Below are 115,343 nucleotides of genomic sequence, written 5' to 3'. Positions count from 1 at the left end.
GCGCGAAGTACTCATTGTGCCCCGATGCGCCAAATGCCTGGCAGTTTTCAAAAATGCGCGGCGGCGAACCGCACACAGTCAGACGAAATTCAGCGCGATGCCGCCGAGCGGGCCGTAATCGACATGAAACGTGTCGCCCGCACGCGCCGGAATCGGACTCGTAAATGAGCCGCTGAGAATCACATCGTTTGCATTCAGCGATTCATCATAAGGCGCGATCTTGTTTGCGAGCCACGCGACGCCCGTCGCGGGATGATTGAGCACGGCTGCGGCAAGGCCGCTCTCTTCCACCGCGCCGTTCTTGTACAGCAACGCGCCGACCCAACGCAGGTCGACATCCATCGGCCGCACAGGGCGGCCACCCATGACGATGCCCGCATTCGCCGCAAAATCGGAGATGGTGTCGAACACCTTGCGCGGCGCTTTCGTTTCGCGGTCGAACTGCTCGATACGCGCATCGATGATCTCGACGGCGGGCGTCACGTAAGCCGTTGCATCGAGCACGTCGGCGAGCGTCACGTTCGGACCTTTGAGCGGTCTCGCCAGAATGAACGCCAGTTCCACTTCGACGCGCGGCGCGATAAAGCGATCGGCACGAATGTCACTGCCTGCCTCGATGAACATATAGTCGAGCAGCGGCGCATAGTCCGGTTCGTCGATCTGCGACGAACGCTGCATCGCACGCGAGGTCAGGCCAATCTTGCGCCCTTTGATCACGTGGCCTTCCGCGAGCTTCATTTTGACCCACTCGCGCTGGATCGCGTAACCGTCCTCGATTGTCATGTCGGGATAGGCCGCAGAAAAATGCCGCAACTGAGTACGCGTTTTTTCGGCCTGGTCGAGCTTCCCGGCGAGTTCGCGGATCGTCGTCTGGTCTAGCATGTCGAGTCCCGATAATTGCGCTCAGCCTTTCAGCCGCGCGTGCAGATTGTTGTGCTTCCAGGTGCCCGCTTCACTGAACTCATTGATTTCCAGCGATAGCGCCAGCCCATGCTTCTCGAATGCATCGGCGAAATGCTGCTTGATGACGTCGAATAGCGCGTCTCCCGTCGCCTTCTTCGCGGCCTCCGAACGCCCCGCGCCGATCTTCAGGTTCGCGTGCAGAAACGCGGCATCAGGCCTGCCGTCCGCAACGCAGAACTGATCGCAGCGCAATGCACGCACACGTATTCCGCCAAGCGGATACACACGTTGATCGTTCTCGCGTTGTGCATCGAGACATTGCGCGAGCTTTCTGCAAAGTGTTCCCATGCTGGCGTCGTCAGCCAGATTGGCGCTGTATTCGAGTGTGAGATGCGGCACGTCAATTCTCCATTGAGCGTTCAGGCGGGCAGCGGCGTAACGGGAAAAATCGCATTGATCTGCCCCGTGCCCGAACTGCCGAAATAAGGCGTCACAACTTCGGCTTTGCCTTCGTAACGATCCCAGCCAAGCGCGCCGAGCAGCATCGCCGTATCGTGCATGCCGCCCTCGCCCCAGCATTTCTCGTTGTAGAGCGGCAGCATGCCGCAGAACGTTTTCCAGTCGCCCTTCTCCCACAGCGACACGACATGACGGTCGGTCTGTTCGAGAAACGGATCCCACACCTTGTGCATGAACTGCTCGGCTGTGCCGTTATTCGCGAAGTGATGACTGAGCGAACCACTGGCAAGGATCGCCACTGTGCCGTCGTAGCGTTCTTCGATCGCCTTGCGCACAGCGAGGCCGAAGCGCGCGCTGGTTGGCAGGTCGTGCCACATGCACCAGCCCGCAATCGATACTGTTTTAAAGCGCTGATCCGCGTTCATATAGCGCATCGGCACCAGCGTGCCGTATTCGAGTTCGAGCGAAGTCTCGCTATGCGCGCGGCTTTTCACGCCCATTTCATTCGCAACCTCGGCGATCAGCTTGCCGAGTTGCACATTGCCGGGATACGCATAGGCCATGTTGTTGATGAAATGCGGCAGTTCATTGCTCGTGTAAGTACCGGCGAATTGTGGCGCGCAGTTGATGTGATATTCACTATTCACGAGCCAGTGCACGTCGAACACGACGATCGTATCGACGCCCAGTTCGCGGCAGCGTCTGGCGATTTCATGGTGTCCGTCGATTGCGGCCTGACGGCAACCTTTGTGCGGACCATCCAGTTCCGACAGATACATCGAAGGCACATGAGTCACTTTAGCGGCCAATGCAAGCTTGCCCATCGCGAACTCCTTTCCTTTGCAGATTGCCGATTCGCTCGTGATGCACAAAGATCACACGCCCCAGCGCGGAATGTGATGCGAACCGAGCGACACGCACACATTCTTCGGCTCGAGAAAGACTTCATAACTCCACGTGCCGCCTTCGCGTCCAACGCCCGACGCTTTCGTGCCGCCAAACGGTTGGCGCAGATCGCGCACGTTCTGGCTGTTTACAAAACACATGCCGGCCTCGATCGCGGCCGCCACACGATGCGCGCGGCCCGTGTTCTCCGTCCACACGTAGCTGGAAAGACCATACGAAATATCGTTGGCGAGGCGAATCGCTTCGGCTTCGTCATCGAATGGAATCAGGCACGCGACGGGACCGAAGATCTCTTCCTGCGCAATCCGCATGCGATTATCGACATCGACGAATACGGTCGGCGTGACGAAATTGCCGCGCTTCAATGCGTCTGGCAAAGATGGCGCATCGAGTCCGCCGCATGCGAGCGTCGCGCCTTCTTTCGGACCCAGTTCGATATAACTCCGCACTTTCGCCAGATGCGCCTGACTGATCATCGGGCCAATCATGGTCTGTTCGCTGAGCGGATCGCCCACGCTCAATCTCTTGGCGCGTTCGATAAACCGCTCTGCGAATTTCGCGTAAATCGATTTCTGTACGAGAATGCGCGAGCCCGCTGTGCAGCGTTCGCCATTGTTCGAGAAGATCATGAATACAGCGGCATCGAGCGCGCGTTCGAAATCGGCGTCGTCGAAGATCACGAAGGGCGACTTGCCGCCCAGTTCCATCGAAAACTTCTTCAAACCCGCTGTCTTGACGATCCGGTTGCCCGTCGCCGTCGAACCCGTGAACGAAATAGCATGCACATCGGGATGCGCAACGAGAGGTTCGCCCGCATCCTTGCCGTAGCCGTGCACGACATTCAGCACGCCAGCAGGAATGCCCGCTTCCAGCGCGAGATTGCCGAGCATCGACGCCGTGAGCGGAGACAGTTCGCTCATCTTCAGCACGGCCGTATTGCCGAACGCGAGACACGGTGCGACTTTCCATGTCGCCGTCATGAACGGGACATTCCACGGCGAGATCAGCGCGCACACGCCGACAGGATGAAACAGCGTGTAGTTCAGATGCGAGTCGGTAGGATACGTGTGGCCATCTACCCGCGTGCACATCTCGGCAAAGTACGTGAAGTTGTCGGCGGCACGCGGCACGAGTTGCTTGCGTGTTTGCGAAATGGTTTGACCCGTGTCGCGCGTTTCCGTATCCGAGAGTTCGGGCACGTTCTTCACAATCAGTTCGCCGAGCTTGCGCACGAGCTTTGAACGTTCAGCCGCGGGCTTGGCGGCCCATGCAGGAAACGCGTCTTTCGCGGCGCGCACGGCGGCATCGACATCTTCCGCCGTGCCACTTGCGACTTCGGCGAGTACTTCCTGCGTGGCGGGATTCACCGTTTCGAAGTAATCGCGCGCGGTCTTCGTTTTTCCGTCGATCAGATGTTCGATTCGCATGGCTTGTCCTGATGATTCACTCGCGGTTGAAGTCCGCATCGGAGACGATCGTGTTGACGAGACGGCCAAGGCCATCTATCTCGCAGACGACTTCATCGCCCGCATTCACATTGACGACGCCCTCTGGCGTGCCCGTCAGAATGATGTCGCCGGGTGCGAGCGTCATGAAGCTGCTGAGGTATTCGATCAGCGCAGGAATGTCCGTCACCAGATCGCACGTGTTGCCTTTCTGATGCAGCGTGCCGTTCACATAAGTGCGCAATTCGAGTTGCGTGACATCGGCGATATCGGCGGCATCGACGAACCAGGGGCCGAGCACCGTGCCGCCATCGCGGTTCTTCACACGCATATTCGGCCGGTAATAGTTCTCCAGATAGTCACGGATCGCGTAGTCGTTTGCGATCATGTAGCCGGCCACGTATTGCATTGCATCGTCGCGCGCCACTTCTTTCGCGGGGCGACCGATCACGACGGCAAGCTCGCACTCGTAGTGCATGAACGTCACGTCCGACGGGCGCCGCGTCACGCCTCGATGACCGATCACGCCACCCGCGCCCTTGAGAAAGACGAGCGGCTCTTCCTGCTTCGTGAATTGCAGTTCTTTTGCATGCTCGGCGTAGTTCAAGCCGAGCGCGAAGATCGTGCCGGGCTGGATGGGCGTGAGCCACACCACCTCGTCCTCGCGGCAGATGCGGCCATCGGCAAGGCGCACGCCGCGTTCGTGCGGATGCGCTTCATGGATCGCACCTGCGTAGGCAACACGGCCGCGCATCATCGTTTGCCTCCTTCGTTTGCCGTCATCGAGAAACACAACGGCGGCCAGTCGCCGATTGCCACGCTGATTTCGTCGCCTGCATGCGCGATGGGGGCGTTATGCGGGACGCCCTGGGTCAGCACGTCGCCGGGTGCGAGTGTCATGAAGTCGGTAACGTCGGCGATCAGACGCGCGACGTTGCGAATCGAAGTGGATGTGTTCGTGGTGAAAGACGCTTTTCCTTCAATACGGATCGCAATGGGCAGCGCATCGGGATCGCCCACATGCCTGCGCGCGACGACAGCAGGACCGGTCACGCAAAAGCCATCGCGCGCGCGAAACCGGACCGACGGTCGATACACACTTGCGTGCGGCACGCAAAGGTCCGCGACGATCACATAACCCGCGACATACGACAACGCGTCTTCGACACGCACGCGACACGCGGTACGCCCAATTACGATGCCCAGCGATCCACCAACCTGCACGCCTGCTTCATCGTCGGGCACGACGATGTCTGCGCGATGACCCGCAAACGTATTGCGCGGCTTCAGGTAGAGCACAGGCGCCCTGGGCGGTGCTTTATAAGGCGCCGCATGAACCGAGTCGCCAAGCGCATCGAGCGCGGCGCGATCGTTCAGCAGCGTGCCGTAGATCGCGCCGTCCACGGGCGGCCTGCATGCCGCTCCGCCCGCGATCAAGGCACGCACGGTTCGTGCATCGACATCGCGTGCCAGTGGTTCTGCTTCGAGATGAATCCGGTGATCGTCGAGTGCGAACATAAGTTGCGGCATCCGTCATTCACTAACATCTTAGTAGTATTCGCGCACCACAGTGGACGGTCAAGCAGATCGACATGTAGCGCGGGTTTTCCCTGGCGCAGCGCCTGAAGGCCTCTCCAGCGGCAAAAAAGACACCAAAAACTGGTATGACCAGTGTTCCACCGGGTCGACAAGCCGCTCAGAACACGGAACAATGGCTGCCAAGTCATATATAAGACTGGACCCCGCATGCACGTCGATAGTGCGTGCGCATGCCGGCTGTCATGTGCATGCGCGCTTGCGGTTTGTCCGCTCGTGGAATTCACTTCAATCGTTATTCAGGAATCGCATCATGCAGACAAAATCCGTGCTGACGGTCGCCGAGTCGACGAAAATCATCGAAGCGGCGCGCGCCGAAGCCGAGCGCAACCAGTGGGCCGTCACGATCGCCGTGGTGGACGACGGCGGTCATCTGCTGTCGCTGCTGCGCCTCGACAACTGCGCGCCCGTGGGCGCGTACATTGCCGCCGATAAAGCCCGCACGGCCGCGCTCGGCCGCCGCGAATCGAAGCAGTACGAGGACATGATCAACGGCGGGCGCACCGCATTCCTGAGCGCGCCGCTGTCGGGCACGCTGGAAGGCGGCGTGCCTGTTGTGGTAGATGGTCAGGTGATCGGTGCCGTCGGCGTGTCCGGCGTCAAGGCCGATCAGGATGCGCAGGTGGCAAAGGCCGGCGCCGCAGCCGTTGCCAGTCGCACCAACGCTTGAGTGCCGCCACGGCCCTACGAACCAGCCCCGAATTTGCCCTTCCTGGATACAGCCATGACTCAATTGACCCAACGCGGCGGATTGCAGGTCGCCACTAATCTCGAACAGTTCATCGAAAAGGAAGCCCTGCCCGGCACTGGCGTCGATAGCGCCGCCTTCTGGGCCGGTTTCGATGCCCTCGTGCACGATCTCGCGCCGAAGAACCGCGCGCTGCTCGCCGAACGCGACCGCCTGCAGGTCGAACTGGACAAGTGGCATCGCGCCAATCCGGGCCCGGTGCGCGACCTGCGCGCATATCGCGGCTTCCTCGAAAGCATTGGCTATATCGTGCCGGTGCCCGCAAGCGTGAAAGCAACAACGGATAACGTCGATCGCGAAATCGCCGAACAGGCCGGTCCGCAGCTCGTCGTGCCGCTGTCGAACCAGCGCTATGCGCTGAACGCAGCGAACGCGCGCTGGGGCAGCCTGTACGACGCGCTGTATGGCACCGACGCCATCGACGAAACCGACGGCGCGGAACGTACCGCGAAGTTCAACCCGGTGCGCGGCGCACGCGTGATCGCCTTTGCGCGCACGTTTCTCGACGGCGCCGCGCCGCTCGAAAACGGCTCGCACAAGGACGCGACCGGCTATCGCATCGAGAACGGCAAGCTGATCGTTGCGTTGAAGAATGGCGCGACGACGCTGCGGGACGCAGCGCAATTCATCGGCTATCAGGGCGATGCCAGCGCGCCGTCGGCCGTGCTGATCAAGCACAACGGCCTGCATTTCGAAATCCAGTTCGACGCGAACGATGCGATCGGCAAGACCGACCCGGCCAATATCAAGGACGTGCTGATGGAAGCGGCCGTCAGCACGATCATCGATTGCGAAGACTCGGTCGCCGCCGTCGATGCCGACGACAAGGTGCTGCTCTATCGCAACTGGCTCGGTCTGATGGTCGGCAACCTGACGGAAGAAGTCACGAAGGGCGGCAAAACGTTCACGCGCCGCCTGAACGCCGACCGCGAGTATCAGGGCGCCAACGGCCAGCCCGTGAAGCTGCATGGCCGCTCGCTGCTGTTCATCCGCAACGTCGGCCATCTGATGACGAACCCGGCCGTGCTCGATCGCGACGGCAACGAGATTCCCGAAGGCATTCTCGACGGCGTCGTGACGACGCTGTGCGCGCTGCACGACCGCACGCACAAGCTCAATTCGCGCACGGGCTCGATCTATATCGTCAAGCCGAAGATGCACGGTCCCGCTGAAGTCGCGTTCGCGAGCGAGCTGTTCGCGCGCGTCGAAGACCTGTTTGGCCTTGCGCGCAATACGATCAAGATGGGCATCATGGACGAGGAACGCCGCACCAGCGTGAACCTCGCCGCATGTATCGGCCAGGCTGCGGAGCGTGTCGCGTTCATCAATACGGGCTTCCTCGACCGTACGGGCGACGAGATGCACAGCTCGATGGAAGCAGGCCCGATGATGCGCAAGGGCGATATGAAGTCGAGCAAGTGGATCGCCGCGTATGAGCGCAGCAACGTGCTCGTCGGTCTCGCTGCGGGCCTGCGTGGCCGCGCGCAGATCGGCAAGGGCATGTGGGCCATGCCGGATCTGATGAAGGCAATGCTCGAGCAGAAGATCGGTCATCCGAAGGCAGGCGCGAACACCGCATGGGTGCCCTCGCCCACGGCCGCAACGCTGCATGCGCTGCACTATCATCAGGTCGACGTGCAGGCCGTGCAGAAAGAACTGGAGCGCACCGATCTCGCGAATGTGCGCGATGAACTGCTCGACGGCCTGCTGACCATTCCCGTCGTCGAAAGCGCGCAATGGAGCGATGAAGAAATCCGCAGCGAAGTCGAGAACAACGCGCAAGGTATTCTCGGCTATGTGGTGCGCTGGATCGATCAGGGCGTCGGTTGCTCGAAGGTGCCGGACATTCACAACGTCGGCCTGATGGAAGACCGCGCGACGCTGCGTATTTCGAGCCAGCACATTGCGAACTGGCTGCGTCATGGCGTCATCAAGCCCGAGTTCGTGCGCGAGACGATGGAACGCATGGCAAAGGTCGTCGATCAGCAGAACGCAAGCGATCCGCAGTACAAGCCGATGGCGCCGAACTTCGACAGTTCGATTGCGTTCAAGGCGGCGTGCGCGCTGGTGTTCGAAGGTTGCGCGCAGCCTAGCGGCTATACGGAACCGTTGCTGCACAAGTTCCGTCTGCAACTGAAGGCAGCAGGCAACGCGTAAGTTCTAACGCTGAATCGCAACAAAAAAGCCGGCCGGGTCGATCATGACCCGGCCGGCTTTTTTAGTGGCAAAGATCTTCGAGCCGCACGCCATTCGTCTTCGGACCGAATGCGCCAATCGATATCATCACGACCACCATGCACGCCGTGATGCCGACGAACACGCCCGCCACACCGAACTCGCGCAACAGATGCGCAATCATGAAACCCGACATCATCGCGCCCACGCGGCTCGCCGAATAGACGATGCCGTTCGCGCGACAACGGACCCGCGTCGGAAACAGCTCAGCCTGGTACGCGTGGTAGCAAACGGAGATGGTCTGCCCCGCGAGGCTGATGAGCACGCCTAGCACGATCAGTGGCCCGACCGTTTTCACCTGCCCGAACATCAGGCCGAACACGATGACCGCAAACGCGGAACCAACGATCAGCCATTTGCGCTGTACCTTGTCGGCGAACAGCATCGCCAGCAAAGGCCCGCAAGGCAGCGCAATCGCGATGATGAACGAATACAGCAGGCTCTTCGTGACGGTGATGCCCTGCCCGATCAGCAGCGTCGGCACCCAGTTCGCGAATCCGTAATAGCCGATCGCCTGACAGAAGTTGAACACGATCAGCATGATGAGACGCGACCGGTAAGGCGGCTGCCACAATTCGGCCAGCGACGCGCGCCGGTGCACCGGCAGTTCGACGACCGGCAGCGGCGCGGGCAGCGCGCGGCCGCTTTGCATCTCGGCCATCTGCTCCATCTTCCTGACCACGCGCTCGCCGCGCTCCACATGTCCGTGACTTGCGAGCCATCGCGGGCTTTCCGGCACGACCAGCCGGATCAGCCACACGATCAGCGCGCCAGCCGAGCCGAGCAGCACGACCCAGCGCCAGCCGTCGATGCCCGCGAGTGTCGTCGGCACGAGCCAGTAAGAGAGAATCGCGGCGGCAGGCGCGGCGGCGAACATCACGGCCTGGTTGAAGGCCATCGCGCGACCGCGCATATGCTGCGGCACAAGCTCAGTGATGTAACTGTCGATCGTGACGATCTCGATGCCCACACCAATGCCTGTGATAAAGCGCCACAAGATCAGCCCTTCAGGCGAGGTCTGAAACGCCATGATCGCCGAGCCGATTGAATACCACAGCAGCGAAATCGTAAAGACCTTCCGACGCCCGAAGCGATCCGGCAGCCACCCGAAACAGAATGTACCGACGAACAGGCCCGCGAACGTCGATGCGATGAAGCCTGCAATGCCCTGAAGCCCGAAGAACGATTCAGTCGTCGTTTTCAGCAAGCCGCTCTTCGCCATGCCCGGCGCGATATAGCCGGTGAAAATCAGATCGTAGACTTCGAAAAATCCGCCGAGCGAGATCAGCAGAACGAGCATCCATAGATACCGCGTAACGGGCAAGCGGTCCATCCGTGCCGACAACGCCGCAGCGGCGCGCGAACCAGACTGTGCTTCTGATGGTGCAAACGCGGGATCGTCTGCTGTGATAGTGCGCTGCATACATGTCTCCTGAAGTTCACGATCAGGTTTTTATTTAATCTGGATACCTGATTGATTGTGTTTCATTCATACGCTGCCTTCTCTAAACGATGTCGGTCAGGCAGCCGCCCTGCCCGTCAGCCTCGCCAGAATCTCCTGCGTGTGCTCGCCGACTTTTGCCAGCGCCTGACGCACGCCGGGCCGGCGGCCGCCCATCGTCAACGGCAGCAGCACGACCTCTGTCGTGTCGCCGTCGTCGGTTTGCATCGGCACGAGGCCGCCGCTTTGCTTCAGATGCGGATCGTCGAACAGTTGATCGGGGCGCACGATCGGCGCGTATGGAATGCCCGCCGCTTCGAGCTTCGGAGCGAGTTCGTCGACGCGATGATGCTTGAGGATGTCGCCGAGCTTTGCGAGCAGTTCCGGACGCACGGCGACGCGCATGGCGTTGTCCGCGAATTGCGGATCGTTCGCCAGATCGGGCCGCTCGATTACGTCGCACAGCGTGACGAACTGCTTGTCGCTCACTGCGCCGATGAAAAGCTGTTCGCCGTTCGCGAGAGTGAACACGTCGTACACGCTCCATGCCGACACGCGCGACGGCATCGGCGGCGGCGCTTCATTCGTCATCGCGTACTGCTGCATGTGCTGGCCGGCGAGAAACACGCAGTTCTCGAACAACGCGCTTTGCACTTCCTGGCCGTGCCCCGTGAAATCGCGCTCGCGCAGTGCGGCCAGCACGCCAATCGCGCCGAACATGCCGCCCATGATGTCGTTGACCGACGTGCCCGCGCGCAGCGGCCGGCCCTCAGGCCCGGTCATGTACGACAAGCCACCCATCATCTGGACGACTTCATCGAGTGCAAGGCGCTTTTCATACGGCCCCGGCAAAAAGCCCTTGTGGGACACGTAAATCAGGCGCGGAAATTTCTTCGACAACGTGTCGTAGTCGAGCCCGAGCTTCGCCATCAAACCGGGCCGGAAGTTTTCGAGCATCACGTCGCACTGGCCGATCAGCTCTTCTGCGGCCGCATGGCCCTCTGGCGTATTGATATCGAGCACAACGCTCTTCTTGTTGCGATTGAACGTGCGAAAGAAGCCAATCCCAAGACCCGGCAGCTTACGTGTCTTGTCGCCGCCCGGCGGCTCGATCTTGATGACTTCTGCGCCGAGATCCGCGAGGATCATTCCGCACGTCGGTCCCATGACCATGTGGGTGAATTCGATAACGCGCACACCTTCGAGCGGCAGTCGAGTGGAAGTGTTCATGTTGAGCCTCAGGCAATAGCGGCGTGTTGAGCGAAAGTTTTCGGCAGGCCCGCGAGCCATAGCGTGCCGTGCAGCGTTTCATCCGGCAGCCATCGCGCGACTTTTGCGCGCAACGCCAGCAGCCTTTCGATGTCGATACCCGTTTCAATGGCCATGTCCGCGAGCATGAACGCGAGGTCTTCGCTCGATGCGTTGCCGCTCGCGCCCGGCGCATGCGGACAGCCGCCGATACCCGCCAGCGTCGCGTCGAAACGCGCGACGCCCGTTTCCAGCGCCGCATACACGTTGGCCAGCGCAAGGCCGCGCGTGTCGTGGAAGTGTCCGCAGCAGAAACGCTCGCCTGCAATGCGCCGTGCTTTCTCGAACAGATCGCGCACGGCAGCAGGGCTCGCATAGCCGACGGTATCCGCGATGCTCACGCGGTCCGCGCCTGCATCGAGCAATGACTGCATGCAGCGCAGCACGTCGGCCTGATCGACGGCGCCCTGAATCGTGCAGCCGAATGCGGTGCCGATGCCGCCCTCGATCAGCGTTTTCGATCCTGCCGCGTCGCGCGCAGCGCGCATGCGGGCGACTTCGGCGACGACTTCTTCGGGCGTCTTGCGCAGGTTCGCGAGGCTGTGCGCGTGGCTCGCGGAGAGCGGCACGAGCATCACGTCGGCGCGTGAATCGATCGCGCGCTCGGCGCCTTTCAGATTCGGCACGAGCACCGATACGCACAGATCGGGCAGCGTCTGCGCGTAAGCAATGAGTTCCGCGGTATCCGCAAGCTGTGGCAACAGGCGCGCGGGCACGAACGAGCCGACTTCGATTTCGCGCTGACCGGCAGCGTACGCATCCGTAATCCATTCGATTTTCTGTTGCGTCGGCAGAATGGTCTGGATGCTTTGCAGGCCGTCGCGCAAGCCGACTTCGCGGATCATGACGTTTGATGGCAATGGGGGCATGAATGCTGTCTCCGGTATGGTTTCCGGTCGTTGTGAATGCCGGTGTTGTGCTAACTTTAGACATTCCATCCGATACATAAAGCGCTATTTTGGAAGCGCTAGGTTTCCCGTACGGAAACCCACAATCCGGAGACACCATGCGCGATATCGATCTGAAAACACTGCGGCTCGTGGTAGCCGTGTGCGAGCACAAGAACATGGCGCGCGCCGCGCACGACGAGCACATCGAGCCGTCCGCCGTCAGCAAGCGGATCGCGCAACTGGAAAGCGATCTGGGCGTGCCGCTCTTCACGCGCTCGCGGCGCGGCGTGCTGCCCACGCCCGCGGGCGTCGCGCTGCTCGAACATGCGCGCAACGTGCTGTTCACGATGGACCGCATTGCGAGCGACGTCGCCGCGTTCGGCAGCGGCTTGCGCGGTAGTGTCAGCGTGTGCGCGTCGGCATCGGCGATTGCGGAAAGCCTGCTCGACGATGTCGCGTCGTTCATGAGCATGCCCGCGCACGAGAACATCCGCGTGCATGTCGAGGAATGGCTATCGCATGATCTCGTGCGGCGCTTGCGCGAAGGCGTCGCGTCTGTCGGCGTGTGCTGGGATAACGTGGATCTGGAGGGACTGGAACATCGGCCGTATCGCGAGGACCGGCTCGCGCTCGCCGTTCATCCAGGGCATCCGCTCGCGAAGCGCTCGACGTTGCGCTTCACGGAAACCCTCGGCTACGAGCATGTCGGCCTGCCGCCGACCACGTCCGTGCACATGATGCTGCAGCGCGCCGCCGCGCGAGCGGGCGGCACGGTGTCGTACAGAGCGGTGGTGTCGAATTTCGATGCGGCGTTTCGCGTCGTGGCCGCGAAACTCGGCATCAGCGTGATTCCGCAAGTGGTCGGCGATACCTACGCGCGCATTCTCGATGTGCGGGTCATTCCATTGACGGACGAATGGGCGAAGCGGAAGTTCGTCGTGTGCTTTCGCGACTTCGAGTCGCTACAGCCTGCCGCGCAGCGCATGGTCGATCATCTCGTCGAGCGCGCGCAGCCGGCGCAAACGGAGCATTGAGGCAAGCTTTAGCGCGCCGTCCGTGCACCGACGGCCGCAGGCCGCGCTGGCGACACATCGAGTCGACGAAACACCAGCGCCGACAGCAACGTAATCACGCCGACGCAGACGAAGCTGAACATGAAGCCTGTGGACGCTGAGCCCATCCCCGCGGAAAACAGATTGACGAGCCCGCCGCCAATCGACACGCCCAGCGCGATCGCCAGCATCTGCACCATCGAAAACAGGCTGTTGCCGCTGCCCGCATCCGCGTGCGACAGGCCTTTGAGCGTCACGCTATTCATTGCCGCGAACTGCATCGAGTTGGCCGCGCCGAACACGACGAGCAACGCAATTTCCAGCAGCGGCGTCGATTGCTTCGATACGAGCGCGAAACCGACGATCGTCGAGCCGACGATCATCGTGTTCACCAGCAGAAACGCCGAATAACCGAAGCGCTTGATGAGCGGCGCGATCCATTGCTTCGACACGGTGCCGGCAATTGCAGCGGGCAACATCATGAGACCCGAGCGCAACGGCGAATAACCAAGCTGCACCTGCATCAGCAACGGCAGCATGAACGGCACCGCGCTCGATCCGATCCGGCACAGCAGATTGCCGATCAGCCCGACGCTGAAATTCGGCTCGCTGAACAATGCGAGTCGGAACAGCGGCCGCTTGTATGAACGCGCATGCGGAATGTAAGCCAGCGCCGCGATGATGCCCGCGACAGCAAGGCCCGCTGACCACTCGATACGATGCGTGCTCATCGGCGGATCGATGGCGAGCGACAGCAGGATCATCGAAAGCGAAAGCAGACCGCAGCCGATGAAGTCGAATGGCGGCGGATGGCTCGCATTGTCGTGCGGCAGAAAACGCTGCACGGCAACCAGACCGACCGCGCCGACAGGCACGTTGACGAGGAAAATCCAGTGCCACGAAATGGCTTGTGTGAGCCAGCCGCCTAACGTCGGCCCGACAATCGGCCCGACCTGCCCTGCAATCGAAACGAAAGCCAGCGCCGATACATATTGCTCGCCCGGCACGCTGCGCAGCACGGCGAGCCGCCCGATCGGCAGCAACATCGACCCGCCGACGCCTTGCAGCACGCGCGCGATCACCAGTTGCTCCAGCGTATGCGCGCCCGCGCAGCACACCGAGCCGAGCACGAACACGAGGATCGCCGCGAAGTACACCCGGCGCGTGCCGAAGCGGTCGGCGAACCAGCCGGAAGCGGGCGTGAGGAGCGCCATCGTCAGCGTGTACGAGACGACCACCGGCTGCATGGCGAGCGGCGACGCGTGCAGGCTTTGCGCCATCGAAGGCAGCGCGGTATTGACGATCGTGGTGTCGAGCGCCTGCATGAAGAATGCGGCGGCAACGATCCACAGTAGCGCGGTGTGTGAGGAATCCCGGGTCATGATGAAGTTCGGAGAGGCGCGACGAAAGCCATTGGAAAGCGGCGTCACGTCGTATCGCCTCGGAAACGGGCGTTTCGCCGAACCGGCCATCGAAGCCAGTTCGTCCAGATGCAAGCGGCCATGGTATCGATTTCAACGGCAATCGGGAAGCCGCCTGAAGGCATTGACTGTCATCGTAAATGCCGATGACAATGCCGCATGCTCAATCCCCTCTGGCTCCGGACATTCGCGACCGTCACCACCTGCCGCAGCTTCACCGAAGCGGGCAAACGGCTCGGCCTGAATCAGTCGAGCGTCAGCGAACATATCCGCCGCCTCGAAGAAAGCGTCGGCCGACGGCTGTTCGTGCGCGACACGCACTCGCTCGCGATGACCGCCGACGGCGAAGCGCTGCTCGTCCACGCCAATGTGATCCTGCAGTCCATCAGTCGCGCCGAATCTCAATTCCGCAAGCCACGGCTGAAAGGACGCGTACGTCTGGGCACATCCGACGATATCGCCCTCGGCGCACTGCCTAATGTGCTCGCCGCGTTTCGACAGGCGCATCCGGATGTGGAGCTTGAACTCACCATCGGCATGACGAGCCGCCTGTATGAACTGCTCGATGCCGGTTCGATCGATCTGCTGGTCGGCAAGCGGCGTCTGGGCGAACGGCGCGGCACGCCGCTGTTGCGCTCGCGGCTCGAATGGATCGCGCGGCCCGGCACCGTCGTCGATCTGGAACAGCCGTTGCCACTGGTGCTCGTCGCGGAGCCGAGCGTCACGCGCGCCGTCGTGCTCAACGCGCTCGCGGAAAAAGGCTTCGGCTGGGAAGTGGTGTGCACGAGCAGCAGCCACGCGGGCTGTATCGCCGCCGCGCGCGGCGGCCTCGGGCTGACGGCCAAATCGCAATACGTGTCGGCACGCGGGCTCGCGCCGCCGTTGAACAGCGCGAGCTTGCCCGCGTTGCCCGATGTCGAATTCATCGCGCTCGCCGCCAAGCGGCTCAGTCATCCCGCCGGCACGCTGCTCGAGTTGCTGCAAGGCAGCGATCTGAGCGGCGAATGGATGAGCGAGTAGCGCGCTTGCTTTGTTGGTCTATCGACGCCCTTTCGTCGTCAACGCTTCGAAATCGATCGACGTGAGTTCACCGATTCTTTCGATCGTAATGTCAGGGTCCGGATACTTCGCGATTTCCTTCGCATCGAGCGCGTAGTGGCCCTGGCGCGGGAAGATCGTCGTCAGCCTGTCGCCCCACTGCTCTTTCATCGCCGTGAGAATGCGCAGCTTGTCGTCGACCATGACGTAGTGTCGCGCGGGGTGATGCGCGATCACGTCGTCGAGCATCAACTCCTTGTGGATGTAGATCATCACGCGGCCTTCGACTTCGTCCCACAAGCCCGAACGCGACACCTTGCGCGGCTGGAACACCACGTCGCCGTCCGAAAGAATCGCTGTCTTGCCGAATTCGCCCGCATAGCGCAGCGCATCGAGCGCGCCCGGAAACACGCGGTTCGCGAACGGATAATCGATCAGGTAACACGACATCAACAAAAGCTGCGTGTCGTCCTGATGCTCGTTGCGATAGCGCTGCAATGCGCCGAGGTAATCCGCGTAGCCGAGCTCGCCGCGCAGTTCCTCGAAAAGCTCCCAGTAGCGCGCACTATTTTCTTCGCCGAACTGGCGCGTCATGTGTGTGCGCAGATCCGTCAGCACATGGTCGTTGTCGAGCAGCGTGTTATCGACGTCGAACAGAAAGACAACGTCGTTGTTCGTTGATGTGTCCATTCACGTTACCTCGCGTCGGTCGTCTGTGTCGGTTGTGGGGCACGGTGGGCGGCACCCGTGCGGTCCGCGGCGCATTGCCGTTCTGCGCTAAGAGCCGCGAATCGCGATGAAGTTCGCGACGCCCGGGTTGCGCGGTCAGCGCAAAGACTAGCACTGTCGATCGACGCGCGTCGTCGATGGTGCTTGGCCGTGGGCTAAACGGGTTGGCGCTTGCGCGCTTGCAAGGCGCGGAAACGGGGTGTATCGCCCTTCTTCTAAAGGCATACATATGGCCAGCGGCTATCGCGAGCGCTGGCGACAACAGACAGTTAGTTGCGAATGCCGGGTCGATATACAACGCCATTTCCGCGTTGCCCACCATCGTCCACTATGACGCACTGCAAAAGCCCTTAACCCGCGACGAAGCCCTCTTCAGACGACGCGACACGAATTCGAGAACCGGCGTCTGCATCCATCGGATTGCGGCCGTCCGCCATGCCTTTGCTGCGTCGCCAACTGGCGGGCGGCATGCCGAATTCCCGCTTGAACGCGCGGTTGAACGCGGCCTCCGATTCGTACCCGACCCGCTCCGCCACGGCCGCAAGTGTGTCGTTTCCTTCCCGCAGCGCTTGCGCCGCAATTTGCAGGCGCCAGCGGGCGAGGTATTGCATAGGCGGCTGACCGAGCAGCTCCGTGAACCGTTGCGCAAGCGCCGAACGCGACAGTCCGACCTTGCGCGCGAGTTCTTCGACCGTCCAGCCGTGTGCGGGCTTTGCATGCAGCATCGCGAGCGCGCGTCCGACAAAACGATCGCCTACGCCCGCGAGCCATCCTTTGCGGTCTGCCGGCAGCGTTTCGATGCAACGCTGCACCGCCTTCACGAACAGCAGTTCGGAAAGCCGCGCAAGCACGATCGCGCTGCCCACACGCCAGTCGGCCGCTTCGATTGCTGCAAGTTTCAGCGACGACTCCAGCCACGCCGATTGCGGATCGTTGCGCATGTCGACCTTGAAGATGCGCGGCAGCGACGCAAGGACAGGATTGGTCAATGAATCGTCGCAAGCGAGAAAGCCGCAAATGAGCCGTGTGTGCGCGCCACCGCCACCGTAGTTCAACGTCATCACTTCGCCCGGCGAAGTACTCAGATATTTCGAAACCAGTTCTTGCGAAGGCGCGGGTTTCAGATCGAGCGAACTGCCCATCAGATGCGCTTCGCCTTGCGGCACGACGAGAAGCTCTCCTGCATCGACACGAATCGCCGAAGCAGGATCGTCGACGAGTGCAGCCTGGCAGCTTCCCTCCGTGATGAGGTGATAGGACACGATGCGTTCAGCACGCGGCATGAATGCAGCCGACAGATCCGGCGTGACTTCACCGACCACACACCACGGCGCAGTTAAGTCGGCGTTTAGATATACCGCTCCGCCCAGACGCACTACACGAAGGACATCGGAGAAAGCATCCATGACAGCGCTCATCAGTTTCGGCGTCCTGCGCAAAACATCTGGACGCCTGGTCATTTCTCGATACCGCTTGCGTGCCGATACTAGCATCCACGCAGTTCAACAACAAAACACGCAGCGCCATCGGATAGCCGTTGCGTCCTTCACGTCAGACATGATTTGCCCGATCGCCGCGCGGGCATCTTCGCAACAACGACTTGCGGCGCCATCCGGCACGCAGCACAACCCTGCATTCGTGCATCGCTGCTGCCGCTTTCAGGAGTTGTCCATGTCCGCTGTTGATTCCGCTATCGCACCCGTTGCAGACTTCGCCGCCCTCAAGGTTCGCCAGCAGGCGGCCTGGTCGACAGGCAACTATGCCGTCGTCGGCACGACGCTGCAGATCGTCGGGGAGAACCTCTGCGAAGCGCTCGATGTGCGCGCCGGCAGCCGCGTGCTCGACGTTGCCGCAGGCAACGGCAATGCGACGCTTGCCGCCGCGCGCCGCTGGTGCGAAGTCACGTCGACGGACTACGTTGCATCGCTGCTCGATGCCGGCCGTGTGCGTGCGCAGGCTGAAGGGCTTGCGGTTCAGTTCCAGGAAGCGGACGCTGAAGCGCTCCCGTTCGCTGACGCCTCGTTCGATATCGTGATGTCGACCTTCGGCGTGATGTTCACGCCTGACCACAACAAGGCAGCCGCAGAACTGCTGCGTGTTTGCAAACCCGGCGGAAGGATTGGTCTCGCGAACTGGACGCCGGAGAGTTTCATCGGGCAGCTCTTCAAGACGATCGGCAAGTACATTCCGCCACCGGCAGGCGTGAAGTCGCCGGCGATGTGGGGCACGCAGGCGCACATAGAAGCGCTGTTCGGCAGCAGCGCGCGGAAGATCGTCGCGAGTAGCCGCGATTTCACTTTCCGATATCGCTCGCCCGCGCACTTCGTCGAGGTGTTCCGCACATTTTATGGACCGGTGAACAAGGCGTTTGCCGCACTGGAAGGCGAGACACGAGCGGCGTTTCTGCACGACCTGATGAACCTGATCGAGAGCCGCAACCGATCGGGCGACGCGACGCTCGTGCTGCCAAGCGAGTATCTCGAAGTGGTCGTCGAACGACAGTAAGACGATCGAGCGCAGATTGCTGTGCTAATGAACGGCGTCTGGCGCTTAAGTCCAGACGCCGCCTCTCCTTCAGCGATGGAGTTCGACGCACCGCCTACGTGTCGGGTTTTCTCCGACTCCCATCCGACGATTCGTCGGCTGCGCGACAACGCTTCGCCTCGCGCGACATCCGCAGAGCCGCCCGGATACACGCCACACAAGGCGTGCCGCGATATGGCATGGACTCTGCAAGTACACGGCGTTCATACCGTTACGCAATCGACCCTGTGATCGATCAGAGGACATCATGCTCATCTATCTAATCGTGTTGTTGAGAAAGGCGCTCGACCGCGCTGAACACTGCCGTCGTGACGCGTACCTCGCATCCGCAGTCGATATGGTCGAACTCGAACGTCGCATGCATGCAGTTGAAATCGACCGGTGACGAGCAACCTGACGCATCCTCTGGCCCAGCATCTGAGCACTTGAATCATGAACTCAATGACCGATATGAATAGCGTAGCCACATTGCAAGCCCTGTCATCCGCCACCCAGGTCATCGCGTTGCACTGCTCCGGTTCGGGCGCGGCGCAATGGCGAAAACTCGGCGAGGCATTGGGCACACGCCACGCCTTCGTAGCACCCGAGCACTACGGCTGCGACAGCACAGGACCGTGGAGCGGCGAGCGCGCCTTCACGCTCGCCGACGAAGCCGCGAGAACCATCGGCATCATCGACGCGTCGCATGGCAAAGTGCATCTCGTGGGTCACTCGTATGGCGGTGGAGTCGCGTTACGCGCGGCCGTCGAGCGGCCCGAGCGTATCGCCAGCCTGACGTTGTACGAACCCTCTGCGTTTCATCTGCTCAAGATGATGGGCTCGTATGGCACGCATGCACTCGCCGAGATCATCGAGATTTCCAGGCGCACCGCCGACGGCGTCAGCTGTGGCGACTATCGCGGCGCGGCCGCTTCATTCGTTGATTACTGGGGTGGCCAGGGCGCATGGGAAGCATTGCGGCCATCTGTCCAGGCAGCACTCATACGCTGGGCGCCGAAAGCACCACTCGATTTCCGCGCGCTGCTCGAAGAACGCACGCCCACCAGCGCATATATGGGTTTGCGTGCGCCCACGCTGATCATGCGCGGCCAGCACGCGCCCGTTCCATCGCGCGCCATTGCCGAGCGCTTGCCGATGCTGCTGCCCGCAGCGCGTCTTGCGATCGTCGAAGGCGCGGGACACATGGGACCGATCACGCATGCAGAAGCAGTCAACGAGGCGATCGTGCGGCATATCGCCGAAGCGGATTCGAGTGCACACATAACCCTGAAATAAAAAGCGGCGCACGCGGCGCCGCTTCAATCGACCTTCACAACGCGCTCAGGGCTGCCGCGCCTGCGCCGACGCAGCGGGGCAATGCGGATCTTTGCCCCAATGACCATCGCACACGCGCCAGCGGCACAGTTGCTCCTCGAAGAAACCATGCTGTCCGCACTCGTTGATGCGATCGGCGAGCGTGCCTGTCGAATTGCCCGTCGCGCTCACCTTCTTCGACGCGACCTGGCTATCGGTTGCTTTCGCGCCGTTGGCCGAGGCGGGCTTGGTGCGCGCGACGAGTGCAGCGAGCAGATCGGCATCGGAATCGTCCTTCACTTCCTGCTTGCCGGCTTGCTTCTTCTTCGTGGTCGATGCCACGGCCGCCTTGCTTTCTTTCACGCGCCGCTCTTCCGCGAGTTGTCGCTTGTCGTGTTTGCTGTGTGCCGCTTTCGATGTTTCGGTATCTGCGTGCTTCGTGTTTGACGCGCTCGCGGGCTTCGCCGCGTCGTCGGCCTTCGCGCTCGACACAATGGCCGCCGATGCAGGTCCATCCGATGCACCAGCGCCGTCCGCCAGAGCACGCGACAAACGGTTGCCGTCGTCGCTCGATGCTTGCGTGGGTTGCTTGTCCTTGCTCGCATCATCATCGGCGACGATGGTAGCGGGCGCGGCCGTGGGCGCGCTCGCCGCGGATGCCGATGCTGTCATGCTCGCCGTCACACCGCTTGCCACCTTGATGCTCGATGTCACCACGGTCGACGCGCCATTCGCCGCAACCTTGTCCGCACCCGCAACGGAGGAACGCTGCTGCAACTGCCACGCGCCGACGCCACCCGCAACGATCACCAGCGCCGCTACCACCACGGGCAGCGTGCGTGAACGCTTCGGCTTCTGGTTCGCGGAAGGATCGACGCGCCCTTCCAGATTGGCAAGAATGCGCGAACCGCCCGCCTGCCCGTCTTTAACCGGCTCGGATAGCAGGCTTGGCGGGACTTTTGAGTTCGATTCAGGCGCACTCATTCACTGTCTCTTCAATTCTGGTTAATATCTGCGAAGTAATGTGTAAAAGCCCCTCCTCGGGGCACGCCTGATTCTAAGAGCAAGCATTACAAAAAACAATTGCTGAGAAATTTCCGGGGTCTTTCCTTTGATTGCCGTTGCACTCGCCGCTTATTTCGCCATTGCTGTTCTCATTGCAGCAATCGCTCTATTGCCGCCAATCCGTTTGGCTATCTTCGGCGGTATAGCCGGTTTGCATGCGCGCATCATGCAGCATGCATCGAATAACGCATTGAAAGCTAAAGCGCAATTAACAAATTCGGCAAAAATGTCTCAAGCGACAATTGCCGATATGCAAACTTTACTGATTCGCAGACGCTTGCTGATTTTAACCACGACAGGTATTCTTGCGACGCCGCCATTAGTCGCCATTGCATTACGCGGCAAACAGTTATTCCAGTTCGATGACATTTCCAGGTCACCGGACGAAAAAATCGCCCAATTGCTCAATGGCGAACAGCTCGTGCCGCCTCCACCGCTGCCGCCCGAAGCCTTCGCCACGCAAGAGGTCGAGCAGATCAGGCCGGCGCTGAAAGACGCGAGCCGCGACTGGAACCTGCTCGATGCAGATTTCCGGACGCGCCTATTGCTCGTTTATAAGATCATGCGCGAGCAACACGGTTATGAAATGGCTTTACTGGAAGGTTACCGGAGTCCGGAAAGACAAAACCGTCTTGCGCAAATGGGTAGCAATGTCACCAATGCCGCTGCATTCCAAAGCTATCATCAATACGGCCTCGCGGCCGACAATGCCTTTTTGCGCGACGGCAAGATCGTCATTTCCGAAAAAGATCCATGGGCGATGCGCGGCTATCAGTTATACGGACAAGTCGCCGAACAGGTGGGTCTGACATGGGGCGGTCGATGGAAAATGATGGATCTCGGACACGTCGAATATCACAAGCCCGGTTTCGTGCTCGGCCGCAATCGATAAATGTTAAGTCGCACTTTTGAGCACCGCATTGAACATCCACACGACGCGCGAATAGCGTCATTTGCAAGTTTATTCAAGACGCATTGAAACACCCGGCCAAATGACCGTTAAAAGTCTGATTGCGCCGCATTAGACGTCTTTTCACACGCTATTCCTATCATCAAGACCTGACAGGCTTATGCAACGCTTCCTCAACGGGTTGACTTCCAGGCGCACGCTGACCGTAATCGGCGTGCTCGCGCTCGCGGCCGTACTGTTCGTCGCCGCAGACTTCTTCCAGATCGATCCCCTCTGGCCGGCCATCGCGGTCGGCGTCGTGGTCGCGCTATTGATCGTTGCGTGGATCATCAAACGTATTCGCATTCGCCGCGCAAACAGCAAGCTCGGAGAGATGCTCGAACAGCAGGCGCAAGCCGGCAGCGAAACATCCGCGCCGGCGGCGGCAGCGCCAATGCGCGGCGCCGATCTCGACGTGCTGCGCACGCGTCTCGTCGATGCCGTGAAGACGATCAAAACATCGAAGATCGGGCAGACATCAGGCGGTTCGGCGCTCTATGAATTGCCGTGGTACATCGTGATCGGCAATCCCGCGGCGGGCAAGAGCAGCGCGGTGTTGAACTCGGGCCTGCAATTCCCGTTTGCCGACAAGAACGACGCCGTTGTGCACGGCATTGGCGGCACGCGTAACTGCGACTGGTTCTTCACGACGGAAGGCATTCTGCTCGACACGGCGGGCCGCTATTCGGTCCACGAGGAAGACCGCACGGAATGGCTCGGTTTTCTTGGATTGCTCAAACGTTATCGTCCGAAAGCGCCTATCAACGGCATCATCGTCACGGCGAGCATTGCGGAACTGACGGGCAACAAGCCCGAGTTCGCGATCAATCTCGCGAAGAACCTGCGCCAGCGCGTGCAGGAACTGACCGAAAAGCTCGAAGTATTCGCGCCCGTCTACGTGATGTTCACGAAGGCGGACCTGATTACCGGCTTCACCGAATTTTTCAGCGGCAGCGAACGTCATGAATATGACCGCGTGTGGGGCGCCACCCTGCCCTACGAGCCGGACGAAAAGCGCGATGTCGTCGCACAGTTCGACGAGCATTTCGAACAGCTCTATGAAGGCCTGAAGGAAATCAGCGTCGCGCAACTGTCGATCAGCCGCGGCAACAAGCTCTCGCCGGGCCAACTGAGCTTTCCGCTCGAATTCTCGACGATCAAACCCGCGCTGCGCGCGTTCATCGCGACACTGTTCGAGAACAACCCGTTCCAGTACAAGCCGATTTTTCGCGGCTTCTATTTCACCAGCGCCTTGCAGGAAGGCGAGACGAACAGTGCCGCCGCACAGCGCATCGCCAATCGTTTTGGCCTGAGCGCCGACGCATTGCCGAAGCCGCAGAGCACGTTTTCGAAGAATGGATTCTTCCTGCGCGACCTGTTTTCCAAGGTCATTTTTGCCGACCGTCAAACGGTGCGGCAATTCGCCAGCCCGACGAAGGCCCGCCTTCGTTACGCGACGTTCTTCGGCTTCGTCGTGATTCTCGCGCTCGCGCTGGGCGGCTGGACATGGTCGACGATCGGCAACCAGCAACTCGCCGCCAACGTGCAAGCCGACCTCGACAATGTCGTGCGCATGCAGCAGGGCCGCAACGATCTGCAATCGCGCCTGCAGGCAATGGACGTGCTCGAAGACCGCATCGAGCAACTCGAGCAGTTCCGCCGCGAGCGGCCGCTTTCGGTTTCGCTCGGTCTTTATCAAGGCGATCGTCTCGAACAGCGTCTGTTGACCGAGTACTACAACGGCATCAAGCAGATCATGCTGACGCCCGTTTCGCAGAGCCTCGCGTCGTTCCTGAAGGACGTGGACGCACATCCCGACCAGCTCGCGCCGATGACGCACACGCCCGACTCCGGCGCGATCCCCGTCTCCGCTCATACGGCGATGACTGCGGCCTCGCAAGGCGGTCTGTATGCCGATGCATCGCCCACCAACGTCGAAGACGCGTACAACGCGTTGAAGACCTACCTGATGCTGTCCGACAAGCGCCACGTCGAAACCGCACATCTGACCGATCAGGTGGCGCGTTTCTGGCGCGGCTGGCTCGAACAGAATCGCGGCAACATGCCGCGCGACGAGATGATCAAGAGCGCTGAGCGGATGATCACGTTCTATCTGTCGCGCGTCAGCGACGACGACTGGCCGATGATCGACGCGAATCTCTCGCTCATCGATCAGACCCGCGACAACCTGCGCCGCGTGGTGCGCGGCATGCCGGCACGCCAGCGCGTGTATGAAGAAATCAAGGCGCGCGCATCGACGCGTTTCGCGCCGATGACCATTGCACGCATCGTCGGCGAGAACAATACGGGGCTGGTTGCGGGCAGCTATGCAATCCCCGGCACCTTCACGCGCGATGCGTGGTTCCAGTACGTGCAGCCCGCAATCCGCGACGCAGCGACGAAGGAACTGCAGGCGAAAGACTGGGTGCTCAATACGTCTGCGCGTGACGACCTGACGCTCGAAGGCAGCCCCGAGCAGATCCAGAAGGCGCTCGTCGGCATGTACAAGACCGAGTATGCGCAGCACTGGCAGAAGTTCATGCAGGGCATTGCGGTGCAGAGCTTCGGCAGCTTCAATCAGGCTGTCGATGCGATGAACCGCCTCGGCGACCCGCAAGACTCGCCGATCCGCAAAGTGCTCGAAACCGCCTACGAACAGACTTCGTGGGACAACCCGTCGCTCGCGAACGTCGCGCTGAAGAGCGCGCAAGGCGGCGTCGTGAACTGGGTCAGGCAGTGGTTCTCGCGCTCCCCTACTTCGCAACTCAACGCGAACGTCGACATCAACGGCAAGCCTGTCGATGTGCCGATGGGTCCTGTCGGCGCGGACTTCGCGGGTCTTGCGCGCATCGTCGTGAAGAATGGCGATGTGTCGCCGCTGCGCGGCTATATGGATTCGCTGTCGAAGGTGCGCACGCGCTTCAACGTGCTGAAGAATCAGGGCGATCCGGGTCCGGGCGCGCGTCAGCTGATGCAGCAGACGCTGGACGGCAACGGCTCAGAACTCGCCGACTCGCTGAAGTATGTCGACGAACAGATGCTCACTGGCCTCACCGACGCGCAACGTAAGGCGCTGCGCCCGCTGCTCGTGCGTCCGCTGATGCAGGCGTATGCCGTCGTGATCCAGCCTGCCAGCGCCGAAGTCAACAAGGTGTGGAACGCGCAGGTGTATCAGCCGTTCCAGGCGTCGCTGGCGAACAAGTATCCGTTTGCCGGCGATGCGAAGGTCGAGGCCGGTGCTGGTGAAATCGCGCAGGTGTTCGGACCGGATGGCGCCGTCGCGAAATTCGTCGGCACGACGCTCGGGCCGCTCGCCGTGCGGCGCGGCGACACGCTCTCAGCGCGCACGTGGGGCGATATGGGCCTCGCGTTGACGCCGGACTTCACGAACGGCTTTGCGCGTTGGGTCGCGCCGCTTGCCGGTGGTGCAGCGGGCGGCGGACAGGCTTCGTCGGAACCGCAGACGGTGTTCCAGATCCTGCCGCAGCCTAGCAGCGGCACGACGGAATACACGGTTGCAATCGACGGCCAGCAGCTTCGCTATCGCAACACGCCGCCGCAGTGGACGAACTTCGTGTGGCCGAATCCGACCGGATCGCCGGGCGCGACGCTGTCCGCGACGACCTTCGACGGCCGCACAATCCAGCTCGTCAACGAGCCGGGCCGCTATGGTCTCGAGAAGCTCATCAACACGGCGCAACGCACGCGCCGCCCGGACGGCACGTTCGATCTCACGTGGACGCAAGGCAATGTCAGCGTGTCCGTGAGCATGCGGATCATCAGCACATCGCAGGCAACGACCAGCGGCGATGCGCCTCAACAACAATCGCTGCGCGGCCTGAAACTGCCTTCGTCGGTTGCGGATGTCGGCGCCGCAACCGGCGCTGTTGCCGCAACGGCTTCGACACCCGCCGCAACGACAGCCGTTGCCGCCACCAACAACGGGAGCGCGCAATGAGCCAGACCGTGCAGGCGCAAATCGCCTACTTCGGCAAGATTCCGTCGCGCGGCGACTTCGTGAAGAGCGCGCACAATCCGCAACTGCTGCAGACGCTCGACAGATGGATCGCGCAGGCCATGGAACTGCTCGCGGAAGATCCTCGCTGGAAGATCGTGTATGAAAGCGCGAAGCCGATGCACTTCGCGTTTCTCGGCTCGCGCAGCAAGCTCGCCATCGCCGGGCATATGGTGGCGAGTCAGGATCAGTCGGCGCGGCGCTTTCCGTTTCTCGCAGCAACGGCACTCGAAGTGGACCGCCCGCTTGCGTTCTTCGCGCGCAGTCCGCTTGCGTTTGCGCGACTGTGGTCGCGTGTGGCCACGCAGATGAAGCCGTTGCTCGATACGACAGAACCAGCGGGCGCGTTGCAGGCGCTCGGCGAAACGCAGGTTCCGATTGAAATCGCAGGTCCCGGCAATCCGCACGACGGCACCTTCAACGACTTCGTCGAACATCAGACCCTGTCCGGTCTCGAACAGATGCTGCTCGCAAGCGGCCACCCGGTGCGGCTTCGCGGCGCGATGCTCGCGCTGGGCTCGCTGCTGCGGCCCGTGATGACGAGCGGAACATCGCACCTCGAACGCGGTCTCACGTTGCCGTTGCCGAACGACCCGTTCTATCGCACGCTCGTCGCGGCGTTCTGGCTCGAACTGATCGCGCCGTTCGTCGCGCACGCGGATTTCGAACTGGCCATTTTCATCGGCACGATCGCGCAGCGCGAGCGCCTCGTGATCGGCTTCAACGGCGCGTCGGCGAAAACGCTGCATAGCGTCGTCGATCCGCAGGCGTACGCGCAGCACAATATCGACATCGACGATCCCGAATGGATCGACGAACACGCACAAAACGACCATGGCATCAGCAAGCTCGTCAGTTACCTCGACCAACCGCAACTCTCGCTGCGTGTCAGCATCGACACGTTCCGCGAAGCGTTTGCAGGAGCGTAAAGCAATGACGAAGCGAATCAGGCTCAACGTGATCGCGGCGGCGCTGTTGGCCGCCACGGCGAGCGGCGCGACGTTGGCAGACAATGCCGGGCCCGCGAACGTCACGCCCGTCGATAACAGCGGCATCAAGATTCATACGACTGTGCTGCCCGCGCCCGCTTCCGCGCCGAATACATCTGCGCCGGTGGCTACCGGCACCCTTACGTCCGCGCCGCCCGCCGCGAATGCTGCGCCGGGCCAGGTCGTAGTCGGCGGCAAGCTGCCCGATGAAGCAACCAAAGCCGCCGTGCTCGCGCGCTTGCGGGATACGTATGGCGCAGCGAACGTGGTCGACCAGATCGAGATCGGCGATGTGGCGACGCCGCCCAACTGGAGCGCGAACGTACAGAAACTGATCGGGCCGGAGTTGAAGCAGATCAGCAAGGGGCAGTTGAAAATCGACGGCACGTCGATTGAAGTGAAGGGCGAAGTGCGCAACGAAGCGCAACGCCAGCAGCTTGCGAGCGACATGGCGAACGCACTGAACCCAACCTATACGATCAGGAACGCATTGCGCGTCAGCGCGTCCGAACAGGGCATGCTCGATCAGACGCTCGCGAATCGAACGATCGAATTCGAAACAGGCAGCGCAACGCTGACGCCGCAAGGCCGCGCAATTCTCGATCAGATGGCGGCCGTGCTCGCGAAGATGACGACGCGGCAGGTTGCGATCATCGGCCACACGGACGCGTCCGGCAATCGCTCGACCAATGTCGCACTGAGCCAGGCACGCGCGGACGCCGTGAAAGGTTATCTCGTTGCGAAGGGCATTTCGCCACAGCAACTGTCGACGCTCGGCGTCGGGCCGGATCAACCGATTGCATCGAACGATACGGCCGATGGCCGAGCACGCAATCGACGCATCGAATTCCGCGCCGGGTCGTGATGCGATGCGCGCTGTCAGTCCTTTCGAACAGCGCGCATGTGTGCATTAGCGGCTAGTTGTTCTCTTCGGGCTTCACGCCCAGCATCTCACGGATATGAGAAAGCGTGCCGTCGTCCTTGACGACGGTCGCGAGCCATTGATGCAACGGCATCTCCGCCCACTCCGCGGCCTTGTCGGCGAGATACGCTGCCGGGCTGTGCGGCTCCGTGCGACGAAAGAAGCTGGCGACCGCGCGCAATTGCGCAACCGCCTGCGCCCGGTTTTGAATGACACCTGGCGTCGGATTCGGCGCGATCGTGGTTGACGTAGGCAACGGCGGCTCCTCCAGCGGCGCCGTCCTGAACGACGGCTCGCTTCGTTCTTCGACGGCTTGTTGTTGTGGCTGTACTTGCGCCTGCGTCTGCGTGTTCGCGCCTACGTCCTTCGCAAAGCGCTCCGTCAGCCGATATACGGCCTCATATGCTTCCTTCGCCTGGCGGAAACTCGGCGCGTCGTCGCCTGCGTGACGCTCCAGTTCGCTTTCGAGCGACAGCATCGCCGCTTCGAACGCGCGCAGATCCGCTAGCAAAACTGTGTAGAACGCAGGCTGCGTCGCGCGCTTCGACATCTCGATCTGTTCGTTCGATGGCTTGCCGCGTGCAATATCGTCCGCATGTTCGGGGTCGCGCCTGATCGCCTGCGCAACATGCGTCGCCACGTCCCAATCGAGTGTGCTGAACGAGTTGCCCGGCGCCTGCGTGACCGGCAATGCGCGCAGCAATTCCGCCGTGCGCACTACCAGCCAGCCGATATTGCCGAGCCGGTACTCCGCATCGTCGCCATCGACGAGCGGATGCACGCTGTTCCAGTAGCGCTCGCACAGGCCCGCGAGCAGCGAATAACCTTGCGTGAGCCCTACCGCGCCTTCTTCGATCGCCAGCGCTTCCGTCAACCAGGCGGCAAGGCGCAGATCTTTGGTCTGCATTTTCAGCATGGCCGTGCACTGCTCGATCACGAACGACCAGTCGGCTTCCTTGATTTCGGTCACCCACTCGCCCTGATCCAGCGACGCATCATCGAAACGGCGTGCATGCTGGATTGCATCGAATTCGGCGGAAAACAGCAGATCGTCGCCGCATGGCGAAGCGTCGCTGATCGGTTCAAGCAATGTGATGAAATTGGTCGGCATGTTTCGGGAGAATCTCAGACAACGGTGTATTCGAAATCGCCGGCTTCGGTAGCACGTGCGCCGATACGCTTGATGGATACGCCATCGGCGATTCGTTCGAGCACATGCTGCGCGATTTCGGGCAGCAAGGTGCCGTTAAGAATGTGATCGACATTGCGCGCGCCCGAATCGACTTCCGTGCAACGCGCCAGTACTGCATCGACGAGCGATTCATCCCACTCGAACACCGCCTTGTGGTTGGCTTCTACACGACGGCGAATACGTTCGAGTTTGAGATCGATAATTTCGGCGAGTACATCATCGGAAATCGGGTAGTAAGGCACGACTTTCATGCGGCCGAGAAATGCCGGCTTGAACGCCTTGTACAACTGCGGACGCAGCATTTCCGCGAGTCCATCGGCATCGGGCATTTCGTCTGCGCTCCTGTTCAGGCATGCCTGCATCACCGCAGACGAACCGACATTCGACGTCAATATGATCAGCGTATTGCGAAAATCGATCTCGCGCCCTTCGGCATCATCCATCGTGCCTTTGTCGAATACCTGGAAGAACATTTCCAGCACATCCGGGTGCGCCTTTTCGACTTCATCGAGCAATACGACCGAATAAGGATTGCGTCGCACGGCCTCCGTCAACACACCGCCTTCGCCATAGCCGACATAACCCGGCGGCGAACCCTTCAGGCCGGACACGCTGTGCGCCTCCTGATACTCGCTCATATTGATGGTGATCATCTTGCGCTCGCCGCCATACAGGATGTCGGCCAGCGCAAGCGCCGTCTCCGTCTTGCCGACCCCGGATGGCCCGACGAACATGAACACGCCGCGCGGCTTGTTCGGATCTTCGAGATTTGCGCTGGCCGTGCGCACTCGCTGCGCAATCGCTTCCAGTGCATGATCCTGTCCGATCACGCGTTCCGTCAGCAACGGCTGCAGATTGAGCACCGTGCGCAACTCGTCCTTCACCATGCGGCCAAGCGGAATGCCTGTCCATGACGCGACAATTTCAGCGACGACATGTGCATCGACCTGCAACGGCACCATCGGCGTGGTCTTCTGTAATTCTGCAAGCTCTGCGACCCGACGTTCGAGTTCTTCGCGAAGACCCGAAAGTTCTGCGTCATGCTGCTTGCCTTCGCGGGCAGCATCGATCTTTTCGCGCAATGCGACAACTTCACCGACAATTGCGCGCTCTTTCTCATATCGCGCCTTGTCGTGCTCGAGCCGCTCGACTTCCGTCGCACGCTGTTCGCTCAATGCCGTGAGGCGTTCATCGTGCGACACACCGCTCGCCGCTTCGCGCTCCAATGCGGCGACTTCGGCGTCGATGCGTTCGAGCCGCTTGTTCGTATCATCGATTGCAGCGGGCGTCGCGCTCTGCGCGAGTGCGACTTTCGCACAGGCCGTATCGAGTACGCTGATCGCCTTGTCCGGCAACTGACGTCCGCTGATATAGCGGTGCGACAGGCGCACCGCTTCCGTAATGGCATTGTCGAGAATGCGGACGTTGAAGTGCTTCTCCATCAGCGCGGACATGCCGCGCAACATCGCGGCCGCGAGGGTTTCATCCGGCTCTTCGATCTTCACGACCTGGAAACGCCGTGCAAGTGCGGCGTCTTTCTCGAAGTACTTCTTGTACTCACTCCAGGTTGTCGCAGCGATCGTGCGCAACTCGCCGCGCGCCAACGCTGGTTTCAGCAGATTGGCCGCATCGTTCTGTCCCGCCGTGCCGCCCGCGCCGATGATCGTATGCGCTTCGTCGATGAAGAGAATGATGGGATGCGCACTCTTCTTCACTTCGTCGATCACGCTCTTCAGGCGATTCTCGAACTCGCCCTTCACGCTCGCACCCGCTTGCAGCAGTCCCATATCGAGCACATGCAGTGCGACGCCGCGCAACGGCGGCGGCACGTCATCCGCGGCGATGCGCAACGCGAGCCCTTCGACTACAGCCGTTTTACCGACGCCCGCCTCGCCCGTCATGATCGGATTATTCTGGCGGCGGCGCATCAGAATATCGATGGTCTGGCGGATCTCCGCTTCGCGGCCGATGACAGGGTCGATATGACCGTCGCGGGCGCGCTGTGTGAGGTTCGTCGTGTAGGTATCGAGCGCGGGTGTTCTCGATGCGGTGTTAGTGCGGGTTGTGTGGTCCGAAGCGGATGCGTTTTCCGGAGATGTCGACGACGCTCCTTCACTTTCACGCGAACCTTGCGTCAGTTCGTCGAACTTGTGCTTCAGATCCGTCACGCGCACTTTTGTAAACAGCGGCGACATGCGCTGTGCGAACTGGGCAAGATCGGGCGCGCTCAGCAACGCGAGCAACAGATGCCCGGAGCGAATCCGCGCGATTTGCGAATCAAGCGAAGCGATCAGCCACGCCTGCTCGAACAGTGCAATCAGATGCACTGAAAACACGGGCGTACGCGTGTTGCCCGTTTTTAACCGTTCCAGCTCGCGTTCGAGATCGTCGCGCAACGCATTCGCGTCGATACCGCTCGCGCGCATGACGAGCGGCACGTCCGTTGACGGTTCATCGAGTAACGCGCCAAACAGGTGCTCCAGATCGACCTCGTAATGACCGCGCGACAGGCAGCGACTCGCGGCCAGTTCCGCAGCCTGGCGGCAAGTCGGGTTGAGTTTGGCGATCAGGGTCTTCAGTGGCGTGCTCATGGCGGACTCTTGTGTCGTTGTTCTTTGTGTGCGGTCAATGGATCACGTGCAGTTCGTAGCGTGCGTCCGCGCGATCCTCGGTCACGTCATGCGTGCACAGGAACGCGTCCCAGCCGAGGCGAGAACCTTTGCCGAGAATGCTGGGGCCAACGTCTTCGTGACGCAGTTTCAGCTTCACTTCATATTCGAGCGTGACGCCTGCGAGAAGCGTCAACATCCGTTCGAGTGCAACCGCCCGCTCTGCGCCGGGCAGGAACGCTTCGTAATCGGCCTTCTTCAACGGGCCGATCACGAGACGCACGCGCATGTCGCGTTGCCACACACGCGTGCCCGCCAGCGCTGTCGCGCCGAGCGTTGCATTGACGCCACCCAGCACCGTCAACTGATCGCGCGGCACGTCGTACCATTTGCCGATGAACTGATCGACATGCACGGGCACGTTGAAGTACTCGGACAGATTGCGCTGCAAATACGCCGCAGAAACCGGGCGATGACGCGCAGCGAGCGCATAGCCCGCAATCGCTTCGTCGAACAGTGCGCCTTTTCCGGCTTGCAGACTCGCGCGCGTATCGGCGTCACCTACACCCGCCAACGACAGCAGCAGCGGCAAGTACCGCTCGTCGCGATCGAGTTCATAATGAAACGGCAAGCGGTACTTTTTCCATGCCGCGTAGAAAAGCGCCGTCGCGCGATTCGAGAACACATCGAAAAACTCACGTGCAGCACGATCGCGCGACAACTGCTCGCGGCTGATCAGTTGCTCGGTGTAGTTCAGCGGCAATGCGCCCTGCCCGCCGAGCATGCCAAAGAATGCCGGCGTCAGATCGACCTTGTCGATCGAGTCATCGATCAACGCAGCCGTACGCTGCGCCTTGTCCTTCAGCGGATTGCCGTCTTCGTCGTACGACATCGCCGAATGAATTTCGCTGGGTGGAAATGCGAGCGATAGCGTCGTGCGAAACATCATGCGCTGCGCGACCACATCGCCCGTACGCTGGGACGCTTCCTGTCCGAACCACTTTTCCAGCAGACGCACCGCCTGAAAGAACTGGAAGCGGTGCGGTTCGTCGAGCAGTTGCTCGACTACGCCAGGATCGATTCGCCGCTGCGCGGTTTGCATCGCAAGATCTCCTCGCCTGTGCGCTTCGACACGACGACCAGTTGCACAAAGCTGTTCAGATGCACATACAGCCCAAAGAATCGATCGATCACGCCGACGAACGACGCGAGACTCGCGCCGACGAAATGTTCTTCGTCGACGGTCATACGCACTTCGAGGCCGCGCACGAACGTGGCGAACGGATTGCCCGGCAACCACTGCACAGCCGCGCGCTGATCGATGCCCGTAATGCCGTCCACATGACGCGCCGATACCGCCGTGCGCCGCAGATCGTATAGCGCAAGCATTTCCTTTAGCGCCGACAGCCCACTGCCCGCAAGCGAGACGTGATTGAGCGCTAGATGCGAAATCAGACGCCAATGTGCGGAACGGCCCCGCTCGAAGCGAACGCTCGGCGTGGGCCGGCGTAATAGTGTCAAGGTACTCGCCAGCGAGCCGCCTTCGAGAAACAGATCACCGCCTTCGAGACCCGCCGCGAGCTGCGCAGGCAGATCGCGATTGGTACAGGTCAGATCGACGCTGAGCGTATCCGTTTGCGGCGCGGACGGTTCGAAGTCGATATCGACGATCGAGATTTCCGTCTCGTAGCCGGGGCTTTTCTGCGCAACCCAGTCATTTCGGCGCGCAAACCAGTAGTGTCCCGCGCGCGCCGTCTCTCCGTGATGCAGCGAATAGAACGGACGAAACTCCGTCACCGACTCACCATGCGCCTGCTGACGCACGAGCCGCACGGAATCGATCGAATAGACTTCGTACGCGAACGCACGACGCGCTTCCGCCACTACCGGATACGACACCGCCTGATGATTGATACGGATCGGCTCACCGTGCTGCTTGAACAGATTGACGACAGGTGTGCAGAAAAGCCGGAGGTTTTGCGCAAGGAACGCATCGAGCAGGCGCGCGATATTCGAATCGCCACGCACGTCTTTCAGCACGACATGCAGCGTGATGCGATGGCAGCGTCCGCTCGCACGCAGCATTGCACCGAGGTCGAAATCGGCAAAACTGAATTTGTCCGGAAACGCAAAGTACTCGGTCAATAGCCGATAAGCGGGATGAGATTTCGCGGGATAGTCGATCAACGCATCCCGTTCGTCGAACCCTGCCTGTTCGATCGGCATGGTACGCAATGCTTTCCATACGCCATTGCGTTCGGGCTCGACGTATGCGCCTAGCGCGTGCATGAAAAGACAGTCCGACAGCGCCGCAACAAACGATTGCTCACCGTGCAAATGCGTGCGCAACGTACCCAGTTTCAGCGTACCGAGATCGAGTTGCGGCGCTGTCGATTCGAATGTAATCGACAGCATGCCCGTGGCATTCTGCGGCAACACAGTGGCGCTTGGCGCCATTGCCACTGACGTGTACTTCGCTTCCGAAATTCGAACCGGCGCGAGGGTGACGTCATATGCTGTACGAAAACGACACTGCACGCCGCGTATCGGGCGCGATTTGACCTCGGTGCCGCGCTCGATCGTTGTCGGCTGCGTCAGATTGCCGATGCTGCCGGACAAACCGAATTGCGCAATCGAACAGGAAGGAAATGGCCGCAAATAATGCGGATACAGCACTTCGAAAAGTGCTTCTGTGAATTCTGGGTAGTCGTCGTCGAGCTTCTTGTTGATGCGCGCGCCCAGCAGCGCAAACGACTCGATCATCCGCTCGACGTGCGGGTCTTCGCAATGCTCGCCCGTCATCGCGAGACGTGCGGCGATCTTCGGATAGCGTTCGGCGAAGTCACGCGAATAACGACGCAAAAACGATAACTCGCGCTCGTAATACGGCAGCAGTTCTTCCATTACTCCATCCCCGAGCGAGATCTTTCCGCTTTGGCCTGCATGCAGGCTCGCGGTATCACAGTTTCGCGCGTGCGCGCGTCACCGAGTATTGCAAGGTCGACGGATGCAGCATCGCGTCGAAACTCACCGGCTCTTCTGCCGGATGCACGACCAGCAAAGCCTGAATCGCAAAGTACAGCGCGCTGGTCGACTGTTCGTTCAATTCGAGCGTCACGGCAACCTGCTGCAAACGCGGCTCATGCCGGCCGATCGCCTGCTGGATCGACTTGCAGATGAACATGCGGTCGTAATGGCTCGCGAGACTCAGACCGGAAAAGTCATTCAATCCATACGTGAGCACCGAGCGCTGGCATTCCGGCAATGCCGCGAGGTCGGCTTCCGTCAACGCGATACGCGTATTGAGGATCGCTTCGACGTCGCGCGCGACATTCGACTTCAACTCATCCAGCGACAATTGCCGCATTGCCGCCGGTGCCGGCACATGCGGTTCGTCGTCGAACAGTTTGTCGAAGAAACTGGGTTCGAATCGCTTCATTGGATTGCGTCGAGCGACTTCAGCAGTACTGCGTCAACGGGTCCGCGCGCACGAGGGCGCACGGACCCACCATCATCAGACCGCGTAGGTCTTGTCGTTCTTCGTCAAGCTCCATGCACCTTGCGCATTGCCGCCCTGATTGCCGCCAATCTTCTGCTGCGTGTACTTCCATTGCACAGCAGCGTACTTCAGCGAGAACGCTTCCGTTGGCAGACCTTCGCCAACCACGCTCGGCGTAATGCTCGAAATAATCACGTACTTCAGTTTCACTTCGAGATACTTGATGCGATTGCCTTCGCCGTCCGAACGCATGAAGTCGATGGTGACTTCGTCGAACGTCGTGCCGCCCGAAGCGTGTTGATAGAGCAGCGGGCTCACCACGTCGATGTCTTTCGTGAACGCCATGTCGGCGTGCTCGCAGCGCTCCGACGTGTGACCGCCTGCCGTCGATGCCGTCGCCGAACGCGGCTGCGTGATCGCATGCGTCCACGAATCGATTTCGATCCAGCCCTGATGGTCCTTGTCGGCGGATTCACCCTTGATTGCAGGATTGCCGAACTTTAAGTAGATGTCCTTCATAATATCGCGACTCCCCAAAGAGGTGGTTTTAACAGTCGCCCGGGCGGCCTACCCGGGCGAGCTGATTGCGTTTATCAATTTGCCGGCTTCGGCAGATCCGCCACGAGGCGCAGGGAAATGGAAAGCTCATCCAGCTGGAAGTGCGGACGCAGGAATGCGACCGAACGATACGAGCCGGGTTTGCCCGGAATTTCCGAGACCTGAATCGATGCCTCGCGCAGCGGGAACTGCGCTTTCTGTTCCTGGCTCGCGTTATCGTCGAGTAGCACGTATTGCGAGATCCAGCGGTTCAGAAACACTTCGACGTTTTGCGCCGATGCAAAACTGCCGATCTTGTCGCGCATCATCGCCTTCAGGTAGTGCGCGACGCGCGATACCGAGAAGATGTACTGCAATTGCGCGGACAGCACGGAGTTCGCATTTGCGCTGTCGGTGTTGTATTTTTTAGGCTTCTGCACGGACTGCGCGGCGAAGAACGCGGCGTAGTCAGAGTTCTTGCAATGCACGAGCGGAATAAAGCCGAGATCGCTCAGTTCTTTTTCACGGCGGTCGGTAATGGCGATTTCCGTCGGGCACTTCAGTGCGATTTCACCGTCGTCGGTCTTGAAGGTATGCGTAGGCAGATCTTCGACGAGACCGCCGCCTTCCACGCCGCGAATCGCCGCGCACCAGCCGAAGTCGTCGAATGCAGCCGTCAGGCGCGCAGCGAATGCCCACGCGGCGTTGCACCACAGGTACTTGCTGTGATCGGTGCCGTCCACGTCTTCGACGAAATTGAAGCCTTCCGCCGTTGCGCCGTCTTTCGGATTGAACGGCAGACGGCCGAGGAAACGCGGCAATGTCAGACCGACATAGCGCGAATCTTCTGCGTCGCGGAACGACTTCCACTTGGCGTATTCGACGGTATCGAACACCTTGCCGAGATCGCGCGGCTTGCCGAGATCGGCGAACGATTCGAGTCCGAGCAGTTCCGGCGACGACGACGTAATGAACGGCGCGTGCGCGGCCGCCGCAACGTGCGACATCTGCTCGATGAAGTACATGTCTTCCGGCTGACGCGTGATCTCGAAGTCGCCGATCAGCGTGCCGAATGGCGAACCGCCAAATGTACCGAACTCTTCTTCATAGACCTTCTTGAAGAGCGCGCTCTGGTCGAATTCGATCGCCGTCTTGAAGTCGCGCACGAGATCGCGCTTCGGCGCATGCAGTGCCTTGATCTTGATCGTCGAACCGGTATTGCTTTCCTTGCACAGATAATCGAGCCCGCGCCACGTGCTTTCCATGCGCTGGAATTCGGGCGCGTGCATCACGCTGCTCAGCTGGTCGGAAATCAGACGGTCGAGTTCGGCGACGCGTGCGTCGATGGTCGCGGACAGGTTGTCCGAGACGATCACCGTGCCATCCAGCACCTGACTGACGAGTTCGCCGATCAGATCTTTCGCGCGTGCGTGTTCGGATTCGGACTTCGCTACCTTGCTCTTCTCGACGATTTCATCGAGAAGCGACGCGCCTTCACTGACCTGCGCGTCGGAATACTGGGCTGCAGCCGCTTGCTGATTCATGTTACCCCCGGTGCCTGATCAGGCTACTTGTTCTCGTCGGAGCCGTCTGCGCTATCGCCTTCGGCACGTTGCGTCGCGCCCGCCAGCGATTGCAACTGCTGCGTGTTCTTCAGCACTTCGCCGAGCAGATCTTCGAGCTTGTCGTTACCGGCCAGCTTGTTGCGCAGATCCGCGAGTTTCGAACGCGCTTCGAGAAGACGGCGCAGCGGTTCGATTTGCGCGACTACTTCGTCGGGATTGAAGTCCGCCATCGAACGGAAACGCAGATCGACGCCGAACTTGCCACCCGCATCGCTCAGGCGGTTTTCGACCTGAAACGCCGCGCGCGGCTCGATGGCCTTCATCACGTCGTCGAAATTGTCGCGGTCGATATTGACGAACTTGCGGTCGCGCAGCTTCGGCTGCTCGACTTCCGACTGCCCCGCGAGATCGGCGACCACGCCGACGACGAACGGCAGTTCTTTCACTTCGATCGCATCGCCGCGCTCGACCTCATAGGTCAGTTGAACGCGCGGCGGCCGCACTTTTTGCAAGCGCTTTTGAATACTTTCTTTCTTGGCCATCGACGGCTCCCGGGTGCGTGTGGTTCAGACCAGCGTGGTATCAGCGCAGCGCGCTAAAGGGATCGGACGCGCCGCCGCTCTGCGCTGCTTTTGCAGGCGCAGCGGCCGGCGCCGCAGGAGCCTGCGCGGGCGCAGTAGCAGCCGGCGCGGCCGCGCTGCTGTCCGTGGAATCGCTTGCCTTGGGCGCCTGCTTCGCGACATGACGCACGACGCGCCGCTTCTTTGCGGCCTGCTTGTCGTTGGCATCCGGCGGGAATAGCGTGGCTTCGCCGAGCGTGTCGCGCAGCTGTTTGGCGAGCGCCTGTGCATCCGACTTCGCATCGCCCGCGAGTGCTGCATCCTGACGCAGTTCGCCGAGCGATTGCGTCGCGACGCGCAAGCCTGCGACGGCCAATACGCTCTTTGCCTGACGGTCGGTCTGGTCGCGCTGCAGTGCTTCCTGCGCAGCGACGATGGCCTGGCCGTAATGACCCTGCGTGAACTGGATCTGCGCAATGCGCGACCACGGCTCTTCACGCGTCGGATCGGTTTTGGCCAATTGCTGATAAAGCGCGATTGCGCGGTCCTGATCGCCATTCTTCGCGACGGTATCTGCGTCGCTCAGCGCCTTATTAAAGGCTTCAGGCGTAGGCGGAGTGGAGTTTCCCTGCGTAGCGCATCCGGCAATCATGCCGCATACCAGCACTGCCCCAGAAAGACTGGTAAAGAGCCGATTTTTCATCGTTGTTTCACCGCCGTTGCGAATTTTATAATCAGGAAGAAAACGGGTTTTGCTTTGCACTAAGTGCGCGCGTATAGTACAGGCCAATTTTTATTAATTCAACTTTCATCTGCAGAAGGAAAACTCGGAGAACGCGTCAATACAATATCGCTAACATGACCGGTAATTTATTGCCATTCGTGATTCATCGCGCATCAAACAACGGCAATAATTTCCTGAATTCACATGTTGCCGAACCTTGATTCCGGCGCTTGCAAACCCGCATGCGCAGGGTGAAAACGAACCACTTATCAACCGTTTTTAATTGACAATTCAACGGGGTGACCAGCTGAATGCCGGTCTATACAGAATGAATACGCGCGCTATCCGGGTTGCATCGCTAATCGCATTGTGTATGGTCACGAGCACACTGCTCGCGGGTTGCGCCGCGGGTGTCAGCGTGCTCGGCGCGGCAGCCTCCTCGGCCTTGCAGGCCGCGGGAATCGGCAAGCCAGACGTGCCCGACTCGCAGAAGCCGCCACGCAATATCGGCTTGACCTTATATGCCGCGCCCAATCTGAATGCCGCCAATGACAAGCGCCCGCTAGCACTTGTCGTGCGCCTCTATACGCTGAAAGATCCGACTTCTTTTCAACAGGCGCCTTTCGATACGTTTACTGATCCAGCGAAAGAAAAGAGCACATTGGGTGGCGACCTGCTAGGCGTGCGCGAAGTGACGCTCATTCCCGGCCAACGCTATAACGTCACCGAAAAGGTATCGTACGAAGCGCAGGCATTCGGTATTGTGGCGCTATTCCGCGATCCCGCCATGCAGCGCTGGAAGTTCGCTTTCGATCCGGGAAAGTCGGAGAAATCCGGCATAATGATCGGGCTGCATAACTGTGCAATGACGGTGACAAACGGCACGGTGATTCCGCCCGAGCAGGGATTGCCGACACAGCCATTGAATTTGCTGTCGTCGGTCAGTTGTGGTTAAACGTGACGTTTAAATGTCATTTAACAATTAACAAAAGCGCGTGGTAAAACCCCGAAATACCACTTATTCGGGCATTACCATCCATGCTTAAAGATGTGATCCGCATAAAGACAGGTTCGCGATGAGTTATTCCGCAAAGGTGCTTTGGGGGGAAGGCCTTTTTCTGAGGCCGCAGCATTTCCAGCGACAGGACGCGTATCACGAGGCACGCCTGTTCGAATCGATCCACGCGATCCAGCCGTACAACTGGGGCGTGCGCTCCGTGCGATTCGATCGTGATGCGCTAGGCAGCAACGTGCTGCGCGCGAGCGACCTTTCGCTCGTATTCCCGGACGGCGCGCTTTACGCTGCGCCGCAGGCCGACGAACTGCCGCCGCCCGTCGCGCTCGACACGCTGCCCGACGGCATCAATGAATTCACGTTCTATCTCGCGCTGCATCCCGTGCGCGAGACGGGGCAAAACTATTCCCCCGATGCGGACGGTTTCGTGTCGCGCTATGTCAGCAGACAAAGTGTGGTGCCGGACCACTTCACCGACGCCGCCGAAGCCGACATCACGTTCCTGAAAACCAGCGTGAAGCTGATCGCGCATAGCGAGCCGCGCGACCAGTTGCTGTCCGTGCCGATCGTGCGGGTGCGCCGCACGGCCACATCCGGCTTCGAACTCGATGAGTCATTCGTGCCACCTTGCCTTGCCATCGATGCGTCGCCGCTGTTGCATCAACGGTTGCGCCAGTTGATCGACGCATTGCAGGCCAAGGTGAATGCGCTCTATGGTTTTCATCGCGAGCCGACCAAGAACATCATCGAATTCCGGTCGGGCGATATTGCCTCATTCTGGCTGCTGCATACGGCAAGTGCCGCGTTCGCCGCGCTCGCGCATCTCTATCAGCATTCCGCGCTGCATCCCGAGCGGCTGTTTCAGGAATTACTGCGACTTGCTGGCCAGTTGATGACGTTCTCGAAAGGCTATGCACTCGCCGACCTGCCTGCCTATCGGCATGACGATCCGGGTCCGGGATTCGCGCGCCTCGACGGCATCCTGCGAGAACTGCTGGAGACGGTGATCTCGACGCGCTACTTTGCAATCGCGCTCGAAGAAGTGCGTCCATCGTTCCATGCGGGGCGCCTCGACTCCGGCAAGATCGACGACAAGACGCAGTTCTTCCTCGCGGTATCGGCGGATCTGCCTGCGGTCGAACTCGTCGATGCCGTGCCTGCGCGCTTCAAGGTCGGCGCGCCCGACGACGTCGACAAGCTCGTGCTGTCCGCGATGCCCGGCGTGCGGCTGGTGTACACACCGCAAGTGCCGCCCGCGATTCCCGTGCGGCCGGGTGCATGCTATTTCTCGCTGGAAGCACGCGGTGCGCTCTATGAGCGCATGTTGCAGGCCCGTTCGACGACGATTTACGCGCCGTCCGGTCTCAACGATCTCAAACTCGAACTTATCGCGGTCACACCATGAGCTACGCCCCTTCCCTGTTCGACACCAATACGCAGCCGTCCGCGATACCGCCGTCGGCATTGCAGCCGAGCTACCAGGTTCGCTCGCTGCTCGATCTGCTGTATGACGGTTTCTTCATGCTGTTTCTGTTGAAGAATGGACGCGAGCCGGGCAATGCTGGCGAGTTCATGAATCGCATCCAGCAGTTTCTGGGTGATTTCGAACGCGGCGCGAAGAAGCTCGATGTCGCGGCTGAAGATGCGTACACGGCGAAGTTCGCGTTCTGCGCGGCTGTCGATGAAATGGTGCTGTCGTCGCCGTTTGCGATCCGCACGGAGTGGGAGCGCCGTCCGCTGCAGCTTGCTTTATTCGGTGAGCAACTGGCGGGTGAGAAGTTCTTTCAGCATCTCGAGGAATGTCGCGCGCAAGGTGCTGCGCGTCTTCAATCGCTCGAGGTGTTTCATATGTGTTTGCTGCTGGGTTTTCAGGGTAAATATCTGCTTGAAGGGCCTGAGAAGCTCGCGTATCTGACTGCGCGTCTCGGCGATGAAATTGCGCATATGAAGGGCAAGCGTGCGCCGTTCGCGCCGCACTGGACGTTGCCCGATCAGATTGCGCATCGGCTCAAGCGTGAAGTGCCGTTGTGGACGATTGGCGCAGTGTTTGCACTTGTTGGACTCGTTGCGTTTCTTGGGCTCAATACGTATCTGAAGGATGCGACGTTGCGGTCGCTCTCACCGTATTCGCAGATTATCCGGCTTGGGCCGCAGTCGGCGAATCTGACTATCTCTCTGCCTTGATCTCTTGCCCGCCTTGTGCGGGCTTTTTTTCGTTCCCGCTATTCCGCTATCAGGAACGGATCGGTATTCACGTCTACACTGCATGTATTACGTATCACGCATCGGCAGGAAGACTTCGATGATCGATATTCGGCCCGCACGTTTTCCCGAGGATCTGCACGATGTACGCGCGATTTTTCGTGAGTACGCGGATGGTCTCGGGATCGATTTGAGTTTTTAGGATTTTGATCGGGAACTGGATAAGTTGCCCGGGAAGTATGCGTCGCCGGATGGGGTAGTTTTGCTTGCGTGGCGTGGCCATCGATTGGTTGGGTGTGTCGCTCTGCGGGCTTTTGAGTTTGATATCTGCGAAATGAAGCGGCTTTATGTGCGGCCTGAAGGGCGTGGTGAGCAGTTAGGCAGGCGTCTTGCGCAGGTCGTTATGCAGGCTGCACGTGAAGCTGGATACAGGAAGATGCGGCTCGATACTTTGCCTACCATGCAGGCTGCGCAGCGGCTTTATGCTTCATTGGGGTTCAGGCCGATTTCGGCTTATGTGTTTAATCCTGTGCAGGGGACGCGGTTTTTGGAGCTGGAGTTGTGAGCGATGAGCCGCGCAGCGCCATAGTCCGACGCCTGCGGGCTTTTATTAGCATTCTCTCCGTCGCGCTCATGACGCTGGTGAAACGTGGCGCACCAAACCCGTCGCGGCAGATTTGCTAGCGCTTTCCATCTGAATACGCTTCTGACTACGCTGTCTCCCGGTCGAAGATGATCCGATAACCGCGTTGCTCAAGCATTCGCACAATGTCCATCTCGCGGAACGCTTTCTCGGCCCTGCTTCGTTTGCAACCATACCGGATTGTCGGAGGATCGATACTCACCAGCTTTCTCCATCTGCAATGATGACCGAAGAGTTGCATCATGTCCAAGTTTCGGTGCACAGCGCCCGCATGCTCGATACCGAACTTCAAACATACATCGACCGGCGCGAACTTGAACCCGACCGCTTGCAATGAGGGCCGCAAGATTGCGGTGAGCTGAACGTCTTCGTTCAGGGCGTTGTTCGCCCAGTTCATCTTCAAAGGGTCACCCACTGCGTCGTCAGGCGGTGGTACATGTACCTTGATTTCCGGGTGATCGATGAGCGCACGCATCATGCGGCGGCTTCGCAAGCAAAACCCACCATTCAACACCGGATGGACTATCGTGCCGGGTTTCTGCAGTTCATAACTCCACGCGTACCGATGCAGCCATCGCGTTTCATCTGCTGTCTCGACCCGTGCGACATGAACCATCGGTCCGACGTAGTCGTAGTCGAAAAAGGCATCGTCCCAGTTGCTGGCATCGAGTACCCAGCCATCGTCCTGAACAATGAGCGCGTATTCGGTTTCAATCACCCGCCACAGCGCAAACATCATGAACCAGCTGTACTCGTGATAGTTCAATGGCGCAATTGCCCGATGCTCGATTCCCTTTGCAAGGTTATCAGGGGCCTTGGGACTGCATAGCAGGACACGGGCTCCCGGCATATTTTTTTGACTAAGCGCAAGCGCGTTCGCTGCGCTTGTGGCATCGGGCAATCCTGTTACTGAGACTATTGTGATTCGACTGAAATCGGTGTTTTTCATTGTTCAAATGTTGATGAAGAGCTGTCCCTCGCCGGCTTCGCACAGAACTCCAGTGGTCTGTGACACCAGCGCGGCATACTGCAGAGGCAAGTGCGCGACACTCAAGTTGCATGGGTTCAGGGAGGTATGCATACCAACCCGAGTTGGATCAGCGCGTGGAACCAGGTTGGTTGGCGGAAAAACTAGCAGAACATCCGGGGAAATCAATCATCAAATTCTGAAAATTGAGCAAATTATGTTCTATAACAATACGAAATGATTTCGAAGTCATGTTTTGCATTTTTTTTCACACCACCGGGTTTCGTTCGGTTACATTCCATCACTGCAAATATATCGCAATCCTAATGGCACATTAGGATAGATACCGCCACTAATCTTCCATACCAAGAAATAAAATACTTCAACATCAAAATACGATGAATCACCGAGACATTAGACTCATGCTCAGTGCGATTATCATGTTCTCGAAAGTCTTGACATTCGTACGCAACTCTTGCATTTGGAAAAAATGGTTTCTGGTCTCGATGCTATGTCTAATTGAAGCAAGCCTGGCATCTACAGCTAGGGCGAGGGATGCTTCCGAGGAATTTGTCTTGGTGCGAGGAAGAAACGCACTTATTGAGACCTTGCATATGGGCCCCGATCAGACTGAGTTCTGGCTAAGATTGCGCTCGCTGATGGATCATCCTGATTTAATCACTGATTTCCAACAGATTGTTAGCCTCTTTGATCTCACAGTAACTGATCCAGTCGACTCCATTACGTTACAAACCCAAGGTTTTGCGTCACGCCGAGATGCGATCGATCAGCATTTTTTCATTATTACCTCATTAAGATATGGAATAACCGACGACGATCTCCATAACAATGAGCGGTTGATCAGCCTTTATATCGAAATCAACAACGAACAAATCTGCATAACGGATCAGACTATCGAGCGCATTTATGGAAGTGACAATCTGAGAGTTTCAAGCCACTGGAATGTGCCTCCAACGCTACAAACAGATCCCACTGGCGTTCGGTATTCGCAAGGGTTAGGAGGGGAGATATCGCGTGCTCCTATCGTCTTAACTTACGTCCCTAGTGGATGTCTAAAAAACATCACATTCCAAAAATTTATTAAAGAATAATTATCCAAGCAACTCCGACGATGACACAAGAAAATATTTCCGCGAATAATCCAGGACTGGCAGCAGTGGCTACTGCGTTTGGCGGCACAAATAGTTCGACGTTTCAGGATTTTTTGAATCTCGTCAACTCCTCAGAGCAATTCAAAACACAACTGAATACGTACTTACAGCAGCATGACGTGCAGATTGTCATCGGGCCGATGAACGGCTTGGGCTCCTCCGGCCAGAATGTTCCAGTACTTGGCATTACTGATGCCAATGGACTTATCACGATCACTTCGTTGCTTCCCGACGATCCATTCAAGAGCCCGGGATACGTACTAGCGGAAGTCGTAGCGCATGAGCTTGGTCATTATTTTGATCCGGAAGGTCCGCGCTTTGGCGGTGACGGACTTACGGGAGAAGGGCGTGCCGAGATAAACGCATACAACGTGCTATCTGAGGCCGATCTCAACCTGTTCAAAGCGGGTAAGTTGCAATCCGCGGGTGGTGGCGATTTATTCAAGGTCGATTCGACGACTGGCCTCCCTCTGTCCAATGACGTCACCCTATATGACGCAGCTGATCATGCAATCGTTGCGGCCTTGAATGGGAACTCCAAAATTGTCAACGAGCTTGCCTCGACTTGCGGGATTAATTCCGCCTGCGAGGCTACAGTTGCTGCGGCCCTAGGACAGACCCTCTACAACGGTTACTACCGCAACGGTTCTGGCGGCGCACCCGCAATTTCTGTACAAAGCGGCAGTTATCTGCTGCAGAGCGATACGTACGACTCGTCGCGAATCAACATCATCAATACAGGGACCGGTGCGACTATCCAGACCCTCACCACGATTGTCCTACCGGACGGCTCACTGATGATGAGCGTATGAAATGTTACGACTGGCTCTTCTTTCAGTACCGTTATTGATCGAAGCGGTCTGTCATTGCAAACTGACAACAATAAGCCGGTCGACAATAGTCAATCGCCAACAATCACAATCAACCCCAACCCCCAGCCACATACCCAAACACCAGGCGAAAACACCGCAGCCAATAGCGCGAGCCAGGGTTACGTCTTCAACAGCCCCACCTCATCAATCAGCTTCAGCAACGGCACATTAAACAAATACGGCTTCGTCGACGTAACCGAGGCGAGTCTGGCAAGCGGTGGCGTGCGCCCCGGCGAAGTACAGTCCGATCCGAACACAATGGGTAATCAGGTCATGGCGGGCATTGGTTCGGCCACCACGTTCAGCGGCCTCGCTTCGATCGGCGCGGCAGCAGCATCGGCAGGTGCAAACGTGTACATCGACCCGCTCCTGCTAGACATCGGCCAAGGCATCGTCACTACTTCCTACCAAAGCTCTGGCGTACTATTTAACGTCGACAACTCCGGCACCCAGCATCAGACCGGCTGGGCCGGCGCTGGCACAGGCATGCTCGTCGTGCCCGACGCGAGTGGCAAGGTCACCAGCATGAGCCAGATCTTTAGCCCGTACTTCGGCGGCACTGCTGGCACAAACGGCGGTCCCGGCACTGCGCCGTTCGCAAGCGGCATCGCTGCGCTCGCCTCTTTCGACACCAATCACGATGGCGTTATCGACGCGAAGGATCCGATCTTCAACCAGCTACGCGTGTGGGTTAACAGCACGGGTACGGGCACTGGTCAGATGCTTACGCTCGCGCAGCTTGGCATCACCAGCATCAACCTGACCGCAACAGGTACTCGTCAGATCGACAACGGCAACATCGTCACGGCTCTCGGCAGCTTCGTGATGAACGGCAAGACCCAGGCGATGGAAGACGTGAACTTCGTCGCCAATCCTGCGGGCAGCACCTTCACGACTTCGACAGGCAGCACGACGGCGACGACCAAATCAGGCACCACCACGGTAAAAACCTATGCCGACACCACCAGCAAGAGCCAGACGCTCGACGCAGGCAAGCTCGGCGTGAACAATATTTACGCCGGCTCGGGCAATGACACGTTGGTAGCCGCTGCGAGCGGCAGCTGGCTCGTGGGCGGCTCGGGCAGCAATACTTACGTCGGTGGCGCGGGCAACGATGTGTTCGTCGTGTCGGCCAGCGACAATCCCGCCAATATTCATGGCAACGGCGGCGTAGACACCGTGATCATTACCGGCAACAAGGGCATGACGATAAACATGGCCCAGGCTGGCGTGACGATTGCCGAAGGCGGTGGCGGCGACGACGTGATCATGAGCGGCGGTCGCACAGGTATCTACATCAAGGGCGGCACGGGCAACGACACGTTGATCGGCGGCGGTGGCACCGACGTGATCGTCGGTGGCTCTGGCCACAACATGATCATCGGCGGCAGCGGCATGGCGGAAATCACCGCAGGTCCGAACGGCGACACGATCTACGCATCAGCGGCAGGCTCAATCATCAATGCGGGTGGCGGCGCCGATCATATTTATGGTGGCGCGGGTAATGACCTCATCAAGGTCGGCGGTGGTAACGCGGTCATTGATGGCGGCGGCGGCACGAACATGGTGCAGTTTCACGGCAGCTACGCAGAATACCGGATCGTTGCGGCCAATGGCGGCTTCTATGTCGCAGACAAAATGCCCAACCGCGATGGCACCGTGTTTCTGACGAACATCCAGAAACTGAATTTCGCCGACATTCAGGGCGTCGATCTGTCGCAAGCCAACCCGATGCCAGTGGCAGACACGCTCTACGCAGACAGCAACGGCAAGGCGTTCGACCACACGCAATCGCATCTGATCTCGGCCAAACAGATTCTCGCCAACGATCAGCGGTTGAACAGCACAGGCGCGCTTCATATTGCGTCGGTCGGCAATGCGCAAGGCGGCACTGTAAGTCTCACTTCGTCCGGCGATGTGCTCTTTACTCCGACGCCGGGTTATACGGGCATGATGACGTTCCAGTACAGCGTCGCCGACGCCGCAGGCCACACGAGCGCCGTCGTGCAGGACCTGAACACTGGACTGACAGCGACGATGCAGGCAGTCGTCACGCTGATGACGCCAGACCTGCCAAAGGACCCGCTGCTGGCGCAGGAATGGTATCTCTCGGACGCCGACATCCTGCCTGTGTGGAAAGACTACACCGGCAAGGGTGTTCGGATTGGGCAGTTCGAGCCCGGTGGGCAGTTCGCAGTGGGCCCCGAGACCTTCGACTTCACGCATCCAGATCTCGCGCCTAACGTCGATCAGGCATGGCTGGCGTCGCAACTCGTGAACGGAACGTTGCCGACCCAGACGTCGAATCACGCCACCATGGTGGCAGGCGTGATGGTTGCCGCTAACAACGGCGCAGGCGGAGTCGGCGTGGCCTACGACGCGACGCTCGCCGGTTACTACCTGGCGAACAACGGTAGTGACGTAAGCGGCCTTGGGCACATGGCGAGCTACGATGTCGCCAACAACAGCTGGGGCTTCACCACCGATTTTGCGCTAAGCAATATCACAAACGGTGGCATCAACACTGCCAGTGCCCTGCTGTCCAACGCGCAGTACGCAGCAGACAATGGCCGTGGCGGTCTCGGCACGATCATCGTGGCTGCGGGGGGCAACCAGCGCGCGACAGGCGGCAGCGCCCAAGGTTCGCTGACCAGCAACAACCGCTTTTCGATCGAGGTCGGCGCGATCAACGCGCAGGCTAATCTGTCGACCTTGCAGATCGGTTCGGCGCCATTCTCCAATCCGGGTGCGAGTCTGCTGGTATCGGCACCGGGCAGCAACATCGCCAGCACGAGCCAGATGGTCATGACCGACCAGGGCTCGACCTTTGGCAGCGCATACAGCAACATGCAGGGCACGAGCTTCGCGACCCCGATCGTCTCGGGCATCGTCGCGCTGATGCTGCAGGCCAACCCGAATCTCGGCTATCGCGACGTGCAGGAAATCCTCGCACTGACCGCGCGCAGGGTGAACGACGCAGCCACTCAATGGAGCAACAACGGCGCGAACAACTGGAACGGTGGCGGCATGCACGTCAGCGACGACTACGGCTTCGGCGAAGTCGACGCACGCGCAGCCGTGCGGCTCGCCGAAACCTGGATGACGCAAAGCACGGGAGCCAACGAGAAGGTATTCTCGGCATCGAGCGGCACCGTCAACAAGTCCATCCAGAGCGGCGGAACCGTGACGAGCACAATCGCCATGCAGTCGGGTCTGAACATCGAACACGTCGAAGTCGATCTGGACGCGCTGGTCGGCCGGCTCGGCGACGTCATCGTGACGTTGATCGCCCCCGACGGCACGAAGAGTGTTCTGCTCAATCGCGAAGGCAAGATTCCGGACGGCTCGCCGGGCGCTTCCGCATCCGACGTCGGCAGCACCGCGACGGGCGAATTCCAGTACACGTTCATGTCGACCCACGACTGGGGGGAAACTTCGGCAGGCAACTGGACGCTGCAGGTGACAGATGCGACAACCGGCCAGGCCGTCACGTTGAAGAACTGGTCGCTGCGTCTTTACGGCAGCGTGACGACGACGGACCATACCTACTTCTACACTGACGAGTACAAAGCGGCCGTCGTTGCGAATGCAAATGCGGCGATTCTCGACCCGACAGTCAACGGCACGGGCGGACGCAACACCATCGATGCAGCGGCCGTGTCCGGCAATACATCGATCAATCTGCTCACTGGCGTGGCAAGCATCGGCGGCACTGCGCTTACGATTCGCAACGCGAGCCAGATCCAGAACCTCATTGGCGGCGATGGTAACGATACGCTGACGGCCAACAATGCAGATGCGATGCTCGATGGCGGACGTGGTAACAACACACTGGTCGGCGGCACGGGCAAGGACCTGTTTGTCGTGCACCGGCGCGACAATGGGCTCGACACCATCGTCAACTTCAACGCCACGCGTGGAGAGCAAATCGATCTGGTGGGCTTTACGGGTAAGCAGTTCAAGGACCTCACATTCACCCAACAGGGCAGCGATGTGGTGGTGGGTCTCGGTAACGGTCAGAGCATCTTGCTGCAAAACCAGACGGCCACCAGCCTGAAGGCGGCGCAGTTCGTCTTCCAGGACACCTTTGTTGCGCCTTCCGCGTATGTGACGAGCGGTCAGACGGGGACGCTCGCACCGGTTGGCACGGACGTGATTACGATGAATGGCGGCTTTACGGGCGTGGGCCTGAACGGGCAAACGGGAGTGCTGAATGGCACTGTCTACAAACACGACACCGCAAGCTCCGATATTTTTGTCATCTCGAAGCAGACGGGCGTAACCGACTTCGCGAATGCGCTGCAAGGCTTCAGGCATGGCGTCGACAAGATCGATGTCAGCCAACTCGGCATTACGACCTTCTCCGATTTGAACATTGCGGCAGTCAACAGGCTCAACCTCAATGGCATCCCGCTGGTGCATGGGACAAACCTGGGCAGTAATTCGCTCGGCGCGCAGTTACTGTATCTCGACGCTCTGGATCCGTCTCAGCTAAGCGCTTCGGATTTCATCTTTGCTCCGTCCCAGGCAGGCACGGTGGACGCACCAGTCGGGCCTCCTTCACCCTCTACCGGTGCCTTGCTCGTGGTCAATCCCACCGACGTCGATCCGACCACGATCGTTGGTTCGAACCAGGGCCTCACTTTCACTACTGATTCGAAAGGCATCACCAGCATACAGGCGTCGATCGACGAAGCACTGCCTGACGACGTCAACATTCTGACGCTGACGGGCAATGCGGACCTGATCGGCATGGCTAATAACAATGGGGACACGCTGACCGGCAATGCTGGCAACGACACGCTTATTGGCGGTGACGGCAATGACACGCTGTTTGCTGGCACGGGTAACGACACTATGATCGGTGGTGCAGGCAACAATACCTATGTCGTCCAGGCCACGGGCACGCTGGACACCATCGTGACCAGCGCCGGACTGCACGACACATTGCAACTCAAGGGTGTGCCGTCGAGTGCTGTCACGTTTGCGCAGCAAGGCAACGATCTGCTCGTCACGCTTAATGCAGGCCAGTCCAATGCGACGCAGGTGGTGGTGAAAGATCAGTTCAACGGACGGGGTGTAGGCACTATCCAAACCAGCGATGGCACATTTGCTACCAACGGCCTGTCGACAACGCTTGGCGCATCCTGGCAGCAGCATGGCCAGGCGCAGACCCTTTCTCGCACAAACACCACAACCAGCTACGGTGATGGAAACAACATCGTGTCGATTACGGCCAACTATGACACCGCCAATCTTGGCAATGGCAGCAACTGGGTGACGGTTGCCACGTCTCATGGAAATGTCAATACAGGAAATGGCAACAACGTCATCGTTACAACGGGCAGCTACGAGAACATAGTTGTTGGCAACGGGGCCAACACGATCACGGCGACACAGTCGTGGAACACAATCAAGGCCGCAGACGGAAACAACGTCATCACGGCCTCGGGCAGTTACGAAAACATCACTGTCGGCGCTGGCGCCAATGCAATCGTCGTCGCTGGCTCGTACGGGAGTGTCACGGTAGGCCACGGAGTAAACAGCGTGGACTTTGACGGGTCATCCGAAACACTCCATTTCACGCCTGATGTTGCTTCCGACAACCTGTGGTTTCAGCATGTTGGCGCGGACCTGCTGATAACGGTCGACGGCACTGGTGAGTCAGTGACCCTGAAGAACTGGTACGCGGGCCATTCCGGGTGTTCTATCGTGGCTGGCGACGGCAAGACATTGTCGGCGTCAAACGTCAGCCAGCTTGTGCAGGCCATGGCATCGTTTGCGCCGCCACCCGCGGGCACTACCAGCCTGCCACCCGCCTACCAAACCTCGCTTGCCCCGGTCCTGGCTAGCAACTGGAAGTAACCATCCGACCTGATGCCTTGCGCCACCGCATGAGAATGTGGTGCAAGGCAAGCAAGCGCGACTTCAATCCTTTTTTGCATGCGCGCGGACGATGCGCGCACTGCACTGGCAGCTTCGGTTCGTCAGCTCTACCCGTACGTAACCGCGCCGTGATCCCCGAAACGAGAAGTATCAGTCAATGACATCAACCCCGGATTCAGGGCTGCAGGCCCTGACTTCGATTGCCGCACTGCATGGCGTAGCGATCGATGAAGCACAACTGCGCCACGTATTCGGACATGAGCAGTTCGATACAGACACGCTGCTGCTCGCAGCGCAGTCGCTCGGCCTCAAGGGCCGCGCGCTGAGGCAGGATTCCTTGCGCCTCGCCAGCGCGCCGCTGCCAGCTATTGCTCGCGAGCGGGAAAGCGGGCGTTTCTTTATCGTCGCCCAGCACCAGCAGCGCCCCGACGGAAACGTGCAACTGCTGATCCAGCATCCTGGCGAGCCGCCCTCCGTCATTTCGCTCGAACAACTGCTCGCAAACTGGAGCGGTGAACTCGTGTTTCTGACCAGCAAGGCAAGTTTCGCCGCCGACATGGCCAGATTCGACTTTACCTGGTTCATTCCCGCCGTGGTTCGCTACCGCAGGCTGTTGGGTGAAATCCTGCTCGTCTCGCTCGTACTCCAGATCATCGGACTCGTGACACCCATGTTCTTCCAGATCGTGATGGACAAGGTGCTCGTCAATCACGCACTGAAAACGCTGCACGTCATTGCCATGGGCCTGATCTGCGCGACGTTGTTCGAGGCACTGCTCACGGGCATCCGCAGTTGGGTATTCGCGCACACGAGCAGCAAAATCGATGTGGAACTCGGTGCACGCCTGTTCCGTCACCTGCTGGCCCTGCCGCTGGCGTATTTTCAGTCGCGACGAGTGGGCGATTCCGTCGCGCGAATCCGCGAACTCGAGAATATCCGCGCGTTCCTGACTGGCAATGCGATCACGCTCGTACTCGACCTCGTGTTCTCGGTGGTGTTCATTGCAGTAATGCTCTGGTACAGCGCATGGCTGACGCTGATCGTCGTTGCGTCCATTCCACTGTACCTGTTCGTTTCGTTGCTGTTCACACCAGTGATCCGTGCACGGTTGGACGAGAAGTTCAACAGAGGCGCCGAGAACCAGTCGTTCCTCGTCGAAACCATCAGCGGCATCGACACTGTGAAAGCAATGGCGGTCGAACCACGATGGATCCAGAAGTGGGAAAAGCAGTTAGCAGCCTACGTCACCGCTGGTCTGTCCGTCACCAATGTATCGACGATTGCGGGCGGCGGCGTGGCACTGATCAGCAAACTCGTGACGGCCGCTATCACGTGGGTCGGCGCCATGCAGGTAATCGACGGCCGGATGAGCGTCGGGGAACTGGTTGCATTCAACATGCTGGCCGGCCAGATCGCCAGTCCGATCCTGCGTCTCGCGCAGTTGTGGAATGACTTCCAGCAGGTTGGCATTTCCATGGGGCGGCTCGGCGATATCCTGAACGCCCGCACCGAAGTGACCGGCCAGAAAACCCGCCTGCCCCGGCTTTCCGGTGCCATCGCTTTCGATCAGGTGTCGTTCCGATATCGGCCCGACGCAGCGGACGTGCTCCGAAGCGTGTCGTTGAATGTTGCACCCGGTGAAGTGATCGGCATCGTCGGTCGATCGGGTTCGGGCAAGAGCACGCTGACGCGGCTGGTTCAGCGTTTGTACGTACCGGATCGCGGACGCGTGCTTGTCGACGGCCAGGACATCGCGATTATCGATACCACGTCACTGCGTCAGCAGATCGGTGTTGTCCTTCAGGAAAACACACTGTTCAACCGATCGGTACGCGACAACATCGCGCTGACGAATCCAACGCTCCCAATCGAAGCGGTAATCGAATCCGCGAAACTCGCGGGCGCGCATGACTTCATCTGTGAACTGCCCGAAGGCTATGACACAGTCGTGGGCGAACACGGTACCGGTCTGTCAGGTGGCCAGCGGCAACGCATTGCGATCGCGAGAGCGTTGATCACCAACCCGCGTGTCCTGATCTTCGACGAGGCAACCAGTGCACTCGACTACGAGTCCGAGAAAATCATCCACGATAACATGCGCCGCATCTGTCACGGCCGGACGGTACTGATCATCGCGCACCGGCTCTCCGCTGTGCGCGACGCAAATCGTATCGTTGTGATGGAGCGCGGGCAGATCGCCGAGATTGGCAGTCACCAGCAGTTGCTGGATATCCCCGATGGGATCTATGCGCATCTCTATGCGTTGCAGCAAGGCCATGCCGGGGGCTTGGCATGAGCATCAAACACCGCACGCAGGCTGCGGCTGACCTGCTCAGGCGCTATCGCGACGTTTGGCGTCACTTCTGGACATTGCGTCATCAGTTGGATACACCGCGTCTGAACGATCACGAAGCCGAATTCCTGCCCGCCGCGCTGTCGCTGCAGGCTAAACCGGTGTCGCCTGCCGGGCGATGGGTTGCGCGCATCCTGATCGCGCTCGTGCTCGCGGTGCTGGCGTGGGCCACCCTAAGTCACGTCGACATCATCGTCAATGGCGAGGGCAAGATCATTGCAGGCGGCTACACAAAAACGGTTTCATCGATCGAGGTGGCCAGTGTCCATGCGCTGCACGTCGAGGAGGGGCAGACGGTGAAGGCCGGCGACACGCTGGTCGAACTGGATTCACGTGAGGCCGACAGTGAGCACGACAAGGCCGAAGATGCATGGCAGCTAGCGCGCGTGCAGGCGGCCTGTCAGGAGAGCCTGCTCGCCGCTATCTCGAACGGCACGACGCCCCGTCTGGCGCCGATCGCAGACGTTGCACCGCAACGCTGGCAGGCGGGTGCAGGCTATCTGGCGGACCAATGGGGCGACTACACCGCGAAGCGCGTTCGCCTTGCGGGCGACATCGCTCGCTACAGCGCGGCATTGCCACTGGCCAGGCGTCAGGAAGGCGACTATGCCGCGCTCGCCAAAACACACGACGTTTCTACCGATGCATGGCTGGAGAAGCAGCAGACGCGCATCGAGCTGGCGGGACAGCTCGCCGACGCGCGTAACCAGCTTTCGGAACTCACTGCCACGACGCGCAAGGAGGCGCGGGACAGACTGGAAGACGCGAACCGTACGCTCACAACATCCTCGCAGGATGCGCGCCGGGCGAGCGTCCATAGCGCTCTACTAAAACTGACATCACCCGTCGACGGAACCGTGCAGCAGCTCGCCATCCATACGGTGGGTGGCGTGGTTCCGGCTGCGCAGCCGCTGATGCAGATTGTGCCGCTCGCCTCGAAGGTGGAGTTCGAGGCTTTCATTGCCGACCGGGATGTCGGTTTCGTTCGCGAAGGGGAACATGCAGCAGTGAAGATCGACGCGTTCGACTACACGCGATATGGGACCGTTGATGCCGTAGTCACGCATGTGTCGCGTGACGCGATCGAGGACGAGAGGAAGGGCCTTCGATATGCAGTAAAGGTCGAACTGACACGGCCTGAGCTGATGGCGGATGGTCGTGTGATGCGGCTGACGCCTGGCATGTCGGGGAGCGTGGAGATTCGCACAGGTACCCGCCGCGTCATTCAATACGTGCTCTCGCCGCTGATGCAGCACGCCCAGGAGAGTCTGCATGAGCGCTAAAGCGAGCACCACCATCCGCAGGCTCCACCTCTCGGCATTGGCGCCACTGCTCTGTTGTTTGGCCTTTGGCATTCCGTCTGTGCATGCCGCGGGCGCTGACTGGATGGTGCCGGACATTCTTGAAGATCCGCTGCTCACGCGGCCGCCTATGCTTGATACAGGCGGCGTCCTGCCTGGCGATTCGGTGCCTCCTGTTTGCCCCGCCCACTTCGATCCGGCGCAGCCACTCGAACTGGCCAACGCAGTCGACACTGCGCTATGCGACGATCCGCGGGTAACGGCTGCGTGGGCAGCGATCAAGGTGCAGGCGGCGAGTGTCGGCATGGCGCGCGCGGCATACCTTCCGATGCTGACCGGCTCGCTTACCGGCCAGCGTAACGAAACCCGCTATCCATCGATGCAAGGCTATGACAGCACGGTAAAAGGCTACAGCAGCTATGCGGCACTGAACTGGCGACTGTTCGATTTCGGCGAACGCGCGGCCAACCGCGTGGCCGCCAACGACATGCTGGCGGCCGCGCTCGCGAGTTACAACGCGCAGTTGCAAAAAACACTCGGGTCGACGGCGCAGGCGTATTTCGACGCGATGACGGCGCAGGCAGCCTATGAGGCACGCGTACAGGCGGCACAGTTTGCGCAATGGACGCTGGAAAGCGCACGACGACGTGAGCTTAGAGGTGCAACTGGCCGAAGCGACACGTTGCAGGCAGCTACCGCCCTCGCCCGTGCGCAGCTCGTCGCTCAGCGCGCAAGGGGCGATGCCGATCGGGCAATGGCAATACTCGTCTATACGACAGGACTGCCAGCGGGCACGCACATCACGTTACCGCAAGATACTCCTCGGCCAGTGAAGCAGGACATCGCCGATCTCGCGCAGTGGCTGAGCGTTGCCAGGTTACGGCATCCCGCCATCATCGCCGCGCAGGAGCAACTGGCTGCGGCTCGCGAGAAAATTACCAGCGTGCGGTCTCAAGGCCTGCCGACCATCGACTTCGGTGTGGGCTTCTATCAGAACGGCTATCCGAACCAGAACGTACAGCCGACCCGCTCGAACACCGCGACGATCGGTGTCACGCTGACGATCCCGCTTTTCGAGGGATTCGCGCGAACTTATAAAGTGCGCGAGGCACAGGCGCAGGCTGAACAGGGTGAAGCGGAGATGCGGGACACTGAACGTGAAATTCTCAGTGAGGTAGTCAAGGCGCATGCTGATACCGTATCGTCACGGGACAACCTCGACGCGGCAGCGCAGCTTGTCGTCTCGGCGGAGAGTGCGCTCGCGTCGTCGCGCAATCGCTACGAGCACGGCGCCGCGGATATCCTTGAGATGCTCAATGCCCAGTCGGCGCTGGCTGACGCACAACTGGAGCGCATTCGCAGCGAATCGGACTGGCGTTCCGCACGATTGCGACTGATGGCGGGCCCGGGAATGCTAGGTCGACACGAGATCGTCGATACTCATGCATCCGCGACGGTCGAGAACGGGTCTGCCGATCCTGGACCAAAATGAATCTTCATGGCGCGGAGACTCGAGTGCGCGGGTTACACCAGGCACGAGGATGATCCGATAGGGCGATGAGCGCGCATTAGACCGCGCGCTCACACCTATCGTGCTACCGTTAGCTCAACACCCCGGTGATTCACGCAACCAGCCAACACGTATCACGATCACGCCGTCACAACAGAGGCACGCATCATGCAGCCGCTGCACACCGAAGAGTACGGTGCACGCGGCTATCAGGCTCTATATTTCGAAGGCATCTCTGGTAGATCGGCAATTATCGGCCAGGCGCTCACTGGGAAAGCCAGAGTTCGCCCGGCACAAGCGCATCAATCAAACCCCTCCCCCCACCGTCTTCACACTCTTCCACTGCCCCTGCTGCACTTCAAACAGCGTATAAGGCGGCTTGATCAGATCCCCATAAGGATCAAACGTAATCTTCCCAGTAACACCGGTCAACGAAACCTTGGCAAGACTCTCAACAATCTTCTGCCGGTCGAGCGAATTAGCATCATGGATGGCTTTCAACATAGCGAGCGCAGCATCATAAGCAAATGGCGCATACAACTCGACATCCTGATTAAACCGCGCCTTATACCGCTTACCGAAATCCTGCGCCGCAGGCAACTTGTCAAGCGCCGGCCCCGGCTCAAGATCCTGCGTCCGTTCACCCGAAGCCCCGGCAATCTGCAGGAACGCATTGCTCTTCAACGCGCCAGCACCAAACAGTTGCGCCTGCATGCCAAGCGATCGCATCTGCTTGACCAGCATCGCGCCCTGCTCGTCCAGTCCGCCAAAGAAAATTACATCAACATTCTTGCTCTTGAGCGTCGTGAGAATGCCGCGTAAATCGACTGCCTTGTCGTTGGTAAATTCGCGCGACACGATATTGCCGTTCGCTTCCTTCACGCCTTTCTCGAACGAATCCGCCAGACCCTGACCAAACGCCGTGCGATCGTCGATGATCCCAATGCGCTTCGCCTTCATCTGCTCGACCACGAAATGCCCGGCCACCACGCCGCCGATACCGTCATGCCCCATCGTGCGGAACACGTTCTTGAAGCCCTGCTTCGTGAGTTGCGGATTAGTCGAGCCCGGCGTAATCATCGCGACATTGGCGTTGTGATACACAGCCGATGCGGGAATGCTGCACCCCGAGTTGTAATGGCCAATCACGCCGACCACACCGTCATCGACGAGCTTCTGCGCAACCTGAATCGCTACACGCGGATCGGCCTGATCGTCCTGCACGTCGAGCACGAACTTGACGGGCTTGCCCGCAACCGTCGGATTCTTCGCGTTCTCCTCATCGAGCGCGAGTTGCGCGCCGTACTGCAAGTCCTTGCCAACCCGCGCAACAGGCCCCGTCAACGGGCCGACAAAGCCGATCTTGACGATCTCCGGATCGGCCGCGAATGCAAATGATGTCTGCGCTGCCAGTGCGCAAACTGCCAACCTGATCAGCCATGTACGTCGATTCATGATGCGCTCCTGTCGATAGAAAAATGTCGCGCCTTTGCCTGTCGACTGACTCGATGCGCGACGCGTCGAAGTCGTCCTTGAATGAATGCGATACGTCGCCTCAAAACCGCGTCGGCGCGTAGCGCGACAGATCGATTGGTAGCTCACGCCGCGCGACGAGATCGGCGACGATGCGCCCGCTCACGCCCGCCAGCGTCAGTCCGAGATGCTGATGCCCGAACGCGTAGATCACGCGCTCGCTGGCGCTCGCGCGGCCCAGCACGGGCACGCCGTCGGGCAGTGTGGGCCGGAAGCCGAGCCACGAACTGTCAGGCTGCTGCAACCCCGGCAAAGCACGCTTCGACGAGAACGTCAGCAGATCCAGCAGCGAACGGTTGCGCACATCGCTGAAACCGCCCAGTTCGACCGTGCCTGCCACGCGCACGCCATCGTCCATCGGCGTCATGTAGAAACCGCGCTCGGCCCAGCCGACAGGCCGTGAAATCAGCTGCGACGCGCCCCGGTAACGCACGTGATAGCCACGCTCCGTATCGAGCGGCACGCGGTCGCCGCACTGCGCTGCGAATTTCGCCGAGCGCGCACCCGTCGCAATTACGACGTGGTCGAAGCGGCGCGGCACGCCGTCGTCGGTGGTCAGCGTGACGCCGTCTGTCGCGGGTTCTAGCCCGCTCACGCTTTTGCGTTCGAGCTTCAGTCCGCGCGCCGCGAGCAGTTCGTACAGCGACAGCAAAAAACCCTGCGGATCGGAAAAGTGCCAGCTGTCGCTGAACAACACGCCGCGCTCGAAGATGGGCGCAAGCGACGGCTCCAGTGCGCGCACATCAGCAGCGGACAGCACATCGAATGACACGCCAAGTTGCTTGCGCAGGTTCAGCGAACCACGCGACGCATCGAACGACGCCGCACTCGAGTACAGATACAAACACTCACGCGGCCGCACAAACTTCGCGAGATCAGGTTCGTCGAGCAAGGGCGCGTAACCGGCCTGCGCGTGCGCCAGCAACGCAGCAAGCGCGCTCGCACTCGCTTCATAACGCTGCCGCGTCGAACTGACCATGAAGCGCGCGAGCCACGGCAACACATGCGGCAGATAACTCCAGCGCAACCGGAACGGGCTCTCGCTCGACAGCAGAAAACGCGGCAGATCGCGAAACACGGACGGGTTATTCACGGGAATGCAGCCATACGGCGCGAACGTGCCCGCGTTGCCGAACGACGCGCCCTGCGCGACGCCCGACGGATCGAACAGCGTCACGCGATGCCCGTCGCGCATCAGCCAGCCGGCGCTCGCAAGCCCGATGAAACCCGCGCCGACAATGCCGATCTCCGCCATCAACGCTCTCCCGACAAGGCGCGCCCATCGGCTGCCGCGAGATAGCCCGTGCGGGTGCCATCATCGGCATTACGCCGTTTCGCGGCGAGCAGCCACGCCGCCGACGCCACCGCGAGACTCGCCACGCTCGCCATCAGTTGCGGACGCAATTCGGCATCGAGGCCCATCGCCAGCAGCACGCCGACAATTGCCACCACCACCGCATACGAAAGCCACGGGAACAGCCACATCGGCAGTTCGGGTCGCTCGCCGTTGCGTTGCAGACGTCGGCGGATACGGATTTGCGCCAGCGCCGTCGCGAGATAGACGAACAGCATCACGGCGCCCGATGCATTCACGAGGAACAGGAACACGCCCTGCGGCGACACGATGGCCGCGATGATCGCGACATAGCCGACCACGCTGCTCAACAACACAGCAAGACGCGGCACGCGCGACGGCGTGAGGCGCAGCAGCGAACGCGGCGCGTCTCCGCGGCCCGCGAGGCGAAACAGGATCCGCGACGACACGTACAGCCCCGAATTCAGCGCGGACAGCACGGCGACCAGCACGATCGCGTTCATGATGTCGGCGGAGCCCGGCACGCGCATCGTCTCCAGCGCGGCGACGAACGGCGAATGCCCCGTGACGATGCTGGTCCACGGCACGATGCACGCAATCAGGAACATCGAGCCGACATAGAACGTAATCACGCGCAGGATCACCGAGCGCGTCATCGCGGCGACGCTCTTCGCGGGATTGTCCGACTCGGCAGCGGCGATGGTCGCGATCTCCGCGCCGCCAACCGCAAAGATCACGGTCGGCACAGCCGCGAAAACCGACATCGTGCCGAACGGCATGAAGCCCTTTGCAGCCGTCAGATTGCTCCACGCGCTCTGCGTATGGCCGAATCCGAACACCCATGCCGCGCCGATCGCGATGAACACGATGATCGCGGCGACCTTGATCGACGCGAACCAGAACTCGAATTCGCCGTACGACTTGACCGACATCAGATTGATAAAGGTCATCACCGACAGCAGCACCAGCCCGATCATCCACACGGGCGCCGGTATCCAGCGCTGCAGGATCGCGGCTCCCGCCACCGCTTCCACCGCCACCACGATCACCCAGAAGTACCAGTACAGCCAGCCGCTCGTGAAGCCTGCCCAGTCGCCCAGACCGATGCGTGCGTATTCGGTGAACGAGCCGACGCCCGGCACGGCCAGCGCCATCTCGCCCAGCATGCGCATCACGAACAGCACGACGATTCCTGCCACCAGATACGACAGGCACGCCGCCGGCCCGACCGTGTTGAGCGTCGCGCTGCTGCCCACAAAAAGCCCCGCGCCGATGATGCCGCCCAGCGAAATCATCGTGACGTGCCGCTGACGCAATGCAACGCCGAGTTTGGGTGTGGCGCTCTCCTGCGTGTCGTGCGTGTCGTGCGAGGCGCGCACCTGTGTCCTGCTCTCTGCCATGCGAAATCTCCTTCCAGCTCTGTCCTTCGGTTCAAAACCACACAAACTTGATTCAAAGAATCACACAACATATTTTTGTGTGCAATTAAAAACCGCATTGTGTGGTCCAGGATTTTCCCTGGCGATGCCGGGCGTGCTCCTTGCCAGCCTTGAAAACAGTGGCATGCAGGCGTATCTGGTATAAAATCCGGCGAACTGGCACAAACAGGCAGACAAAACCTGTTTTGTATGGAGACAGGGCGAGACGATGGCTTCCAGCAGACACAAGGCAGCACACAGCAACGGCGTCACAACCGATGCAGACCAGACAAACGGCGATCAGGTCCAGACAAAACGCGCGACCTATATCGAGGTATCGGCGTCGATCGAGGATGAGATTCGCGGCGGCGTCTATCCGCCGGGCAGCCGCCTGCCGCCGCAGCGCCAATTGGCCACGGAACTGGGCATCAACGTGTCGACGGTGTCGCGCGCGTATAAGGAACTGCAGTTGCGCGGGCTCGTGATCGGCAGCAAGCGGCGCGGCTCGCTCGTCACGGGCGGCGCGATGCCGCGCGTCGAAACCGCAAGCACGTCGAACGCTGCGCCAGGCGGCGCAATCGACCTGACCGTCAACCGGCCCGCGACGGGCGAGTTCCTGTCGTGTCTGGCCACCACGCTCGCCGAACTGCCGCGCGATCCGCGCTATGCATCGCTACAGGAATATCAGCCGCCGCAAGGTCCCGACTGGGCGCGCGCGGCGGGCGCGAAGTGGATCGCTGCGCCCGGCTTTGCGCCGTCGCAGGATCATCTTGTCGTGACCAGCGGCGCGCAGCACGGTCTTTACGCGGTGCTCAACAGCCTGATCGGCACAGACGGCGTGATCATCGCGGATCGGCTCACGTATTACGGCCTGAAGGCGCTTGCGCCCGTGTTCCAGTTCGAGATCGTCAGCGTGCCGAGCGACCGCGATGGGCTGATCACCGATGAAGTCGAACGCATTTGCAGCCGCGTGCCTGTCAAGGCGATCTTCACGGTGCCGAATCTGCAGAACCCGACCGTCACGACGATGAGCCTCGAACGCCGCGTCGCGCTCGTCGATATCGCGCGGCGCTACGGCGTCGCGATCATCGAAGACGACGTGTACGGCCCGCTCGTCTCGCAACGCCTGCCTACGCTTGCAAGCCTGTGCCCGGAGCTGACGTTTCATATCGGCGCGACGTCGAAGATACTCGCGCCTGGCTTGCGGCTCGGTTATCTGCTGAGCCCGCCCGAGCGTTCCGCGCTGGCAGCCGAAGCCGTGCGCACCACCGCGTGGATGCCCGCGCCGATGTCGATGCTGATCTCGACGATCTGGATCGAAGACGGCACCGCGCGCCGCATCATGGACGCGCAACTCGCGGAGATTCGCGTGCGGCACGATCTGGCGCGGCAGATTCTGCCGCAGGAATGGCTGGAGTCGGACCCTGCGTGCATGTTTGTGTGGCTCAAGCTGCCGCCGCCCTGGCGTGCCGACGATTTCGCCGCGAATGCAAAAGCACGCGGCGTGGTCGTGATGCCTTCGTCGGCGTTCGCGGTCGATCGCGCGGAAGTCGAGCATGGCGTGCGGATCAATCTCGCGTGCGCGTCGTCACGCGAGCAGCTGGTAAGCGCGCTGCAGACGCTTGCGCATGCGTTGCGCGATCGTCCGCGCGCGTTGTTCGGCACGATCTGACGAAGCGGCTCGCGTCAAAGCCGCGCGGCCTGTTCCGGGTCGCTCGATCCCGAAGCAATCGCTATCAGGCCGAGCAGATTGCCGACCAGACGTCCCTGACGATCGAGATGCGGCTCGGGCCTGAACGACTTGAGTGCGTTCATCGCGAGTGCCTTGAAGATGTAGCGCGCCACTTCACGGCGCGACATCACACCCTTGTGCCACAGATAGTTCGGGTTCACGACTTGCGAATAGCCGAACTTCTTTCCCGAGACGCGGCCGGACGCCATGCCGAGATGTACGCCATTCAGTTGCGCGCATCGCACGATGGCGCCGCGGCTCGACAGCCGGCACGAGAAGTCTTTATCCTCCAGCCAGCCATATAGCACGAGACGCTCGTCGAAACGCAGGCCGCTCATCGCCTTCACGCGACACGCCATATTGCAGCCATACAGGGAAATGCAAGGTGTGATCGCATCCGTGACGCGGCTCGCGCTCTCGGCATCCTTCACGATGCGCCGCGCGTGGTCCCATGTGACAGGGCGACCTTTCGAACCATCCTGCAATAGTGCTTGCGCCGACACGCCGATGACGGACGGATTGCGATCGAACATCTGCGCGCATTGCTCGATCCAGTCCCGGCATGGCGCGAAATCATCGTCGAAGAACACGACGATATCGATGTCGCGAGGAAGCGCATCAAGTGCGCGATTTCTCTGCGCGGGCAAGCCAGCCGGGCCGAACACGCGCATCACGGGAAAGGGCGTCGAATACAGTTCGCCGATATCGCTTTCATTCGTTGCGGAAAGAACAACGAGTGCGGGCAACGTGGTTTGACGCGTGAGAAATGCGAGTGCGTTCGGTATTGCATCGGGACGGCCTTTCGTTGCGATGACGACTGCAACGCGCGCCGCATGCGTGAGGCTCGTATCGTCGACAAGGGGCCGGTCGAGCACACTCTGCATCATCCCTCCCTGTCGCCGCGACGAGCATGAACTACTCGACTAACGCTAGCACGAAAGGTCAGGTGTAACGCCGCATCGCCGGATCAGCGGACGGGTTTGTCCGAATTGCATGAGGTGTTGTCCAGGGGCGGGATCAAAAGAAAACAGATATGGCATTGACTTCGATCAGTATGTCGAAGTACTCGTAATCAACTGATTAGTGCATTCGCGTTCGCCCGTTTTACCTGTTTTTTCAGGTGCGAAACGTAGTGCTTACCGCTTGGACTACAGGCTGCCGTTTTCGACGACCCGCCCTTCCGAGCGCCAGCGCAACATGCCACCCGCGAGATTCGCGACATTGTCGAATCCTGCCTGACGCAGAATCACTGTCGCTTGCGCTGAGCGTCCGCCCGCACGACACACCGTGACGATAGGACGCTCCTTGCCAAGTTCCGCCGCGCGTTTTGCAAGGTTGCCCAGCGAAATCAGCCTGGCCTCCGGAATGCGTCCAAGCGGCCCGTCGTATTCGTCGGGTTCACGCACGTCGAGAATCTGAACCGCGTGCAAATGTTCTTCGAGCCACTGCGGATGAATTTCCCAGATCCCTGCAAATGTGTAAGTGAGTGGCGCCCATTCGGGCTGCGGCTTTTGTAAGGGATCGCTGGCCGCGACACCGCATTTCATGTTCGCGGGAACGGCTACGTCGATCTGACGCGGATGGGCGAGTCCGAGATTCGTCATATAACCGGCGAAATCGTCTTCGCATAGTTCGCCGCCCAGGCGCGGATTGAAACGCCGCTCTTCCGCCACGCTCGTCACCGTGAGCCCGCGATAATCGTGTGCCGGATACAGCAGGCAAGATTCGGGCAAAGAGAATAGCTGTTCATGCACGGCGCGAAACAGCGCGTGCGGATTGCCGTTCTGGAAGTCCGTGCGGCCGGTGCCGCGAATCAGCAGACAATCGCCCGTGAAAGCCATCGATTCGTCATCGAGCACGAGACTGATGCAGCCATTCGTATGACCTGGCGTGGCACGCACCTGCAGATGACGTGAGCCAAATGCAAGCGTATCGCCATGGCTGATGTAACGGTCCGCGCCTTCCGCGCCACTCGCCGCCGATATCGCGATCTGACTGCCGGTGCGCTTTTTCAGCAGCCACGCGCCTGTCACATGATCCGCGTGCACGTGCGTGTCGATCGTATAGCGCAGCGTCAGGCCGAGTTCGTCGAGCAGCGCCGAATCGCGGCGCGTCTGTTCGAACACAGGATCGATCAGCACGGCCTCGCGCGTGTCGCTGTCAGCGAGCAGATAGGTATAGGTAGACGATTGCTGGTCAAATAGCTGGCGGAAAATCAGCACGCTCTCGGTCTCTCAACGTGTGGGAACAATGCCTTCGATACGAACGGCTTACGATGCCGGCGCGCGTCGCGAACATTCCACGCGCGCGCCGGCCAGTCGCTCAAGGTCTCACTTGGGTTGCTGCACGTAACGCAGATACGGCTTCAACGTCTTGAAGCCCTGCGGATACTTCTCTTTCGCAGCATCATCGGAAACCGAGGTGGGGATAATCACGTCGTCGCCGGGTTTCCAGTTCACGGGCGTCGCGACGGTATGCTTGGCGTTCAGTTGCAGCGAGTCCAGCAAACGCAGCACTTCGTCGAAATTCCGGCCCGAGCTCATCGGATAGACGAGCATCGCTTTCACCTTCTTGTCCGGCCCGATCAGGAACACCGAGCGCACTGTCGCGTTGTCGACAGCCGTACGCGGACCGCCGCCCGCTTCCGGGTGAATCATGTCGTAGAGCTTCGCGACATTCAGATCGGCGTCGCCGATCATCGGGTAGTTGATTGCGTTACCCTGCGTTTCCTCGATGTCCTTCACCCATCGCTGGTGATCGCTGACAGGGTCGATGCTCAATCCGATGATCTTCGTATTGCGCTTGTCGAACTCGGGTTTCAATCCCGCCATGTAACCCAGTTCGGTCGTGCAGACCGGCGTGAAGTCCTTTGGGTGTGAGAACAGGATTGCCCAGCTGTCGCCGATCCATTCGTGAAAGTGAATCGTGCCTTCCGTGGTTTCCGCCGTGAAGTCGGGTGCCACTTCTCCTAGTCGAATCGCCATCTTCTTCCTCCGTGGTGACAGGTTCTACCGATGCGTCGCTTGCCGCTGCAGCCGTTGTAGCGACCGCTGGCGGGGAAATCGGGAATCAGCATAGAGATCTTCTGACGTTAGCCGCCGGCCCATGATGCCGAACGACTAGAGGAAGCACGCGCAAAACCCGTTCGCGACGGCTCCCGATCGGCACCGACGCAAGATGAGCGTAAATGCGCAGCAGGTAACTTTTATAGGGTAGAACAAATTACACCATTCGTGTGCAGTTTGTCAGTGCGCCCGATCGTTTCTCCATTTGTCTGTTCGCTGAAGCACGGATGAGGTTGATGTCGAAAGAATGGGGCGAAAAAAAGCACCCGCGCGATGAACGGGTGCCTTATCTCCTGCAGCTTCGGCGCAGCCGGAAAACCAGCGGCTACGCGCGTCGTCGCATGCAGCGCTTATTGCTCGACCTGCCGGTTCCAGCGCTGATCCCACTGCGCGCGGTGCGCGTTGATCGAATCCCAATCGACAACCGTCACCTTCTTCACCAGGTCGTCGAGATTGCCGAGACTCTTTTGCATTGCGGGCGTCATGGTTGCGTGCTCGTTGGTCGGAATCTGCTTGCCCGCCGCGGCCGCTTTCGATTGCGCAGGCGCCGACAACAGGAATTGCGCGAGCTTCTGCGCCAGCTGCGGATCGGCGTTGTTCTTCACGACGCACAGATCGACCAGCAGCAGCACCGCACCTTCTTTCGGATTCGCATAGCCGACGGGAATGCCCTTGTCCTGCAGATCACCCACTGCTGTCGGCGTCAACGGGAAGAGGCCTGCTTCGCCCGTCTGCACCATCTCCGAGAGTTTCGCCGAATTGGGAATGTACTCGACCACATTCGGCCCGACCGTGCTCGACCACTTGCTGAAGCCCGGTTCGACGTTCTGGTCGTTGCCGCCCATTAAACGGTTGATCGCAAGAAAGCCGTGCAGGCCGAAAGTACTGCTCGACGCGGACTGGAACACCACCTTGCCCTTGTACTTCGGATTGGCGAAGTCCATCCACGACGTCGGCGGCGCCCAGCCTTTCTCGGCAAACAGCTTCGTGTTGTAGCCGATACCTGTCATGCCGAGCTGCACGCCCGCGCCCACATCGTCCTTCATCCGCGCGAACGGATACAGCTCTTTCAGCACGGGCGAATCGTCGAGCTTCTGGCACACGCCCATGCTGACGGCGCGCGCCATCACACCGTCGTCGAGAAACGCGACGTGAATCTGCGGGCTATTGCGGTTGGCGAGCAGCTTGGCAAGTACATCGGACGAGGTGCCAGGCACTACCACCACTTTCACGTTGTTCGCCTTCTCGAAGTCGGGCAGCACGCCGCTCGTATAGGCCTTTTCCATCGGACCGCCGTTCATGCCGATGTACAGCGTTTTGCTTTGCGACCAGGCGGGCGCAGCCGCGCCGATCGCGCACATGGCGGCCAGCGCCGCGACCGTGCTAGACAGCTTCATTGTGGGTCTCCTTGACAGGACTAAAGTACAGCGGGGATCGCGCTTCGGTTGAAGCGGCCGATTGCAAACGCATCGAGCGGCGTCGAAGTCTCGCCGTCGATCACGAGGTCGGCCAGCACTTCGCCGACGCCGGGCGCAAGCAGAAAGCCGCCGCCCGAAAAACCAAATGCATGCAACAGGCGCGGCACCTTCTGGCTCGCACCGATGATGGGATTGCTATCGGGCGTCTCGCCTTCGACACCGCTCCACGTGCGGATCAGCAGCGCGTCGCGCAGTGCGGGCAGCAGCGCGCAGGCATCGCGCATCACGGCACGCGTCGTGGCCGTCGATGGTTGCGCGTATTCGCCGTCGCCATGCCCGCGCCCGCCGCCGATCACGCAGTTGCCGCGCTCCACTTGCCGCGCGTACACGCCGCCGCCTACCACGCCGAGGTTGTGCGTGACGAAGCGCGGCAGTGGCTCGGTGACCCACATGTTCGGGTAGATCGGCTTCATCGGCACCGCTTCGTCGAAGAAGCCCGCGACGGTGTTGGCCCACGCGCCCGCGCTGTTGATCAGCCAGTCGGCTGTGATGCGCTCGTCGCCCGCACGAATCTGGAAGCGCGTGCCGTCGTGCGAAATATCGGTAATCGGTGTGTGCTCGCGAATTACAGCACCCGCTCTTTGTGCCGCACGCGCGAATCCGGGCGACACGAGACGCGGATTCGCATGGCCGTCGCTCATACACAGCGAACCGCCGAGCGCCGCGTCGCCGAGCCACGGATAGCGCTTGCGAAACGCCGCGCCGGCGAGCAGTTCGGTTTCGAGTCCGTGCTCGCGCGCCATCGCGGCCCACTTCTCGAGCACCGCAAAATCGCTTGCCTTCCGCGCGAGCCGCAGATGCCCCGACACAACGAGTTCTCCGTCGATGCCGATCACTTCCGGCAAACGGTCCCACACGCGCCGCGCGCGCATCGCGAGCGGCATCTGTTCGGCGGGCCGTCCCTGGCAGCGCACGCCGCCGTAGTTCACGCCGCTCGCCTGTGCGCCGCAGTAACGCCGCTCGAACAGTCCGACGCGCACACCGCGCCGCGCGAGCATCAACGCCGCCGATGAGCCCACCAGGCCGCCGCCCGCGATCACCACCTGAAAGTGGACGGCGTCACTCATCGCGGGCCTCCTCGGGAATCGCGGCGACGTCGTCGTCGAACAGCATCGGTGAAATAGGGATTGGCTTGATGGGCGCCTGGCTGCGCAGACGGCCGACGTCTTCCACAGGACGGCCCGTTTCGTCGCTCAGCAGTGCGATTGCCGCTTCGCCGCACATGCGCCCCTGGCAGCGTCCCATGCCGACGCGGGTCAACGCCTTGAGCCGGTTGATCTCGCTTGCCTCGCCGTCGCGAATGCAGCGGCGCAGCGTGCCTGCATCGACTTCTTCGCAGCGGCATACCGTCATGTCGTCGGGCCATTGCTGCGCCGGCTGTGCCGGTGGCGCGAAAGCCGTTTCGATACCCTCGCGGAACACGGCGATGCGTTGCAAGCGGCGTTCGAGCGTCGCCATATCGATTGCATCCGCGTGCTGTGGATGCGCGATGCCGAGATCGTCGAGCAACGCGAGCGCAGCGCGCTGTCCCGCGAGTTCCGCTGCGTCCGCACCCGCGATGCCTGCGCCATCGCCCGCGAGATAGATGCCCGGCACCGTGCTACGCCCTGCCGCGTCGCGCTCGGGCAGCCAGTAGCGGCTCAGTTGATCGAAGCGAAAACGGCATCCGGCGAGATCGGCGAGTTGCGTTTCGGGACGCAAGCCGAAGCCGAGGCCGACTGCGTCGCATGGAATCGTTTCTACGCTTTGCTGCGACGTCCGGAAGCGAATGCCCGTTACGCCTTCATCGCCATCTATGCCGACCAGCGTCACATCACGTGCGATACGAACGCCGCGCGCCTTCAACCACGCGACGTAATACACGCCCTTGGCAAACGTCGACGGCTGGCTGACGAGCTTCAGTACCGCTGAAACCTGCTTCGACCACGCGCTCGTGTCCAGCACGGCTTCGACGTGCGCACCCGCCTTCACGTATTGATACGCGACGAGATACAGCAGCGGCCCCGTGCCTGCCAGCACGACGCGTCGCCCGATTGCGCAGCCCTGCGCTTTCAATGCAACCTGCGCGCCGCCCAGCGTATAAACGCCGGGCAACGTCCAGCCCGGCACCGGCAACACGCGATCCGTCGCACCGCTTGCAATAAGCAGTTGCGTGAACGCTACGCTCGCTTCGCGGCCATTGCATATCGTGTCGAGCCTGCGGCCTTCACAGGACCACACAAGCGTATCCGGCCGATAGTCGATATGCGGCAACAGCACGCGCATCGTTTCGTGCACCGCATGCGCCTTCTTCGATTCGAAGCCGTAGAGCGTTGCCTTGCTGCGCTGGAAACCCGCATCGGCAGGCGGCTGTCGATAGATCTGTCCGCCCCAGCGCGCATTTTCATCGAGCACGATCGGGCGAATACCCGCTGCCACCAGCGTCTGTGCTGCGCGAATGCCCGCAGGTCCCGCGCCGACGATCACCACCTGTTGTCCGCCGCTCATCGCGCACCTGCCGTCACGATCCGCATGCCTTCGCGAACCAGCGTCGAACACGCACGAATGCGCCTGCCGTCTTCGCTGCGCACCCAGCAGTCCTGACACGCGCCGATCATGCAGAAGCCCGCGCGCGGCTCGCCGCTGAATTCGCTGTGACGCACGTGGCGTTGCTGCATTAGTATCGCCGTCAGGACGGTATCGCCCGTCAACGCGCCGACTTCGACGCCATCGAGAAAGAACGACACAGGCGTGCGCCCGGCTTCGGCGACGCGCAGCAACTGGCTGTTGGAACTGGACATGTGAGCGTGAGCGGAAGATGCCATCAGTGCTGGCCAATCAGAATCCGGTTGAGACCATAGACGCGGTCGAGCAGCAGCATCGCGCCCGCCGTGATGAAGATGACGAGCGCGGACACGGACGCCATCATCGGATCGATCGATTCGGTTGCGTACATGTACATGCGCACGGGCAGCGTGACCGTTTGCGGCGACGTGACGAAGATCGACATCGTCAATTCGTCGAAGCTGTTGATGAAGGCGAGCAGCCAGCCGCCCGTAATACCGGGCACGATCATCGGCAGCGTGATGCGACGGAAGGTGGTCCACGCATCGGCGCCGAGCGACGACGCCGCGTGCTCGATGCTGCGGTCCAGTCCACTCACCGAAGCCAGCACGAGCCGCATCACGAACGGCGTGATGACGACCATGTGCGCGAGGACCAGCCACGCGAACGAGCCCGTTGCGCCGATCAGCGCGAAGAAGCGCAGCATCGCGATGCCGAGCACGAGGCCTGGAATCACCAGCGGCGACAGCAGCAACGCATTGAGAAAATTGCGGCCGGGAAAACGCGCGCGGCCAATGGCAAGACCTGCGGGTAGCGCGATCAGAAGCGACAGCGTCGCCGATGCAAACGCCAGTTTCAGGCTGTTGAAGAACGCCGTGATGAAGTCGGGATAGTCGAGAATCGCGCGGAACCAGCGCAGCGAGAAGCCGTGCGCCGGCAGCGTGAGCGTTTCATCCGGCGTGAACGCGACGAGCACGACGATCGCGAGCGGCGCGAGCACGAACAGGATCACGACGGTATGGAACGCGAGGGCAAAGAAACCGTTCTTGCGCATGATGTTTCGCCTGTCGGTTCGCGTCAGCCCATGCTGCGCGCGTAGCGCCGCTCGAGCACACGGTAGTAGGTAAGCATCACGACGAGGTTCGCGACCAGCAGCAGCATCGCGATCGTCGCGCCTAGCGGCCAGTTCATCGAACTCAGGAACTGGTCGTAGACCGCTGTGGCCGCCACTTTCAGGCGACGTCCGCCGAGCAGGCCGGGAATCGCGAACGCGCTTGCCGAGAGACCGAACACCATCAGGCTGCCCGACAGAATGCCCGGCACGAGTTGCGGCAGCACGATACGCCGCAACGTCGTGGCAGGCGACGCCATCAGCGAAAGCGCGGCATTCTCCGTTTGCGGATCGAGCCGTTGCAATGCGGTCCAGACGGGAATCACCATGAACGGCAGCATCACATGCACAAGCGCGATGACGATCGCAAAGGTCGTGTATTCGAGCTTGTACGGTCCGAGGCCGAACAGCGCGAACGCCTGATTCACGAGGCCGTTCGTGTTCAGCAGCATGCTCCAGCCGAATGCGCGCACCACCACCGACACCAGCAGCGGCGCGAGTATCACCAGCAGAAAGAGCGAACGCCACGGGTCGCGCATACGCGACAGCACATATGCTTCGGGCGTACCGATTGCGACGCACAGCACGGTCGTCAGCAATGCGATACCGAAGGTGCGCAGAAAGATCGTGTGGAAATACGACGAGCCGAGTACTTCGACATAGTTGTGAAAGTCGAACGCCGCGATTGGGCCGCTCGCGGGATCGAAGCGATAGAAAGTCAGCGCCAGCGTCATCGCGAGCGGCACGAGCACGAGCGTCGCGAAGAGCAGCAACGCGGGCGCGCTCATCAGCCACAACGGCACGTAGGCGTGCCACGGCGCACGCGATGTGCGGCCATTCGCGCTTTGGGCTGCGGACAACGTGCTATCCATGTGCGCGCTCCTGGCCGATCAGGCGCAGCGAGTCGCTATGCCAGTCGATGCCAACCTTTGCGCCTTCCGAATACGGCTCGTTGCCCTCGTTCTGGCAGCACACCAGCATCTCGCCGACGCGGCTGTCGAGCCGGTACAGCCATTGGCTGCCGAGAAAGAAACGGCTCGTCACATTGCCAGCAAGACGCCCTTTGTCAGGCGCGCAGAGCCGCAGCTTTTCCGGGCGTATGCACAACGTGACGGCATCGCCGACGCCGATTGCCTGCCCATGTGCGGCAAGCTGCGCCATGCTGCCGTTCTCCGCGAGGTCGTGGCCGAGGTCGATGCGGATCGCGTCGCCATCGCGCGACACGACCTTGCCCGCCAGCATGTTCGCCTTGCCGATGAACTGCGACACGAACAGGTTCTCCGGTCGCTCGTACGCGCGGTACGGCGTGTCGATCTGCGTGATGCGCCCCGCTTCCATCACGACCACGCGGTCGCTGATCGACAGGGCTTCCGACTGATCGTGCGTGACCATGATCGTCGTCGTGCCGATCTTGCGTTGAATCGCGCGCAGTTCGAACTGCATGTCTTCGCGCAGCTTGGCATCGAGGTTTGACATCGGTTCGTCGAGCAGCAGCACGGGCGGCGCGATCACGATTGCACGTGCAATCGCGACGCGCTGTCTCTGCCCGCCTGAAAGCTCACGCGGAAAGCGATGCGCAAGTGCGTCGAGCCGCACCAGCTCCAATGCTTCGCGCACACGGTCGTTGCGCTCGGCTTTATCGATGCCGCGCATTTCCAGCCCGAAGCTCACGTTCTGCGCGACGCTCATGTGCGGAAACAGCGCGTAGCTCTGAAACACGATGCCGAGGCCGCGCTTGTTCGGCTTCATGTGCGTGATGTCGCGGCCATCGAGCGTGATGCGCCCGCGCGTCGTTTCGATGAAGCCCGCGATCATCTGCAGCGTCGTGGTCTTGCCGCAACCCGACGGTCCGAGCAGCGAAACGAACTCGCCCTTCTCCACCGAGAGGTTAATCCCCGTCACGGCATGCAGTTCGCCGAACGTCTTCGAAACGTCAGTCAATGTGAGGAACGACATGGTCTGGCCTTTTGGTGCACCGCACCGGCTGAATCGACGGGTGTCTGTTGAGCCGACTCTAGCTAGCCAAATTCCAGAGCGTCAATGTCAAATTCCAATGAACGATATAAACATTCCATTTCTTCCATTCAATGGAATTTTTTGCTTGTTATCAGCGCGCGTCATTCCACTGCGTGTGGTCAGTGAAAATACTGAATCCCGTGCTGACAGGCATTTGCATGGCTTATGCCTATGCGTGTTTGTTTTCCAGCAAGAACATCGGCTAGTATTCCGTTCAATGGAATCTAAACCGGACTCTCCGATGAATCCTTCGAAAGAAGCCGACGCCCCTGGCGCGGGCATGTTGCAGCGGGCATTCGCGGTAATCCGCGCGCTCAGCGAAGTGCAACCGGAGGGCGGCCGCGTGACGCGCATCGCGAAAGCGGTCGGGCTGACGCAAGCCACCGTGCATCGCATCCTGCATGCGCTGATTGCCGAAGGCGTCGTCGAGCAGGATCAGAACACCAAACTTTACCGGCTCAGCGTCGACTTTTTCGCGCTCGCCGCGCAGGCAGGCAATCCGAGCGGTATGCGCGCGCTGTGCCGCCCTGCTCTGCTGCGCCTGTGCGCGAGTCTCGGCGACACGATCTTTCTGCTCGTCAAAAGCAGCTTCGACGCCGTGTGCCTCGACATGTGCGAAGGCCCGTTCCCTATTCGTTCGTTCACAGGCGATATCGGCGGACGCGTCGCGCTCGGTGTCGGACAAGGCAGTCTCGCGATTCTTGCGTTCCTGCCCGAAGCGGAGCGCGAAGAAATCATTCGCTTCAACGTGCCGCGTTTGCGCAGCTATGGCGTGCTCGACGAAGTCTATTTGCGCACGGAAATCGAGCGCGTTCGGCAACTCGGTTACGCGGGACGCAACAGCGGCGTGCTGGAAGGGATGGCGGGGGTCGCCGTGCCGATCATCGACCGTACGGGTTGCGCGGTGGCTGCGCTGAGCGTCGGCACCTTGTCAGCGCGTCTGGGCGACGACCGCTTGCCGATGGTCGTCGAGCTTCTCAAGCGGCAAGCCGATCTGATCGGCCCGCAGGTGAATCCATTCGATGTCGCGATGCGCCGTCCGATGCACGGCCTCACACGCGCGATGACAACCGAACCGATTGCGTGACACACGCTTTACATGCTGCCCGATGATGTCGCCGCCGTTTTCGCAATCGGCTGCGCAAGCCCCGCTTGCGACAACAGTGCAATAGCGGCGGGATCCGGCATGCCGTTGGCGTCGATAGCACCTGCTTTCGCGAGCGCTTCGAGATCGCTGTCGACGCCCGCCTGTCCGACCACGAATGCCGTCGTCAGAAATGCGGGCGTGCTCAGCGTCAGTGCATAGTGCTGCTGCAGATTCGTCACGACGGCCGATTGCGCGTTCAGCACATTGCTCTGATTCGCAAGCGCCTGCTGAAACTGCGTATTGCTGGCGAAATTTGCAACGAGACCGGACGCGCTCGTGCCGAGTTGAGCCGCGAGATAGACGATCATCAGCTCGGTTTCGGGCGTCGTGTTGAATGTCCCGCCCGCGAAGGCGAGCGAATGCAGCGTCACACCGCTAGCAGTCACCGTGATCATGCACGGAAGCGTCGCGTTGAACGAAAGGCTGTAGCGTCCGCCGCCATCGGAGAGCGTCGCGCCTGAGCCTTGCGCGCAACTCACGTTGACATTGGCGCTCGCCAGCGCCTTGCCCGTCGCTGCCGTGCCCGCGAGCGCAACGTTTGGCGCCGGAGTTGCGCCCACACAGCCATCGAAACCGATACAGGCGCTGCCGCCGCAAGACGCGAGCGCCGCGACTGACGCAGCGCAAACAGCAAGTAGCACGGGACGAACGGAACGTAGCGTCATGGCGATCCGCCAACGAGGGAAAGGGCGCGGAATTTCATTCTAGCGCGCCCTCACCCCGCCGAACTGCCCTCATGCGGCAGACGGAAGCCCCGTTCAGATCACGTTGATCGCCACGTCGATATTGCCGCGCGTTGCTTTCGAATACGGACACATGTCGTCGGCAGCGTGCACGACGGCCTCGGCCACATCGCGTGCGATGCCGGGCATGCTCACGTCGATCCGCGCGCCCAGGAAGTACGCGTCACCCGTCATGCCCAGATCGATCTCGATGTCGAGCGCGAGATCGGACGGCAGTGCGACTTTCTTCGCCTTGGCCGCAAGCCCGATGGCCGTGATCAGGCAGGCCGACCAGGCGCCCGCGAAAAGTTGCTCTGCCGTCGGATGCGGATCGGCAGCTTCGAAGATGTGCTCGGGATGCGCGTCGTTGCCCGGTGCCGACAGCCTCAGGTCAAGCCGGTCTTCGTGGCCGCGCGTAGCGCCAGCGCGCCTGCTTGCCGTCGTATGGGTCTTGCCAGTGAACAGGACTTTTTCAATTGTGGTCATCGTGATTCCGTGATCGAAAGTGGATAGCGACTCTTTAAGTCGATGCGATTCAATCGCATGCGATGCATATTGCTCGAATCGCTCGCACATGTCAATCGCATACGATTTAATCGCTCACACACTTTCGATAGACGATCACAAAGTTACTGGACTCGCTGCGTCAGCCGTCCGACGAACTTCCAGCCGCGCTCCTTGCTCCAGAAGTACGTGAAGCCCGTCGGCCCGTCGATGAACACGGTCATCGGCTTGCGCGACGCCTCGTCCAATTCAGGGTCGGCATCGGACTGCGGCGCGCTGACGGTTGAGACGCGTCCTGTGCCCTGCATCGCGACGCTTGCGGCACGGTCCGCTTTCCAGCCTTCATCGGGAACGTAGGTAAGCCGCACTGCGCCACCTGACGGCGGCTGGATCATCAACGTCAGCGGGTCCCCTGCGGACGCGGTCTGCGCAGCGACGGCGGGTGCGACATCTGCACTGCCCGCAGCGAATGCCTGCGCACACGACACGGCCAGGCTCGCGACAAGACTCCAGCCCACAACGCCAGGCATGCTGCTGTTATCGGAACGCTTCATGTTGCTCTCCATCCGCGCATACAAGGGTTAGCGCAATCAACTGGTAGACGAGCACGCACCACGCGGTTGAAACGAAACACAGCAAACCTCTTCACATGAAGTGTTCTAGCGAACGAACGGAATCATTCCACGCAAGATTCGAACGACAGCAGTCACCTGATCTGCCGACAAACGACAACTCGATTACTCTGTCGATTACGTTCGCATGAACGTTCACGCACTGCCCCATCATTCGCCGGAGGACCATCCGCGATGAGCAACGAGTCAACGCCGTCAGACGCAGCGCCCGCGCGCGAGCAGGCCACGGACGCGAACCTCATCGACGAAACGCTTCTCGAAGATCCGAGCGTGCGCGATCACCCGCGGCATCAGCAGATGTTTCCCGTGCTGTCGGAAGCGGAAATCGAGCGCATGCGGCGCTTTGGCGAGCCGTCGCGCTACGTGAAGGGCGCCTTGCTGTATCGCGCGGGAAGCCTGTGTCCCGGCGTGTTCGTGCTGCTCTCGGGCAAGGTGCGGATTGTCGGGCGCGATGGGCTCGGCCACGAGCGGATTATTCATACGTACACGCAGCGCGGCGAGTTCACGTCGGATGTCACGCAACTCTCCAACAAGCCTGCCGTCGTCGATGCGCATGTGGTCGAAGACGTCGAAGCGATGTTGCTGCGGCCCGAAGCGTTGAGCTCGATGATGATCAGCGAAGCCGACCTCGGCGAAAAGATCATGCGTGCGCTGATTCTGCGGCGCGTGCTGGTGATCGAGCGCGGGCACGGCGTCGTGCTGGTCGGCCCGTCGAACAACGGACGGCTGATCGCGCTGCAGAACTTCCTGCGCCGGAACGTGTTCCCCAGCCTGACGCTCGACGCGGACAAGGACGCCGAAGCGATCGCGCTGCTTGCACGCCTGACGCCGCAACCGGACGATTTTCCGCTCGTCGTCTGCCCGAACGGCACGGTGCTGCGCAATCCCGATGAAGGCCAGCTTGCTTCGTGCCTCGGACTGATTCCCGAATTCGATGCCGCGCATGTCTACGACGTGGCGATTGTCGGCGCAGGGCCAGCGGGACTGGCGGCTGCCGTGTATGCGGCTTCTGAAGGACTCTCCGTCGCGGCGCTCGATTGCCGCGCGCCGGGCGGCCAGGCGGGCACCAGTTCTCGCATCGAGAACTATCTCGGCTTTCCGACGGGCATTACAGGCCATGCGCTCGCGGGCCGCGCATTCGTGCAGGCGCAGAAGTTCGGCGCGCATATCGGCATTCCGTGCGAAGTCAAGGCGCTGTATTGCGACAAGCAGCCGCCCGTGGTCGAACTGACCGACGCGCGGCGCATCACCGCGCGCACAGTGGTGATCGCAAGCGGCGCGGAATACCGGCGGCCCGACGTGGAGGGACTGGAGCGTTTCGACGGATCCGGCGTCTATTACTGGGCCACGCCCATCGAAGCGCGTTTATGCCGCAAGGAACCCGTGCTGCTGGTCGGCGGCGGTAATTCGGCGGGACAGGCGGTCGTGTTTCTCGCGTCGCACGCCGAGCACGTGCATATGTTCATACGTGGCGCGAGCCTCGAGCACAGCATGTCGCACTATCTGATCGAACGCATTCTGGCGCTGCCGAATGTCACGCTGCATACGCGCATCGAACTCACTGCGCTCGAAGGCGATGCGCGGCTGGAGCGCGTGCGATATCGCGGCGCGGGCGGCATAGAAGGCAGCATGACGACGCATCATCTGTTCGTGTTCATCGGCGCGGAGCCGAATACGGGCTGGCTCAAGACATGCGGCGTGTCGCTCGACGAAAAGGGTTTTGTGCTGACCGGCCCCGATATTCCTGGCGCGGGCCTGCAATCGATGTCGCTGCAGACCAGCGTGCCGGGCGTATTCGCAATCGGCGACGTGCGCTCGGGATCGACCAAGCGTGTCGCGTCGGCAGTGGGCGAAGGCGCGGCGGTCGTCGCGCAGATTCACCGCATGTTGTCCGAGATCCGCGCGGCGTGCTGACGGACGTCCGTTTTATTTCAGCAATCCGAACACTGCGACGCCATTCGTCGTGCCGACATAGACGCGGCCATGCGCGATCATCGGCGTGATGTATTTGTTGCCCGCGCCGAATGTATCGCGCGAGCCGGACTGATTGCTGTTGTACAGTTCCTGCGCGAGATTGGCCGCATTGAATGCGTGCAGCGCGGCCACCGAGCCGTTTTCCGCCGCCCACACAATCGCGTTCTGTGAGCCGTTCGCTGAAATGCTCGGCGTCGTGCCCGGATACGCGAACGTGCCCGCGCTCGTCGACGAAGGCGTGGTGGCGAGCCGCGCGGCGCTGACCGGAAACGCCTTGAGGTTGTCGCCAACCGAGCCGTAGTACACGACGTTGCCGTAGAACGCCGGCGTCGTGAACACCCCGCCGATCAGTTGTCCGTCGATCTCCTGCCAGATCGCGTTACTCGTGCTGTTGAATTTGCCCAGATTGTCGCGATCGACGACATAGATCTTCGAGTCCTTGCCCGAGCCGAGCGCGAGATGCCGCGTGACACCGTTCGCGTCGACGAGATCGGGCAGCAGCATCGCGCCGCCCGAGCCGAGGTCGGCGTCGCGCGCGGACTGCGACACAGTGTCGAAGGTCGCGAAATAATCGGCGACATTGAGCTGCGGCGACGTTCCGAGCTTGATGAATGCATTGCCGAAATTGCCATTCGATGGAAAACCTTGCGCGTTCAACGTCGTGTCGAAGGTGCCGTTTGCATCGAGGAAATAGAGCGACGTGCCGTCCGATGCCATCCCGCCGCCGCCCATCCAGATCGCGCCGCCGCTGCCGTTCGGCGTCAGGTTTACCGCGCTCGTCTGCGCGAGCGTGTCCGCGTTGTAGGCCATCACCCAGCCCGCGTAGACGCCCTGATCGCAGTGCGAGGTCCATGCCAGATAGACCTTGCCGTCGACCAGCGCGAGCGCCTGGCGCTCCGCGTATTGCTGCGGGTCGAAGACGGTCACGCCGTTGCTGCTGTTCGCGCCGCCGCCCGGATAGCTGCCGGTGATGTCCGCCGGTCCGCCGAGCGCTTCGGCGCCCGTCGCGAGATCGACTGCATGCAGGCGCTGATGAATCGTGCCGCCCGCGTCCTTGCTCATCGCGACCGCATACATCACGCCATTCGCGCCGCGTCCGCGATCGATCACGGGCGTGGCCGTAATGCCGATCTCAGGAGAAATCTGCGCGCAGTTGCGGGGATCGCTGGTGGTCTCGCCGCTGCCGAGCAGCGAACGCTGCCACAGCTGCGCATTGCTGTCGGCATCGAACGCATAGACGCTCGCATGTTCGGTCACGACGTAGACAACGTTGTGCGCGGCGCCGCTTATCGACACGTTGCTGACAAAGAGCGGCTGCGCGTCGACCTTGCCGTCGACGGCAAGAAAGCCGACCTTGCCGAAATTCGTGGCGTTGACGTTTGCAGGCGTGAGCGTGGTTTCCGCGAGATATTGCCCTGTGCGGGCCAGATCGTTGTGATAGGTCAGGACGTCAGCGACGGCGGCGGCCGTGCCGCCCGAACTGCCCACACCGCCTGTCCCACCCGACGAAGTGCCCGAGCCCGAGCCGGACCCGCCGCTGCCACTACTGCCACTACTGCCACCCGCGCTCGCGTTGTTCGACGAACTGCCGCCGCTGCATGACACGCAGATTGCGGCCACGACACACAGAATCGCGATATGCCGCGATGAGCAAAGGCTGGAGAACGAACGGTGCCAGCGGTTCATGGACGTCTCCCGGGCGGTCGGGCGACCGCGAAGATTATCGGCCTCGCATTGGCGAAAGTCGCATGTCGGTGCGTTTCCGGCATGACGGTTCAGCAATTCCCGTTCCGCAGCGCAAATTCGTGCGACGGAATACTCCACGTCGTGCGTTTAATACACACGACCGTCACGGGACATTCAAAATGATTTCAGATCCGGCACGCCGTTTATTGTTGTTCGCCGCATGCATCGCGCTGATAGCGGCACGCGATGACGCGAGCGCGACTTCGTCGCGGCAGGCAGCGCCCGTCGCGCATGTCGCCGATCAGAGTATTCGCGTCGGCACACCCGACGGCTACGGCACTTTGCCACTCTACGCCGATCGCAGCATCGATGCTGCACAGACTGATGTCACACGCGTGTTCATCATCGTGCATGGCACGTTGCGCAACGCCGACAAGTACTTCGCGACGGGCCAACAGGTACTCGCGGCGGCGGGCGCGAGCGGCAAGGACAGCATGGTCGTCGCGCCGCAGTTTCTGACGACACGCGATCTTCGCGCGTTTTCAATGCCGCAGCACACGCTCGCGTGGACGGAAGCCGGATGGAAAGAAGGTGCGCCTGCGCGTCGCCCTGCACCAGTGAGTTCGTTTGCGGCGCTCGATGCGCTGCTCCAGCATTTCGATAACGCGCAGCGTTATCCACACTTGACGTCCGTGACGCTCATCGGGCATTCGGCGGGGGCGCAGATCGTGCAGCGCTACGCGGTGGCGGGTCGTGCGGAAGACGCATTGGCGCGCGACGGTATCCACGTGCGGTACGTAGTGGCGAATCCATCGAGCTATCTGTATTTCGACGATGAACGCCCTGCATCGCAAGGCGTTTTCGAGCATGTCGATACGCAAGCGTGTCCGCGCGCGGTCGAGTGGAAATACGGCATGCTCGACACGCCTGCTTATGTTGCTGCACAGGACAGTGCGTTAATCGAGGCCCGCTATGCGAAGCGCGATGTCGTGTATCTGCTCGGAATGGATGACGTCGATCCACGCACGCATTTTATCGACCGCTCTTGCGCTGCGATGGCACAAGGTCCGTTCCGGCTCGCGCGTGGGCTCGCATACTTCGACTATCTGAAAAGCCGCTATCCCGCGGGACTGAATCAGCGCGTGGTCGAAGTGCCAGGCGTGGGGCACGACGCACAGCGCATGTTGACATCGGGTTGCGGCATGGCAGCGCTGTTCGATCAGCCGATGCCGTCGTCATGTCCCGTCGGGCGCGGACAACCATGACGCCGTCTTCATTCGATTGTCGATACCGCGTCCATCGTGGTCAGACAATGCAGGTCGAGCGCGCGCGTGTGCTCGGTCATGTAATCGACGAACACGCGAATGCGTGACGGAAGATGCTTGCGGCTCAGATAGCAGATGTAATGGCCGCCATCGTCAGGCGCGTACTGCGTGAGGCACGTAACGAGACGCCCGTCGCCGAGCAGATCGCAGACCTGATAGCCGGGCAGCTGCGCAATGCCCTGCCCGTCCAGCACCGCCTGCAACATCAACTCCGGGTCGTTGAACGTGTGCGTGGCGTGCGGCTGGCGGCGCATCGGCAGGCCGTCCACCTTGAACTCCCATTCGCGTACGCGCCCGGATGCCGTGCGCAAGTTGATACAGCGATGGTCCGACAGTTCGTCGACATGACCCGGCAAGCCATGCGCGCTCGCATACGCAGGTGACGCGCAGACGATCATCTGCATTGGTATCAGTTTGCGCGCAACGATCTCGCTGTCTTCCATGCGTCCATCGCGGAACGACACGTCGATGCGATCGGCAGTGAAGTCAGAGTGACGGTCGTTGAGCAGAAGCTCGAGTGATATCGCCGGGTACTGCGCATGAAAGCCACGCAGCAAGGGCGCGACGATCTTGCGTCCGAAGCCGGGCGTCGAACAGATGCGCAACTTCCCGCGCGGTGGACCGCTGCGCAACTCGCGCATCTCTTCGAGCGCCTGCACGATGCGCTCGACGCCCGCCTGGCAGTTCTCAAAGAAGAGTTCGCCTTCGCGCGTCAGCGACGTGCTGCGGGTCGTGCGCAGAAAGAGACGCGTGTCCAGCTGCGTCTCCAGCTTCTGCACGTTCCGGCTGACGGACGAGCGGCCGATGCCGAGGCGATCGCCCGCTCTGGCGAAGCTGCCTTCATTGGCGACGGCGAGAAAGGAAACAACGCCGGCGAAACTGGTTGCAAACGTGCTTGCAATCGGATCGTCGGCGCCCGTAACGGAGCGGCGCGGTGCGTAGTCTGACATGGAAGCGCGAAGTCGAGGTCGAGTGGAGTCCTTATCCGACTAGACGTTTGAGCGCTTCTGTTTGTGACATGGTCCGCCGAAATTTTCTCCCGCGCGCGTGCGAACGCCCGCGCGCCCTACTTCTCCGGCACCAGAACAGGCGCGCCCTTGTCCTTGAGCAGCAGCACGAGAAACTTCGCGGGTTTCGTCCTGCTCGCGTTATGGCCGACCGTGTGGACGTCGTTCGGGCCTTCATAGAACGACTGGCCTTTTGTGAGCGTGACTTCCTTGCCGCCTCTCACCTGCATCACGATCGAGCCTTCCAGCACATAGATGAAGCCATGCGCGTTGTGGCGATGCACCGGGTCGACCGCGCCGGGCGGATACTCGACAACGATCATCAACGCTTCCTTGCCGGGATAGTCGTCGAGCGGTTTCGTCATGACAGGCGTGACGATGGCCGCGGGCGGCTCGGCGTGGGCCCGGCCCGTCAAGGCGCCCGCCACCAGAAGCAGGCTTGCGAGGGATCTCTTCGAGCGAAACATGATGCGCTCCTCACATGGACGCGGCCGCATGGGCCGGAGTTGATAAACGACACCGCGCCGGTTCAGGCGAGGTTCGCCTTGTCGAGGCCGAATGCCTTGTCGGACGAGCCCGGCACGGTCCGGAATGCAACGTTGGCACGATTCCAGCCATTGATGGCCATGATTTCGAAGGTCAGGTCCGACAGTTCCTTCTCGGAGAACTGGCCGCGTACGCGCTCATAGATATCGTCGGGCACGCCGTGCTCGGGCAGCGTGGTCAGCACTTCCGTCCATGCCAGCGCAGCGCGCTCGCGCGGCGAGAACAGCGTCGACTCGCGCCAGATCGCAACGTGATGCAACCGGAGTTCGCGCTCGCCGTGAATATGCGCTTCCTTCACATGCATATCGACGCAAAAGCCGCAGCCATTGATCTGCGATGCGCGGATATTGACGAGATCGCGGATGGGCTCCTCGATCGCGCAATCCTTCAGCAGGGTGCTGAGCTCGATGAACTTCTTCGACAGTTCGGGCGATTGATGGAAGTAGTTGATGCGCTGAGTCATGATTTCTCCTGGCGTCGATGACGGATGCATCCGTGCCACACGGATGCCGTTCGCGGCGAGAACCGCACGACGTCATGGTAGGTTCGTGACACATGCCGCGGTAGACATGCACACGGACTCACGGTGTTGCCCGTCAGGCACCAATTCCACATTGAAGCACGGGCGCGCTACTGGCGTCGCCCGACGCGCTCAGGGCTCGCCGAATGCAGCGGCGATGCGCACCAGCTTGTCGGGGTTGCGCTGCACGTGAATGCTCACGATGCGCTCGCCGTCCGTTTCGAAAGTCTGCGCCGATTCGAGCCGGCCTTCGATATAGCGCAACAGCGCGACCCGTCCGTTGAGCGTCACGAGCCTGACATGAACCCGGCCAGGATAGCGCCGCAAGGCCGCATAGAAGAGTTGCGCGATGCGCCGGCCGCCCATCATCGGCTTCGGGAAACTGGTCACCTTGCCGCCGCCATCGCCGATCAGAACCGCGTCTTCGGCAAGGAATGCGTTGATCGCATGGAAGTCGGCGCTGGCAAGCGCCTGCGCAAAGCTCTGCAGCAATTGCCGATGTGTCTCGCGCGGCACCGCATGACGCGGCCGCTCGTCACGCAGTTGCGACTTTGCGCGACTGACCAGCTGGCGGCAGGCAGACTCCGTCTTGCCGATCGCATCCGCGATCTCGTCATAGTCTGCATCGAACACTTCGCGCAGCAGGAACGCCGCACGCGCTTCGGGCGTGAGCCTTTCGAGCAGCATCAGAAACGCGACCGACACGTCGTCGGCACGCTCGGTCATCTGCTCGGGCGTAGCGGGTGAGTCCGTGATCTCGGGCTCGGGCAGCCAGATGCCCGTGTAGTGCTCACGCTGGATCTTGGCAGCCCGCAGACGGTCGATAGACATCCGCGTCGTGACGGAGACGAGCCAGGCTTCGGCATTGTCGATGCTCTCGCGCTCAGCAGCATGCCAGCGCAGCCAGACGTCCTGCACGATGTCCTCGGCTTCGGCTACCGAGCCGAGCATCCGGTAGGCAATCTTCTGCAGGCGCGGGCGAAGCTGGTTGAAGGCGAGCGCGTCGTCCATAGGGTGAGTGTGCTGCCCTTTTCTGAATGGGAAAGCACAAGTTTGCCATGGATGACGTCCGAGGATAGTGCACGGGACACGAAGCCCGCATGCTGGTATGAAGAATCGCTCGCGACGTTGCGCATGGCTCACACTGAAGTGTCTTCGAGAAAGTCTGTGATCGCGTCGCGGCTCGGCGTGATGCCGCTCAATTGAAGCCTTCAGTAGCCGGGCGTGCTCCGTGCTGAAGATATCTCTTCAGCAGACAGTACGTTTTCCTTTTCTCGCGTCGCTTTAGAAAAAACACGATCCCGCTTCGCAAGCGCTCTGCCTTGCGACAAATATTTTTCCATCCGTTATATTCGCGTCGACATATCGAACGGATTACGTTTAACTCTTCAAGTCACTGGAATCGGGATGTTAAGAAGAACTGTTGCAACAGCGGCATTGAGCCTGGTGGGTTCCGTTGCGCACGCGCAAAGCAGCGTGACGCTCTATGGATTGATCGATACGGGTATCACGTATGCAAACCATGTCGCGACTTCGAGCGGGCATAGTGATCTTGTGAGATATGCAGACGGTGTCGCGCAAGGCAGCCGCTGGGGTATTCGCGGCAAGGAAGATCTGGGTGATGGTCTGTCTGCCATCTTCACGCTCGAAGGCGGTTTCAGTTCAGGCGACGGCACGATCGCGCAAGGCGGTGCGCTATTCGGACGCCAGGCGTGGGTCGGATTGAACAAGAACGGCGTTGGCTCGCTGACTTTCGGACGTCAGTACTCGCTATCGAGAGACTACATTCACAACTACGCGATGGGCCATGAAACGCCAGCGGGCAACTACGCGTATCACATCAACGATCTCGATCAACTGACGTCGAGCCGCATCAACAACTCGGTCAAGTTCAGCAGCGCGAACTTCAACGGCCTGACGTTCGGTGCCCTGTATGGTTTTTCGAATCAGGCAGGCGCTTTCTCGGGTTCACCGACCACGACGACGGGCACGACGACCAATCAAGGTTCGTCGCGAACATTCAGCGCCGGCGTCAACTATGCGCCTGGGCCGTTCGCCATCGGCGCAGCGTATACCGACATTCGTTTTCCCGGCAGTGCAACGCCTGCTTTCACCGCCAGTATCGCCAATATCAACACCGGACCGCTGCGCGATCTGCGCACCTTCGGCATCGGCAGCAGCTACGTGTTTGGTCACGCCAAGGTATGGGGCAACTGGACGCACACACAACTCGTGCAGATCGCATCGCACGAATCGACGCTGAACAATTACGAGGTGGGCGGCAAGTATCTGTTCACACCCGCGTTCAGCGGCGGGCTCGGCTACACGTTCTCGGATCTGAGCGGCGAGTTCAGCGGCAAATGGCACCAGGTGAACAGCTTCGTCGACTATGCATTGTCGAAACGAACCGATGTCTATGCACTTGCTATCTATCAGAAGGCGTCGGGCAGCAACATCGTCAATGGACACGAGGTGCCCGTTCAGGCGGAAATCGGTGCGAGTTCGAGTTTTATCGGCAACTCGGGAACGGGCGCCAACTCGCAGCTCGCCGTGCGCGTTGGCCTCAGACATCTGTTCTGACAGCAGCGCGAGACGCATGCTCTGCGTCCGCGCTTGCCGTGTCACACCGTTTAGAACGCGTGACGCAATCCGACCGTCACTGCCACCTGCGAATCCGTCGACGACGGCGACAGCGTGTTGATCATCGCGTGCGACAGCACCGAATCCGCCGGTGCGCCGTGCACGTTCTGATAGACGCCTTCGAGATAGAAGTCGGTGCGCTTGCTGAGCGCGTAGTCCGTTTGCAGCATCGCCGTATTCCAGCCCGGCGCCGAGCCGTTATACGCGCCGTGCGTGTACGTGTAGGCGCCCGACACGCTCAATGCCGGTGTCAGCGCATACTTCGCGTTCACTTCGTAGTTGTCCAGTCGCAGCGAGCCCGTCAGCGATCCCGCGGAAGAATCGTTCGCGCCGAGATACGTGCCCGTGCCGAACGAGAACACGCCCGCAGCGTTGTCGATCTGCGAATGGCTCCACACCAGACCCACCGTCGCCGGCCCGAACGTGTAGTTGCCGCCGAGCGACCAGATGCGCTGGCGTTGCGCGATGAAGTTCGCGCTCGTATCCGACGACGTGGTCGCGCCGGTACCGTTGCCCGCATTGTTGAACTGCAGATAGCCCGCAGCGAGATTGACGGGGCCCATCACGTACGACACACCGAAACCGTACGAGCGGTTGTTCGCGAACTCGCCTGCCTTGTTGCTGAAGCTGTACATCGTTTCGAACGTGACGCCGCTCCACGTCGGGCTGGTGTACTTGACCGAGTTGTTGATCACGACGGAGTTCGCCGCGAGGTTGTCGTTCTCGAACGGATGTGCAGCCATGCTGCCGCCCCACGTGTTGAACTCGGCCGTCAGCGGGCCGACGAGGTCGTTCATCGCGTCGAACTGGCGGCCGAACGTCAGCGTGCCGTACGGGTCGCTTTGCACGCCAACCCACGCCTGCGAGCCGAATGCGCTGCCGGAGAACGCCTGCGAGCCGTTATTCAGCAGAAAACCCTGTTCGAGCTTGAAGACGGCATGCAGGCCGCCGCCGAGATCTTCCGAACCTTTGAGCCCGAAGACCGTGTTCTGCGTCGAGCTGCTCACCATCTGCCAGTTGCTGTGGCCTTGCTGGTTGTTGGTGTACACGAGGCCGGTGTCGATCAGGCCATATAGCGTCACGCTGCTTTGCGCGTGCGCCGAAGCGGTAAAAACACCGAGTGTCGCGAGGGCGAGTAAGGATTTCTTCATGTCTGTTTTGCTCCGGGATGTAGCTGTGAAGAGTCGGGCGCCGCCATATGCGAACGTGGCAACGTGTCGACCATTTTGGGCGCGCGATCATAAAAGAACGGACGATGGTTTGGCAACCACGATCGCGCAAAAAACTCAACGCAGCGTGTCCATCATAGGAGCGACAAAAATATCCGGCATTGAAGTGCGCATGCGTGCGGCGCAATTCCAGCACACTGATGCGAGATTGCTTTCAGCCAGATAAAGAAGATGTTCTGATTGGCTAACAGAAGAAGAAAAGCGCGCGTTGCGAGCAGATCACGCGTTGCAGGTCATCGCCGCGACCGGCTATCCGTTTTTCGACGCACCCGGCGCGTCTTTCCTGCGGCGGCCGTCGGCGGCACGTTCCAGCAACAGCCGGTCCATCGCCGACAGCAGATCCGTTGGATCGAGTGGCTTGCGTAAAAAGCCGTCGTAATAGACAAATGCAGGCGGGCTCGGCTCGCCCGAGACGAGAATAAACACGATCCCCGCGAGGTTCTGCTCGTTACGCACGTGATAGCACAGCACGCTGCCCGACATCACGGGCATGCGCCAGTCCGCGACGACGATGTCCACATCGCGCTTGCGCAGCATGTCGAGCGCGGTGCGCCCGTCTTCCGCAAGACAGGTATCGTAGCCATGCGCCTGGCACACGTACTTCCAGGCGTCCAGCGTTTCAACGTCATCGTCTACAAGCAGCACTGTCGGCATATCTGGCCTCGCTCATGACCATTCGATGCACTGCGCTCACGTCCGCTTCGTGACGTTCGAGCGCGCTCTCACATGTTGCTGTCGGATACAACCGCAAAAATCCGGAAGGCCGGCGCGCTGGATTGATTTGAAAACTCATGCGCCGGCCGCGTTTCAAACGCAATGGCAATAGCGTCCCTTCACTCACACGGGAAACGGATTGCGCTCCGCAAAACCTTCCTGATGCCAGTACGGATACACGGGTCTGACCTTGCTCGCTTCATCGAGTTTCGCAACCTGCTCAGGCGTGAGATTCCAGCCCACCGCGCCGAGGTTCTGACGCAACTGCTCTTCATTGCGCGCGCCGATCAGTACCGTCGCGACAGTCGGCCGTTGCAGCAGCCAGTTCAATGCGATCTGCGGAATCGTCTTGCCCGTTTCTTCAGCGATGGCATCCAGCGCATCGACGACGCGATACAGATATTCATCAGGAACAGGCGGGCCCATATCGGCGGTCTTGTGCAGGCGGCTCTGATCCGGCAGCGCCTGGCCGCGGCGGATCTTGCCCGTGAGACGCCCCCAGCCAAGCGGACTCCAGACCACAGCGCCCACGCCCTGATCGATACCGAGCGGCATCAGCTCCCATTCGTAGTCACGTCCAATCAGCGAGTAGTAAGTCTGGTTCGCCACGTAACGCGGATAGCCATAACGCTCCGCCACATCGAGCGATTTCTGCAGATGCCATCCGGAGAAGTTCGACACGCCTGTATAGCGGATCTTTCCCGCGCGCACGAGATCGTTGAGCGTGGAGAGCGTTTCTTCCACGGGCGTCTTCGCATCGAAACCATGCAGCTGGAACAGGTCAATGTAATCGGTTTGCAGACGCTTTAGCGCGGCATCGACCGCCTTGATCAAATGAAAGCGCGACGAGCCGACGTTGTTCGGATCGCTGTCGTCGAAACGAAACGTGGCCTTCGTGGAAATGATGGTCTTGTCGCGGCGTCCCTTGAGCGCTTCGCCGAGAATCGATTCGGATGCGCCGCTCGAATAGATGTCGGCACTGTCGAACATCGTGACACCCGCATCGAGACAGATGTCGATCAGCTTGCGCGCCTCGGCGACATCCGTCGCGCCCCACGCCTGGAAGAATTCGCCCTTGCCGCCAAATGTTCCTGTACCGAAGCTGAGTACGGGCACCTTGAATCCTGACGCGCCCAGGTGACGATATTCCATGTTGGCCTCATTGATGGATCGAAAGATCGGGATTGAATGGGATGGACCGCACGCAGGCCGCGCTGCATGCGCGAACGTCAGGTCGATAGACTACCCCATTGGCCCGCAGTGTGCTGGCGTGCCGGCTTACGTCAATGATTTGAAAGAACACACGTCCCTGCAACTATCCAGAATGAATACTGTCGTGCAACCGATATGAGCAAGCGCAGCGCCTGATCCACATAAACAAAAGCAAACGGGGCGCGCATCTGACTGCGCGCCCCGCTTTTGACTCCGTTTTTAACGCTGCTTTTTACCGCTGTTTTAGCCGTTGACGGTCTCGACCTCGCTGCTGACCGCCTTGCCCTTGCGGCGCAGTTCTTCCGTGGTTTCGCCGCCGCCGTCAGGCAACCAGCCCGGCGGCTGGATCACGTGATTGATCGCGATCCACACGCTCTTCGCCGTGAACACATCGCGAATCAGCGTGGCCCAGTGCTCGAACTCGACGACGAACGGGTTACGCGACGTGGTCGGCGTGACGAGACCGTAGCGGCAGGGTTCGTCGGCGCGTTCTTCGACATACGTACCGAACAGACGGTCGAAGATGATCAGCACGCCGCCGTAGTTCGCATCCAGATAATCGACATTCGATGCATGGTGCACACGGTGCGCGGACGGCGTGTTGAACACATATTCGAGCCAGCCGAGCTTCGGCACCCACGTCGTATGCAGCCAGAACTGGTACAGCAGGTTCATATAGAGCGTCAGCAGCACGACTTCAGGGCGCACACCGAGCAGGACCAGCGGCGTGAAGAAGATGGCCGAGCCCGTCAGCTTGCCCGTTACGCCGAGCCGGAAGGCGGTGGACAGCGTCAACTGGTTCGGGGAGTGATGCACGGCATGCGTGGCCCAGAAGAAGCGCATACGGTGCGACGCGCGGTGATACCAGTAGTAGCAGAACTCCTGGCCGATGAAGAGCGCGAACACCATCACCGCGCTATTGATCGACACAGTGAAAAAGCGATGATCCCAGGCGAGTGCGAAGACGGGCGCTGCGAGCGACAGCGGCAACAGCGCGAGCAGCTTGCGTGCGACCAGGTCGAACAGCGAGATCCAGACTTCGTACCACGCGAATGGCGTGGCCGTGTTGCGATTTTTGCGGGTGAGTACGGCCGCTTCGATCAATGACACGACGACGACGGCGGCCGAAGCGTAAAGAGAAATTTTTGCGAACTGTTCCATGACGATGCCATATCGGTTTGTGGCGGGAGGTATCGTCTGCGGTGGTTGTTTCGATCAGTGCATCGCATCCGATATGCGCACTGTAGTGATGGCAGCCGTTACAGGCTATGCAGAAGTTATTTCACCCTATGTCACGGGGCGGAGCGCCTTATGCGACAAGGCTTTCGGGCGTTTTCCGAAAGCGCGGAAAACGCCCGCCGAGCGCAAAAAATGTCACCGCTCGCCGGCTTTCGAACGATCGTGCGAGGGGAATCAGAACACGCGACCCGCCTCAACTCGCCAGCGTCGCGCGCACCGTGAATTCGCCTTCGGGCACTTCCACCCCGAGCCGCTCCAGCGACGTGTAGAAATCCGCGGGCAACGGTTCGACGGGATAGCCGCGCTTTTCCCACGCGTCCAGCCCGCCCTTGAGCGCATGCGCGTGGCGAATGCCCTTGCGATGCAACTGCGCGATGATGCGCCGCGCCGTCGCCTCGCTCGGACACACGCAATACACGACGATAGGATGCGCGAGCAGCACGGCATCGAGCTTCTCCGGCGAGTCGAGATCGAGCGGATACGCGCCCGCGATCCGGTACGCCTCCTTCTCCCGCACGGCGCGCGGCCTTGCGTCGAAGATCAAAGGCGGCGCGTCCGACCGCATCATCGAGTCGAGCTGGTCCGGGTTGATGCGCATCTTCGCGAGCCAGCGGCGGAACTGCGTTCGGCGCACCCAGCGATACAGCAACACCGTTACGGCGATCGCCGCGAAGGCGTCGAAGATCGTGCCGCCGTTGTGCCGAACCAGCAGCATCGCCTGCACGATCTGGTCATGCAGCGCCGCGCCGCCAATCAGATACACGCCCGTCCACAACGACGCGCCGACGGCATCCCACAGCAGGAACACGGCGGGCGCGATTGCCGTCGTGCCGAGCAGCGGCGCGAAAATCAGGCCGAGGCCGGGCAGGAACTTGGCGAGCGTGAGAATGGGCGCGCCGTGACGCTCGAAGACGCCGCGTGCCATCCGCAGCGTCGTATCGAGCGACAGCGAAAAGCGCACGAGGCCGTTCAGCAGGCGCCGCCCTTTGACCCGGCCGACGAAGAACCAAAGCGAATCGGCGATCAGCGTCGCGCCGACGGCCGCGAGAAACACGCCCGCGTACGACACCTGCCCCATCGCCGCCATCGTTCCGGCGAGCATCAGCATCGGCGCGGCCGGTACGGGCACGCCGAGTTGCGTGACCAGCACGCTGAGAAACACGGCCCACGGGCCGAGCGAAGCGGGAATAGCGGTGGGGAAATGCCACACGACAGCGGTCCTTTAAGGCATGGAGCGAGGGCGTCCGCGCCGAACGCCGCCCGTCGAAACGGTATTGCGCGCCGCAAACGCCGAACCCGGCCGGCAAGCAACGCCCGGGGATTCTAGACGGGATCGCGAAAGCACGTGTTCCTGCCGTACAACGCGGCGCCCGTCATTCCATGCGAAAAGTACCGGAGTTCACGGTCATTTCCGTGAAACGGCGTCAGATGCCCGGGTCAGTCCGGATCGGGAAGCGTAATGCCGAGCAAGGCCGAGCTGACCGACTTGCCGTGCGCATCGAGCGCGAGCGATCGCGTGACGCCGCCGCCGAGCGCATCGCGCAACACGAAATTGAACGCCGCGAGCCGCGGCAATTCGTATCGGGTCACTTCGCCGTGCACGAAATCGGCAAGCCACGCTTTCACGCGCGCTTCGCTCAGATGCTGGCGCAAATGCTCGTAATGACGCGTATCGTGGCAGATCACCGACACATTCAGCGTGTTGCCCTTGTCGCCCGTGCGCGAATGCGCGAGTTCGCGTAGTTGCATGTCAGGCCTCCACAAAAGCAAAAGACGGCTTTACGGCGTCGCGCGGCAGCAGCACCGATTGCACCGCGAGCACTTCTCGGGTCGATTTCGTCACGCCGCCGCCGCCCGCCGGTCCGTTCGTATAAAGCGTTTCGACCTCGTTGCCGATGCGCAGCGCTTCTTCCAGCGTCGCCGTGCGTCCGGCGACGCGCACGCGCACTTCGTACGGCTCGCCGCGCTGATCGGCGGCCGTGTCGCCGTAGAGCGAATCGACGCCGATCAGATCGAAGCGCAGTTCGCTCGCGGCGACGCCCGTCAGCGCCAGCCGCTCGCGCACGATCTCGAGCGCGAGCCGTCCGCGCGCGACGGCGCCCGGCCCGCCGTACGAAATCTGCCCTTCACCGATATAGCCGTCCGTGTAAGCCACCGACACCTTCAGCGTGTCCGTGCGCGCTGTGCCTTTGCCGCCCGTCACGCGCACGCGGTCCGATGTTTCTTCGGCGATCGCCACTTCCGTGAAATCGGCGACGACGTCCGGTTGCAGATAACGCGCAGGATCGTGAATCTCGTAGATCAGCTGTTCCTTGCAGGTCGCCGCGCTGACGCGTCCGCCCGCGTGCGGCACTTTCGTGATCGTGACCGAGCCATCCGCCGCGACCTCGCCGATCGGAAACCCAAGCCGCGCAAGAACCGGCACGTCCTTGTAGCCGGGATCGGCGAAATAGCCGCCCGTAATCTGCCCCGCGCATTCGAGCAGATGCCCGACCACGGTCGCCTGGCCGAGCATCGTCCAGTCGTCCATGCGCCAGCCGAACTCGTGGATCAACGGCGCGGTGAACAAGGACGGATCGGCGACACGTCCCGTCAGCACGATATCGGCGCCCGCATCGAGTGCGGCGACGATGGGCGCAGCACCGAGATACGCATTCGCCGACACGATGCGCTCGCGATACGCCGCGACGTCATCGCCCGATTCCTCGAACCGGAACTGGCCTCGCAGCACGACGTCGAGCACGTCGTCGCCGCTCACCGCCGCGATCTTCAGCCCGCCCAGCCCAAGCGACTGCGCGATCTGCGCCGTCTTGCGCGCGGCGGCCTGCGCATTGGCCGCGCCCATGTTCGAGATGATCCGCACGCCGTTGCGGGCGGCCACCGGCAACACGGCGCGCATACGCGCCTCGAGCAGCGGATCGTAACCATGCTGCGGATCTTTGCGCTTCGCCTGCTGCGCGATCGCGATGGTCCGCTCAGCCAGACACTCGAACACGAGATAGTCGAGCTGCCCATGCTCCGCCAGTTCGACGGCGGGCTCGATACGATCGCCCGAGTAACCTGCGCCCGCGCCGAGCCGCACGCGTCGTTCGTGCTGATTTGCTGTCATTGCCGCACCATCCTCTGCTCAAACTCACAACGAAAAAATACCCAGCGCGACGCACGCGAGCGTCATCACGACCGACGCGCCGAACAGCAGCGGGAACGTGAATTTCTGATGCTCGGCGAGATCGATTCCGCATAACCCGACGACGAGAAACGTCGCCGGCGTCAGCGGGCTGACGGGAAAGCCCGTGGTCATCTGCCCGAGCAGTGCCGCCTGGCCGACATGCACGGCGGGCACGCCAAGCTGCCCTGCCACTTCTGCGATCACAGGCAGCACGCCGAAATAGAACGAATCGGGATCGAACAGCATGCTGAGCGGCATCGACAGCAGGCCGAGCACGACGGGAATGTGACCCGCCATTGCCGGTGGCACGAAACCGACGGCCGCCTGCGCCATCGCCTTGAGCATGCCGCTGCCCTGCATGACGCCTGTGAACACGCCCGCCGCGAGCAGAATGCCCGCCATCATCAGCGCGGCGCGCGCATGGGCGTCGATGCGCTTGCGCTGCATCTCGACATTCGGATAGTTCACCATCAGCGCGATGCACAGGCCGACCATGAACATGATCGCGGGCGGGATCTTCTCGCCCATCACGACCATCGTGCCGAGCACGATCACCGTCAGCACGATGTTGAACCAGAAGTTCTGCGGGCGGCGCAGCGCCTGTTCTTCGGGCGTCAGCTCGCGCTGCGGCATCGGAATCGCGCCGTCCGTGCCCGACACGCCGAGCCGCTTTTCTTCGCGCCGCCCGAGCCAGTACGCCGCGCCGAACACGAAGACGAGGCCGATCGCCTGCACGGGAATCAGCGGATTGAACAGCGCCGACACGGGCAGATGCAGCGACGCGGACGCGCGGATCATCGGCCCCGTCCACGGCAGGAAGTTGATGCCCGCCGCCATCGACACCGCCGCCGCAAGCACACGCTTGTCCATTTTCAGGCGCTCGTAGAGCGGCAGCATCGCCGGAATCGTGACGAGGAAGCAGACGGCGCCCGAGCCGTCCAGATGGATCAGCAGCGCCAGCAGCGTGGTGCCCATCACGATGCGCGTCGGTCGCGTGCCGACCGCGCGCAGAATCCGGTCGATGATCGGGTCGAGCGTGCCCGCGTCGGTGATCGTGCCGAAGTACAGGATCGCGAACACGAACATGCCGACCACGGGCGCAAGGCTCTTCAACCCGTCGACCACGAACTTGCTGGTCTGCAACCCGAACCCGCCGATCAGCGACGCCTCGATCGGCACGATGATCAGCGCGACGAGCGGCGACATGCGCTTCGAAAGAATGGCGCCGAGCAGGACGGCGATGGTGATGAGCCCCAGTAAAGGCAGCATGTGCATGTCTCCAGATCTTGTCTTTTAATGGCTTCGAGCGTAAGTTCGGCGCAGCGATAACGCAATTGAAATGATTTGATCGCAGCAATCACGAACTGTTATGGATCTGAACCTTCGCGATATCCGCGCCTTCGTCACGGTGGCGAATGCGGGCAATTTCACGCGCGCCGCCGCGCGGCTGCATCTGTCGCAGCCGGCGCTGACGGTGCAGATCAGGCGGCTCGAAGAGACCGTCGGCGCGCGCCTGTTCGACCGCAATAGCCGCACCGTCGCGCTCACGCAAACAGGGCGCGAGTTGCTCCCGCTGCTGCAGCGCTCGCTCGACGATATGGAGCGCGTGTTGCGCGACGCCCGCGCGCTCGGCGATGGATCGAGCGGCACCGTGCGTCTCGCGTGTCTGCCGACTTTCGCCGCGAGTGCGCTGCCTGATCTGATCCAGGCGTTCAGAAAGCGCGTGCCGCAGGCGCAGTTCCAGATTCGCGATGTCGTCGCAAGTGCTGTGAATGCGCTCGTGCGCAATGAAGAAGCCGATATCGGGCTGACAGGCGGCGATACTTTCGACCCTGCGCTGGAAGTGCTTCACGAAGGCGCCGACCGGCTCGTGGTGGTGTGCCCGAAAGATCACGCGCTGGCCCGCAAGCGGCGCGTGTCGGTCAGCGACGTCGCCGCGTCGCCGCTCGTGCTGACGGCGCAAGGCACGAGCGTTCGCAGTGTCGTCGATGCCGCGCTCGTCGAGGCCGGCTGTGCGCCCGAGATCGCCTGCGAGCCGACCTACATGATGACGGCCGTCGCGATGGTGCGCGGCGGACTCGGCGTGACGATCCTGCCCGCCAGCGCCCGCGAAGTGCTCGCCGAGCCGGACCTGGTTGCACGGCCCATCGACGATCCTTCGTTCGTGCGGCCCATCGCGCTGATCAAAAAACGCGGCCGCACCTTGCCGCGCGTCGCCGAAGAGTTCGTGACACTGATTGCGAAACGCATGAAGTGATAGCCGGAAAAACCCGAACACTTTGACATTCGCCCGTCACAATGCGGCGTGAGTCGAATGGACGCATGTGTATTTGCAACGAATATCGGGAAATCGCTATTGCCGGGCGCGCGCATCTCGTCCTAATCTTGAGTGCGGCCAGTGGCAGTATCCGGCATTTGAAACGGCGTCGACGAACGCTGCGTTTGCCCGCCTGAGCCGCGTTTAGCATTTCAATCCGAGGCGTGACGCATCACATGTCAGCGTACAAGTTCAAGCTCCTGATCATCGACGACGATGTCGCGACGGTGCGCATCATGAGCGATATGCTTTCTGATTACGGGGAAAGGCGCTTTGCGCTATCGGGCGAAATGGGTCTGCTGCTCGCGCGGCAATCCACGCCGGATCTGATTCTGCTCGACGCGAGCATGCCCGGCATGACGGGCTTCGACTTCTGTGAAATCCTGAAGGCGGACAGCGAGCTTGCGAAAATCCCGGTGATCTTCGTCACGAGCCACGACGCGCCGGCGCTCGAAATCGACGCGTTCCGCCTTGGTGCATCCGATTATGTGACGAAGCCGCTGAATGCGACCCAGTTGCGCGCGCGCGTCGAAACGCAGTTGCGCAAGCGGGTCAAGATACTGGATCAGTCGGAGAGCTTTCGCGCCGGCTCCTTTTTGCCGCCGACACTCGGCGCGTTGCCCGACAACATTCTGATCGTCGAAAGCGATGCGGTGCGGTTGAACCGGCTGCAAGACCTGCTGCACGATCTTGGCCGCTGCACGTCGGCGACGACGGGCGCGCAAGGTCTGGAACGCGCGCTGCACAGCCTGCCGACGGTGATTCTGGTGGACGCCGCGTTGCCCGACACGAGCGGCTTGCAGTTGTGCGCGGCGTTGAAGAAGGAGCCGCGACTCGAAGGCGTGCCGCTTCTACTAATGACGGACGACGCGGACAGCAGCAACGCCGATTACGAGCAGGCGCTGCTGAACGGTATCGCCGATAGCGTGCTGAATCACGCGCAACCCACCGTGCTCAAGGCCCGCGTGAAGAACGCGATGGCGTCCGTGCATGCGGACCAGAAGCGCATCGGCGCAATGCGCGAGTATTGGCTCGCGGTGGAAAAGGCTGGACGGCGCGTCGAACGGAAGAACGGCGAAGGCACCTTGCCTGAATGAGCGGCGAAGGCGCTTCGCCGCTCTTCAGACTGCGTTCTGTGTCCGATCAGAAACCTGCTGCGAGACCGTCGCGACGGCTGTCGCTTGCGGCGACATAGCCGCGGTCCGGTTCGTTGCGGTCGAGCTTCCAGATGAACTGGCCGGACCCGAAGTCCATATACGGATCGTCGATCGATTTGATCGTGTGACCGAGATCCTTGAGTTGACGCGCGGTCTGCGGGTCGAGCGTCGATTCGATATCGATCGAAAAGTCGCGGTTGACCTTCCAGCGCGGCGCGTCGCACGCGGCCTGCGGCTGCTGGCCGTAGTCGAGCATCCGCACGACGGTCTGCAAATGGCCTTGCGGCTGCATGTCGCCGCCCATCACGCCGAAGCTCATTACCGCTTCCTGCTGGCCGTTCACCTGCTGCGTGAGGAACGCCGGGATGATCGTGTGGAACGGCCGCTTGCCGCCCTCGACCACGTTCGGCGACTTCGGATCCATCGAGAAACCGCAGCCGCGGTTTTGCAGCGAAATGCCCATGCCCGGCACCACGCAGCCCGAACCGAAGCCCATGTAGTTCGACTGGATGAAGCTGACCATCATGCCGCGCTCGTCCGCTGCCGACATGTAGATCGTGCCGCCCGTCTTCGGCATGCCGAAGCCGAACTGCGTCGCGCGCTTCGGGTCGATCAGCTTCGCGCGCGATTTCAGATACGCGTCGTCGAGCATCTGTTCGGGCGTGACGTCCATCGAACGCGGATCGGCGACATAGCGATACACGTCGGCAAAAGCGAGCTTCATCGCTTCGATCTGCAGATGCTGCGATTCGATGCCGTCGAGCTTCAGCGACGCCACATCGAACTGTTCGAGAATGCCCAGCGCGATCAGCGCGGCGATGCCCTGCCCGTTCGGCGGAATCTCGTGCACCGTGTAGCCGCGATAGTCCTTGCCGATCGGCTCGACCCAGTCGGGCTGATAGTTGCGCAGATCGTCGAACGTCATCGCGCCGCCGTGTTCGCGCGCAAACGCGGCGATGCGCTCGGCGATTTCGCCTTCGTAGTAAGCGCGCGGGCCTTTTTCGGCGAGCAGGCGCAAGGTCTTCGCGTGGCCCGGCATGCGGATCAGTTCGCTGACTTCGGGCGCTCGGCCATGCGGCATGAAAGTATCGGCAAAACCGGGCTGGTTCTTCAGTTCCGGCACGGCAGCCGCCCACTTGCGCGCGACGACGCTTGCCACCGCGTGGCCGCGCTCGGCGATTTCGATGGCGGGCTCCATCAGGTCCGCGAACGGCAGCGAGCCGAATTTCTTGTGCAGCGCTTCCCAGCCGGCGACCGCGCCCGGCACTGTCACCGTGTCCCAGCCGCGCACCGGTTGAACGGCAAGGCCGTTGTTCTCGCCGTATTTGCGCTTGAAGTAATCGACATTCCACGCAGCGGGTGACACGCCCGATGCATTCAGCCCATGCAGTTTCTTACCGTCCCACACGAGCGCGAATGCGTCGCTGCCCAGACCGTTCGATACCGGCTCGACGACCGTGATGGCCGCTGCGGCTGCGATGGCGGCATCGACGGCATTGCCGCCTTTCCACAGCATGCGCAAGCCGGCCTGCGCGGCGAGCGGCTGCGACGTCGAGACGATGTTGCGCGCAAACACGGGCATGCGCAGCGTGGGATACGGGTTCTGCCAGTTGAAGCTTGTCATGTTGTCACTCTTATGGTTTTGCCAGTACGACGACAGCGCCGTCCCGAACAACGGCGCTGCAGAGAATCAGGACTCGCGCGGATCGAGCGCGTCGCGCAGGCCGTCGCCGAGCAGGTTGAAGCCGAGCACAGCCAGGAAAATCGCGATGCCGGGGAAGATCGACATCCACGGCGCCTGGCTGACGAAGTCCTTCGCGGTGTTGAGCATCGATCCCCACGACGGCGAAGGCGGCAATTGCCCGAGCCCGAGAAACGACAGGCTCGCTTCCGCGATGATCGCGCTCGCCACCGTCAGGCTTGCCTGCACGATGATGGGCGGCAGCACGTTGGGCAGAATGTAGCGCAGAATGATGCGCGCGTGATCGAGGCCGATCGCGCGCGCGCCTTCCACGTACTCTTCGGCTTTGACGCTGATCGCCTGTCCGCGTGTCAGGCGGATGAAGCGCGGCATCGCCGAAATGCCGATCGCGGCCATCGCGTTCGTGAGGCTCGGGCCGAGGAACGCGCTCAGTGCGATTGCGAGAATCAGGAAGGGAATGGACAGCAAGGCATCGGCGATACGCGAGATCACGCCGTCGACCAGCTTGCCGAAATAGCCCGCCAGCAAGCCGAGCGGCACGCCGAGTACAACCGCGATCCCGACCGACACCACGCCCGCCAGCAGCGAAGCCCGCGCGCCGTACAGCAGGCGGCTCAACACATCGCGGCCGAGTTCGTCAGTGCCGAACCAGTGAACAGCCGACGGCGCCTGGCGCACGGTCATGAAGCTCGCCTGCACCGGGTCGTACTGCGTGAGCCACGGCGCGAACACCGCCATCACGACGATCAGCGCAACGAGAAACGCGCCGAACACCGCCGCCCTGTTGCGCATGAAGCGCACGAGACCGCGGCGCTTGCGGCGCGGGAGCGTGGCCGCCGCTGCGGATCGTGCATCGATTGAAGTAGCCATCAGCCGCGCCTCAGTCGGGGATTGAGCAGGATATACAGCACGTCGGCGCACAGATTCACGACGATGAACGCCAGCGCCGTCACCAGCACGACGCCTTGCACGACGGGGTAATCGCGATTGAACACGGCATCGACGACGAGCTTGCCGAAGCCGGGAATCGTGAACACCTGTTCGGTCAGTACGGCGCCCGCCAGCAGTTCGCCGAACAGCAGCGCGAGCACCGTGACGATCGGAATCAGCGCGTTGCGGAATGCGTGCTTGACGACGACCGCCCCGCGCAACAAGCCTTTTGCTCGCGCCGTGCGAATGTAATCGGTGCGCAATACGCCGAGCATCGCGCTGCGCGTGTGGCGCATCAGTTGCGCGCCGAGCGCCGCGCCCAGCACGAACGCGGGCATCAGCATCGTCTTGATGCTGAGCCAGAAGTCCTCGCCCGGCGATACGTAGCCCGACGACGGCAACAGATGCCAGCGCACCGACACGATGAAGATCAGCATGATGCCGAGCCAGAAGTTCGGTATCGACATGCCCGACAGCGCGAAAATGTTCGCCGCGTAATCGAGCGGCCCGCCGCGGCTCGCCGCCGAAATCACACCCGCAGGAATGCCGATGCCGATTGCGAGGATCATCGCCATCACCGCGAGCTGGATCGTCACCGGCAGCTTCTGCGCGATCAGCTCGCGCACGGGCACGTCCGTGCGCAGAGACGAACCGAAGTCGCCATGCGCAACGTCGCGCATCCACAGCGCGTATTGCTTCGGCACGGGTTGATCGAGGTGATACTTCACGCGCAAAGTCGCGATGACCTGCGCGTCCTGATCCTCGCCCGCCATCGCCAGCACCGGGTCGCCCGGCAGCAGCTTCTGCAGGCCGAAGATCAGCATCGACACCAGAATCAGCGTCGGCACGGCCACCAGCAGGCGATTCGCGATGATCCGCAGCATGACGCTCAGCCCTTCACCGATACACCGCGCAGACGCACGAGGCCGTCGGCGGAAGGCGTGAAGCCCTGCACTTTCTTCGACAGCACGAACGGCCACGGCTGCGCGTACAGATAGACGATCGGGTCGTCGTCGGCGAGGATCTTGCCGGCGGCGTCGTAGTCCGCTTTACGCTCGGTCGAACTCTGCTTCGTGCGCGCCGCGTCGAGCAGCGAGTCGACCTGCTGGTTGCAGTAGTGCGCGTAGTTCAGGTTGCCCGAGCACGTGTTGAACTGATGCAGATTGCCATCCGGATCGACGCGGCCCGACCAGCCCGTGTACATCGCTTCGAAATCGCCGCTATGACCGGCATTCAGTTCCGTTGCGTAATCGCTCGGGCGCAGCTTCAGCGTGATGCCGGATTCGCTCAGCATCGCCTGCAACATCTGCGTGATCTGGCTTGCGACCGTGTTGTTCGGATACGCGAACTCAACGGTTGGATGCTCTTGCCCTGCCGCTTTCAACAACGCCTTCGCTTTCGCGACGTCGCGCTTCGTGGTCGGCAGCGATGTGTTGTAGTACGGGCTCGACTTCGGAATGCCCTGGTTGGCGGGCGAGAAGATGCCCGCGCCGATCACCTGATCGATGGCATCGCGATCGATCGACAGTTCGAACGCCTGGCGCACGCGCTTGTCCTTCAGCGGATTGTTGCCGCGCGGGCCGTTGTTGATGTTGAACGTGACGTAGTAAAAGCCGAGGCCTGTCACCGGCTTGAATTGCAGATTGCCGTCGCTCTTCACCGCCGTCACATCGGAAGGCGCGAGACGTTCGAGCATGTCGAGCGAGCCCGAGCGCAGGTTGGCAAGACGCACGGTGCTATCGGGAATCGGCTGGAACACGACGCGCTGGATCGGGTACTTGTCCGCGTCCCAGTAGCCCGCGAATTTCTCCAGCACGACGCGATCGTTCTGCACGCGCTGCACGAACTTGTACGGCCCCGAGCACACCGGATGCGATGCGACACCGGCCGCGTCGGCGAACGTCTTCGGCGCGAGCATCATGCCCGCGCGATCGGACAGCGTGGCGAGCAGCGCGGCATCCGGCTGCTTCAGCACGATCTTCACGGTGCTGTCGTCCACCACATCGACATGATCGATCGACGACAACTCGCTCTTGCGATTGCTGGTCGGCAGGCTGCGATAGCGGTCGAGATTCGCCTTCACGGCGGCCGCGTTGAACGGCTCGTCGTTCTGGAACTTCACGCCCTGGCGCAGCTTGAACGTCAACGTCTTGCCGTCGGGACTCGTCGTCCACGAGGTGGCCAGCATCGGCACGATTTTCAGATCGGGCGACACATCGACGAGCGAATTACACAGCGACGCAAACACGATGCGATCGACGAACTGCACGCTGCGCGCCGGATCGAGCGTGCCGATATCGTCCTGCAGGCCGATGCGGATAGTGCTTTGCGCCATCGCGGCGGAAGCGCTCATTGCGAGCGCGGCGGCAATCATGATTCTTCGCATGTGTCGTGTCCCTGGTTCGGTTCAGCTTGCTATCTGATATCGGAGGTTTTGCTATGAATTCGCGCTCAACGCCGCCTGCTTCTCGCGATAGATCGCCAGACGCTCGTTCAGCTTCGCGCTGACGCTCGCGACGAGCGGCGCGCCGCCGCCCGCGTTCTGGACTTCGCGCCAGAAGTGGCAGGCGACTTGCCTCCCACCGGGCAGCGTCTCGGCAAGCGGACGTTCCTGTGAACAGCGCGGCTTCGCGTGCGGACAGCGCGTATGAAAGCGGCAGCCGGCCGGCGGTGCGGTCGGGCTCGGCAGATCGCCTTGCAGCGCGGGCTTCGTGCGTCGCTCGTGCGGACTGCTGGCGGGAATCGCGCGCAACAGCGCCTGCGTGTACGGATGCAGCGGCGCGTCGAACAGTTCGTCGACTTGCGCCAGTTCGACGATTTCGCCGAGGTACATCACCGCGACGCGATCGCTCATATGGCGGATCACGGCGAGATCATGCGCGACCATCACGAGCGTCAGGCCGAGTTCCGCCTTCAGCGATTCGAGCAGATTGATCACTTGCGCCTGCACGGACACATCGAGCGCCGACACCGGCTCATCGCCGACGATCAGCTTCGGCTCGCCCGCCAGCGCGCGCGCAATGCCGATGCGCTGCCGCTGTCCGCCCGAAAACTCGTGCGGATAGCGTTCAGCGTACGCGGGCTGCAAGCCGACTTTGGTCAGCAGTTGCGCCACGCGCTCACGCCGCTCCGACGCATTGCGCGCGAGGCCATGAAACGCCACCGGCTCGCCGATGATCTGCCCAACCGTCATGCCCGGATTCAGCGACGCAAACGGATCCTGAAAAATGATCTGCATCTCGCGGCGCAAGCGACGCAGCTTCGCGCCCTGCCAATGCGTGATGTCTTCGCCCTGATATAGCACGCGACCTTGCGTCGCATCGATCAGGCGCAGCAGCAGACGCCCGAGCGTCGACTTGCCGCAACCCGATTCGCCGACGATCGCAAAGGTCTCGCCCGTCTTCACAGCAAACGACACTTCATTGACCGCATGCACGGTCGGCGTGCGCGCGAACATCTGGCGCTCGCCGCCGAAGCGTTTGGTGAGCGCGCCCGCTTCGAGAATGGGCGTCGCGATGTTGTTGAAGCTCGTCATGTCAGCTCCTTCTGCTGCAGCGGCTGGACGAGTTGCTCGACGGGCGCGAGCCAGCATGCGACGCGATGCTCGCCGGACAGCGTTCTATCGGGCGGCGCGGCATCGAAGCAACGTTGCTCCGCAAACGGACAACGCGGCGCAAAGCGGCAGCCGTTCGGCATCTGCTCGGGCGACGGCACCGAGCCGCGAATCGTCGCGAGCGACCCTTCGCGCTTGCCGACAGAAGGAATCGCGCCCATCAGCCCGATCGTGTACGGATGCTGCGGATCGTCGAAAAGATCGGTAACCGTGCCGTATTCGACAATTCGACCGGCATACATCACAGCCACGTGATCCGCGACTTCGGCGACCACGCCGAGATCGTGCGTGATCAGCAGCATCGCCGTGCCCGTTTCCTTCTGCAGCGCGCGCACGAGCGACAGCACCTGCGCCTGGATGGTTACGTCGAGTGCGGTGGTCGGTTCGTCGGCGATCAGGAGACGCGGGCTGTTCGCCAGCGCCATTGCGATCATCACGCGCTGGCGCATGCCGCCCGACAGTTGATGCGGAAACGCATCGAGCCGCGTTTCGGGAGCGGGAATATGGACGAGGCGCAGCATCTTCAGCGCTTCTTCACGCGCTTGGGCGCGGCTGACGCCCCGATGCCGCCGGATGCTTTCGCCAATCTGCTCGCCGATCGTATAGGCGGGATTGAGCGAGGTCATCGGCTCCTGGAAAATCATCGACATGCGGTTGCCGCGAATGTCGGCCAGTTCACGCTCGGACAGCGCGAACAGATCGACGCCTTCGAACAGCGCACTGCCCGCCACGCGCCGCGCGGGCGGACTCGCGAGCAGGCCCATCAGCGCCAGCGACGTCACGCTCTTGCCGCAACCCGACTCGCCGACCATGCACAGCGTTTCGCCGGCGTGAACAGGGAAAGAGACGTTATCGACGACGTTAGGCACTTCGGGCGCGTTCGAAAACTTCAACGAGAAGCCGCGTACATCGAGAACCGGCTGGCGTTCAGCACCGGTCATGCCTGGGTACTCCGCATCGTGTCGCTCGTCCTTACATATCGTCATCGAACGATCATACTGGCGGCCGTCGTACAAAAAATATTAAACTTTCTTTTCGATACTTAAGTTTTTCTCATGATTCGATTGTCGTGGTCGAGTCACGAATTCTGATCAGGAATCGCCCATGCCGACCCTTCGCATGCTGAAGACCTTCAAGGCCGTGGCCCAGACGGGCTCGTTCTCGGCCGCCGCCGATAAAGTCGCGCTCACGCAGGCGGCCGTCAGCCTGCAGATGCGCGGGCTCGAAGAAGCGTTGGGGCGTCAGCTATTCGATCGCCGTGGCCGGCAGATCATCCTGACGCAGCACGGCCATACGATCTGGCCAAAGATCGAGCAGATTCTCGATCTGCTCGCCGAACTCGAAGCAAAGCCGACGGACGCAATGGAAGGGCCCGTGACGATCGGCGCGGTGGTGTCGGTGATCGGCGCGCTGTCGCTGGCCGTGGCGCGGCTCAAGGCGACGCATCCGCGACTCGACGTGCGGCTGCTGTCGGCCCGTTCGGACGAACTGGCTAACATGGTCGAAGCGGGTGAAGTGGATGTCGCCGCCGTGGTCGCACGTGCCGACGAGACGCTCGCCGACACGCTCAAATGGACCACGCTCTACACCGAGCCGATGATGCTTGTCGTCAACCGCGATGTCACCGACAACGACCCGCAACGCATCTTGCGCAGTCACGGCTTTCTGCGCTTCGACCGGCGCGTGCGCACGGGACAGGTGGTCGAGCAGGCGCTGCAAAAAGCCGGCTTGATGGTCAACGAGTATCTCGAACTGAATTCGATCGAAACGATCGTCGCGCTGGTGCGCGAGAAGGTTGGCGTGGCCGTGCTGCCGCTGCTGATACGCGGGAACTGGCTCAACGATCCGCTGCTGCGCGTGATCCCGATCTCCAGTCCGCCGACGCTGCGCACGGTCGGCATGGTGCAGCGCGCGTCGGATGATCGCAAGGCGCTGATGCGTGAAATCGTCGATACCTTGCAGGCGATGCCGCGCGACAGGGCGTGAGCCGCTTAGCGTTCCATCATCCGCATCGGCGACGACACGCGGCCGCGCCCTGCGTGCTTCGCTTCGTAGAGTTGCTGGTCGGCGGCATCGATCAGTTCGGCGGGACGCGCTTCTGCTGTCGGTATCAGCGTCGCGACACCCGCTGACAGCGTGACCGTCTCCGCGCAGCCCGAATCCAGATGTTCGAGCTTGAGCGCACGCACGCCCTCTTCCATGCGCAACGCGATGCGCGTCGCGGCTTCGAGCGGCGTGTTCGGCAGCAGGCAGGCGAACTCTTCGCCGCCGTAGCGGCCCACCGTGTCGTAAGGCCGGCGCAGGATTTCCGTCAGGCGCTTCGCGACAGTCTGAAGGCAGCGGTCGCCAGCCTGATGTCCATAGCGGTCGTTGTAGCGCTTGAAGTAGTCGACATCGACCATCACGAGCGACAGCGGCGCCGATTCGCGCAGACAGTGCCGCCAGCTTGCGTCGAGATCTTCTTCGAACTTGCGCCGGTTGCCCACGCCCGTCAAACCGTCGACGAGCGCGATCGAGCGCAGCACGTCGCCTTGCATCTTCAGCGACAGATGCGCGCGCACCCGCGCACGCACGATGGCCGGCTTGATCGGCTTGGTGATGAAATCGACGGCACCGAGCGAGAGCCCATACTCTTCATCGGCCTCATTGGTCTGCGCTGTCACGAAGATGACGGGAATGGTGTGCGTCAGCGGATCGGCCTTCAGGCGGCGACACACTTCATGGCCATCCATGCCATCCATCACGACGTCGAGCAGGATCAGGTCCGGCATCACCTTGCGGCACAGTTCGAGTGTCTGCGCGCCGTTGGTCGCCATGAACACGTCGCAGTCGTCCTTGAACAGCGCGTGCAACGCGCGCACGTTCACGGGCTGATCGTCCGCGATCAGCAGCTTCGGACGCAGTGTGAACGTGTGAGCCCAGTCTCCGGGGATGTGTTCTAGCATGTCAATTGATCCAGCATTTCGCGCGTACTTGCGGCGGCCGTGACGAAATCGAGCGCTTCGATCTCGGCCAGCAACTGGCCGAAGCGCGGCTGCAATTCGGACGGCACATGCGGCGCAAGTGTTTCGGCGAGATCGAGCGCTTCCAGATTGGACGCCTCCAGACGTTCGAGCAGCCGGCCGAGCCGCTCACGGTATTCGTCGGCCTGCATCTGCGCGGCGCTCGCCGCATGCACATTCTGCTTGCCGCCGAATACGATGCGCAACTGCGCGACGCTATCGAGCAGCAGACGTTCGAGGCTGTCCACTTCGGCGGACGAAACACTGGCCGCTGTGTCTTCGCCGTCCGCCTCGATCACGCGATGTTCGAGCGCCGCTGCATGACCCGCAAGCGCCTTCGCGCCCATCGTGCCCGCGCTGCCCTTGATCGCATGCAGCAGCGCGGCGCTGCGTCGCGTGCCGTCCGGCCCGGCTTCCGTGCGCAAGCCGTCGAGATGCCGTTCCATTTCGCCGACGAACACGCCGAGCGCCTTGCGGATCAGATCTTCGCTGCCGCCAAAGCGTCCGACGATCGATTCCTTGCGCTCCAGAAGATCGTTCGCGGCGGGTGGTTCGCTCGCGCGCGCACTTGCCGTCGACGCAGGCGGCACGCCCGCACGCGTGTGCGCCAGCAGCGTATCGACGAGTTGCGTGACGTCGATCGGCTTGCCGACATGATCGTTCATGCCCGCAGCAAGACACGCATCACGGTCCGCGCGCGTCGCGTTCGCGGTCATCGCGATGATCGGCAGCGCGGCGAAGCGCTCGTGCACGCGGATCAGCCGCGTCGCTTCGAGACCGTCGACGTCGGGCATCTGCATGTCCATCAGCACGGCATCGAACACACGCGTGCCCGTCAGCACCTTCTCGACGCCTTCGAGCCCGCTTTCGGCAAGCGCGACCTGCGCGCCTTCGCGACTCAACAATCCCTCCGCGACTTCGCGGTTCAGCGGATTGTCTTCGACGACGAGCAACGTGAGGCCCGCCAGTCGCCCCGCGCCGGCGGGCGCATGCACCGTGCGCCTTGCGTGCGTCGTCTTTTGCCCTGTCAGCACGCGCTGCACGGTCTGCGCGAGTTGCTTCGGCGTGACGGGCTTGGTGACGAACGCATCGAACGGCATGTCGTCGGATTCCTGCGCGGCGGCAAGCACTTCCTGGCCGTAGGCCGTAATCATCACGATCGCGGGCGTGGTGCGGCCCGCGCGCGCTTCGTCGATGCGTCGCGCCGCCGCGAGACCGTCGAGATCGGGCATGCGCCAGTCGAGCAGGATCACGTCGTAACCTTCGTGCTCGCGTTCGGCGGCGCTCATCAGCTTGACGGCGGAAATGCCGCCCGGCACCACGTCCGCTTCCCAGCCGAGCGCGCGCGCCGTGCGCGACAGCACTTCCCGGGCGATGCCGTTGTCGTCGGCGACCAGCACGCGCAAGCGGCGATCGCGCGGCAGGTAGGGATCGAAATCTTCTGTGGGCACGTCTTGGCTCACGCCGAGATTGATGTCGAACCAGAAGCGGCTGCCCTTGCCGAGTTCGCTCGCCACTTCGAGCTTGCCGCCCATCATTTCGACCAGCCGCCGGCTGATCGCAAGGCCAAGTCCCGTGCCGCCGAAACGGCGCGTAGTCGACACTTCCGCCTGACTGAAGCCTTCGAAAATCTGGCCGAGTTGCGCCGCGCTGATGCCGATGCCGCTATCCGTCACCGCGATACGCACGCGCACGCCGCTATCGAGCCGCGACAGCAGCGTGAAGCTGACAACCACCTGACCTTTGATCGTGAACTTGAGCGCATTGCCCGCGAGATTCACGAGCACCTGTTGCAGGCGCAAGCTGTCGCCAATCACCACGGGCGGCAAATCCGGGCTGATATCGAACAGGACTTCGACTTCCTTGTCGTACTGGTTGCCCGACAGCACGACACCGAGATCCTGCATCAGCGGCTCGATTTCGAACGTATGCGTGTCGAGCTGGAGCTTGCCCGCTTCGATCTTCGAATAATCGAGAATGTCGTTCAGCAGGCCGAGCAGCGATTTCGCCGCCTTTTCCGCCTTGACGACATAGCCGGCCTGCCGCTCGTTCAGTCCCGTCGATTGCACGAGGTCGAGCATGCCGAGCACCGCGTTCAGCGGCGTGCGGATTTCATGACTCATGTTGGCGAGAAACGCCGACTTCGCCTCGTTCGCTGCGTCGGCCTGCTGCTTGGCGTCGCGCAACCGCAGTTCGATATTGCGCTGTTCGGTGACGTCGTGATTCACGCCCGTCATGCCGGTCGGGTTGCCTGACACGTCGCGCTGGACCGTGAAGGTGGTCTGGATGTGGCGAACTTCGCCGTCGGGCAGCACGATGCGGTAAAGCGGCAAATGAATGTGCTTCGACGTCAGTTCACCCGCAAACGCCGCTTCCAGCTGTTCGACGGCCGACGAGCGGTCGTCTTCGTGCACGCGCGACAGCCAGTGCTCGAAGCGCAGACCTTCGGCGGGCGTGGATGTGTAGCCGAAAATCTCGAACATGCGCGTGTTCCAGCGCAGCGCGTCGCTCGAGAACTCCCACGCCCAGATGCCGAGTTCGGCAATATCCGCAGCCAGCAGCAACTGGTCGCGCGCTTCGGACAGTTCGGCGCGCTCGCGGATCTGCACCGTCATGTCGGTGATCACGCAGACGAAGCGGCGCTCGCCGCCAGTCACCATCGTGCCCGTCGACACATGCACGGGAAATACGCTGCCGTCCTTGCGCAGGCCCGCCAGCTCGCACTCACCGGCGATCTCGCGTGCGTCCGGATTGTTCTTGTCGGTGAATTGCGCTGCGTAGCGGTCGAACAGTTCGTTGACTGTGCCCGACACGAGCACGCGCACATCCTTGCCCGCAATCTCGTGTTCGGCATAGCCGAAGGCCTTCTCGCCCGCCGGATTGAGCGACAGGATCACGCCCGAGCGGTCGAGCGTGATGATCGGATTGACGGCCGTGTCCAGAATCGCGCGCCGCGTTTCGAGGCTGGCAGCCAGCTTGCGCTCGATCCGTGTGCGCGCATTGGCGTTGCGCACCAGCCGCCAGCCGAACACCGCGAGCATCACCACGAGCACCGTCGTGCCCGCCGCGTGCCACAGCGTATCGGACCACCACGGCGCGAGGATTTCGTCCTGCGCGAGCGCGGCAGCGACGAACAGCGGGTACTGGCTCAGATTACGCAAGCTGTTCAGGCGGGTCACGCCGTCCTGCGCCGACTTCGACACGAAGCGGCCCGCTCCGCCCGGCTCATCCGATTTCTGATGCGTTTTGAATAGCATCGTATCGGTGATGTTCTTGCCGATGAAGCGCGTTTCGAACGGACGGCGCACGATCATGATGCCGTTGTCCGCGACGAGCGCGACGGCGCCGTATCGGCCGATATCGAGGCTGTCGTAGAAGCGCGAGAAGAAGTCGATGTCGATGGTCGCCAGCACGACGCCGGCAAACTGCCCGTCCGGGCCGTCGATGCGGCGCGATACGGGGATAATCCACTTGCCCGTCGAGCGGCTTTGCACGGGCATGCCGACATGCGGGCTGCGGTCCGTGTGCGTGCGGTGATAGACGAAATATTCGCGGTCGGCGTTGTTGAAGGTCTTGACCAGCACCGGCTGCGAATTGGCGAGCCAGTTGCCGTCGCGGTCGTACAGATACAGGCCGTTCAGTTGCGGCAGTTCCGTGACCCGCTGCATGAAGATCCGATGCAGCCGGTCGAGCGCCGCCGGGCCGACGCCGTCATGCTCGACACGCTCGACCACGCCGACCAGCGTGGTGTCGGCCTGCTTGATGGTGTCGTCGGCGTGCTGCGCCATCGCGCGCGCGAGGTTCGCGGCCGCGACCGACATCTCTTCCATCTGGTCCTGGCGCGACGTGACGCTGCGCCATGCGTCGCTGCCGATCAGCAGCGCGCACACCACGACGATGAACAGCGTCACCCGGATGGGAAGCGAGATACGACTGAAAATCCGACTGGCCAAGCGAAGTCTCCGACATGCTTACCGCATCGTTTGAAGGTGGCCTGCCAGCAATTTTTTCCTGTTTTTGCGTAGCAATCGCTGAAAAGCACTCGACGCGACTGTGGCGGATACAAGGATGGAGCCTCGGGTGCCTGATATCGAGACTACCTTGACTTTCCGGTTAACGACAATGACCGTTGGTTCTTTAAGACGGCGGGGTTTTTGCCGATAGGGAACGTGCCCGGCTTACGGTGCGTAATGGCGATGGTTATGCGGTTATGCCGCGCCCGGTGCCGGATGAACGCCGTCGCGGTTGACGACATGCGCGAACTGGAGAGAGTTTTGCGCGAGCGCATCGCGCAGGAAAGCCGGGCGTACGTCGTGACTGGCCAGTTCTTTCCGCTTGAACCACACGAATTCGAGCCTGCGGCCCTGTTCGCGGCCTTCGTGGCGCGCTTCGACGTCGAGAATGCGGGCGTCGGCTGGGATTTCGGTGGCGAAGTACAGGCCGACTTCGTGATGCGGGCGACCGCTGCCCGTGAAGAAGTTTTCGACGATCCACAGGAGCGGACCGACTTTCACGGAAAGGTCGAGTTCCTCGCGCATTTCTCGCGCGACGGCCGTGGCCGCGTCTTCGCCCGCCTCGACGCGGCCGCCCGGCAGCGACCAGTAGTCATCGCCATCCAGCTTGTGAAGGAGGACGTGATCTTGCGTCTTGATGACGGCGACAGCGCGGAGGTTGAAGCGGTGACTGGTGGTGTCGAAGGAGATCATGGGCGTGCGCGCGCTGAAAGGAATGTTCGCCATTTCGCGGGAAAGCGTGCGGGCGCGCAAGTGGCAGAGTGCGACAAAGCGCCCGTCAGATTTTGGGGCGACCAACCCAGAACGGTCGCTGGTCGCTGCTCAGTCCCTCGATGAACACGCGCTTCGTGCTGTACGACATCCAGAGCCTTCCACGACGCAGAACGTCGGTACCCAGCAGGACATCCTCGCCTGGCCCCGCCGCATTCATTACGGACAGCAACGGACGGCTGTACATCACCGAGCCGATTTCCAGCGTGTTGAACGGATGCAGATGCGACGTGGCAGCCCTGTCGTGGACGCCGAAGCTGGACGTCCGGACATCGTTTGCCAAAGCATTCGTGGCCACGCCCGCCCGCGCGGCGGCGGATTCGCTCATCACGGATATAGATGCACCCGTGTCGATCACGGCGTCTACCGGGTGTCCGTCGAGACCCAGTCTGATCACGAACGTATTGCCGATGATTCTGTCGGGCACGAGCGTTTCATACTGCTCCGTCCACGCCGGAATGTGGCCACGACATGCACGCTCGTCATACAGGCGTATCACGCGCCCCGGGAAGTCGAACTCCACGTCATAGCGTGCAAGCAGATCGGCGCCGATCAATCCTTGCGGTGCGTCGGCATCGGCGTCATGTCCGGGAAGCGCGATTCCGCCGATCAGCGCCTTGTGGTTGATGAACTCGTATTTGCCGAACCGGATCGAACGCAACATCGCCCACGGTTGATAATCGACGCGGCCCGTCGCGTCGACCGTCGCGGCACCTCGCCGGTTCACCTCGTGCGCATCGAGCGCGGCAACGGCTCTGGGAGACAGCGTTGTCGTCATCGCGCCTGTGTCCACGATCATCATCAGATTGCGGTGATTGATCTCGATCGCAGTCTGCGGCAGGCCGTGATACCAGCCGAACGGCAAGATCGCGACGGCATCCGTCGTGCAATGATCGTCGCGTGGTGTCGATGCCGTGCGCATTGCGCCTGTGATGGGGACGACCAGTTCGACTTCGTCTTTCACCAGATCGCGACTGGACGTGCACGCAACCTGCGCGATGGCACATGCGAGCGCGACGAGGAGGCCTGAGCGACGCTTTTTGCTGACTGGATTCGTGGCCTGCTTCATTTCTTCCCTTTCTTTTACTGACCCGTATTTCGCGCACGAATAATGATTCAAATGGCGGAATATTTGACACCGGCTTGTTATGCGGGCGCTATTGCAGGTCGGAATTTAGCAAACGGAACCGAAGGGTTTGAAAAGAAGGGTAAATGTTTGCACGGTGGTTTTCACTGCGCGCATTGAACCTGGATTTAAATGCTCTTCGGTTCAGCTTTGCGGCAGCGGCGTGGCGGCGCGCTTCGCAGCTTCGAGCGCTGCCTTCGGCAGCGGCGGCGGGCCATTGTCTTTCGCCACATTCGTCTTGCCAGGCATCCGGCTCACGAAGATGCGCGAAGGCAACACGAAACCTCTCAGCGCGAGCAGTTCGAGCGGCCCCTTGCCTACGTCGGTGCGCATCACGTAACCCAGAGGGTGCGTCTCGCTGCCCGGCGCCAGCTTGCCTGGCTCCTGCGCGATGAGCGTGTCGATGTCGTAGGCCGGATCGCTTGCGGATCTGGCGGCAACGGGTCTTATTTCGCGCACGAGCGGCGATGCCTGCCAGGTCAGCATGTACGTCGCGCTGTCGATGGGTTCGACCCGCGCGCGCTCGAGCATGCGCACGAACGCCCACCGGCCCTCGTATTCGAGGCTGCGGTTCGTACCCGCCTTTTCCGTCTGCCATTCGAGGCGCGTGCCGGTTTTCAGCGGATCGCTGGATGGCCAGTTCAGCGGTTGCCAGATTTCCTGCTGGTTGAAGTAGTGCAGCTTCTGGCCATCGACGGTGAGCAGCGTATCCGTGATACCCGCCGACGGCACCGGCTTGAACTCGAAGCGATACTGCGGCTCGCCCTGCACCAGCAGATGCCCGGCGATACGCTGCAGCGTGTTGACGGCCGTGAGAAAAGACGGATCGACGACGAGCGACGAGGTGGCCGTGCTGACGGGCACCCATTGATCGCCCTGCAATTCCAGCACGCCCGCGAGCTGGCTGGCGAGAAACGCCGGAATCAGCCCGCCTTGCGGGCGCAGGAAACGGGCGAGTTCAGGCAGCGAGGCGTCGTTGGCGGTGTCGGCGAACGGATAGCGGCCGGCAAACGAGCGGTTCCACGCCGAGATGATGCTCTGTTGCCAGGCTTCGTTGAGGCTCGCCTGCGCGGGTTGCAGGACGGTTTGCAGGGCCTGCGCGACGGGACGCACGAACAGCGCGTCGCCCATTCCGGCCCATTGTGCGCCGAGGCTTGCGGCGATCAGGCGCGCATAGGATTGTGTATCGGCCAGTTCCGAGCCTTTGCCCTGGAAAAGGGTTTGCGCGACCTGGCGGGCCTGCGCGTCGGCGTCGGGACTGTCGCCGATCTGCTGCAGTCGTAGGCGTAGCGTGGTGACGCGCTCGAGGTAGCGTTGCAGGCTCAGGTCGCCGTAGCTGGCCGCTGCGTTGTTGCTTGATGGCGCGTCGCTGCCGGTACCTTGCGCAACGAGCCGCAGCACGGGGCCGAACGAAGGGCCAAGCGGTCCGGCCGGGTCGGGCCGCGCGGCCAGTGGCACATCTGCCTTGTTCCCGCCGAAGATGTTCTGCGCTTTCGTGACGAGCGTGTCGGATAGCGATGTTCTCTGCGCGCCGGCGCCGCCCTGATATTCGAGCGATTTCATCAGTGCGATCAATGGCGACTGGCGTGCGTCGGCCATGGCCTTCAACTGGCCGATGGCGGCGGGCATCGATGGCGCGCTTTCCCACTGGATCGTGTTCATGAACGCCTGCCAGTGCTCGGCGTAGTCGGCGAAGTAGCGTGACGTGAGCGCGGTCTTGAGCGCTTCGGGCGACGATGTCTTTGACGCGCTTGCGTGGCCCGCGCTCGCGAGGACCCAGTCGCTGGCGGTGTCGTTGTGTTTCGCGGCGTCGTCGATGGCTGCCTCGATCGAGCCCTCCCACGCTTCGCGAGTGAAGACGCCAGGCACCGAGGCCGAGGTGCGGAACAGGCCGCGTGTGTCCGTGCCTTCCGTCAGGGTGGCGAGTGTCTGGTCCGGGTACTTCCTGCCTGTCGACGAGAGAAGCTCCTGGTAGATCGTGTCTTCGGAATTCTTTACGCCGATCACCGCGAGCAGGGTTTGACGCGAACTGCCGACGAGGTCATCGCGGGATTCGATGCGCCATTCCGGGTGCTGTTTCAGGTGGTCTGCGTAGAAGGCGAGCAGGCGTTGCGAGAGGTCGAGCTTTTCGCCTGCGGGCAAGTCCGCGCGAGTGTTCCAGTAGTGCGGCAACAGCGGCGTCATGAACGCTGGATCGGCACGCGCGGGTTCGGCCATCATCAGGTACGTTTTGAGTGCCTTGTGGCCGTCTTGTGCAAGCTGGTTCGTGCGGTCGTCGAGTTGCGTGGTCTGTATCTGGTTCAGATCGATGAGTTGCGCTTCGAGATTTTGCTGCACGGGTGTGATCAGCGTGTCGCGGGCGGCGCGTGAGTAGGGCTTCCAGATGGCGGCGAGCGTTTGCGCGTCGTGGTTCAGGCCGAAGCGGGTGAAGAGCGGAGCATGAGCTTTTACGCGGGATTCGTAGAGATCGATGCGCTGCTGGAGGGTGAGCAAGGTGCGCAGGCGGGTTGTGGAATCTTGTGCGGTGTTCAGGTCTTTTACTGCGCTGCTCGTGAGGACGAGGTCGTGAGCGTTGGTGGCGGCGGAGGCCAGCATGCCGGTGGTCCAGAGCGCGAGTGCGACGAAAGCGATCGCCGAGAAAACAGTGATGGGGTGCAGGCCGATGCGGTGGCCGCCGCTGCGGAGGGCGTCGGTGGCGAGATGGGACCAGAGGGCAGCATTGACTTTAGTACTGCCCGCTTCCTGACGTGAAGCGAAGAAGACGCCGCGCACACCAACCGGACGACGCGCTTGCGCATTGATGCCTGCGATCCAGTTCGCCAGCGATGTGATGCGGCCGTCGAAATATGCGGAGATGCGCCCCGTCTGGTTGTCTGCGGTGTCACGAGCGATCTGTACGGTACCGAGATTCGTCAGGCGCGCGTTCAATTCGACAAGTGCTGACTCGACAGCGCGCGCATTGGCGGCGTTCGGTAGTTCACAGCCGATCAACGGCGTCCCGGCACCCGGGTTGTTTGCGATATCGATATCGTCGAGCAGGTAAACGGGAGCGGACCATTGCAACATCTCCATGATCCGCGCGAGGTTCAAACGCCATTTCGCCGCGTCTCGCGCGACGTCGGACGCCCCCACGGCACTGTCAACCACGAGCACGGTTGCATCGATCGGCCGGACTCGACGAAGCCGGCGAATCTGGCGCAGCCATGCTTCATCTGGCCGGTCATCGGTTGCGAAGCCCCCCCATAGCAACACGAACTCGTCAGTCATGAGCCAACCTTTTTCGGCAAGGTCTGGCAGTAATCGGCGAACGGTGGCGGTGTCGCCAGTGACGAGTAGCCACGATTGAGCATATGCCCAGCCAAACCGGCGATTCTGTCGCAATTCGAAGCGCAGATCGTTTGCCCATGCGCGAGCGCGTTCGACGCGTGATTCGCCAGCCTGAACGGCCTCGTCGATTGGCATTGGCGGTTCGATGCCCTGCTCTCTCGACGCCAGTTGCATGTCGAGCCGAATGGATTGGCGACGTTGAAATACGTACATCAGTGCGCCGACAACGAGAACCAGCGGGCCAATGAGTATTTTCCCGTTTCGCGCGTACCATACGGACAACTCCTTCGAATCGACCGTGAAGAGAATTAGCGCGCCGATGATGGCGACGATCGCCGCGGAGATCAGACAC

92 protein-coding genes (1 of these 92 running past the window's edge) are annotated in these 115,343 nt (G+C 61.3%); 29 read left to right on the top strand and 63 right to left on the bottom strand.

Annotated elements, in window-relative coordinates; all coding sequences use genetic code 11:
* Positions 1–78: 78 nt before the first annotated feature.
* Genes hpaH through G3O01_RS01835 form a run of 6 tightly spaced genes read right to left on the bottom strand, consistent with a single transcriptional unit; the run spans position 79 to position 5,231 of the window.
* The gene (hpaH, locus tag G3O01_RS01860; RefSeq protein ID WP_205802729.1) at positions 79–882 is read right to left on the bottom strand and encodes a 2-oxo-hept-4-ene-1,7-dioate hydratase; all 804 of its coding nucleotides are present in this window, start codon (positions 880–882) and stop codon (positions 79–81) included.
* Between the two features lie 21 nt (positions 883–903).
* Positions 904–1,302, bottom strand: coding sequence for a 5-carboxymethyl-2-hydroxymuconate Delta-isomerase (locus G3O01_RS01855; protein ID WP_205802728.1), 399 nt, complete (start codon positions 1,300–1,302; stop codon positions 904–906).
* Between the two features lie 20 nt (positions 1,303–1,322).
* Positions 1,323–2,186, bottom strand: a complete 864-nt coding sequence (hpaD, locus tag G3O01_RS01850; RefSeq protein WP_205802727.1) for a 3,4-dihydroxyphenylacetate 2,3-dioxygenase — start codon at positions 2,184–2,186, stop codon at positions 1,323–1,325.
* 51 nt (positions 2,187–2,237) lie between these two features.
* Positions 2,238–3,695, bottom strand: coding sequence for a 5-carboxymethyl-2-hydroxymuconate semialdehyde dehydrogenase (hpaE, locus tag G3O01_RS01845; RefSeq protein ID WP_205802726.1), 1,458 nt, complete (start codon positions 3,693–3,695; stop codon positions 2,238–2,240).
* Positions 3,696–3,711: 16 nt separating this feature from the next.
* A complete protein-coding gene (locus G3O01_RS01840; RefSeq protein WP_205802725.1) occupies positions 3,712–4,470 on the bottom strand; it encodes a fumarylacetoacetate hydrolase family protein in 759 nt (252 codons plus the stop codon).
* Positions 4,467–5,231: a fumarylacetoacetate hydrolase family protein gene (locus tag G3O01_RS01835; RefSeq protein WP_205803076.1), complete on the bottom strand. Its 765-nt coding sequence runs from the start codon at positions 5,229–5,231 to the stop codon at positions 4,467–4,469. The genes G3O01_RS01840 and G3O01_RS01835 overlap by 4 nt, the downstream gene beginning before the upstream one ends.
* Before the next feature lie 331 nt (positions 5,232–5,562).
* Between G3O01_RS01835 and G3O01_RS01830 the strand changes: the two genes are divergently transcribed.
* Entirely contained in the window at positions 5,563–5,979 is a 417-nt protein-coding gene (locus tag G3O01_RS01830; protein ID WP_205802724.1) for a heme-binding protein, read from the top strand.
* 54 nt (positions 5,980–6,033) lie between these two features.
* Positions 6,034–8,214 carry a malate synthase G gene (locus tag G3O01_RS01825; RefSeq protein WP_205802723.1) on the top strand — a complete coding sequence of 727 codons (2,181 nt, stop codon included), beginning with the start codon at positions 6,034–6,036 and terminating at the stop codon, positions 8,212–8,214.
* Between the two features lie 61 nt (positions 8,215–8,275).
* Here the strand turns inward: G3O01_RS01825 and G3O01_RS01820 are convergent, their stop codons facing one another.
* From G3O01_RS01820 to G3O01_RS01810, 3 genes are all read right to left on the bottom strand, one after another.
* The gene (locus tag G3O01_RS01820) at positions 8,276–9,715 is read right to left on the bottom strand and encodes an MFS transporter (protein WP_205802722.1); all 1,440 of its coding nucleotides are present in this window, start codon (positions 9,713–9,715) and stop codon (positions 8,276–8,278) included.
* A gap of 96 nt (positions 9,716–9,811) precedes the next feature.
* Positions 9,812–10,963 carry a CaiB/BaiF CoA-transferase family protein gene (locus G3O01_RS01815; RefSeq protein ID WP_205802721.1) on the bottom strand — a complete coding sequence of 384 codons (1,152 nt, stop codon included), beginning with the start codon at positions 10,961–10,963 and terminating at the stop codon, positions 9,812–9,814.
* Positions 10,964–10,971: 8 nt separating this feature from the next.
* On the bottom strand, positions 10,972–11,910 hold the full coding sequence (locus G3O01_RS01810; RefSeq protein WP_205802720.1) for a hydroxymethylglutaryl-CoA lyase: 939 nt from the start codon (positions 11,908–11,910) through the stop codon (positions 10,972–10,974).
* Positions 11,911–12,047: 137 nt separating this feature from the next.
* Between G3O01_RS01810 and G3O01_RS01805 the strand changes: the two genes are divergently transcribed.
* Positions 12,048–12,965, top strand: a complete 918-nt coding sequence (locus G3O01_RS01805; protein ID WP_205802719.1) for a LysR family transcriptional regulator — start codon at positions 12,048–12,050, stop codon at positions 12,963–12,965.
* Between the two features lie 8 nt (positions 12,966–12,973).
* On the opposite strand, the gene mdtD is transcribed toward G3O01_RS01805, so the two are convergent.
* Entirely contained in the window at positions 12,974–14,365 is a 1,392-nt protein-coding gene (gene mdtD / locus G3O01_RS01800; protein WP_241023560.1) for a multidrug transporter subunit MdtD, read from the bottom strand.
* A gap of 198 nt (positions 14,366–14,563) precedes the next feature.
* On the opposite strand from mdtD, the gene G3O01_RS01795 reads away from it, so the two are divergent.
* The gene (locus G3O01_RS01795; RefSeq protein WP_205802718.1) at positions 14,564–15,424 is read left to right on the top strand and encodes a LysR family transcriptional regulator; all 861 of its coding nucleotides are present in this window, start codon (positions 14,564–14,566) and stop codon (positions 15,422–15,424) included.
* Between the two features lie 18 nt (positions 15,425–15,442).
* On the opposite strand, the gene G3O01_RS01790 is transcribed toward G3O01_RS01795, so the two are convergent.
* A complete protein-coding gene (locus tag G3O01_RS01790; RefSeq protein ID WP_205802717.1) occupies positions 15,443–16,132 on the bottom strand; it encodes an HAD family hydrolase in 690 nt (229 codons plus the stop codon).
* Positions 16,133–16,521: 389 nt separating this feature from the next.
* Entirely contained in the window at positions 16,522–17,577 is a 1,056-nt protein-coding gene (locus G3O01_RS01785) for an AraC family transcriptional regulator (RefSeq protein WP_205802716.1), read from the bottom strand.
* 265 nt (positions 17,578–17,842) lie between these two features.
* On the opposite strand from G3O01_RS01785, the gene G3O01_RS01780 reads away from it, so the two are divergent.
* From G3O01_RS01780 to G3O01_RS01770, 3 genes are all read left to right on the top strand, one after another.
* Positions 17,843–18,676: a methyltransferase domain-containing protein gene (locus G3O01_RS01780; protein WP_205802715.1), complete on the top strand. Its 834-nt coding sequence runs from the start codon at positions 17,843–17,845 to the stop codon at positions 18,674–18,676.
* A gap of 286 nt (positions 18,677–18,962) precedes the next feature.
* Positions 18,963–19,100 (top strand): DUF3563 family protein, encoded by a 138-nt coding sequence (locus tag G3O01_RS01775; RefSeq protein ID WP_205802714.1) that lies wholly within the window; start codon positions 18,963–18,965, stop codon positions 19,098–19,100.
* Positions 19,101–19,156: 56 nt separating this feature from the next.
* Positions 19,157–19,990, top strand: coding sequence for an alpha/beta hydrolase (locus G3O01_RS01770; RefSeq protein WP_241023608.1), 834 nt, complete (start codon positions 19,157–19,159; stop codon positions 19,988–19,990).
* A gap of 45 nt (positions 19,991–20,035) precedes the next feature.
* Here G3O01_RS01770 and G3O01_RS01765 read toward each other — a convergent pair whose 3' ends face one another.
* The gene (locus G3O01_RS01765; RefSeq protein WP_205802713.1) at positions 20,036–20,992 is read right to left on the bottom strand and encodes a hypothetical protein; all 957 of its coding nucleotides are present in this window, start codon (positions 20,990–20,992) and stop codon (positions 20,036–20,038) included.
* A gap of 127 nt (positions 20,993–21,119) precedes the next feature.
* Here G3O01_RS01765 and G3O01_RS01760 point away from each other — a divergent pair, with 127 nt between their 5' ends.
* The 4 genes from G3O01_RS01760 (at position 21,120) to G3O01_RS01745 (ending at position 27,891) form a co-directional block, all read left to right on the top strand.
* The gene (locus G3O01_RS01760; protein WP_205802712.1) at positions 21,120–21,965 is read left to right on the top strand and encodes a M15 family metallopeptidase; all 846 of its coding nucleotides are present in this window, start codon (positions 21,120–21,122) and stop codon (positions 21,963–21,965) included.
* A 178-nt stretch (positions 21,966–22,143) separates the two neighbouring features.
* Positions 22,144–25,980 carry a type VI secretion system membrane subunit TssM gene (gene tssM / locus G3O01_RS01755; protein ID WP_205802711.1) on the top strand — a complete coding sequence of 1,279 codons (3,837 nt, stop codon included), beginning with the start codon at positions 22,144–22,146 and terminating at the stop codon, positions 25,978–25,980.
* On the top strand, positions 25,977–26,966 hold the full coding sequence (tagF, locus tag G3O01_RS01750) for a type VI secretion system-associated protein TagF (RefSeq protein ID WP_205802710.1): 990 nt from the start codon (positions 25,977–25,979) through the stop codon (positions 26,964–26,966). Before tssM ends, tagF begins: the two co-directional genes overlap by 4 nt.
* 4 nt (positions 26,967–26,970) lie before the next feature.
* Entirely contained in the window at positions 26,971–27,891 is a 921-nt protein-coding gene (locus tag G3O01_RS01745) for an OmpA family protein (protein ID WP_205802709.1), read from the top strand.
* Between the two features lie 52 nt (positions 27,892–27,943).
* Here G3O01_RS01745 and tssA read toward each other — a convergent pair whose 3' ends face one another.
* The 9 genes from tssA to G3O01_RS01700 all read right to left on the bottom strand — a co-directional run bounded on the left by tssA (position 27,944) and on the right by G3O01_RS01700 (position 38,613).
* Complete coding sequence (gene tssA / locus G3O01_RS01740; RefSeq protein WP_205802708.1) at positions 27,944–29,059, bottom strand: type VI secretion system protein TssA; 1,116 nt, start codon at positions 29,057–29,059, stop codon at positions 27,944–27,946.
* A gap of 14 nt (positions 29,060–29,073) precedes the next feature.
* The gene (tssH, locus tag G3O01_RS01735) at positions 29,074–31,731 is read right to left on the bottom strand and encodes a type VI secretion system ATPase TssH (RefSeq protein WP_205802707.1); all 2,658 of its coding nucleotides are present in this window, start codon (positions 31,729–31,731) and stop codon (positions 29,074–29,076) included.
* A gap of 34 nt (positions 31,732–31,765) precedes the next feature.
* Entirely contained in the window at positions 31,766–32,851 is a 1,086-nt protein-coding gene (gene tssG / locus G3O01_RS01730) for a type VI secretion system baseplate subunit TssG (protein WP_205802706.1), read from the bottom strand.
* Positions 32,815–34,653, bottom strand: coding sequence for a type VI secretion system baseplate subunit TssF (tssF, locus tag G3O01_RS01725; RefSeq protein WP_205802705.1), 1,839 nt, complete (start codon positions 34,651–34,653; stop codon positions 32,815–32,817). The genes tssG and tssF overlap by 37 nt, the downstream gene beginning before the upstream one ends.
* Positions 34,654–34,708: 55 nt before the next feature.
* On the bottom strand, positions 34,709–35,188 hold the full coding sequence (gene tssE, locus G3O01_RS01720; RefSeq protein WP_205802704.1) for a type VI secretion system baseplate subunit TssE: 480 nt from the start codon (positions 35,186–35,188) through the stop codon (positions 34,709–34,711).
* A 75-nt stretch (positions 35,189–35,263) separates the two neighbouring features.
* Complete coding sequence (locus tag G3O01_RS01715) at positions 35,264–35,767, bottom strand: type VI secretion system tube protein Hcp (protein ID WP_035995719.1); 504 nt, start codon at positions 35,765–35,767, stop codon at positions 35,264–35,266.
* A 74-nt stretch (positions 35,768–35,841) separates the two neighbouring features.
* Positions 35,842–37,329 carry a type VI secretion system contractile sheath large subunit gene (tssC, locus tag G3O01_RS01710; protein ID WP_205802703.1) on the bottom strand — a complete coding sequence of 496 codons (1,488 nt, stop codon included), beginning with the start codon at positions 37,327–37,329 and terminating at the stop codon, positions 35,842–35,844.
* A gap of 23 nt (positions 37,330–37,352) precedes the next feature.
* On the bottom strand, positions 37,353–37,892 hold the full coding sequence (tssB, locus tag G3O01_RS01705) for a type VI secretion system contractile sheath small subunit (RefSeq protein ID WP_205802702.1): 540 nt from the start codon (positions 37,890–37,892) through the stop codon (positions 37,353–37,355).
* Between the two features lie 40 nt (positions 37,893–37,932).
* A complete protein-coding gene (locus G3O01_RS01700) occupies positions 37,933–38,613 on the bottom strand; it encodes a tetratricopeptide repeat protein (RefSeq protein WP_205802701.1) in 681 nt (226 codons plus the stop codon).
* A gap of 349 nt (positions 38,614–38,962) precedes the next feature.
* Between G3O01_RS01700 and tssJ the strand changes: the two genes are divergently transcribed.
* The 4 genes from tssJ to G3O01_RS01680 all read left to right on the top strand — a co-directional run bounded on the left by tssJ (position 38,963) and on the right by G3O01_RS01680 (position 42,416).
* A complete protein-coding gene (gene tssJ, locus G3O01_RS01695) occupies positions 38,963–39,589 on the top strand; it encodes a type VI secretion system lipoprotein TssJ (protein WP_205802700.1) in 627 nt (208 codons plus the stop codon).
* Between the two features lie 121 nt (positions 39,590–39,710).
* A complete protein-coding gene (tssK, locus tag G3O01_RS01690; RefSeq protein ID WP_205802699.1) occupies positions 39,711–41,054 on the top strand; it encodes a type VI secretion system baseplate subunit TssK in 1,344 nt (447 codons plus the stop codon).
* Positions 41,051–41,833, top strand: coding sequence for a type IVB secretion system protein IcmH/DotU (gene icmH, locus G3O01_RS01685; RefSeq protein WP_205802698.1), 783 nt, complete (start codon positions 41,051–41,053; stop codon positions 41,831–41,833). Before tssK ends, icmH begins: the two co-directional genes overlap by 4 nt.
* A gap of 244 nt (positions 41,834–42,077) precedes the next feature.
* On the top strand, positions 42,078–42,416 hold the full coding sequence (locus G3O01_RS01680; protein WP_346779138.1) for a GNAT family N-acetyltransferase: 339 nt from the start codon (positions 42,078–42,080) through the stop codon (positions 42,414–42,416).
* Positions 42,417–42,561: 145 nt separating this feature from the next.
* On the opposite strand, the gene G3O01_RS01675 is transcribed toward G3O01_RS01680, so the two are convergent.
* Positions 42,562–43,443 (bottom strand): DUF5672 family protein, encoded by an 882-nt coding sequence (locus G3O01_RS01675; RefSeq protein ID WP_205802697.1) that lies wholly within the window; start codon positions 43,441–43,443, stop codon positions 42,562–42,564.
* Positions 43,444–43,883: 440 nt separating this feature from the next.
* Between G3O01_RS01675 and G3O01_RS01670 the strand changes: the two genes are divergently transcribed.
* The 6 genes from G3O01_RS01670 (at position 43,884) to G3O01_RS01645 (ending at position 56,537) form a co-directional block, all read left to right on the top strand.
* Complete coding sequence (locus G3O01_RS01670) at positions 43,884–44,573, top strand: hypothetical protein (RefSeq protein WP_205802696.1); 690 nt, start codon at positions 43,884–43,886, stop codon at positions 44,571–44,573.
* Positions 44,574–44,593: 20 nt separating this feature from the next.
* Complete coding sequence (locus G3O01_RS01665) at positions 44,594–45,445, top strand: hypothetical protein (RefSeq protein ID WP_205802695.1); 852 nt, start codon at positions 44,594–44,596, stop codon at positions 45,443–45,445.
* A gap of 318 nt (positions 45,446–45,763) precedes the next feature.
* The gene (locus G3O01_RS45525; RefSeq protein WP_205802694.1) at positions 45,764–51,370 is read left to right on the top strand and encodes a S8 family serine peptidase; all 5,607 of its coding nucleotides are present in this window, start codon (positions 45,764–45,766) and stop codon (positions 51,368–51,370) included.
* A 178-nt stretch (positions 51,371–51,548) separates the two neighbouring features.
* A complete protein-coding gene (locus G3O01_RS01655; protein ID WP_205802693.1) occupies positions 51,549–53,687 on the top strand; it encodes a type I secretion system permease/ATPase in 2,139 nt (712 codons plus the stop codon).
* On the top strand, positions 53,684–55,027 hold the full coding sequence (locus G3O01_RS01650; protein WP_205802692.1) for an HlyD family type I secretion periplasmic adaptor subunit: 1,344 nt from the start codon (positions 53,684–53,686) through the stop codon (positions 55,025–55,027). The genes G3O01_RS01655 and G3O01_RS01650 overlap by 4 nt, the downstream gene beginning before the upstream one ends.
* Positions 55,017–56,537: a TolC family protein gene (locus tag G3O01_RS01645; RefSeq protein WP_241023558.1), complete on the top strand. Its 1,521-nt coding sequence runs from the start codon at positions 55,017–55,019 to the stop codon at positions 56,535–56,537. The genes G3O01_RS01650 and G3O01_RS01645 overlap by 11 nt, the downstream gene beginning before the upstream one ends.
* Before the next feature lie 324 nt (positions 56,538–56,861).
* Here G3O01_RS01645 and G3O01_RS01640 read toward each other — a convergent pair whose 3' ends face one another.
* The 3 genes from G3O01_RS01640 to G3O01_RS01630 form a co-directional block, all read right to left on the bottom strand.
* Positions 56,862–58,010, bottom strand: a complete 1,149-nt coding sequence (locus tag G3O01_RS01640; protein WP_205802691.1) for a branched-chain amino acid ABC transporter substrate-binding protein — start codon at positions 58,008–58,010, stop codon at positions 56,862–56,864.
* Positions 58,011–58,110: 100 nt separating this feature from the next.
* Positions 58,111–59,343 carry an FAD-dependent oxidoreductase gene (locus G3O01_RS01635; protein ID WP_205802690.1) on the bottom strand — a complete coding sequence of 411 codons (1,233 nt, stop codon included), beginning with the start codon at positions 59,341–59,343 and terminating at the stop codon, positions 58,111–58,113.
* Entirely contained in the window at positions 59,343–60,803 is a 1,461-nt protein-coding gene (locus G3O01_RS01630) for an amino acid permease (RefSeq protein ID WP_205802689.1), read from the bottom strand. The genes G3O01_RS01635 and G3O01_RS01630 overlap by 1 nt, the downstream gene beginning before the upstream one ends.
* 247 nt (positions 60,804–61,050) lie before the next feature.
* Between G3O01_RS01630 and G3O01_RS01625 the strand changes: the two genes are divergently transcribed.
* On the top strand, positions 61,051–62,493 hold the full coding sequence (locus G3O01_RS01625) for a PLP-dependent aminotransferase family protein (protein WP_205802688.1): 1,443 nt from the start codon (positions 61,051–61,053) through the stop codon (positions 62,491–62,493).
* A 14-nt stretch (positions 62,494–62,507) separates the two neighbouring features.
* On the opposite strand, the gene G3O01_RS01620 is transcribed toward G3O01_RS01625, so the two are convergent.
* The 10 genes from G3O01_RS01620 to G3O01_RS01575 all read right to left on the bottom strand — a co-directional run bounded on the left by G3O01_RS01620 (position 62,508) and on the right by G3O01_RS01575 (position 72,707).
* Positions 62,508–63,440, bottom strand: a complete 933-nt coding sequence (locus G3O01_RS01620) for a glycosyltransferase (protein ID WP_241023556.1) — start codon at positions 63,438–63,440, stop codon at positions 62,508–62,510.
* A 261-nt stretch (positions 63,441–63,701) separates the two neighbouring features.
* Positions 63,702–64,772: an MBL fold metallo-hydrolase gene (locus G3O01_RS01615; RefSeq protein WP_205803064.1), complete on the bottom strand. Its 1,071-nt coding sequence runs from the start codon at positions 64,770–64,772 to the stop codon at positions 63,702–63,704.
* 111 nt (positions 64,773–64,883) lie between these two features.
* Positions 64,884–65,537 (bottom strand): peroxiredoxin, encoded by a 654-nt coding sequence (locus tag G3O01_RS01610; RefSeq protein ID WP_205802687.1) that lies wholly within the window; start codon positions 65,535–65,537, stop codon positions 64,884–64,886.
* A gap of 431 nt (positions 65,538–65,968) precedes the next feature.
* Positions 65,969–67,015, bottom strand: a complete 1,047-nt coding sequence (locus tag G3O01_RS01605) for an extracellular solute-binding protein (RefSeq protein WP_205802686.1) — start codon at positions 67,013–67,015, stop codon at positions 65,969–65,971.
* Positions 67,016–67,035: 20 nt separating this feature from the next.
* A complete protein-coding gene (locus G3O01_RS01600) occupies positions 67,036–68,163 on the bottom strand; it encodes an FAD-binding oxidoreductase (protein ID WP_205802685.1) in 1,128 nt (375 codons plus the stop codon).
* A complete protein-coding gene (locus G3O01_RS01595) occupies positions 68,156–69,583 on the bottom strand; it encodes an FAD/NAD(P)-binding oxidoreductase (RefSeq protein ID WP_205802684.1) in 1,428 nt (475 codons plus the stop codon). The genes G3O01_RS01600 and G3O01_RS01595 overlap by 8 nt, the downstream gene beginning before the upstream one ends.
* Positions 69,580–69,876 (bottom strand): (2Fe-2S)-binding protein, encoded by a 297-nt coding sequence (locus G3O01_RS01590; protein ID WP_241023555.1) that lies wholly within the window; start codon positions 69,874–69,876, stop codon positions 69,580–69,582. The genes G3O01_RS01595 and G3O01_RS01590 overlap by 4 nt, the downstream gene beginning before the upstream one ends.
* A gap of 23 nt (positions 69,877–69,899) precedes the next feature.
* The gene (locus G3O01_RS01585; protein ID WP_205802682.1) at positions 69,900–70,694 is read right to left on the bottom strand and encodes an ABC transporter permease; all 795 of its coding nucleotides are present in this window, start codon (positions 70,692–70,694) and stop codon (positions 69,900–69,902) included.
* 23 nt (positions 70,695–70,717) lie between these two features.
* The gene (locus G3O01_RS01580) at positions 70,718–71,623 is read right to left on the bottom strand and encodes an ABC transporter permease (RefSeq protein WP_205802681.1); all 906 of its coding nucleotides are present in this window, start codon (positions 71,621–71,623) and stop codon (positions 70,718–70,720) included.
* Positions 71,616–72,707, bottom strand: coding sequence for an ABC transporter ATP-binding protein (locus G3O01_RS01575; protein ID WP_205802680.1), 1,092 nt, complete (start codon positions 72,705–72,707; stop codon positions 71,616–71,618). Before G3O01_RS01575 ends, G3O01_RS01580 begins: the two co-directional genes overlap by 8 nt.
* Before the next feature lie 301 nt (positions 72,708–73,008).
* On the opposite strand from G3O01_RS01575, the gene G3O01_RS01570 reads away from it, so the two are divergent.
* The gene (locus G3O01_RS01570; protein WP_205802679.1) at positions 73,009–73,854 is read left to right on the top strand and encodes an IclR family transcriptional regulator; all 846 of its coding nucleotides are present in this window, start codon (positions 73,009–73,011) and stop codon (positions 73,852–73,854) included.
* A gap of 8 nt (positions 73,855–73,862) precedes the next feature.
* Here the strand turns inward: G3O01_RS01570 and G3O01_RS01565 are convergent, their stop codons facing one another.
* The 3 genes from G3O01_RS01565 to G3O01_RS01555 form a co-directional block, all read right to left on the bottom strand.
* The gene (locus G3O01_RS01565; RefSeq protein WP_205802678.1) at positions 73,863–74,579 is read right to left on the bottom strand and encodes a hypothetical protein; all 717 of its coding nucleotides are present in this window, start codon (positions 74,577–74,579) and stop codon (positions 73,863–73,865) included.
* 93 nt (positions 74,580–74,672) lie between these two features.
* Positions 74,673–75,122, bottom strand: a complete 450-nt coding sequence (locus G3O01_RS01560) for an Ohr family peroxiredoxin (protein ID WP_205802677.1) — start codon at positions 75,120–75,122, stop codon at positions 74,673–74,675.
* Positions 75,123–75,265: 143 nt separating this feature from the next.
* Entirely contained in the window at positions 75,266–75,694 is a 429-nt protein-coding gene (locus tag G3O01_RS01555; RefSeq protein ID WP_205802676.1) for a hypothetical protein, read from the bottom strand.
* Positions 75,695–75,946: 252 nt separating this feature from the next.
* On the opposite strand from G3O01_RS01555, the gene G3O01_RS01550 reads away from it, so the two are divergent.
* Entirely contained in the window at positions 75,947–77,686 is a 1,740-nt protein-coding gene (locus G3O01_RS01550; protein ID WP_205802675.1) for an FAD-dependent oxidoreductase, read from the top strand.
* A 12-nt stretch (positions 77,687–77,698) separates the two neighbouring features.
* On the opposite strand, the gene G3O01_RS01545 is transcribed toward G3O01_RS01550, so the two are convergent.
* Positions 77,699–79,432 carry a pyrrolo-quinoline quinone gene (locus G3O01_RS01545; RefSeq protein ID WP_205802674.1) on the bottom strand — a complete coding sequence of 578 codons (1,734 nt, stop codon included), beginning with the start codon at positions 79,430–79,432 and terminating at the stop codon, positions 77,699–77,701.
* 179 nt (positions 79,433–79,611) lie between these two features.
* On the opposite strand from G3O01_RS01545, the gene G3O01_RS01540 reads away from it, so the two are divergent.
* Positions 79,612–80,697, top strand: a complete 1,086-nt coding sequence (locus G3O01_RS01540; protein ID WP_205802673.1) for an alpha/beta fold hydrolase — start codon at positions 79,612–79,614, stop codon at positions 80,695–80,697.
* An 8-nt stretch (positions 80,698–80,705) separates the two neighbouring features.
* Here G3O01_RS01540 and G3O01_RS01535 read toward each other — a convergent pair whose 3' ends face one another.
* From G3O01_RS01535 to G3O01_RS01520, 4 genes are all read right to left on the bottom strand, one after another.
* The gene (locus G3O01_RS01535; RefSeq protein ID WP_205802672.1) at positions 80,706–81,707 is read right to left on the bottom strand and encodes a LysR family transcriptional regulator; all 1,002 of its coding nucleotides are present in this window, start codon (positions 81,705–81,707) and stop codon (positions 80,706–80,708) included.
* A gap of 116 nt (positions 81,708–81,823) precedes the next feature.
* Complete coding sequence (locus G3O01_RS01530) at positions 81,824–82,231, bottom strand: cupin domain-containing protein (protein WP_205802671.1); 408 nt, start codon at positions 82,229–82,231, stop codon at positions 81,824–81,826.
* 62 nt (positions 82,232–82,293) lie between these two features.
* Positions 82,294–82,773 (bottom strand): carboxymuconolactone decarboxylase family protein, encoded by a 480-nt coding sequence (locus G3O01_RS01525; protein WP_205802670.1) that lies wholly within the window; start codon positions 82,771–82,773, stop codon positions 82,294–82,296.
* 189 nt (positions 82,774–82,962) lie between these two features.
* Complete coding sequence (locus G3O01_RS01520; protein ID WP_205802669.1) at positions 82,963–83,841, bottom strand: RNA polymerase sigma-70 factor; 879 nt, start codon at positions 83,839–83,841, stop codon at positions 82,963–82,965.
* A gap of 396 nt (positions 83,842–84,237) precedes the next feature.
* On the opposite strand from G3O01_RS01520, the gene G3O01_RS01515 reads away from it, so the two are divergent.
* Entirely contained in the window at positions 84,238–85,410 is a 1,173-nt protein-coding gene (locus G3O01_RS01515) for a porin (protein WP_205802668.1), read from the top strand.
* Between the two features lie 50 nt (positions 85,411–85,460).
* Here the strand turns inward: G3O01_RS01515 and G3O01_RS01510 are convergent, their stop codons facing one another.
* From G3O01_RS01510 to G3O01_RS01475, 8 genes are all read right to left on the bottom strand, one after another.
* Positions 85,461–86,621, bottom strand: coding sequence for a porin (locus G3O01_RS01510; protein WP_205802667.1), 1,161 nt, complete (start codon positions 86,619–86,621; stop codon positions 85,461–85,463).
* A 327-nt stretch (positions 86,622–86,948) separates the two neighbouring features.
* Complete coding sequence (locus G3O01_RS01505) at positions 86,949–87,353, bottom strand: response regulator (RefSeq protein ID WP_205802666.1); 405 nt, start codon at positions 87,351–87,353, stop codon at positions 86,949–86,951.
* Positions 87,354–87,536: 183 nt separating this feature from the next.
* Positions 87,537–88,565, bottom strand: a complete 1,029-nt coding sequence (locus G3O01_RS01500) for an aldo/keto reductase (RefSeq protein WP_205802665.1) — start codon at positions 88,563–88,565, stop codon at positions 87,537–87,539.
* Positions 88,566–88,868: 303 nt separating this feature from the next.
* Positions 88,869–89,786 carry a sterol desaturase family protein gene (locus tag G3O01_RS01495; RefSeq protein ID WP_205802664.1) on the bottom strand — a complete coding sequence of 306 codons (918 nt, stop codon included), beginning with the start codon at positions 89,784–89,786 and terminating at the stop codon, positions 88,869–88,871.
* A 271-nt stretch (positions 89,787–90,057) separates the two neighbouring features.
* Positions 90,058–91,074, bottom strand: a complete 1,017-nt coding sequence (locus G3O01_RS01490; RefSeq protein WP_205802663.1) for a VTT domain-containing protein — start codon at positions 91,072–91,074, stop codon at positions 90,058–90,060.
* Positions 91,075–91,301: 227 nt separating this feature from the next.
* Positions 91,302–91,613, bottom strand: coding sequence for a hypothetical protein (locus G3O01_RS01485; protein WP_205802662.1), 312 nt, complete (start codon positions 91,611–91,613; stop codon positions 91,302–91,304).
* Between the two features lies 1 nt (position 91,614).
* Positions 91,615–92,973, bottom strand: a complete 1,359-nt coding sequence (locus G3O01_RS01480) for an acyclic terpene utilization AtuA family protein (protein ID WP_205802661.1) — start codon at positions 92,971–92,973, stop codon at positions 91,615–91,617.
* Positions 92,974–92,997: 24 nt separating this feature from the next.
* The gene (locus tag G3O01_RS01475) at positions 92,998–94,302 is read right to left on the bottom strand and encodes a citrate:proton symporter (RefSeq protein WP_205802660.1); all 1,305 of its coding nucleotides are present in this window, start codon (positions 94,300–94,302) and stop codon (positions 92,998–93,000) included.
* A 100-nt stretch (positions 94,303–94,402) separates the two neighbouring features.
* Here G3O01_RS01475 and G3O01_RS01470 point away from each other — a divergent pair, with 100 nt between their 5' ends.
* The gene (locus G3O01_RS01470; RefSeq protein ID WP_205802659.1) at positions 94,403–95,290 is read left to right on the top strand and encodes a LysR family transcriptional regulator; all 888 of its coding nucleotides are present in this window, start codon (positions 94,403–94,405) and stop codon (positions 95,288–95,290) included.
* A gap of 236 nt (positions 95,291–95,526) precedes the next feature.
* On the top strand, positions 95,527–96,447 hold the full coding sequence (locus G3O01_RS01465; RefSeq protein WP_205802658.1) for a response regulator: 921 nt from the start codon (positions 95,527–95,529) through the stop codon (positions 96,445–96,447).
* Positions 96,448–96,493: 46 nt separating this feature from the next.
* Here G3O01_RS01465 and G3O01_RS01460 read toward each other — a convergent pair whose 3' ends face one another.
* From G3O01_RS01460 to G3O01_RS01435, 6 genes are all read right to left on the bottom strand, one after another.
* The gene (locus G3O01_RS01460) at positions 96,494–98,131 is read right to left on the bottom strand and encodes a gamma-glutamyltransferase family protein (protein WP_205802657.1); all 1,638 of its coding nucleotides are present in this window, start codon (positions 98,129–98,131) and stop codon (positions 96,494–96,496) included.
* A 66-nt stretch (positions 98,132–98,197) separates the two neighbouring features.
* Positions 98,198–99,079 carry an ABC transporter permease gene (locus tag G3O01_RS01455; RefSeq protein ID WP_205802656.1) on the bottom strand — a complete coding sequence of 294 codons (882 nt, stop codon included), beginning with the start codon at positions 99,077–99,079 and terminating at the stop codon, positions 98,198–98,200.
* Complete coding sequence (locus tag G3O01_RS01450) at positions 99,079–100,023, bottom strand: ABC transporter permease (protein ID WP_205802655.1); 945 nt, start codon at positions 100,021–100,023, stop codon at positions 99,079–99,081. The genes G3O01_RS01455 and G3O01_RS01450 overlap by 1 nt, the downstream gene beginning before the upstream one ends.
* Positions 100,024–100,028: 5 nt before the next feature.
* Entirely contained in the window at positions 100,029–101,525 is a 1,497-nt protein-coding gene (locus G3O01_RS01445; protein ID WP_205802654.1) for an ABC transporter substrate-binding protein, read from the bottom strand.
* A gap of 51 nt (positions 101,526–101,576) precedes the next feature.
* Positions 101,577–102,674, bottom strand: coding sequence for an oligopeptide/dipeptide ABC transporter ATP-binding protein (locus tag G3O01_RS01440; protein WP_205802653.1), 1,098 nt, complete (start codon positions 102,672–102,674; stop codon positions 101,577–101,579).
* Entirely contained in the window at positions 102,671–103,693 is a 1,023-nt protein-coding gene (locus G3O01_RS01435; RefSeq protein ID WP_205802652.1) for an ABC transporter ATP-binding protein, read from the bottom strand. The genes G3O01_RS01440 and G3O01_RS01435 overlap by 4 nt, the downstream gene beginning before the upstream one ends.
* A 163-nt stretch (positions 103,694–103,856) precedes the next feature.
* Between G3O01_RS01435 and G3O01_RS01430 the strand changes: the two genes are divergently transcribed.
* Complete coding sequence (locus tag G3O01_RS01430; RefSeq protein WP_205802651.1) at positions 103,857–104,738, top strand: LysR family transcriptional regulator; 882 nt, start codon at positions 103,857–103,859, stop codon at positions 104,736–104,738.
* A gap of 5 nt (positions 104,739–104,743) precedes the next feature.
* Here the strand turns inward: G3O01_RS01430 and G3O01_RS01425 are convergent, their stop codons facing one another.
* The 5 genes from G3O01_RS01425 to G3O01_RS01405 all read right to left on the bottom strand — a co-directional run.
* Positions 104,744–105,697 carry a diguanylate cyclase gene (locus G3O01_RS01425; RefSeq protein ID WP_205802650.1) on the bottom strand — a complete coding sequence of 318 codons (954 nt, stop codon included), beginning with the start codon at positions 105,695–105,697 and terminating at the stop codon, positions 104,744–104,746.
* The gene (locus tag G3O01_RS01420) at positions 105,691–109,707 is read right to left on the bottom strand and encodes a response regulator (protein WP_241023554.1); all 4,017 of its coding nucleotides are present in this window, start codon (positions 109,705–109,707) and stop codon (positions 105,691–105,693) included. Before G3O01_RS01420 ends, G3O01_RS01425 begins: the two co-directional genes overlap by 7 nt.
* A gap of 255 nt (positions 109,708–109,962) precedes the next feature.
* Positions 109,963–110,460 (bottom strand): NUDIX hydrolase, encoded by a 498-nt coding sequence (locus G3O01_RS01415; protein ID WP_205802649.1) that lies wholly within the window; start codon positions 110,458–110,460, stop codon positions 109,963–109,965.
* A gap of 85 nt (positions 110,461–110,545) precedes the next feature.
* On the bottom strand, positions 110,546–111,607 hold the full coding sequence (locus G3O01_RS01410) for a retroviral-like aspartic protease family protein (RefSeq protein ID WP_205802648.1): 1,062 nt from the start codon (positions 111,605–111,607) through the stop codon (positions 110,546–110,548).
* 201 nt (positions 111,608–111,808) lie between these two features.
* A protein-coding gene (locus G3O01_RS01405; RefSeq protein ID WP_205802647.1) for an ImcF-related family protein crosses the window boundary here: on the bottom strand, positions 111,809–115,343 show its 3' portion. Its footprint extends 29 nt past the window's final position; the window shows 3,535 of its 3,564 coding nt (coding positions 30–3,564); its start codon lies beyond the right edge, outside the window — the gene reads right to left on this strand; the stop codon is at positions 111,809–111,811.

Source organism: Burkholderia sp. Ac-20365 (assembly GCF_017104715.1).
Classification (GTDB): Bacteria; Pseudomonadota; Gammaproteobacteria; order Burkholderiales; family Burkholderiaceae; genus Paraburkholderia.
This window is presented reverse-complemented; position numbering and strand designations above follow the sequence as displayed.

Bases quoted from the DNA above. Each gene is read 5' to 3' on its own strand.
- tssF (WP_205802705.1), bottom strand. From the start codon at position 34,653: ATGGAAGAACTGCTGCCGTATTACGAGCGCGAGTTATCGTTTTTGCGT.
- tssC (WP_205802703.1), bottom strand. From the start codon at position 37,329: ATGAATCAGCAAGCGGCTGCAGCCCAGTATTCCGACGCGCAGGTCAGT.
- G3O01_RS01425 (WP_205802650.1), bottom strand. From the start codon at position 105,697: ATGCTAGAACACATCCCCGGAGACTGGGCTCACACGTTCACACTGCGT.
- G3O01_RS01430 (WP_205802651.1), top strand. From the start codon at position 103,857: ATGCCGACCCTTCGCATGCTGAAGACCTTCAAGGCCGTGGCCCAGACG.
- G3O01_RS01435 (WP_205802652.1), bottom strand. From the start codon at position 103,693: ATGACCGGTGCTGAACGCCAGCCGGTTCTCGATGTACGCGGCTTCTCG.
- G3O01_RS01550 (WP_205802675.1), top strand. From the start codon at position 75,947: ATGAGCAACGAGTCAACGCCGTCAGACGCAGCGCCCGCGCGCGAGCAG.
- G3O01_RS01700 (WP_205802701.1), bottom strand. From the start codon at position 38,613: ATGAAAAATCGGCTCTTTACCAGTCTTTCTGGGGCAGTGCTGGTATGC.
- G3O01_RS01510 (WP_205802667.1), bottom strand. From the start codon at position 86,621: ATGAAGAAATCCTTACTCGCCCTCGCGACACTCGGTGTTTTTACCGCT.
- G3O01_RS01840 (WP_205802725.1), bottom strand. From the start codon at position 4,470: ATGATGCGCGGCCGTGTTGCCTACGCAGGTGCGATCCATGAAGCGCAT.
- G3O01_RS01525 (WP_205802670.1), bottom strand. From the start codon at position 82,773: ATGACTCAGCGCATCAACTACTTCCATCAATCGCCCGAACTGTCGAAG.
- G3O01_RS01585 (WP_205802682.1), bottom strand. From the start codon at position 70,694: ATGCGCAAGAACGGTTTCTTTGCCCTCGCGTTCCATACCGTCGTGATC.
- mdtD (WP_241023560.1), bottom strand. From the start codon at position 14,365: ATGACCCGGGATTCCTCACACACCGCGCTACTGTGGATCGTTGCCGCC.
- hpaH (WP_205802729.1), bottom strand. From the start codon at position 882: ATGCTAGACCAGACGACGATCCGCGAACTCGCCGGGAAGCTCGACCAG.
- G3O01_RS01495 (WP_205802664.1), bottom strand. From the start codon at position 89,786: ATGGAACAGTTCGCAAAAATTTCTCTTTACGCTTCGGCCGCCGTCGTC.
- G3O01_RS01620 (WP_241023556.1), bottom strand. From the start codon at position 63,440: ATGATGCAGAGTGTGCTCGACCGGCCCCTTGTCGACGATACGAGCCTC.
- G3O01_RS01575 (WP_205802680.1), bottom strand. From the start codon at position 72,707: ATGTCGTTCCTCACATTGACTGACGTTTCGAAGACGTTCGGCGAACTG.
- hpaE (WP_205802726.1), bottom strand. From the start codon at position 3,695: ATGCGAATCGAACATCTGATCGACGGAAAAACGAAGACCGCGCGCGAT.
- G3O01_RS01605 (WP_205802686.1), bottom strand. From the start codon at position 67,015: ATGAAGCTGTCTAGCACGGTCGCGGCGCTGGCCGCCATGTGCGCGATC.
- tssG (WP_205802706.1), bottom strand. From the start codon at position 32,851: ATGCAAACCGCGCAGCGGCGAATCGATCCTGGCGTAGTCGAGCAACTG.
- G3O01_RS01555 (WP_205802676.1), bottom strand. From the start codon at position 75,694: ATGAAGCGTTCCGATAACAGCAGCATGCCTGGCGTTGTGGGCTGGAGT.
- G3O01_RS01670 (WP_205802696.1), top strand. From the start codon at position 43,884: ATGCTCAGTGCGATTATCATGTTCTCGAAAGTCTTGACATTCGTACGC.
- tssE (WP_205802704.1), bottom strand. From the start codon at position 35,188: ATGAAGCGATTCGAACCCAGTTTCTTCGACAAACTGTTCGACGACGAA.
- G3O01_RS01445 (WP_205802654.1), bottom strand. From the start codon at position 101,525: ATGCGAAGAATCATGATTGCCGCCGCGCTCGCAATGAGCGCTTCCGCC.
- tssM (WP_205802711.1), top strand. From the start codon at position 22,144: ATGCAACGCTTCCTCAACGGGTTGACTTCCAGGCGCACGCTGACCGTA.
- G3O01_RS01675 (WP_205802697.1), bottom strand. From the start codon at position 43,443: ATGAAAAACACCGATTTCAGTCGAATCACAATAGTCTCAGTAACAGGA.
- G3O01_RS01460 (WP_205802657.1), bottom strand. From the start codon at position 98,131: ATGACAAGCTTCAACTGGCAGAACCCGTATCCCACGCTGCGCATGCCC.
- G3O01_RS01650 (WP_205802692.1), top strand. From the start codon at position 53,684: ATGAGCATCAAACACCGCACGCAGGCTGCGGCTGACCTGCTCAGGCGC.
- G3O01_RS01580 (WP_205802681.1), bottom strand. From the start codon at position 71,623: ATGGATAGCACGTTGTCCGCAGCCCAAAGCGCGAATGGCCGCACATCG.
- G3O01_RS01475 (WP_205802660.1), bottom strand. From the start codon at position 94,302: ATGCTGCCTTTACTGGGGCTCATCACCATCGCCGTCCTGCTCGGCGCC.
- G3O01_RS01655 (WP_205802693.1), top strand. From the start codon at position 51,549: ATGACATCAACCCCGGATTCAGGGCTGCAGGCCCTGACTTCGATTGCC.
- G3O01_RS01565 (WP_205802678.1), bottom strand. From the start codon at position 74,579: ATGACGCTACGTTCCGTTCGTCCCGTGCTACTTGCTGTTTGCGCTGCG.
- G3O01_RS01805 (WP_205802719.1), top strand. From the start codon at position 12,048: ATGCGCGATATCGATCTGAAAACACTGCGGCTCGTGGTAGCCGTGTGC.
- G3O01_RS01770 (WP_241023608.1), top strand. From the start codon at position 19,157: ATGACCGATATGAATAGCGTAGCCACATTGCAAGCCCTGTCATCCGCC.
- G3O01_RS01455 (WP_205802656.1), bottom strand. From the start codon at position 99,079: ATGGCTACTTCAATCGATGCACGATCCGCAGCGGCGGCCACGCTCCCG.
- G3O01_RS01630 (WP_205802689.1), bottom strand. From the start codon at position 60,803: ATGGCAGAGAGCAGGACACAGGTGCGCGCCTCGCACGACACGCACGAC.
- G3O01_RS01835 (WP_205803076.1), bottom strand. From the start codon at position 5,231: ATGTTCGCACTCGACGATCACCGGATTCATCTCGAAGCAGAACCACTG.
- G3O01_RS01745 (WP_205802709.1), top strand. From the start codon at position 26,971: ATGACGAAGCGAATCAGGCTCAACGTGATCGCGGCGGCGCTGTTGGCC.
- G3O01_RS01415 (WP_205802649.1), bottom strand. From the start codon at position 110,460: ATGATCTCCTTCGACACCACCAGTCACCGCTTCAACCTCCGCGCTGTC.
- G3O01_RS01765 (WP_205802713.1), bottom strand. From the start codon at position 20,992: ATGAGTGCGCCTGAATCGAACTCAAAAGTCCCGCCAAGCCTGCTATCC.
- G3O01_RS01665 (WP_205802695.1), top strand. From the start codon at position 44,594: ATGACACAAGAAAATATTTCCGCGAATAATCCAGGACTGGCAGCAGTG.
- G3O01_RS01815 (WP_205802721.1), bottom strand. From the start codon at position 10,963: ATGAACACTTCCACTCGACTGCCGCTCGAAGGTGTGCGCGTTATCGAA.
- G3O01_RS01795 (WP_205802718.1), top strand. From the start codon at position 14,564: ATGCTCAATCCCCTCTGGCTCCGGACATTCGCGACCGTCACCACCTGC.
- G3O01_RS01535 (WP_205802672.1), bottom strand. From the start codon at position 81,707: ATGTCAGACTACGCACCGCGCCGCTCCGTTACGGGCGCCGACGATCCG.
- G3O01_RS01635 (WP_205802690.1), bottom strand. From the start codon at position 59,343: ATGGCGGAGATCGGCATTGTCGGCGCGGGTTTCATCGGGCTTGCGAGC.
- tssH (WP_205802707.1), bottom strand. From the start codon at position 31,731: ATGAGCACGCCACTGAAGACCCTGATCGCCAAACTCAACCCGACTTGC.
- tssK (WP_205802699.1), top strand. From the start codon at position 39,711: ATGAGTTATTCCGCAAAGGTGCTTTGGGGGGAAGGCCTTTTTCTGAGG.
- G3O01_RS01640 (WP_205802691.1), bottom strand. From the start codon at position 58,010: ATGAATCGACGTACATGGCTGATCAGGTTGGCAGTTTGCGCACTGGCA.
- G3O01_RS01505 (WP_205802666.1), bottom strand. From the start codon at position 87,353: ATGCCGACAGTGCTGCTTGTAGACGATGACGTTGAAACGCTGGACGCC.
- G3O01_RS45525 (WP_205802694.1), top strand. From the start codon at position 45,764: ATGGGTAATCAGGTCATGGCGGGCATTGGTTCGGCCACCACGTTCAGC.
- G3O01_RS01450 (WP_205802655.1), bottom strand. From the start codon at position 100,023: ATGCTGCGGATCATCGCGAATCGCCTGCTGGTGGCCGTGCCGACGCTG.
- G3O01_RS01530 (WP_205802671.1), bottom strand. From the start codon at position 82,231: ATGTTTCGCTCGAAGAGATCCCTCGCAAGCCTGCTTCTGGTGGCGGGC.
- G3O01_RS01540 (WP_205802673.1), top strand. From the start codon at position 79,612: ATGATTTCAGATCCGGCACGCCGTTTATTGTTGTTCGCCGCATGCATC.
- icmH (WP_205802698.1), top strand. From the start codon at position 41,051: ATGAGCTACGCCCCTTCCCTGTTCGACACCAATACGCAGCCGTCCGCG.
- G3O01_RS01480 (WP_205802661.1), bottom strand. From the start codon at position 92,973: ATGACAGCAAATCAGCACGAACGACGCGTGCGGCTCGGCGCGGGCGCA.
- G3O01_RS01780 (WP_205802715.1), top strand. From the start codon at position 17,843: ATGTCCGCTGTTGATTCCGCTATCGCACCCGTTGCAGACTTCGCCGCC.
- G3O01_RS01520 (WP_205802669.1), bottom strand. From the start codon at position 83,841: ATGGACGACGCGCTCGCCTTCAACCAGCTTCGCCCGCGCCTGCAGAAG.
- G3O01_RS01465 (WP_205802658.1), top strand. From the start codon at position 95,527: ATGTCAGCGTACAAGTTCAAGCTCCTGATCATCGACGACGATGTCGCG.
- G3O01_RS01825 (WP_205802723.1), top strand. From the start codon at position 6,034: ATGACTCAATTGACCCAACGCGGCGGATTGCAGGTCGCCACTAATCTC.
- tssB (WP_205802702.1), bottom strand. From the start codon at position 37,892: ATGGCCAAGAAAGAAAGTATTCAAAAGCGCTTGCAAAAAGTGCGGCCG.
- G3O01_RS01590 (WP_241023555.1), bottom strand. From the start codon at position 69,876: ATGTCCAGTTCCAACAGCCAGTTGCTGCGCGTCGCCGAAGCCGGGCGC.
- G3O01_RS01440 (WP_205802653.1), bottom strand. From the start codon at position 102,674: ATGACGAGCTTCAACAACATCGCGACGCCCATTCTCGAAGCGGGCGCG.
- G3O01_RS01715 (WP_035995719.1), bottom strand. From the start codon at position 35,767: ATGAAGGACATCTACTTAAAGTTCGGCAATCCTGCAATCAAGGGTGAA.
- tssA (WP_205802708.1), bottom strand. From the start codon at position 29,059: ATGCCGACCAATTTCATCACATTGCTTGAACCGATCAGCGACGCTTCG.
- hpaD (WP_205802727.1), bottom strand. From the start codon at position 2,186: ATGGGCAAGCTTGCATTGGCCGCTAAAGTGACTCATGTGCCTTCGATG.
- G3O01_RS01645 (WP_241023558.1), top strand. From the start codon at position 55,017: ATGAGCGCTAAAGCGAGCACCACCATCCGCAGGCTCCACCTCTCGGCA.
- G3O01_RS01515 (WP_205802668.1), top strand. From the start codon at position 84,238: ATGTTAAGAAGAACTGTTGCAACAGCGGCATTGAGCCTGGTGGGTTCC.
- G3O01_RS01485 (WP_205802662.1), bottom strand. From the start codon at position 91,613: ATGCAACTACGCGAACTCGCGCATTCGCGCACGGGCGACAAGGGCAAC.
- G3O01_RS01470 (WP_205802659.1), top strand. From the start codon at position 94,403: ATGGATCTGAACCTTCGCGATATCCGCGCCTTCGTCACGGTGGCGAAT.
- G3O01_RS01785 (WP_205802716.1), bottom strand. From the start codon at position 17,577: ATGGATGCTTTCTCCGATGTCCTTCGTGTAGTGCGTCTGGGCGGAGCG.
- G3O01_RS01570 (WP_205802679.1), top strand. From the start codon at position 73,009: ATGAATCCTTCGAAAGAAGCCGACGCCCCTGGCGCGGGCATGTTGCAG.
- tssJ (WP_205802700.1), top strand. From the start codon at position 38,963: ATGAATACGCGCGCTATCCGGGTTGCATCGCTAATCGCATTGTGTATG.
- G3O01_RS01820 (WP_205802722.1), bottom strand. From the start codon at position 9,715: ATGCAGCGCACTATCACAGCAGACGATCCCGCGTTTGCACCATCAGAA.
- G3O01_RS01410 (WP_205802648.1), bottom strand. From the start codon at position 111,607: ATGAAGCAGGCCACGAATCCAGTCAGCAAAAAGCGTCGCTCAGGCCTC.
- G3O01_RS01600 (WP_205802685.1), bottom strand. From the start codon at position 68,163: ATGAGTGACGCCGTCCACTTTCAGGTGGTGATCGCGGGCGGCGGCCTG.
- G3O01_RS01830 (WP_205802724.1), top strand. From the start codon at position 5,563: ATGCAGACAAAATCCGTGCTGACGGTCGCCGAGTCGACGAAAATCATC.
- G3O01_RS01790 (WP_205802717.1), bottom strand. From the start codon at position 16,132: ATGGACACATCAACGAACAACGACGTTGTCTTTCTGTTCGACGTCGAT.
- G3O01_RS01500 (WP_205802665.1), bottom strand. From the start codon at position 88,565: ATGGAATATCGTCACCTGGGCGCGTCAGGATTCAAGGTGCCCGTACTC.
- G3O01_RS01625 (WP_205802688.1), top strand. From the start codon at position 61,051: ATGGCTTCCAGCAGACACAAGGCAGCACACAGCAACGGCGTCACAACC.
- tagF (WP_205802710.1), top strand. From the start codon at position 25,977: ATGAGCCAGACCGTGCAGGCGCAAATCGCCTACTTCGGCAAGATTCCG.
- G3O01_RS01610 (WP_205802687.1), bottom strand. From the start codon at position 65,537: ATGGCGATTCGACTAGGAGAAGTGGCACCCGACTTCACGGCGGAAACC.
- G3O01_RS01775 (WP_205802714.1), top strand. From the start codon at position 18,963: ATGCTCATCTATCTAATCGTGTTGTTGAGAAAGGCGCTCGACCGCGCT.
- G3O01_RS01545 (WP_205802674.1), bottom strand. From the start codon at position 79,432: ATGAACCGCTGGCACCGTTCGTTCTCCAGCCTTTGCTCATCGCGGCAT.
- G3O01_RS01810 (WP_205802720.1), bottom strand. From the start codon at position 11,910: ATGCCCCCATTGCCATCAAACGTCATGATCCGCGAAGTCGGCTTGCGC.
- G3O01_RS01560 (WP_205802677.1), bottom strand. From the start codon at position 75,122: ATGACCACAATTGAAAAAGTCCTGTTCACTGGCAAGACCCATACGACG.
- G3O01_RS01595 (WP_205802684.1), bottom strand. From the start codon at position 69,583: ATGAGCGGCGGACAACAGGTGGTGATCGTCGGCGCGGGACCTGCGGGC.